Below are 92,142 nucleotides of genomic sequence, written 5' to 3'. Positions count from 1 at the left end.
CCAAATGGAGCAGCTTACCACTGGCAGGATTTCTCTCCGCCGCACCGGCACCTATGCCGGCGCTCCCGTGGCCGGGTTTGTCACCGCCCTACACACTCGACCAAGCGCTCCGACAACTAGGGTCAGTAACACTTGATGTGAATGCATCGACCTAGCTCAGCCGCAGAGAGAAAACGTGGATGAGCAGCCTGCTTGCGGTAGCGCTGAGAGCGAGGATGCTTCCTTTCATTGACGAGGCGGCGGGATGCGGGAGTCTCGGTCCTGCGACTGGTCATACGAGCGATTGTATGCCGCCGGCGCCCGCCGTCGCAGCTTCGCGGTGGCCACACGGCTCGGAAGCAGCGATCGCCCTACGTGCTGGTGGCAGCCGGCAGCGCGAAACACGGCGCTCCTGTTCCTGCGGGCATAATCCTAACGAGATGCTGAAAGGGTTACCTACCCTTAGCCAGCCCTTAACTTGCCGGCGCTACCTTCTCCCTCACCTAAGTAGAGGGAATGTCATGAGTTTCGCCAATCTCGCCATCCCCCGCAAGCTCGCGTTCGCGTTCGGCTCCCTGGTCGCGACCTTTACGATCGTTAGCGCGGTCGTGTTCGTGAACGTGATGCGCCTCCACGAAGTCGCCGCGCAGCGGGATCAGGCGAAGCAGGCATCTGATCATGCCGACGATATGCTCACCGGAGTCGTCGAGGGTCAAAGCGCGGTGCGCGGGTATGTGCTGCTCGGTAAGAAGGCGTTCCTTGAAACGCACGAGGAAAACCGACAGGCGATCGCTACCGCCGCTGCAAAGCTCAAGCAGAGTGCACCGCGCGCGGACCAGAGCAAGCGGGTGGATGATTTTCTGGAGGCAGTAGCTGATTGGCAGGCGACGAAGGTCGCTCCGACGCTTGCCGCTTACGACGATCCCCAATCGCGTGAGCACGCCCGCGAATTGGCCGGCGCCAAGCAACTCGGTTCGATGCGGAAAATCCACAAGGAGATACAGACGGCGCAGGAAGCGTGGGTAGCGCACCAGAATGCCGAGCAGGAGCATGCCGAGTGGATGGTCAAGCTGGCGCTTGGCGCCGGGGGATTGTTCGCGATCGCGCTTGCAGGCGGTCTTGGCTGGCTTCTGTCGCGATCCATGGCGCAGCCGGTCGTGAAGATGGCTCAGGTCATGGCCGACATGGCTGCGGGCTCTATCGACGTCGAGGTGCCGAGTACCGACCGCCGTGACGAGATCGGCAACATCGCAAAGGCGGTGCTCGTTTTTCGCGACGCCGCCGTGGAAAAGCAGCGCGATGACCAGGAGCGTCAAGCCGTCATGGAGGAGCTCGGCATCGGCTTCAGCGTCTTGCGAACGCCGACCTGAGCACGCGCTTCTCGGGCTTCCCGGCCGCCTTCTCGCAACTCGAAGCAAACTTCAATCGCGCGATCGAGTCCGTGGCTCAGGTCATGTCCGCAGTGATGCGCGCGTCCAAAGACATAAACAGCGGTGCTTCCGACATCCGATCGGCGTCCGACGACCTGTCGCAGCGTACCGAGCAGCAGGCCGCGAGCCTCGAGGAAACTGCCGCGGCGATGGAGGAGATCACCAGCACGGTGCGTCGAACGGCAACCGATGCTGCCGAGGCAGACAAGATTGTGTCTACCGCCCGTCGCGAGGCCGCAGCGTCCGGCGAGGTGGTTCGCCGCGCGGTCGAGGCGATGAGCGGCATCGAACGCTCGTCTAGCGAGATCAGCGAGATCATCAGCGTCATCGACGCGATCGCGTTCCAAACCAACCTTCTGGCGCTCAACGCCGGCGTCGAGGCAGCCCGAGCCGGGGACGCGGGTAAGGGCTTCGCCGTTGTCGCCTCCGAGGTGCGCGCGTTGGCGCAGCGCTCGGCGGATGCGGCAAAGGACGTGAAGGTCAAGATCAACGCGTCGACCGAGCAGGTGGATCTCGGAGTGGGATTGGTCGACGAAGCCGGCAAAGCCTTGCAGACGATCAACTTGCGCATCGGCGAGATCAGCTCGCTCATGGCTGGCATCAGCGCCGCCGCCGAGCAGCAAGCGATCGGACTTCAGCAGGTCAACACGGCCGTTGGTGAAATGGATAACGTGACCCAGCAAAACGCCGCGATGGTGGAAGAGGCGACGGCCGCCGCGCGCAGCCTGGCGAGCGAGGCCGATGCGCTCTCCCGTCAGGTGTCCCGTTTCACTGTCGATGCTGCGACCACGTCGCTTCGGGAGCCCGCCAGCCCTACGCGTCTGGCCGCGTGATGAGTCGCGCACCGCTCCTCTGCGCCAGGTAGGTTCCGCTCGAACTCGTCGCTTCGCCTGACCGAGACGCGAAAGGGGCCAGCCACGCGGCGCCCCTCTCGCCCGCACCGGGCTTGCGAGCAGCCCGATCCGCTCGCAGCGGCTTAAATGCCGTTTTTCAGGTTGGTGTCGGCGTCATGGGTGCGCATGTCGTCGGCCTTGTCTTCACCAAGCTCACGCACTGCGTCGGCCTTGTTCTCCAGCCGATCCTCGGCGGCTTCGTTGTCGACGTTGTCCGCCGCGTCTTCGAGGTTGTCCGCGACCGCGTCGGCGTTCGCCTCGATGTTGTCGGCCGCCTGCTCGCGCGGGCTCGAATTGCAAGCGCTGAGTGATGCTACGCCGGCCAGCAGCGCGATCGCGAGAACATTCTTCATGAAATCCCCTTCGTTGGAGGTGACACCTCAGGGCACTACAAGTGCGATCACCTGCGGATTGTTCCAATCGTGGCGGCCGTGCATCTCCGGGATCATCGCCGCATGTCAGGCGCCGATGCCTGCCCATTCCGGTACCGTGACGAGGCCGCGGCGGCATCGTCCACGCCTGTCGACCCTACCCCGACGATCCGGACGCTGACAGATACAGCATCAGCGCATGCAAAAGGCCGGGCGATCAATCCCGCCGCCTTCCTCGCCGCACTGGAGCTTGTCAGACGAGGCGCAAAGCCGCCCGGCGCCGCAGCGCGAACCCTACTTTGCCGGACCCCGAGATCATCATGGCGCCGGCGGCAGGCTCTGGCACGCTGCCGATCGGCGTGAGCGCGACCCGCGACCCCCTGCTCGGCATGCTGAACGGCGGCCAGGGACGGTTCGCGGCTCCGCGGGTCCCCCGGTTCGCCCCATCGCCCCGTCGCCCCAGCGCGAAGGAGTTGAGCACGCCGGCCCGATCCGCGCTCGACCAGATCGGGAAACCGCATCGACGGTCCGCTCGTTCGTGCGGCGCCAAGGAGAAGACCGATCGCCCACGCCAGCAACGTCGTCCACTGCGAAGGCCCGAACAGCCCTCATTCGTTCGACATCATCCCGCTCCAGCCGCGGAACGGCACCCTCGAGACCAAGTGCCCGATCTGCAAGGGCCACGGGCAGTGGAACACCGAGATCGATCTGGTGAGCTTCCGATGCAAGCGCACCACCTGCGACTATTGCCATGGGGTGGGCTGGATTGAGACTGGTGCGGATCCGGTGGGACATGCCGACACGTCATGTCGCCGAACGGCTATCCGCAATGGGTGGTCGCCTACGAACCGCGCCAGGATCCAGAGAATGCCGTCGCCGACCCGACCGCGCCGTTATCGCCGGAGCAGTTCGATCGGTAGGCAAGACCCCAGTCGCGCATCGGACCGTGGCAGCGCGCGTGACGGGATCGCAGCCTGGTGGCTATCGAATAGAATCGACCGGAGCGCTTGATCGCCCGCTCTTTGGGGAAGACTGCGGAAAGGAACGCACCGCATGTAAACCCGAGGTTTTCGCGGCCTTGTGGCGGAGCGGGAGGGATTCGAACCCTCGATACGCTTTTGACGTATACTCACTTTCCAGGCGAGCGCCTTCGACCACTCGGCCACCGCTCCGCATAGCTTGGAAGCGCTTGCCCTAGTGGGTGTGCTCGCGGGACGCAAGCGGGTCGATTGCGTCGGGCGCGGCGATCGGTCACGCTGCGCGGCATGACGCCGCTTGCCCCCTTGTTCCTGCTGCTGCAGGCCCCCGCTGCCCCAACCACCGCACCGCCTCCCGCGCACGAACCGGCATCGCAGGACTGGCGCGACATTCCCGCGAATGAGTTGCTGGTCATGCGGCTCGCGGGCGACCGCACCGTCGTCATCCGCCTCGCCGCTGCGCTCGCGCCCGCGCATGTCGCCAACATCCGCCGGCTCGCCGCCGCTGGCTGGTGGAATGGTGAGAGCGTGTACCGCGTGCAGGAGAATTGGGTCGCCCAATGGGGCGATGCGACCGAGAAGAAGCCGCTGCCCCGCGGCGTCGCCGCCAGCGTCACGCCCGAGTTCGAGATCGCCGCCTTCGCCCCGGCGCAGCGGATGACGCGCGCCGACACGCATTCCGCCACCGCCGGGATCACCGCCGACGGCTGGCCGGTGGCGAGCGACGGGCAGGGTCATGCGTGGCTGACGCATTGCTACAGCATGGTCGGGGTCGCCCGCGACGAAGCGCCGACCTCCGGCTCGGGCGCGGAGCTGTTCACGCCGATCGGGCAATCGGCGCGCCGGCTCGACCGCAATTATGCGGTGGTCGGGCGCGTCATCTCGGGCATGGAACATCTCTCGGCGCTACCGCGCGGGCCGGCGCCGATGGGTGTGCTTCCCGAGGCCGCGACACGGATGCGCATCGTCTCGGTGACGCTCGGCAGCGCAATGTCACCCGCCGAGCGCCCGCGCTTCCAGTACCGCGCCGCCGACAACCCGCGCTTCGCGGCGCTGATCCGTCGCCGCGAAAACCCGCCGGCACCGACGATCGGCTCGGGCGGCGCGGACGTCTGCGAAGTGCCGCTGGAGGTTCGCCGCGCGCCCTGAAGCCGGTCAGCGCTGCGCGCCGACCCAGTCCGAGACCTGTTGCGCGACCTGGTTGGCGGCCTGGCTCAACCCCGCTCCCGCCTGCGCGGCGTCGATCGCCGATACCGGCACGCGCGCCTCGAAGCGCTGCTTCTCGACGTTGGCGCGCCCGGCCGGCGTGAACGACGCGTCGTAGATCACCACCGCCTGCCGCTGCGTCGCATCGACACCGAACGCGCGCAGCTCGCCGCCCAGCATCGCGCTCGGCGCGTCGAACGACTGCGCGGGCGACAGCACCACCATCCGCGCGCGCGCGGTCAGCGTGTCGGACAGCAGCCGCGCGAACAGCCGCGCCGGCGCTTCGGCCCATTGCGCGTCCTTGACGTACGCGATCGAGGTGTCGGTCGCCTGCACCGGCACCCGCGTCCCCGCGATCGACTGCGGCACGGCGGACACCTCGACCACGATCGCGCGGCCGGTCGCCGAATTCTGCGCGGTTCCCACCGCCGGCTGCGACTGCGGCGCGATCGTCAGCAGCGATGGCGGCGGCGACGCACCGAAGCGGATGCACCCGGCCAGCGGCACCAACGCGGCGACGATCAGCAGCTTGTTCGCGAAAGCACGCACGATCATTTCCCCTTATAGTCCGGCAGCGCGGGCTGCCCCACCAGCGAGCTGGCGCCGCCCTGCTCCACCCGCTCCGAAATCGACTTCAGCGACGCGGCGGTCACGCGCAGGTCGCGCACCAGCTGGTTGACCTGCGGGATCGTCTGCTTGCTGAACGTGGTCAGCCCCGGGCGCGCGTCGCCGATCGCGGCGTTCAGCGTGTCCGCGCTCGCTTGCGCCGAGGTGATCGCCTTGTTCAGGTTCGCCATCGCCGGCTGGACGTCGTTGGCGAGCACGCCGTTGGTCGTCTGCGCCAGCGTGCCGATCTGCTCGGCGGCATTGCCCGCCTGCTGGATCGCGATCCGCGTCTGGGCCAGCGTCGCCGCGATCTCCGGTCCGCGATCGGCCAGCGCATCGGTCAGGCGGTTGGTGTTGTCCAGAATGCCCGCGATCGACGCCTGGTTGCGGTCGCTCAGCATCCCCGTCAGCCGCTCGGTCAGCGTCGACAGCCGCTCCAGCAGCTGCGGCGCGGAGTTCAGGATCGCGCCGATCCCGCCGGTCTTGGTCGGGATCACCGGCACCCCCAGCGGACAGACGCTCTTGCCGGCGTCGCCTTCGGGGCAGGTGATCGGCTGCGCACCCTTGATCGCGCCGTCCAGGCTGACGGTGCTCGTGCCGGTGAAGCTGCCCTGGATCGTGGCGGTGGTGCCGCGCAGGATCGGCGTCTCGTCGTTCACGCTGATCCGCACGCGCACATATTGCGGGTCGGGCTTCCACAGCGAGATGCTCTTCACCTGCCCGGACGGCACGCCCGAGAAGGTCACCGACGATCCCTTGGCCAGGCCGTCGACCGCCTGGCGGAAGAAGATGTCGTAGTCGCGCTCCTCCGCGCCGCCGATCCGGGCGATCCACACCGTGAAGATCGCGACCAGGGCGAGCAGGATCAGCACCACGGCGCCGACGAGGACATGGTTCGAACGCGTTTCCATCTCTCAGCCCCTCTCGCCGGCGGCGGGCGCCGGCTTGTTCAGGTCCACCGCCGGCGCGCCGCGGGCATAATCGTCGGCCAGTCCGCCTTGCGAGCGCTGCCCGCTCTGCTCCAGCGCCACCTCGGTCGGGTGGGCGGCGGCATCGCGCGCGGCGCTGGTCTGGTGCCCCGCTTTCGAGGCGACCGCGGCACGCCCGCGCGGGCCGTTGAAATATTCCTGGATCCACGGGTGATCCAGCGCCAGCAGCTCGTCGATCGTCCCCACGGCGATCACGCGCTTGTCGGCGAGCACCGCCACCCGGTCGCAGATCGCATACAGCGTATCGAGATCGTGCGTGATCAGGAACACCGTCAGCCCCAGCGTCTTCTGGAGCGCCTTGGTCAGCTCGTCGAACGCCGCCGCGCCGATCGGATCGAGCCCGGCGGTCGGCTCGTCGAGGAACAGCAGTTCGGGATCCAGCGCCAGCGCGCGCGCCAGCCCCGCGCGCTTCTTCATGCCGCCCGACAGCTCGGCCGGAAACTTCGGCCCGGCGTCGGCCGGCAGCCCGGTCATCACCACCTTGTACGACGCGATCTCGTCGAGCAGCGTCAGGTCGAGGTCGGGGTAGAATTCGCGCAGCGGCACCTGCACGTTCTCGGCCACCGTCAGCGTCGAGAACAGCGCACCGCCCTGGAACAGCACGCCCCAGCGCTTCCGGATCTCGACCGTGTCCAGCTCGCTGCGGTTCAGCGTCGGTTCGCCGAACACCTCGACCTCGCCCGCGCTCGGCGATTGCAGCCCGATGATCGATCGCATCAGCACCGACTTGCCGGTGCCCGACCCGCCGACCACGCCCAGGATCTCGCCGCGGCGCACCTCGAGGTCGAGGTTGTCGTGGATCACCTGGTCACCGAACTCGTTGCGCAGGCCGCGCACCTTGATGATCGGCGCATCGTCGGGGCGGGAGCGATTGTGCTGCGGCATCAGATCCAGCCGATCTGTTCGAAGAACACCGCGAAGAATGCGTCGACCACGATCACCATGAAGATCGCCTGCACCACCGCCGAGGTCGTCTTCAACCCGACCTGCTCGGCATCGCCCTTCACCTGCATGCCCTGGAAGCAGCCCGCGACCGCGATGATCGCGCCGAACACCGGCGCCTTGATGAGGCCGACGAACACGTCGGTGATCGGCACGACCTCGCGGATGCGCGCCACAAAGGCGATCGGCGGGATGTCCAGCGCGAACCAGCACAGCAGGCACCCGCCGAATACCGCCAGGATCGAGGCGTAGAAGCCCAGCAGCGGCATCAGGACGATCGCCGCGATCGTCCGCGGCAGCACCAGCGCCTCCATCGGCGACACGCCGATCGTGCGCATTGCGTCGATCTCCTCGGTCAGCTTCATCGTGCCGAGCTGGGCCGCGAACGCCGACCCCGATCGCCCCGCGACCATGATCGCGGTCATCAGCACGCCCAGCTCGCGCATCGAAATGCGGCCGACCAGGTTGATCGTGAACGCCTCCGCGCCGAACTGCCGCAGCTGCACCGCGCCCTGCTGCGCGATGACCACGCCGATCAGGAAGCTCATCAGCCCGACGATGCCCAATGCCGAGACGCCGACCACCTCGAAGCGCTGCACCGTGGCTTTGAAGCGGAAGCGGCTGGGATGGCGCAGCACGTTGCCGAACGCGATCACCGTCTCGCCCATGAACGCCAGCAGCCCCAGCGCGGTGCGCGCCGAATGCGCGGTCGACTCCCCGATCTCCGCCAGCACGCGGCGGAACGGAGAGCGCGATTGCGACCGCATCTGCACCGGCTGATCGGCGGCCTGCACCTGCTCCAGCAGGTTCTGCCCGTCGCCGCTCAGCCCCTCGATCCGCGCCTTGTGCTCGCGCGCGAAGCGGTGGATCACCCATGCGCCGATCGTGTCGATCCGCTCGATTCCGGACAGGTCGATCAGCGCCACGTTGCCGCCTTGCCGATCCAGGCGCGCGGGGAGGTCGCCCAGCCGCGACAGCGACAGGTCGCCGGTGAAGCGGAGAACCTCTCCGTTCCCGTCCTGATCCACATTGAAGTCGGCTGCCGCAGTCATCGGTCGATCCATGCGGCAAAGGTCATCACGCCACAAGCGTTCAGCGCGGCAATCGTTCCGCGCGCGTACCACTTTTGTGATCGACCGCTCACAACAGCACGTCGATGGCGTGGATGACCACCCCGACCATTCCGCCCACCAGGGTTCCGTTGATGCGGATGAACTGCAGGTCCTTGCCGACGGCATTTTCGAGCCGTGCAGTCACCGTGTGCGTGTCCCACCCGCGCACCGTCTCCGACACCAGCCGCACGATCGCGTCGCCGTAATCCGCCGCCGCCCCCACCGCCGCACGACGCACGAAGCGGTTGATGATCCGCCCCAGCCGCGGATCGTCCTGCAACGTCGCGCCCAGCTGCTGCAACGCCTCGCCCAGCTTGCCCGCCATCAGCGCATCCGGATCGCGGGCGGCGCGCAGCATCGCGGCGCGCGCCTGTTCCCACAGCCCGTTGATCCAGTCCTGCATCGCCGGGTTTTCGAGCAGCTCGATCTTCACGCTTTCCACCCGCGCGCGCAGCTCGGGGTCGTGCTGCAACCGCCCGGCGATGCTTTCCATCGCCTCCTCCACCTTCAGGCGCAGCGGATGCTCGCGGTTCTCCGCCATCTCCGCGACCAGCTTGTCGAGCCCGTCGATGATCTTGTTGGCCAGCGTCTCGTCCAGCCCGGTCCAGCGCAGCACCGCCCCCGCGCGGTCGTGGACCATCGCGCGGATCAGATGCTCGTTCGCCGCCAGTGCAGCCCGCATCCACCGCACCAGCGCGTCGATCACCGGGCGATGCCGCTCCTCGGCCATGGCGGCGGCCAGTGCGCGGCCCAGCATCGGCGACAGCTCCGTTTCGCGCACGCGCGTCACCATCATCGCGCGCACCATGCCGCCCAGCCGCTCCTGATCCAGCGCCTGCAACACCTCGGTCGCCAGCCGCGAGATGCCGCGCGTGATCCGCCCGCTCCCCCCCGCTCCGGCCCTGCCGCCGCGCGGATCGGCGAGCCAGCGCCCGGCGGCCGCGGCGACATCGATCCGCTGCATCCGCCGCGCGACCACCGCGGGGATCAGGAAATATTCGCGCAGGAATTGCGCCAGCTGGTCGCCGATCCGGTCCTTGTTGCGCGGAATGATCGCGGTATGCGGGATCGGCAGCCCCAGCGGATGGCGGAACAGCGCGGTCACCGCGAACCAGTCTGCCAGCCCGCCGACCATCGCCGCCTCGGCGAAGGCGCGCACGAACCCCCATGCGGCATGCCGCGGCTCCAGCGCGCGCGAGGCGAAGAACGCCGCCGCCATCGCCACCAGCAACAGCCCCGCGACCCGCCGCATCCGGATCAGGGCGGCAGGCGGGGGAGCGGCGCGAACCTTCATTCCCGTAACAATCCTCCACCGCCCGCGAAGTTCAAGACCTCCGTTACAGAGCTTGTGCGCGTGCAAGGCGGCGGAGGGTCAATTCGTACGCACGCTGGTTCAACAATTTCCGTTCGTGCTGAGCCTGTCGAAGCACGTGCCCGGGGCGCGCGCGCTCCGATGCTCGCCACCGTTGTCGCCCGCGACACGTGCTTCGACAAGCTCAGCACGAACGGTTCGGATAGTACGAGAATAACTTGAACGTCCAAACACCGTCGCGTCTGCGCAGGCAAGGGCCTATGTCGGGCCAATCCACCCGCAACCGGCCGACGACGACCGACACCGCCGCGTCAGCTGCTGCCAATCCCCTATTCCGCCGGATGCGATCCCTCGCCCCGGAACGGGATCCGCCCATGCGGCGCGCCGATCGCGTCCTGCGGCGCATGCTCGATCACCGGGCCCTCGTCGCCGGGACGATAGGTCAGCAACCGCCGCCCCAGCCACGGCCCGACCCGCCGCTCGACCCCGATCGCCAGCGAGAACGCCGCGGGCACGATCAGCAGCGTCAGCAGCGTGGAGACCATCAGCCCGCCGATCACGACGATCCCCATCGGCGCGCGCGACGCCCCGTCGCCCGACAGCGACAGCGCGGTCGGCACCATGCCCGCGACCATCGCCACCGTCGTCATCACGATCGGCTGCGCGCGCTTGTGCCCGGCATCGACGATCGCATCGTAGGACGGCACGCCCGCCTGCATCTCCTCCAGCGCGAAGTCGATCAGCAGGATCGAGTTCTTGGCGACGATGCCCAGCAGCATCAGCAGCCCGATGAACACCGGCATCGACAGCGGATTGCCGGTCAGGCGGAGCGCGATCAACCCGCCCAGCGGCGCCAGCGTCAGCGACGCCATGTTGACCAGCGGCGGCAGCAAGCGGCGATACAGCAGCACCAGTACCGAGAAGACCACGAACACCCCCGCGGTCACCGCGATGATGAAGTTCTGCAGCATCTCCATCTGCCATTTCGCCTGCCCGACGCTCAGTTCGCCGACCCCGACCGGCAGCTCCTTCATCGCCGGCAGCTGCTTGACCTTGGGCAGCATCGTGCTGATCGTCTGCCCGGGGCTCAGGTCGGCGCCGATCGTCAGCTGCCGCTGCTGGTTGATGCGCTGGATGCGCGTCGGGCCGGAGCCGAAGCCGATCTCGGCCACCAGGTTCAGCGGCACCGATCCGCCGGTCAGCGTCGGCACCGGCAGGTTCTGGATCGTCGCCAGCCGCGACCGCGAACTCTGCTCCAGCGCGACGCGGATCGGGATCTGCCGGTCGTTCAGCGAGAAGCGCGCGCTGTTCTGGTCGATGTCGCCGATCGTCGCGATGCGGATCGCGTTCGACAAGGCGGCCGTCGTCACCCCCAGGCTGGCGGCCAGGTCGAGCCGCGGCTTGATGATGATCTCCGGCCGGTTCAGGTCGCCCGCGATGCGCGGCGCGAGCAGCCCGGGCACCGTCCCCATCTCCTTGACCAGCCGGTCGGCCGCCTGGCGCAGCACCACCGGATCGTCGCCGCCCAGCGTGATCGACACGTCGCGGTTGTTGTCGCCCCAGCCGAACTGCGACTGGAAGTTGACGCGCGCGTCGGCGATCTTGGCGAGGTCGGGCGACACGCGGCGCTCGAACTCGGTCGAGGTCACGTCGCGCTTCTCGCGCAATTGCGCGGTCACGCGCCCCGAGCCCACCAGCGTGCGGGTGTAGATGCTCTCCACCTCGGGCTGCTTGAGCAGCACGGCATAGACCTGGTCGACGACGCCCTGCGTCGTGTTCAGCGTGCTGCCCGGCGGCATGGTGATCGTCACGGTCGAGGTCGGCATGTCGCGCGCCGGCTGGAACGTCATGGGCGAGGTCGCGAACATCGCGATCGTCGCCACGAACGCCAGCACGCCCGCGCCGATCATCCACACGCGGTGGTCGCGCCAGTAACCGAGCACGCGGTGGATGCCGCCCTTGGCGCGCGCGCGCGCCGCCCTGGTGCCGTCGAGCGTCCATATGAGCAGCCGCTGGTATCCGTTGAGCAGCGGCCCGCCGCCGTGCTCGACATGCCCGCCCGCCTTCAGGAAATAGGCCGCGACCATCGGCGTGATCAGCCGCGCGACCGCAAGGCTCATCAGCACCGCCGCGACGACGGTCAGCCCGAAGTTCTTGAAGAACTGCCCCGCGATACCGGGCATCAAACCGACCGGCAGGAACACCGCGACGATCGCCATCGTCGTCGCCAGCACCGCCAGCCCGATCTCGTCGGCGGCGTCGATCGACGCCTGGTACGCGGTCTTGCCCATCCGCATGTGGCGGACGATGTTCTCGATCTCGACGATCGCGTCGTCGACCAGCACGCCCGCGACCAGGCTGAGCGCCAGCATCGTCATGTTGTTGAGCGTGAAGCCCATCAGGTCCATGAACCAGAACGCCGGGATCGCCGACAGCGGGATCGCGAGCGCCGAGATGATCGTCGCGCGCCAGTCGCGCAGGAACAGGAACACGACGATCACCGCCAGGATCGCGCCCTCGATCATCGCGTGGATCGCGGTCTTGAATTGCTCCAGCGGGTATTTGGACCCGTCGTAGCGCAGCTTGAAGCGGACCTGCGGGTTGCGCTTCTCCAGCGCCTCCAGCTTGGCCTTGGCGTCGCGGAACACCGTCACGTCCGACGCGCCCTTGGCGCGCGTGAAGTCGAAGGACAGCGCCTGCCGCCCGTCGACCGACGCGGCGGAGCGCTGCTCGGCATACAGGTCGCGCACCGTCGCCACGTCCGACAGCCGGATCGTGCGCCCGCCGCCGACGCTGATCTGATATTGCCCCAGCTCATAGGCGGTGCGGGCGTTGCCCAGCACGCGCACCGACTGCTCGGCGCCGGCGATCTCGGCACGCCCGCCCGGCGCGTTGAGGTTCACCTGCCGCAGCTGCGCGTTGATCTGGCTGGCGGTCAGCCCCTGCGCGGCGAGCTTGGCGGGGTCCAGGATCACGCGGATCTCGCGGCTGACCCCGCCGTTGCGCGTCACGCCGCCGATGCCGGGCACCGACATCAGCTCCTTGGTCACCGTATTGTCGATGTACCAGCTCAGCTGTTCCAGCGTCATGTCGGTGCCGACCGCGGTATAGCTGCCCAGGTCGTTGTCGTTCACCTTCACGCGCGCGACCTGCGGCTCCAGGATGCCCTCGGGCAGGTTCCCGCGGATCTGCGTGATCGCGTCGCGCGCCTCGTTCACCGCACGGTCGATCGGGGTGCCGATGTCGAGCTGGACGATCGTCGTCGACGTGCCTTCCGACACGTACGACTGGATCATGTCGATCCCCTCCAGCGATCGGACCGCCGCCTCCACGCGCTGGGTGACCTGCGTCTCCAGCTCGCTCGGCGCAGCGCCCGGCTGGGTGATGTCGATCGAGACGATCGGGAAGTCGATGTCGGGCTGTTCGTTGATGTCCATCCGCGCGAAGCTGACGATCCCCGCGACCGTCAGCATCAGGAAGAGGACGATCAACGGCACCGGGTTGCGGATCGACCAGGCGGAGATGTTGCGAAAGCCCATCGGGATGCGTCCTTCTTACCGCGCGGCGGCCGGCTTGGCGCGTTGCGGGCGCACCGTCTGCCCGGGGTTCAGGAACGCGCCCGCCGACTGCACGACGCGTTCGTCGCCGTTCAGCCCGCTGGCGATCGCCACCCGGTCGTCGGCGACCGTGCCCAGCGTCACCGCGCGGCGCTGCGCCTTGTTCTGCTCGTCGACGATATAGACGTAATTGCCGCGCTCGTCGCTCAGCAGCGCCGACTGCGGCAGCTCCGGCTGGCGCGCGTCGCCGGCGGTGATCGTCGCGGTCGCGAAGCCGCCGGGGCGCAGCGCCGGATCATAGGCGAGCCGGACGCGTGCGATGCCCTGGCGCGTTTGCGGGTCGATCACCGGCGCGATCTGCCACACGGCGCCCGAAAACGCGCGCGTGTCGCCGACCGGCACGACCTTGGCGGGCGAGCCGACGCGCACCGCCTGCAGGTCGCCCTCCGACAGTTGCGCGCGCATCTCCATCTCGCCGCCCTTGGCCATGCGGAACAGCATGCCGCTCCCGGAGCTGACGATCTGCCCCGGCTCGACCCCGCGCGTCAGGATCAACCCGGCAGCCGGCGCGCGGATGTCGAGCCGTGCGTTGCGCGCGCGCTGCTCGGACAAGGTCGCCTGCGCCACCTGCAAGCGCGCACGCGCCGCGTCGCGGGTCGCGATCCGGCGCTGCACGTCGGCCTTGGAGATGAAGCCGCGATCGACCAGGCTCTGCGCGCGCTCCAGCTCCGACTGCGCCAGCGTCAGGTCGGATTTCGCGACGTTGATCTGCGCCGCCAGCGACTGCGCGGTCTGCGCCTGCACCGAGCGGTCGATCGTGGCCAGCACCTGGCCCTCGCGCACCCATTGGCCGGGTTCGACCAGCACACGGGAAACCATCCCCCCCTCGCCGGCGACGCCGACCGGCATCTCGCGCGTCGCGGCCAGCGTGCCGGTCGCGCTGATCGTGCGCGCCACCGCCTGTGCGCCGGGCACGATCACCGTGACGGCGGGCGCCTGGCTGGCGGCGGTGGCGGGGGGCGCATCGGCGGCCTTGGGGCGCAACGCGTACCAGGCGGCACCGGCGGCGAGCAGCAGCACGAGGCCACCGATCAGCAGCCAGCGGCGGCGACGGCGCGGCGTGCGATCCTCCAGCATCAGCGTCTCGCCCCCGATGCCGCTGGCCTCGATCCCGCTGCCGTGGAACTCGCCCGCCTGCATCTCGGCGCCCCGCATCTCCCCACCCTGGTACGTCATGATTCCCCTTTCGCGCCCCGGCGTGTATTACACGCGTACGTCACCAGTGCAAGCCGGGCGCGGCGCGGGGTTTCCTACAATGATTGCAACGCCCTGTCCCGTTCATCTTGCATTCCGCCGCGCGGCGGCAGAGGGGCGCGAACATGGATCAAGGGAGTTTTTCGCGCATGACCCGATTGTTGCCTGCACTGGCCCTGTCGCTGGCCGGGTCCCTGGCCGGCGTGGCCGCGCTGCCCGCCGCCGCGCAGGTCGCGCTGCCGATGGCGACCGTCGTGCCCGACGGCACGGTGCTGGACGTCGCCGCGACCGGCCGCGTCTCGCGCACCCCGGATCTGGCGACGATCACCGCCGGGGTCGTCACGCAGGCGCCGGTCGCCGCCGCCGCGCTGGCGGACAATGCGAAGGCGATGGATGCGGTGGTGAAGGCGCTCAAGGCCGCCGGCACCGCCGCGCGCGACCTGACGACCAGCAACGTGTCGCTCGCGCCGCAATATCGCTACCAGGACGGCAAGCCGCCGGTCGTCACCGGCTATCAGGCGACCAATTCGGTCGCGATCCGCTTCCGCGACATCGCCAGGTCGGGCGCGGTGCTCGACGCGCTGGTGCGCGCCGGCGCCAACCAGATCGACGGCCCCAACCTGTCGCTGTCCGATCCCGAGGCGGCGCTGGACGAGGCACGGACGCAGGCGATCGCGAAGGCGCGCGCCCGCGCCGAACTCTATGCAAAGGCCGCCGGGCTGTCGGTCGCGCGCATCGTCGCGATCGACGAGGCCGGCGACAGCGGCGGAGATCGGCCGCGCCCGATGCCGATGCTGGCACGCGCCGCGATGGCGCCACAGGCGGAGACGGTCGTGCTGCCCGGCGAGACCGACGTCACCGCCACCGTCAACGTCCGCTTCCTCCTGAAGTGACACGAAAACGGCCGCCCGGGTGCCCGGGCGGCCGTCTTGCCGTGTGACCTGATGGGTCGCGGGATTACCGCACGCGACCGCGACGGGCCAGGTTCACGATCGCCAGCAGGACCACGGCGCCCAGCAGCGAGACGAGGAACGAATAGATCGTCAGCGGCGCGTTGTTGATCGACCCGCCCGAGAAGATCAGGCCGCCGATGAAGGCGCCGACGACCCCGACCACGATGTTCAGGAAGATGCCCTGTTGCGCATCGGTGCGCATGATCATGCTGGCCAGCCAGCCGATGACACCGCCGATGATGAGCCAGAGAATGATACCCATGATGTAACTCCCCTCAGATGCGCCCGAAGTGGCTGCTCTGGCGGGAATTACTCACGAGGCCGGCACATTGTTCCGGCCCCGTAATTCGGATTTGTCAACCTGGGTCAACGCGCCTTTCCACATTGTGCCGGCGCGGGACGCCGGGGCCGCGGTCAGAACTTTTGCTGGCGTTCGTACAGCGACTTGTAGTGCTGGATCCGCGTCACGCGCAGCCCGGGCATACCCGACCGGTCGATCGCGCGCTGCCAGCCCGCGAATTCCTCGACGGTCAGGCCATAGCGCGTGCAGACGTCGTCGACGCTCAGCAGCCCGCCGCTCACCGCGGCGACCACCTCCGCCTTGCGCCGCACGACCCAGCGGGTCGTGGTGGGCGGCGGCAGCGTGTCGAGCGTCAACGGTTCCCCCAGTGGACCGATGACCTTGGCAGGGCGACTGTTGTTCTGTTGTTCGATCATTCCAAACCTCGGTTCGGGGCCGCGGGCCCCATCTCCATGTCGTGACTGCTGCGTAACGGCGATGGATTGAACGGCTCCTAAAGCGGCGCGGTAAACGAGCTCTTCACGGCTGCTTCCAATCGTTCAGCACGGCGGCGGCGTTCGCGTTGAACGCGCCGCCGGTCACGCGCGCCGGCGCGTCCAGCATGCGCGCCACCTGCGCGGTGCGCGAGGCGCGCTGGCGGGCGCGCAGGCTGTCGAGCAGCGGCGGCGGGGAGGTCGGGGGTTCGGGTGTCATGGCACGACCTTACACCCGCCGGTCTGAAGGCCCGGTAAAGTCGGGGGAAACGCTTCGTTCATTTCGGTTTACGCGCCGCCCGCGCGCACGGTATGATGCGCGCATCATGGACAGCGGTGAATTTCAGCTTGCGCCCGGTGCGCGGCGTATCGTCGTGGCGATGTCGGGCGGGGTCGACAGTTCGGTCGTCGCCGCGCTCGCCGCGCGCCAGCCCGGGGCCGAGGTGATCGGCGTCACGCTCCAGCTCTACGATCACGGCGAGGCGACGAAGCGCGCCGGCGCCTGCTGCGCGGGGCGCGACATCCGCGACGCGCGCGCGGTCTGCGACCGGCTCGGCATCGCGCATTACGTCTTTGATCACGAAAGCAGCTTCCGCACGACCGTCGTCGATCGCTTCGCCGACGAATATCTCGCCGGGCGCACCCCGATCCCGTGCGTCCAGTGCAACATGGGGCCGAAGTTCACCGACCTGCTCGCACTCGCCCGCGATCTCGGCGCCGATTGCCTCGCGACCGGCCATTACGTCCGCCGCGTGGAGGGGCCGGCCGGCGCCGAGTTGCACCGCGCCGCCGATCCGGCGCGCGACCAGAGCTATTTCCTCTTCGCCACCACGCAGGCTCAGCTCGACTTCCTGCGCTTTCCGCTCGGCGGACTGCCCAAGGCGCGCGTCCGCGAACTCGCCGCCGAACTGGCCTTGCTCGTCGCCGACAAGCCCGACAGCCAGGACATCTGCTTCGTTCCGGACGGTGACTATGCCGCGCTGGTCAGGAAATTGCGCCCGGAGGCGGCGACCGGCGGCGACATCGTCGATCTGGCCGGCCGCAAGCTTGGCGAGCATCGCGGACTCGTCCATTATACGGTCGGGCAGCGCCGCGGGCTGGAGATCGGCGGCAGCGCCGAGCCGCTCTACGTCGTGCGGCTGGAGCCCGACGCGCAGCGCGTCGTCGTCGGCCCGCGCGCCGCGCTGGCGGTCGCGGCGGCGCGGCTGGAGGCGATGAACGTGCTGGGTTCGCTCGACGGCCCGCTCACCGCCAAGGTCCGCTCGATGGCGAAGCCGGTGCCGGCGCACATCGTCGGCGATCGTCTGGTCTTCGACGCCCCCGAATATGGCGTCGCCCCCGGCCAGGCCGCGGTGCTCTACGCCGGCGACCGCGTCCTCGGCGGCGGCTGGATCGCGCAGACCGAGCCGGCAATGATCGCGGCGTGACGCCCTCCCCTCGCCCCTCGCAGAAGGGAGAGGGATGCGCAGACTTGGTCCTTGCGCAGCAAGGGCCTAGTCGAAGCTGGGTGAGGGGTGGCGCTCGCGCCAGCGAGCGCGCGAGCCGAAGGCTCGCCCGGCCCCGCACCCCCCAGACAAAAGGCCCCGCGCCGCTCGGGGCCGGGGCCAGTTTCGTCTAGGGAGCAACTCCAGACGGTTCGGGTGGCGGGCGACGCCGCTGCGGGGCGGGCCGCCCGCGATCTCGTCAGAGCGCGTTGGTGGTCGCGGCGTCGGTCGTGTTGGCGTCGACCGCGTTCAGCGGCAGCGCGCCCGCGTCGGTCGCATTCTCGTCGGCCGGCAGCGTGTCGTTCAGCGCGACGTCGTTGCCGAAATCGGCATTGAGCGCGGTCTCGTTCGCGGTCTCGGTCTTCGACCCGCATGCCGCCACCGACAGCGCCAGGGCCACCGCGGACACGCCTGCAACGATCTTCTTCATCAACGCACATCCCCTTCATGGTCGATGGCGATGCGCCATCGTCCACGCCAATCTATACCGATTTGATAGGAGATCAACCCCGTTCGATATCACCCCTGCCAGCCGGGGCGCAGCGCGATGCGCAGCACGCGATCGTTGTTGGTGACGTACAGCGCGCGGCCGCCTTCCCCGAACGCGGCATTGGCGGCGGGCGTCGGCGTCTCGATCAGCCCGATCGGCTCGCCCTCCGGGGTCAGGAACATGATCCCGCCCGGCATCGAACAGACCAGCGTGCCGTCGCGCGCCACCTTCATCCCGTCCGGCAGCCCCGGCTTGCCCTGCTCGTGCCACGCCTTCGCCGACACCAGCACCCGCGACGCACGCGGCGTCCCATCCGGTCCCAGGTCATAGGCCATCACGCGCGGGTCGGCGGCGTCGGAGACCGAGACGTACAGCCGCCGCTCGTCCGGCGACAGCGCGAGGCCGTTGGGCCGCGTCAGCGCGCCTTCGACCAGCACCGCCTCGCCGCCCCCGGCTCCGCTCTCCCGCCAGCGATAGACGCCGTTCATGCTGAGTTCCGCGGCCGGCGACGCATTCTCGCCTTTCAGGCCATAGGGCGGATCGGTGAACCAGATCGCCCCGTCGCGCGCGACCGCCATGTCGTTGGGGCTGTTGAAGCGCTTGCCCCGGTAGCGATCGACCAGCACCGTCCGCCGCTTCGTCTTCAGGTCCACCCGGTCGATCGACCGCCCGCCGCTGTTGGCGATCAGCAGCCGGCCCTGCGCGTCGAGCGTCAGCCCGTTCGCGCCCGGCTCGCTCAGGATCGTGCGATCCGGATCCGGCGCCCCCGACGGCGACAGGAATGTCGTCACCCCGTCCTTGCGCGACCAGCGCCGGACGATGTTGGCCGGCGGATCGGAGAACAGCAGGTAGCCGTCCCCCTGCGGTACCCACACCGGCCCTTCGGCCCACTGGATTCCGGTCACGATCGTCTCGATGGTGGTCCCCGGCGCAACGATGCGGTCGAAGTCGCGGGTCATTCGGGTGATCTTTGCGTCCCGAGGCTGGTATTTTGCCCCACACAGCGTCACCGCCGCCATACCGACCAGCACCGCCCGCCGTCCCGGCTGCTCCCCGATGTTCCGCATCGTCCTCTGTCCCTGCCATTTTCTGCTCCGCGCACGCTCGCACGGATCGCAGTTCGCGCCAAACCGCTTCACCGTCATGCACAAGAAACCGCGTTTGCCCGAGAAAATCTGCGCCAGCTGCCACCGCCCCTTCGCCTGGCGCAAGAAATGGGCGCGCGACTGGGACGCCGTCAAATATTGCTCGGACCGCTGCCGCGGCGTCGGCGAACGCCCGGCACCCTAGCGCGCGCCGCGCCGGTCGATCGTCGGCAGGGCGCGGAGAAAATTGGCGATTTCCGTCCGCCGCGCATCGGTGTCGGCCAGTTCGCCGTCCACCCCCAGCCGCCACCGCAGCGATCGCCGCGCCGGGTCGCCGTGCAGCGCTTCGATGACCCCTGCGCGCTCCTCGACCTCGCCCTCGTCCTCCGCCAATCCCGCCTCGACCAGCCGCGCCGCCTGCCGCCGCAGCGCGATCGCAATCTCCCCCAACGACAGTTCCGGGTGATATTGCACTCCCCAGAACACCCCCTTGTCGTGCCGGATTTCAACGGCTTGCACCCGCGTCACCGCATTGCCGGCCAGCAGCGTCGCTCCCTCGGGCAGTTCCTCGACCTCGTCGCCGTGGATCGCCGGCGCATCCCACGTCGCCGGGCGGCCGGCAAGCAGCGGATGCTCGCGTCCCGCCTCGGTCGCGACGATCCGGCGCGAGAAGCCCGCCTCCATCCGCTCGGGCATCGCGCGCACCCGCCCGCCTGCCGCCGCGACCGCCACCTGCAATCCCGCGCAGGACCCGAACGACGGCGTCCCGCTCGCGAACACCGCACGCATGAACGCCAGCTGCCGCCGGACTTCGGGCGTGTCGTCATACACATGCAGCGGCGATCCGGTCAGGAACACCGCGTCGAAGGCGCCAAGTTTCTCCGGGGAAAATCCCGGCTGCCCGGCGTCCGCCGGCTGGCACAATATGATCTCGGCTCCCGCCGCCATCTGCCGCAAGGTATCGGCATAGCTCTCGCCAGAACTCTGCCCGGTATGCGCACGCCGCGCCGCACGGTCGTCGGGACTCTCGCTCTCGGCGACCAGAAATCGTTGCACGCGCGCTGCCTTCCACCAAGTCCGCAAGATCGCCCCAACGCACGATCGCCGGCCCAAGCCCCTGCGCTGCCCTCACTTTTCGCCGTGTCATCAAGCCTCCACAAACCGAGGCCATCCGGTCGCGCTCACAGGAGGTTGCACCGATGCCCATTACCCGCCGCTCGCTCATCGTCGGTGCCGGTGCGTTCTCCGCCACCCCGCTGCTCGCCGCTGCGCAAGGTCCGGCACGCACCTTCACCCATTCGGTCGCCAGCGGCGAACCCGGCCCCGACTCGGTGCTGCTGTGGACACGTTGCGTGATCGACGGCGGCCGGCCCGGCGAGGTCACCGCCGAGATCGCGGAACAGCCCGACATGACCGGCGCACGCGTCGTCGGGGCGCAGATCACCGGTCCGTGGCGCGACTATACGGTGAAGCTGACCGCCGATGGCCTCCAGCCGGGGCGCTGGTACTGGTTCCGCTTCGTCGCGCCGGACGGCACGCGCTCGCCGGTCGGCCGGACCCGCACCTTGCCGGCGGACGGCGTAGAGCCCTGGCGTGCGGCGATCTTCTCCTGCTCGAACCTCGGCTTCGGCTTCTTCAACGCCTACGGCCATGCCGCGGCGCGCGCGGATCTCGACTGCGCCATCCACCTCGGCGACTATTTCTACGAATATGGCCCGGATCATTATCCAGAGCCCAACCAGCTCGTCCCCGGCCGCCTGCCGCAACCGCTCGCCGAGACGATCCACCTCGCCGACTATCGCCAGCGGTTCGCCAGCTACCGCGCCGATCCCGACCTCCAGGCGCTGCACGCGCGACTGCCGATGATCGCGCAATGGGACGATCACGAAAGCGCCAACGACAGCTGGGAGGGCGGCGCGCAGAACCACGACCCCGCGACCGAGGGCGACTGGAACCAGCGCCGTGCCGCCTCGATCCAGGCGTATCGCGAGTGGATGCCGGTGTCGGACGAGCCGTGGAAGAGCTACGACATCGGTGCGCTCGCCACGCTGATCCGTACCGAGACGCGGCTGCTCGGCCGCACGCAGCAGCCCGATCTCGACCCGCTGTTCAGGAACGCCGATCCGTCCGCGGCGCTGCGCGCGTTCCGTGACGGGGCCTGGCAGGACAAGGGCGCGACGATGATGGGATGGCAGCAGGAAAGCTGGCTCCACCATGCGCTCGCCGCCTCGGTGCGCAGCGGGCGGCGTTGGCAGGTGGTCGGCTTCGGCACGATCATGGGGCAGACGCTGATGCCCGCCGATGCGCAGACGTGGCTGAACGGCCGTACCAGCAGCTACGTGACCGAGGGGATCGCCGCCGCGAAGGTCGGGCTGCCGTTCAACTTCGACAATTGGGGCGGCTATCCCGCGGCCCGCGCGCGCTTCCTGCAACAGGTGCAGGCGCTCGGCGGCGACACCGTGCTGATCTCGGGCGACAGCCACAATGCCTGGGCCTATGACCTCGCGCACGACGGCCGCCCCGCCGCGGTCGAGTTCGCCGGGCACAGCGTCACCTCGCCGGGGTTCGAGAGCGGCACCGCCGCCGGTCCGGCAAGGATCGCGGCCGATCTGGTCCGCACCAACCCGGAGCTGAAATGGTGCGACACGTCGCGCCGCGGCTATATGGCGATGACGATCGCACCGGATGCGGTGCGCAACGACTGGATCATGGTCGACACGATCAAACGCCGCACCCCCGCCGCCACGATCGGCCACCGCGCGACGGTGGGGCGCGGGCGGAACCGGATGGCGTAAAGGCGGGGGCGCCGCATCGCCCTCCTCCCCGCGCGGGCGGGGATCGGGAACCCGGGCCGCGATTTCATCGACGAAGCGGCGCCCCTGGATGCTCGCCCTCGGGAGTGACGTATTTCGTCGCGGTCATCGACCACCACCGTCACGAACCTGACACCAATCGGTCACGCGCCCGCAAACAGTCGCGCGCAGGGGGCTGGTCAACGCCGGGCGACAGAAACCCGGTAATCAAAGGGAAAAGATCATGCTCCGTTCGATGCTGCTCACCGGCAGTGCGCTGCTCGCCATCGCCGCCACGCCCGTGCTGGCCGAGGATGTCCCCCCCGCCCCGGCCGCCGCTGCGGCGGCGGACACGCCTGCCGCGACGGAGGGCAACGAGGTCGTCGTGCTCGGCTTCGGCCAGGCGCGGCAGGTACAGACGATCACCGCTGCCGACATCGAGCGCCAGACCCCCGGCACCACCCCGCTGAAGGCGCTCGCCAAGCTGCCCGGCGTCAACTTCCAGTCCGCCGACGCGTTCGGCGCCTATGAATGGTCGAGCCGCATCTCGCTGCGCGGCTTCAACCAGAACCAGCTCGGCTTCACGCTCGACGGCATCCCGCTCGGCGACATGAGCTACGGCAACGCCAACGGCCTGCACATCAGCCGCGCGATCATCTCCGAAAATGTCGGTTCGACCACCGTGGCGCAGGGCGCCGGCGCGCTCGGCGAGGCATCGACCTCCAACCTCGGCGGTACGCTGCAGTTCTTCTCGCGCCGCCCGTCCGATTCGTTCGGCATCGCCGCGTCGGGCACCTACGGGTCGAACGACACGTACCGCGGCTTCGCGCGCGTCGACAGCGGCGACATCACCGGGGGCGGTCTGCGGGGCTACCTCAGCTACGGCTATCTCGAGGCCGGCAAGTGGAAGGGCGACGGCGTTCAGCGCCAGCATCAGGCGAACGCCAAGCTGGTGCAGGACATCGGCGAGCGCGGCTCGATCACCGCCTTCTTCAACTTCTCCGATCGGCGCGAGAACGACTACCAGGATCTCAGCCTCGATATGATCCGGCGGCTGGGGTACGATGCCGACAATCTCGCGCCCGATTACGCGCGCGCGCTGCAATTCGCGCAGATCTACAACAACCAAGTGACCCGCGCCGGCTCCGCGACCGCCACGTTGCCGTATCCGAACGCCGGGCTGACCTTCCCCTCGCCTTACACCTCGGTCGATGACGCCTATTTCGACGCCGCCGGGTTGCGACGCGACTATCTGACCGGGATCACGCTCGACGCGCCGCTGACCGAGGCGGTGACGCTGTCGGTGACCGGCTATTACCACGACAACCATGGCCAGGGCGTGTGGGTGACGCCGTACCTCGGCACGCCGGGCGGCGCGCCGCTGTCGATCCGCACCACCGAGTACGACATCAATCGCGGCGGCACGATCGCGCGGCTGAAGGTGGAGACCGGCGACAACATGCTGGAGGTCGGCGGCTGGTACGAATCGAACAGCTTTCGCAACGCCCGCCGCTTCTACGGGCTCGCCGATCAGGCGACCCCGTCGCGCAAGGTCCTGTCGTTCCAGAAGAACCCCTTCGCGACGCAGTTCGACGTCGATTTCCAGACCGACACCAAGCTCTACTACGTCAGCGATCGCCTGACGCTCGGCCAGCTGACGCTGACCGGCGGGTGGAAGGGATATGAGGTCACCAACAAGGCGACCCCGATCGTCGGCACGCTGGCCAGCGGCACGATCGACGCGCGCGACTGGTTCCTGCCGCAGGTCGGCGCAGTCTACGGCTTCGGCCCCGCCGAGGCGTTCGTGACCTATACAGAGAACATGCGCGCCTTTGTCTCGGCCGCGGTCGGCGCCTCGCCGTTCGCGACGACGCAAGAGGGCTTCGATTTGATTCGCGGCGGCCTGAAGCCCGAGAAGTCGAAGACCGCTGAGGCCGGCGTACGCTTCCGCTCCGGCGGCTTCCAGGGCTCGATCGCGGGCTATTACGTCGACTTCTCGAACCGGCTGCTCGCCTACACCGATGGGCCGGGCATCCTCGGCCGCCCCGTGCGGCTCCAGAACGTCGGCGGCGTCGAGAATTACGGTGCGGAGGCCACCGCGCTCTACAAGATCGCAGCCCCGTTCTCGATCTTCGCGTCCTATTCGTACAACCACTCCGAATATAAGGACGATGTCATCGGCGCGAACGGCGCGCTGATCACCGCGACGCGCGGAAAGACCGTGGTCGACAGCCCGCGCCACATGGCCAAGGGCGAAATCGTCTTTGACGACGGCCGATTCCTCGCGCGCGTCGGCGCCGATTACATGAGCCGCCGCTACTTCACCTACACCAACGACCAGTCGGTCGGCGACCGCGTGCTGGTCGATGCGACGATCGGCTATACGATCGGCGATCTCGGCAGCCTGCGCGGCGTCCGCATCGAAGGCAGCGCGACCAACCTGCTCGACAAGCGCTACGTCGCGACGATCGGCTCCAACGGCTACACCGCCAGCGGGGACAGTCAGACGCTGCTCGCCGGTGCGCCGCGGCAGTTCTTCGTGACGCTGCGCACCGGCCTGTAATCCTCTCAAGAAAGATCCAGAACATGCGTCGCATCCTGATCGCGGGCGTGGCTCCGCTCGCCCTCGTCACCGCGGTTCCCGCGCTCGCGCAGAGCGTCGTGACCGCCTCCGCCCCGTCCTCGACCGCGGACAATACGCCCGCACCCGACGCGCCGTCCGACGATATCGTCGTCACCGGCACCGCCACCCGCTCGGTCGCGCAGATCACCAACGCCGAGATCCAGAAGATCCTGCCCGGCATCAGCCCGCTCAAGGCGCTCCAGACGCTGCCCGGCGTCACCTATCTGACCGCCGATCCGTGGGGCAACAACGAGCAGAACATCTCGTTGTTCGTCCACGGCTTCAACGCGCAACAGCTCGGCTACACGCTCGACGGCGTGCCGCTCGGCGACCAGCAATACGGCAATTACAACGGCCTCAGCCCGCAACGCGCGGTCATTTCGGAGAACGTCGGGCGTGTCCTGCTCGCCTCGGGTGCGGGCGACCTCGGCACCGCCTCGACCAGCAATCTCGGCGGCACGATCGACACCTTCACCAGCGATCCGAATCCCGTCTTCGGCATCAGCGCGGCACAGACCGTCGGCAGCTACGAGGCGACGCGCAGCTACGTCCGCCTCGACAGCGGCGACATCGGGCAGAACACGCGCTTCTACGTCTCCGGCGTGCGCCAGCGCGCGCGGGCGTGGGACTTCGAGGGCTATCAGAAGGGCTGGCAGGCGAACGCCAAGCTGGTCCATGACGATGCGATCGGCAAGCTGACCGCGTATTTCGCCTTCTCCGACAAGCAGGAGCCGAACGAGGACGCCACCGTTGTCTCGGCGACGCAGACGTACCAGCCGTACATCCGCCCGTTCCTCTATCCGAACTTCGCGAACATGCGGGCGTACCTCGCCAATCAGCTGCCGTACAACGGCGCCGCCAGCTATGCGGCGTCGGGCGCGAACTACAGCAATTACTACAGCGCCGCCCTGCGAACCGATTATCTCGGCTATGTGAAGTACGACTGGAACGTCAGCGATCGGGTGACCTTCTCGAACCAGGCGTATTTCCACCACAATGACGGCGTGGGCATCGTCGCCGGCCCGATCACCGTCGCCGGACTGCCGCAGCTGTTCTCCTTCTACTATCCGGGCGTGCCGGGCAGCAGCTCGACCTCGGCGGCCAACCTGGCGCGGCTGTCGACGATCTTCGGCGGCTCGGGCCTCGCGACGCGCACCACCGAATATCGCATCGATCGCGTCGGCGGCATTTCCACGCTCCGCGCCGAGCTGGGCAATCACACCTTCGAGCTTGGCGGCTGGTACGAGCATCAGAGCTCGTCCGCCTACCGCCGCTGGTATGCGCTCGACGTCAACAACCCGTCGTCGCCCTATGATCGCCCGCTCGACCTCGCCGATCCGCTGATCACCCAATACGGCAGCGAGATCCGCGTGACCGAGATCCAGGCGCACATCCAGGACGCGTGGAAGATCATCCCCACGCTGACGCTCCAGGCCGGGTTCAAGAGCACCTTCCAGCGCGCGCGCCAGCGCGTGCCGGTGCAGCCCATTCCGGGCTCGTTCACCGGCTCGCGCGAGCTGCCGGTCGGGCGCATCAACACCGACGAATGGTTCCTGCCGCAGGCCGGCGTGCTGTGGGACGCCACCGATCACGAGCAGGTGTTCGTCAACGCGCAGAAGAATATCCGCCAGTTCCAGACCAGCGCCGCCGCCGGGCTGTCGCCGTTCGCACTCGGCAGCCAGACGCTGTTCGAGTTCTTCAAGGACAATACCAAGCCGGAGACGAGCTGGACCTACGAAGGCGGTATCCGCACCCGCCGCCCGCTCGACCTCGGTCCGCTGACCGGGTTCGAGGGGCAGATCAGCTATTATCACGTCGACTTCTCGAACCGCCTGCTCGCGATCAGCCCGACCACGACCATCACCGCGATCATCAGCGGCGCACCGATCATCGCCAACGTCGGCAGCGTGAAGACCGACGGCGTCGACGCGGCGGCGACGCTGCGCTTCGGCGACCGCTTCTCGCTGTACAACGCGCTGTCCTATAACAACTCGCGCTACGCCGATAACTACACCGTCGGTACGCCGCCGGTCGTCGTGCCGACCGCGGGCAAGAAGGTGCCGGGCTCGCCCGACTGGCTGAACAAAACCGTGGCGACGCTCAGCGGCGACGGGGTGGAGCTGCAGCTGATCGGCGACTATATCGGTCGCCGCTATGCCACGTTCACGAACGACCTGAGGGTGCCGGGCTATTTCACCCTGTCGGGCCGCGTCGGCTTCGACATGCCGCTGTCGGGCGAGGGCCTCGCGAAGAAACTGAACGTCAGCCTGAACGTGACCAACATCACCGACAAGAAGGCGTTCTCGACGATCAGCGTCGGGGCGGCGTCGGGAACGTACAACTTCTTCCCGCTCGCACCCCGCCAGGTGTTCGTCACGCTGGCCGCGGGGTTCTGAGCGTGATGACTCGCCGCGCCGCTCTCGGCTCCGCCCTCGCGCTGGGGGTCGCTTCCACCGCCGGCGCGGCACCGTCGTCCCGCCCGGCGCCGTTGGTGTTTGCGCACCGCGGCGCCTCGGCGCTGCGCCCCGAGCATACGCTGGCCGCCTATGCGAAGGCGATCCAGGACGGCGCGGACTTCATCGAGCCCGATCTGGTTCCGACCAGGGACGGCGTGCTGGTGGCGCGGCACGAGAACAACATCGCCGAGACCACCGACGTCGCCGATCGCCCAGAGTTCGCCCCGCGCCGCACCACGAAGACGATCGACGGCGAGGCGCAGACCGGCTGGTTCACCGAGGACTTCACGCTCGCCGAGTTGAAGACGTTGCGCGCCAGGGAACGGCTCGGCGCGATCCGCCCCGAGAGCCAGCGCTACGACGGACATTTCCAGATCGTGACGCTGGACGAGGTCATCGACTTCGCCGCCGCCGAGGCCGCCGCGCGCGGCCGCACGATCGGAATCGTGCCCGAACTCAAGCATTCCACCTATTTCGCAGGCGTCGGCTTGGCCGTCGAGGACCGTTTTCTCGCCGTTCTCGCCGCGCACGCCTACACCCGCGCCGCACCGGTGCAGGTGCAGTCGTTCGAGGTCGCGAACCTGCGTTATCTGCGTGGCAAGCTGCCGAAGGGCGGCAACGTCCGGCTGGTGCAGTTGATCGGCGATCCGGCGCAGCGCCCCGCCGACGTCGTGAAGGCCGGCAGCGGCCCCGATTATCGCGCGATGGTCTCGCCCGCCGGCCTGCGCGAGATGGCGCGCTATGCCGACATCGTGGCGCCCAACACGCGGATGCTGATCCCGCTCGGCGCCGATGGGCGGCTCGCCGCGCCGACGACGCTGGTCGCCGATGCGCATGCGGCGGGGCTCCAGGTCTGCCCTTGGACCTTCCGCCCCGAAAATCGCTTCCTCGCCGCCGACTTCCGCAGCGATGCGGGCGACGATGCGCGCAACCCGGCCGGGTCGGTGGCGGAGATGCGCCGCTACATCGCGCTCGGCATCGACGCTTTCTTCACCGACGATCCCGCGCTGGGCCGGCTGGCGGTCGACGGCGACCGATAGCGGTTGCGCCCAACCGCGCGCAGGCGTATACGCGCCGGTCAATGGTCCGGCCGCACGGCCGACACCGACCCGACGGCTCCGCAGCGATGCGGGGCCGTTGTGCTTTTCGCCACGACCGGCGTTATCGTAAGGTTCCCAAGGAGAATATCGCAGCATGGCAGGTTACAAGGCCCTTGACTTCAACCAACGCGCCGCCGCCGCCCGCGACGCGAAGGCGCGCGCGCTGGAGGCGTTGAAGAACAAGGCCGCCCCCGATCCTGCAGAGGTCGCCGCCCGCCTCGCCGCGCGCGAGGCCAAGGAAGCCGCCGAGGCCGAGAAGCGCGAGCAGCGCCGCGCCGCGATCGCCGCCGAAAAGGCCGCCAAGGAAGAGGCGCGCGCGCAGGCAGCAGCCGAGGCGGCCGCCGCCGCGGAGGCCGCCGCCGCCGCGAAGCGCCCGCCGGTCCTGCCGACCGCCGCCGAACTGAAGGCGGCGCGCGACGCCCGCTACGCCGCGCGCAAGGCCCGCCAGAAGAAGTGATTCGTCCCGAACTGGTCGGCGTGGCGGAGGTGCCGGACGGCCCGCCGCTTCGCCTGTTCCGGCGCGGGGCCGACTTCATGATCGTGCTTGAGCGCAACGAGCTGATGAGCACGCGGATGAGCGGCTCGGAAGTCGCGCTCGGCACGATGACCTGCGACCGCCTGGCGGGTCGCGCTGCTCCGCACCTGTTGATCGGCGGATATGGCATGGGCTTCACGCTTCGCGCCGTCCTCGCCCGCCGGGGCAGCGACGCGCGCGTGACGGTCGCCGAACTGGTCCCCGGCATCATCGAATGGGCACGCGGGCCGATGGCGGCGCTCGCCGCCGGATGCCTTGATGATCCGCGGGTGACGTTGGAAATCGGCGACGTCGGCGCGACGATCCGCGCCGGTGCAGGACGATACGACGCGATCCTGCTCGACGTCGACAACGGCCCCGACGGGCTCACCCGCCCCGCCAACGACGGCCTGTACGGCCCGCGCGGCCTCGCCGCCGCGCGTACCGCGCTGCGCGCCGGCGGCGTGCTCGCGATATGGTCCGCCGCCCCCGACGCACGCTTCGCCCGCCGCCTGGCCGACAGCGGCTTCGCGGTCGACGAAGCGAAGGTCCGCGCACGCGAGAACGGCAAGGGGGCGACGCACGTCATCTGGTTCGCCACCCGCCGGTAGCGGCGGCAACGCTGCCCCTTCGTGTCACCGCAGCGGAATAAATTACGGCTGAGTGCGGAACTGGCGCGGGCGTGCACCTCGGTGGTAGACGCCGCCTTATGGCTCACGCGCACCATCACCACGGCCACGACCACGGGCATGACCACGCCGGTCACGGCCATCATCACGCCGCTCCGCCCGAACGCTGGGACCGGGTGTTCGCGATCGGGATCGCGCTGAACCTCGCCTATGTCGTGGCCGAGGGCGCGGCGGGCTTCCTCTACGGCTCGGTCGCGCTGCTGGCGGACGCCGGGCACAATCTGTCCGACGTGCTCGGGCTTGCGGTCGCGTGGGGCGGTGCGGCACTGGCACGCGCGGCACCGTCGAAGCGCTTCACCTATGGGCTCAAGGGATCGACGATCCTCGCCGCGCTCGCCAACGCGCTGCTGCTGCTGGTGGCGATCGGTGCGATCGCGCTGGAGGCGGTGCAGCGCTTCGGCGACGCGCCGCGCGTCCCCGGGCTGACGGTGTCGGCCGTCGCCGCCGCGGGGATCGCGGTCAACGCTTTGACCGCATGGCTGTTCGCGCGCGGGCGTGAGGGCGACGTCAACGTGCGCGGTGCGTATCTCCACATGCTGTCCGACGCGATCGTCTCCGCCGGCGTGGTCATCGCCGGCGTCGCGATCTGGCTGACCGGCGCGGCGTGGATCGACCCGGTGGTAAGCCTCGTCATTGCGGTGGTGATCTTCTGGCAGACCTGGGGATTACTGCGCGAGACGGTGGAGATGGCGCTGGCGGCGGTGCCGCGCGGGATCGATTACGACCAGGTGCGCGACGCCCTGTCGGCCCTGCCCGGCGTCGCGACGATCCACGACCTGCACATCTGGCCGATGTCGACCACCGAGCCGGGGTTGACCGCGCATCTGGCGATGCCCGGCGGCCATCCCGGCGACGGCTTCCTTCACGAGGCGCAGGCGATGCTCCACGACCGGTTCGGCATCGGTCACGCCACCCTTCAGGTCGAGACCGGCGCCGCCTGCGCGCTCGCCGACGAGCGCCGGGTGTAGCGTTACTTCGCCATCAATTCGCGGCGCAGGAAGGCGTCGAGCAGGGCGGCACGGCGCGCATCCTCGGCATGATCGGCGCCGACCGAATGGCCGCCCTCCAGATATTCGTGGAAATACACGCGGTTGCCGTTCTGCTTGAGCAAAGCGGCCAGCTTGCGCGCGTGACCGGGATGGACGCGGTCGTCCTTGGTCGAAAGGTAGAAGAAGACCGGCGGGTAGCGGACGCCCGTCTTCACGTTCTGATAGGGTGACCAGCGCCGCATGAACGCCCAGTCGGCGGGCTTGTCCGGATCGCCATATTCGTCGATCCACGACGCGCCGGCGGACAGATGCGAATAGCGCTGCATATCCTCGAGCGGCGAGCCCGCGATGACCGCACCGTACAGATCGGGGCGCTGCTGCATCGCGACGCCGACCAGCAGGCCGCCGTTCGAGCGGCCCGAAATGCCGATCTTGCCCCGCGCCGACACGCCGGTGCGCACCAGATCGTCGCCGACCGCGTGAAGGTCGTCGAACACGTTCTGCCGCTTCTCGCGCAGCCCCGCCTGGTGCCAGCGCGGCCCGTACTCGCCGCCGCCGCGCAGGTTGGCGAGGACATAGGCGCCGCCCTGCTCGACCCAGAACAGCGCCAGCGGCCCGGCACGATAGGGCTGGCCGGTCAGATAGGTCGGGGTCTGCGCGGCGCGGAACCCGCCGTACGCGTGGATCAGCGTCGGGGCCGGCGCGGCCGCGCCCTTCTTCGTCACCAGGAAATAAGGCACCCGCGTGCCGTCGCGCGAGGTCGCGAAGCGCTGCACCACCTGATATCTCGAGGCATCGAAGCGCGCGGGCAGCGCCTGCACCGTATGCGGCACCGCGCCGGCCCGCACCGCATAGAGCGTCGGCGGCGTCAGCATGCCCTCGACGGTGACGAACGCCTCGTCGCGTTTGCCCGCGGTGGCGCCGAGATGCACGGTGCTGTTGCCGGGCAGCGCGATCGTGGTCGGCGACCAGCGGCCGTCCGGCTGCCGGCGCAGCGCCAGCAACCGTCCCGACACGTCGTCGAGCAGCTTGACCCACAGGACATGATCGCTGGCGGCGACCTCCTCGATCGCCTGGCGGTCGCCGGGGGCCAGCACCAGCTCGCCCCGAGGGCGTCGGCCGGCGACGATCTCGGGCAGTGACCACGCCACCAGCGCGCCGGCGGGAAAGCCGTCCGCGGCCTCGTTCAGCTTCGCCACCGCGCGCCCGTCGATCACGTCGAGCACGTCCGCGCCCCTGGGTAGACCGAGCGGCACGAAGCGGCCGTCGGCGGCCTGTACCAGCAGTTCGCGTTCGAAGAAGGTGTGCCCGACGCTGACCATCGGCCAGCGGCGCGTGGCATCGACGAACGAGGCCGCGCTGACCTGCACCGCGCCGACCGGCGACTCGTGGACGGTGACGGCGGCGGACAGCGGCGTGCCGCGCTTCCACAATTTGGCGATGCGCGGATAGCCCGACGTGGTGAGCGACCCCGCCCCCCAGTCGGTGGTGACCAGCAACGTGTCGCGGTCGACCCAGTCGACGTCGTTCTTCGCCTCGGGCAGGACGAAGCCGTCGTCGACGAAGCGCCCGGTGGTGAGATCGAATTCGCGGACCACCTGCGCGTCGGTGCCGCCGGGGCTCAACCGGACGAGGCAACGCGCATAATCGGGCTCCAGGCAGCTGGCGCCGTGCCAGACCCAGCTCTTGCCCTCGGCCCGCCCAAGCGCATCGACGTCGATCAGCGTCCGCCACCGCGGCTTACCCGCCTGGTAATCGGCCAGATCTGCGACGCGCCATAGCCCGCGCGGGTTCTTCGCATCGCGCCACAGATTGGTGACGCGGTCGCCGATTACCGCATCCACATCCGCGATCTGCGCCTCGTCGTCGAGGATCGCCTTGGCGCGGGCACGGTCCTGTTCGTAGCGCGGGTCCCGGGTCAGCTGCGCCTCGGTCTCGGCATTCCACGCCTTGACCTGTTCGAGGGCGCGCGGGCCTTCGATGTCTTCCAGCCAGAGGTACGGGTCGGCGGCCGGGGCGGCAGCGAGGACGACGGGAGCGAGGGCGAGCGGGATCAGGCGGTTCATCGGCTTCCTGCGTAGCGACGGCGGGTCGCGATAGGAAGCGGGTCGCGCAAGTTGGCGATCGTTGCGCCGCTAGGGGGCCTGCGCGGCAGAGTGCCGGTGCCGGGGCGGAGCAGCGCGGAGGGTAGCGAATGTTGGCGGATATGGGACAATGCTTCGTCATTCCCGCGCAGGCGGGAATCCAGACACGCAGGTTCCCGCAAGAGGCGCCACGCCGGAGGTTCTGCGGTCCCGCCTGCGCGGGAACGACGGTTTAGAGGTTGCGAACGGCCGACGGAAAGCCGCCGAATGTTGGCGGAGAGATGTGCATCGCTGCCGTGGCAGGCCGTCGATCCCTCGCCTACCTTCAGTCGCCGGTCACCTTCGCCGGACCCAGGTCGCCCTGCCCGACCGTGGTGCTCGCCATCTCCAGCATGGCGTCGAGGCTCTTCTTGGCCTGCACGCGCAGCCCCTCCTCCATCTCGATCCGCGGGCTGAGGTCGCGCAACGCCACGTAGAGCTTCTCCATCGTGTTCAGCGCCATGTACGGGCAGATGTTGCAGTTGCAGTTCCCGTCCGCGCCCGGCGCGCCGATGAAGGTCTTGCCCGGCAACGCCTTCTGCATCTGGTGGATGATGTGCGGCTCGGTCGCGACGATCAGCGTGTCGCCCGGCATCGCGATCGCATAGTCGAGGATGCCGCGCGTCGAGCCGACGTAATCGGCGTGGTCGAGGATCACCGCGGGGCACTCCGGGTGGGCGGCGATCGGCGCGGACGGGTATTGCGCGCGCAGCTTCAGCAGCTCGGTCTCGCTGAACGCCTCGTGGACGATGCACACGCCCGGCCACAGGATCAGGTCGCGCCCGGTCTTGCGCGCCAGATAGCCGCCGAGGTTGCGGTCCGGGCCGAAGATGATCTTCTGGTCGGCGGGGATCTTGGCCAGGATCGTCTCGGCCGAGGACGAGGTGACGATCACGTCGCTGAGCGCCTTCACCGCCGCCGAGCAGTTGATGTAGGTCAGCGCGATCGCGTCGGGATGCTGCGCGCGGAAGGCGGCGAACTGCTCGGGCGGGCAGCTGTCCTCCAGGCTGCACCCGGCGTCCATGTCGGGGAGGATGACGGTTTTCTGCGGCGACAGGATCTTGGCGGTCTCGGCCATGAAGCGCACGCCGCAGAACGCGATCACGTCCGCATCGGTCGCCTGCGCCTTGCGGCTGAGGTCGAGGCTGTCGCCGACGAAGTCCGCAAGGTCCTGGATCTCGGGCTTTTGATAATAATGCGCGAGGATGACGGCGTTGCGCTCACGGCGAAGGCGGTCGATCTCGGCGCGCAGGTCGAGACCCGTCAGGTTCGTCGGCTGTTCCATGCGCGCGCAGATGGCGCGTCACGGGGACGCAATCAAGCGAATCAATGTGAGGGGTGATCCTGGTCACCTCTCCCGGTCGTCATCCCCACGTAGGCGGGGATCCAGACGCGCAGGTCTTCGCAAGAGTCGCGGCGTCGCAGGTCCTGGATTCCCGCCTTCGCGGTGATGACGAAGATGGCGCCCTAGCGTGCGTTGCCGAGCACTTCCTCCAGCGAGCGCGTCAAATCCCATTGGTCGCGATTGTCGGGGCGCGGTTCGCCCGCGAAGCGCACCTCGACATCCACGGGCAGGTTCGCGGCCGCCAGCGTACCCTCGAACAGCCGCTCCAGCGCGGTGCGGGCGTTCTCGCGTGCCTTGGCGATGTTCCCGGGCTCGCGCGCCTTGGCGGCGACCACCTCGGTCGCCTTGCCGGACACCTTCTTCTGCAATTCCGCCATCGCGCCGCGCGGCGGGAGTACGCCGCTGGTGGTGTCGATCGTGACGCGGCTCTCGTCGATGTTGGGCGCGCCCACCGTCACGTCGGGCACCTCGACCAGCAGGCGGCGGCGTCGCTCGTCATAGCGGAAGTCGCGCGGGCGCAGGCTGCCGAGGGGCACGAAATAGTCGACATCGTACGGTGCCTTGATGACGCGGACGTATTTGAGCCAGCCGAACATCCGCGTCGCCGATGCGGTCGACTGGACGGTGCCCGACAGATGGCTGACGCGCAGTTCGTTGCTGCCGTACAATCGACCCGCGACGACGCGCGCCACCGCCACGCCGCTGGCGTCGCGCTCGACCGTGTACCGTTCGGTGACGTAGCGATAGCCGACCCAGGTCGCGACCAGGATCGCGACGGCGACCGCCAGCGAGACGAGCAGCCGCCCCAGCCCGGTCAGATGCTGTCCGGTCAGATGCCCCGCCATGCGTCCCCCTTCCGCGTCACCAGCCTGCGCCGTTCGAGGTCGAGCAGATGCGCCAGCACCGAGCGCCCCGCCGCCCCCGCCAGCCGCGGGTCGATCCCGACGTACATGCGCGCGACCATGTCCGCGATCGTATGCGGCGCGGTCGCCAGCAGGCGCAGGATCTGCCCCTCGCGCTGCTTGCGATGCCCCAGCATGCCGCGCACCAGCCGCTGCGGGCGCGCGACCGCCTCGCCGTGGCCGGGGTAATAGATGCGGTCGTCGCGCAGCAGCAGCTTCTCCAGACTGGCCATGTAATCGCCCATGTCGCCGTCGGGCGGCGAGACGACGCTGGTCGCCCAGCTCATGACGTGATCGCCGGAGAACAGCGCGTTCGCCTCGGGCAGTGCGAAGGCGAGGTGATTGGCGGTGTGGCCCGGCGTTGCGAGCGCGCGAAGCGTCCAGCCGATTCCCGACACCGCGTCGCCGTCCGCCAGCACGCGATCGGGGGCGTAATCGACGTCGAAGGCCGCATCGGCGGGCTCGCCCTCCACCTGGACGACGATCGGCGCGCAGCCGACGATCGGCGCGGCGGTGTCCTGCGCCAGCCGGATCGCGCCGGGCGAATGGTCGCGGTGGTGATGGGTGACGAGGATCGCGCGCACCGGACGGCCCGCGATGGCGGCGAGCACCGCAGCATGATGCGCCGGATCGGCCGGGCCGGGGTCGATCACGGCAAGATCGGTGCGGCCGACGATGTGCGTCTGCGTGCCGGTGTGGGTGTAGGCCGAGGCGTTGGGCGCGAGGACGCGCGTGACGAGCGGTTCCAGCGTCATCGCCACGCCGGTGGGGAGGTCGTCTGCCATCGATGCTGCACATGGCGGTGTCGGCGGATGGGCGCAAGGGTGGCGGGGGGTGCCCTCCACCAGCGTCGCCCCAGCGGAAGCTGGAACTCCCTGTGGCGAGCGCTGCGACCGGTCGCGGAAGAGCCCGGCATTTGCCGGATAAAATTTGCCGCGAAGCGCCGCCGCCCCTGCGTAGGCAGAACCTATCGCCGTGTCGTGCGGACGAAAGGTTCGAACCATACGCGTCGAGCGCGTGTCGAACCTTTCCAGAATACGGGACGGGCATGCGCCCGTGCCTGCGCAGGGGCGGTACGTCTTCGGGATTACTCCTGCGCCGCCAGTTGTGCCCGCATCCGCGCCATTTGCCTGTCGACCCCGGCCAGCGCATGGTCGCGCTGCGCGTCGCTCAGGTTGCGCTCGGCGGCGAGCGCGACGCGCGCGCGCTCCAGTCCGGTCAGCGCGGCCTGAAGCGACTGGCGCCGGATCGCCCCCGACTGACGCTGGAGCGCCGTGGCCTGCTGCCGAATGCGCGCGGTGTCGACCATCGCGAGGCGCTGCGCGTTGCGCGCCAGCGCAGCCGCCTCGCGTTGCAGCCGCGCGGCGTCGATCGCGGACAGCCGTGCGGCCTGGCGGTCGAGCGCGGCAGCGTGTGCGTCGAGCGCGGCGACCTCCGCGTCGCCGGGAACCGGCGGCATCGGGGGAACGGGTGGGACCGGCGGCAGCGGCGCGACAGCGGGGGTAGGCGGCGCCGGCGGAACCGGGGGCACCGGCGCGGGATGTGTGGCGAGATATCGTTCGGCCGCGGCGCCGGTGTAGGTGGTGGTGCGGCCGTCGGTCTTCACGATCACCGTGGTGCGACCGAACTTCTGCGGCGTCACGACAATGTGGCGCGTCGCCGGGGCGGCGGGCACGTCGGGGACGTCCGGCATGTCAGGCATCTCGGGCATATCGGGCATCTCGGGCATGGTCATCTCCAGCCCCGTCGCATCCTCGACCCCGGCGCGCACGCGCTCGGCGGCCTGCGTGCCCGAGGCGGTGAACGCCAGCCCGCCGGCCGCGAGCATCGCGATCGCCGCGCCGCCCATCGTCATCTCCGTGCGCGACGCCTTCTTCCTGCCCAGCATCTTCAGTCTCCCCTTCAGATCCTTCACGGTGTTGAGGTGGCACGCCGGCGACACGGCACGGCCGTGCGCGGCCTTGACGATCGCGCACCCATAGGCGTGGCGCGCCGCGCCGCCGGTGCGCGCCAGCACCCGCGCGTCGTTGGCCATTTCCTGATCGGCCCGGAAAGCACGGAAGGCGATCCACGCCAGCGGGTTGAACCAGTGGAGCGCCAGCACCGCCAGCGCGATCCAATTGGCGATCAGGTCGCCGCGCGCATGGTGGCCGAGCTCATGCTCCAGCGCCAGCGCGCGCTCCTCGGCATCGAAGCGCGCCGCGAAGTCGCGCGGAAAGGCGACGACGCGGTCGAACACACCGAAGGCCAGCGGGCCGTCGGTCGCCGCGCTCTGCACCACCGTCACCGATCCGACGCGGTCGACCGCGATGCCGTGCCGCAGCACGTCGTAACGGAAGCGGAGGTAGCCGAACGCCTGCCACGCCAGCAGCGCCGCCGCGCCGCCCAGCCAGAGTGCGAGCGCGATCGACGGCCAGCCGATCGCATGCGCGTTGCTTGTCACCGGCAAGGTCGCGACCGGATGGCCGAGCGAGATGGTCATCGGCTCCAGCGCGGGCAGCACCGGCAGCGCCTCGCCGCGCCACCCCTCGGGCAAGGGCGGCAGCACCAGCCGCAGCACGGGCATCGCCCACAGCGCATAGGCGACGCGCGCGCCGAACGCCTGCCGCACCGGCCCGCGCAGGATGATGACGGCCAGCATCAGCAGCGCCGATGCCAGCATTGCCTCGACAGCCCAGCCTGTCAGTGCCGAGGCGATCATTGCTTGAGCGCCTTGAGCAGCGCCTCGATCTCGCTGATGTCCTGATCGCTGAGCGCGTCGCGCTCGGCCAGGTGCGCCACCAGCGGGGTCAGCCGGCCCCCGAACAGCCGGTCGATCAGTCGCGTCGATTCGCGCGCGACATAATCCTCGCGCCGCACCGCCGGGCTATAAAGATAGCGCCGCCCATCGACCTCGTGCCGGACGGCTTCCTTGCCGAGCAGCCGGCCGAGCAATGTCTTGACGGTCCCAGCGCTCCAGCCGCGTTCGGGGTCGACACGTTCGGCCACGTCCTGCGCGGTGAGCGGACTTTCGTCCCACAGCACCTCCATGACCGCATGTTCGGCATCGCTGATCCGCTCGACCACGACTCGCTCCCTCGCTCCACCCATCTGACTACGGATGTAATCGACACGATTACATCCGTAGTCAAGAGCGATCGGCGTAGGAAACGTTCCCCCGCTACTTCGCGGCGGCCGCCGCCATGCGCTTCTGCGTGTCGCCGCGCACCAGGTTCACGATTTCGGCAAACGCCTTGGCGAAGGAGTCCAGCGTGAAGGGACGCCCGGGGCTTGCCGCCACCGTCTGTAACTCGCGGAAGACCGCCGCGGGCAGGTTGACCTGCGTGGAGGAGGCCGGATCGATGAAGGTGTCGTAGACATAGGCCCCCATCGTGGCCTCGCTTCCGCGGTGCTGCGGCGGGATCCAGCCTCCGGCCGGGATCGCCTTTACCGGGATGTGGAAGCTCTTGTTGCCGAGCCGCAAGGCCCGGAAATGCCGCACCGCCATCAGGAAGGCCGGGTTTTCCGGCGAATATTCAGACTGGCAGAACACCATCAACTCATTGAAAAGTTGCGGCGATTCAAGGACCTCATCGATCGACTTGAGCGGCGTGGCCTCGCCCGTCGTGCCGCGACCGAACGTTTTCTGCAATTTGCTGAAAAAACCCATGCTTGCCCCCCAGAAGCGGTCGGACACATTCCGACCGGCTCGGCGGCTATGCGACAAACATGAATCAAGGGCCAGAGGCGTCGTGACCCAGCCGGACGGTCGGGCCCATGGGCTCCGCACGGCGTCCCACGCGGGACGCCGCGCCGTCATCATTGCGCCGCGCCGGCCTTCTGGAACAACTCGCCCAGTTCGCCGGCCTCGTACATCTCCATCATGATGTCCGATCCGCCGACGAACTCGCCGCCGACATACAGCTGCGGGATGGTCGGCCAGTCCGAATAGCCCTTGATCCCCTGGCGGATCGCCTGATCCTGCAACACGTCGACGCTTTCGAACTGCACGCCCAGCCGCTCGAGGATCGCGACCGCGCGGCTGGAGAAGCCGCACTGCGGGAACAGCGGCGAGCCCTTCATGAACAGCACCACCGGGTTGCTCTTCACCAGCGCGTCGATGCGGGCGTTCGTGTCGTCGGTCATCGTCATCTTCCTCGAAACTGTGTCGCCGGCCTACTTCGGAACGGCGGTGGTCAACTGCAAGGCGTGGAGCACGCCGCCCATCCGCCCGCCCAGCGCGGCATAGACCGCCTGATGCTGGCGCACGCGCGGCATCCCCACGAACGACGCCGATACGACGCGCGCCGACCAGTGATCGCCGTCGCCGGCCAGATCGGTCATCTCGACCTCGGCATCCGGGATGCCCGCCTTGATCAATGCGGCGATCTCCGCCCCTTCCATCGGCATCGCGCTTACTCCGGCTGCATCAGCTGACGGCGCGCCTCGACGGTCTGCTCGTCTAGCGCGCGGCGTACCGCCGCCTCGTCGATGTCGACGTTCGCCGCGGTCAGGTCGCCGAAGATCTTGCGAAGCACATCCTCGTCGCCGGCTTCCTCGAAATCGGCCTGCACCACCGCCTTGGCATAGGCATCCGTCTCGGCCGGGGTCAGTTGCATCAGCTGCGCGGCCCATTGCCCGACCAGCCGGTTGCGGCGGGCGATGATGCGGAACGCCACTTCCTCCTCGCGGGCGAACTTCGCCTCGAATCCGCGTTCACGATCGTCGAAAAGGGTCATGCTGGCTCCGTCGGTACGTCACCGATGGATAGTGCGCGCCCGTCCGCGGTGCAACGTCGCTCAACCCGCGACGCGCACCACCAGCTTGCCGATCGCGCTGCGCTGCCCGAGCCGTGCGATCGCCTCACCGCCGCGCTCGAGCGGAAACACCTCGTTCACGCGCGGCGTGATGCGCCCCTCACGCCACAGGTCGAGCAGCCGCTCGATATGCGCGCGGTTGGCGGCGGGGTCGCGCGCTGCGAACGCGCCCCAGAACACGCCGCACACGTCGCAGCTCTTGAGCAGCGTCAGGTTGAGCGGGAGTGCGGGGATACCGGCAGGGAAGCCGACCACAAGATAGCGCCCTTCCCAGCCGATCGCGCGGAGCGCCGGCTCGGCATAATCGCCGCCGACCGCGTCGTAGATCACCTGGAACCCGCCCGCGCCGCCCGCCGCCTTGAAGCGATCGGCGAGCGCCTTGGACGCCGGCTTGTCGAAGGGAGCGTGCGGATAGACGATCACCTCGTCGGCGCCCGCCGCGCGCACCGCTTCCGCCTTTTCCTCGCTCGACACCGCGCCGACCACGTGGGCGCCGAACGCCTTGCCGAGTTCGACCGCCGCCAGCCCGACCCCGCCCGACGCGCCGAGCACCAGCAGCCGGTCACCCTGCTTGATCCGCGCGCGGTCGACCAGGGCGTGGATGCTGGTGGCGTAGGTGAGCAGCAGCGCCGCGCCTTCCTCGAACCCGCGGTCGTCGGGGAGCGGATAGAGCGCGTCGGCGGCGACCGCGCGCTTCTCGGCCAGCCCGCCCATCAGCACGGTGCCGATCACCCGGTCGCCGGCCTGCCACTGCGTCACGCCCGCGCCGACGCTGTCGACGACCCCGGCGATGTCGCCGCCGGGCGCGAACGGACGCGGCGGGCGGACCTGATAACGGTCCTCGATGACCAGCACGTCGGGATAGTTGATCGAACACGCCCGGACCGCGACCACGACCTCGCCCGGCCCCGCGCCGGGGTCGGGCAGATCGCCGACCTCCAGAGTTTCAGGTCCGCCCGGCGTCCTCGACAGCAAAGCCCGCATGTGCCGCATCTCTCCTGATCCAGGGCCGCTCGTCGTCGAGCCGCTCCTCGAATTTCGAAATTGCGGTATCCTTTGCCAGCGTCAGGCCGACCTCGTCCAGCCCTTCCATCAGGCACCGGCGGCGAAAGGCATCCAGCTCGAAGGGAAAGCGGTCCTGAAACGGGGTGGTGACGGTCATCGTCTCCAGATCGACCGTAACCTCGCTGGTCTTCGCAACCTCGACCAGCCGATCGACGGCCTCCTGCGGCAGCACGACCGGGACGATGCCGTTCTTGAACGCGTTACCCGAGAAGATGTCGGAAAAGCTCGGCGCGATCACCGCCTTGATCCCCATGTCGCCGAGCGCCCAGGCAGCGTGTTCGCGGCTTGACCCGCAGCCGAAATTGTCGCCCGCGATCAGGATCGGCGCGCCGGCGTAAGCGGGGTCGTCGAAGATATTGCCCGGCTGCGCGCGCACGGTCTCGAACGCGCCCTTGCCCAGCCCGGAGCGCTTGATCGTCTTGAGCCAATGCGCCGGGATGATGACGTCGGTGTCGATGTTCTTGGCACCCCAGGGATAGGCGGTGCCCGAAACGCGCGTGACCGGCTCCATCAGCGCGCCGGGCGGCTCGCGGGGATCGCGGGACGCGCGATCGCGGCATAGGCGGCGACCCCGCTCAGCACCGAACCGGCGATCAGGAACATCAATACCTTCTTCATCTCACGCCCTTTTCCTCAACCCATCAGTTCGCGCACGTCGGCGAGACGGCCGGTGACCGCCGCCGCCGCCGCCATTGCCGGCGACAACAAATGGGTACGCGCGCCAGGTCCCTGACGTCCCACGAAATTCCGGTTGCTGGTCGAGGCGCAGCGCTCGCCCGGCGGCACCTTGTCGGGGTTCATCGCCAGGCACATCGAACAGCCGGGCTCGCGCCATTCGAACCCCGCCTCGGTGAACACGCGGTCCAGCCCCTCGGCCTCGGCCTGGCGCTTGACCAGCCCCGATCCGGGCACGACCATCGCGCGCACGCCGTCGGCGACATGCCGGCCGCCCGCCACCGCGGCGGCGGCGCGCAGGTCCTCGATGCGGCTGTTCGTGCAGCTGCCGATGAAGACGTGCTGGACCGGCACGTCCTGCATCCGCGTTCCGGGGGTCAGCCCCATGTAGTCGAGCGACTTGCGCGCCGCCTCCCGCTTCGACGCATCGGCGAAGCTGTCGGGCGCGGGCACCACGCCGGTGATCGGCACCACGTCCTCGGGGCTGGTGCCCCAGGTCAGCGACGGCGCGATATTGGCGGCGTCGAGCACGACGCTGCGGTCGTAACGCGCGCCCGCGTCGCTGGGCAGCGTCCGCCACCAGGCGACCGCCTTGTCCCAGTCCGCGCCCTTGGGCGCCAACGCCCGTCCCTTCAGATAGGCGAAGGTCGTCTCGTCGGGCGCGATCATCCCGGCGCGCGCACCGCCCTCGATCGACATGTTCGCGATCGTCAGCCGCCCCTCGACCGACAGGTTGCGGATCACCTCGCCGGTGAATTCGATGACATGGCCGGTGCCGCCCGCCGCGCCGATCCGCCCGATGATCGCCAGCACCACGTCCTTGGCGCTGACGCCGTAGCCGAGCGTGCCGTCGACGCGCACCTCCATCGTCTTCGACGGCGACAGGATCAGCGTCTGCGTGGCGAGCACATGCTCGACCTCGCTGGTGCCGATCCCGAACGCCAGCGCGCCCAGCGCGCCGTGAGCGGAGGTATGACTGTCGCCGCAGACCATCGTGGTGCCCGGCAGCGTGAAGCCCTGCTCCGGGCCTACGACATGCACGATCCCCTGCTTCGCCGACAGTGCGTCGATATAGGGCACGCCGAACTCGGCGACGTTCTGGCGCAGCGCACCGAGCTGTTCCGCACTCTCCCGGTCGGCGATCGGCAGTTCGTGGCCGTGCGCATCGACGCGCGCGGTGGTCGGCAGGTTGTGATCGGGCACCGCCAGCGTCAGGTCGGGACGCCGCACCCGCCGCCCGGCGCTGCGCAAGCCCTCGAACGCCTGCGGGCTGGTCACCTCATGGACGAGGTGGCGGTCGATATAGATCAGGCAGGAGCCATCGTCGCGACGCTCGACCACGTGAGCGTCCCAGACCTTCTCGTACAATGTGCGGGGAATGGAGGACATGATGCGCGGCTGTTAACCGAAAAGCATCGTCGCTCCAAGGGTCGACGCAATCTTGTTGCGGCGACGCACCGACCCGATCATCACGCCAGATCCTCGTGCGTGAACAGGGTCTTGGCATAACGGTCGATATGCCGGCGCAGCGGCACATCGCCCAGCGCCTCATAATGGACGAGGTCGGTCGTCACCGCGAGACCGCTGCGGTCGAACAACGACCAGAGCCGCGCCAGTGCCGCCGCGTCCAGCGACCCGTAAAGCGCCAGGTCGATGTCGGACGCCGGCCGTGCCCGCCCCAGCGCGCGCGATCCGAAGACGGCGACACGGTCGATCCGGTCCGCAAACGCCCGAAGGACCGATCCGACGATCGCCCGTTCGCGATCGGTGATGGTGATCGCATCGTCGGTCACAGTCGCGAACGCTCGACCAGCAACATTTCATGCAGGTCTTCGAACCGGTCCATGAAGCGGTCGCGCAACGCGTCGATCACGCGATCGAAGGCCTGCTGACGATAGACGTGCGACACCTCGTTGCGTGCATCGAGCGCCTCCATCCAGATTTCGCCATCCGTGATATAGCCTGCTGCGAACGCTGCCCGGATCACGTCGGCCGGGCCGGTCCGTGGCATCGTCACCTTTCGGGCGACGAGATAATCCTTCAGCGTCTTCCACGCGAGTTCGAAGGTATATTCGAACCGTTGAATGACCCCTTCCCGGATGATGGCCGGCATGTCGGGCCGATCGAGCAGGTCCACGCCCCCGCGCAGCCGCACCATCGCCGCGTCGAAGTTCTGGAAACGCTGTACCCAGGGGGGCGTGTCGGCAGCTGCGATGTCCATCGCGGCGGATATATCCGCGCCGGCCGGTGATCGCCACCGTTCAGACGGCGCGATGGTCCTCGATCACCGTACCCGTCGCGGTCACCTCCGCCTCGTGCGATGTCTCGCGGAACGTCTCGGCCAGCGCCGCCGCTTCCCACGCCCGCATCGCGGGTTGCTCCAGCATCCATGCCACCCAGCGTGCACCGGCCTCGCCCACGTCGATGCCATAGGTGCGCACGCGGAACGCGACCGGCGCAAAGAACGCATCGACCGCGCCGAACGACGCGCCGGCCAGGAAAGGGCCGCCGAAGCGGGTCAGCCCCTCGCCCCACAATTCCGCCAGCCGCGCGACGTCGCGCGCGACTCGCGGCGAGGTGTCGTGCGGCGTCACGCGCTGGCCGACCGTCATCGTCCGCTCGCCCCGCAGCGCGCCGAATCCGCCGTGCATTTCCGTCGCCGCGCACATCGCCCACGCCCGTGCGTCCGGATCGGCCGGCCACACGCCATCGTGCCGCTCGCCCAGATACAAGGCGATGCCGAGCGAGTCCCACACGGTACGGTCGCCGTCGAGCAGCACCGGGACCTGGCCGGTCGGGGAAAAGGCGCGGAACGCCGCATGATTGTCCATCGACGCGAACGGTTCGACGCGATCCTCGAAGGGGATGCCGAGCATCGTCATCAGCACCCACGGGCGCAGCGACCAGCTCGAATAGTTCCGGTTCGCGGTGATGAGCGTATAGGTCATCGGATCAGTCCACGTACCGGGCGGTCGTCTTCGCCTTCACCTCGTCCGCGGTTACGCCCGGCGCCAGCTCGATCAGCCGGAACGGCGAATCGTGATCGGGGCGCTGGAACACCGCCAGGTCGGTGACGATCATGTCGACGACATTCTTGCCCGTCAGCGGCAGGCTGCAATCGGGCAGGAACTTCGGGCTGCCGTCCTTCGACACATGCTCCATCACGACGATGATCTTCTTGACGCCGGCGACCAGGTCCATCGCGCCGCCCATGCCCTTGATCATCTTGCCCGGGATCATCCAGTTGGCGATGTCGCCGCGCTCCGACACCTCCATCGCGCCCAACACGGTGAGGTCGATATGCCCGCCGCGGATCATCGCGAAGCTCTGCTCGCTGCCGAAATAGGCCGAGGAGGGCAGTTCGCTGATCGTCTGCTTGCCGGCATTGATCAGGTCGGGGTCGACCTCGTCGTCGTACGGGAACGGCCCGATGCCGAGCATGCCGTTCTCGGATTGCAGCGTCACCGTCATGCCGTCGGGGATGTTGTTGGCGACCAGCGTCGGGATGCCGATGCCGAGGTTGACGTAATAGCCGTCCTTCAGCTCGCGCGCGGCGCGCGCCGCCATGCCGTTGCGGTCCCAGCCCTTGCTGTCCTGCGCCATGGTGTTCAGGCTCCCGTTCGGAAAAAAGAGAAGGTGCTCACGGCGCGTCCTTCCAGCGCTTGTCGGCCGGGAACGTCTCGTCCCAGCCGGCGCCCAGGCCGGTGCCGTAGACCGGGTTGGGCAGCACGAACCAGCCGTTGCCCCAGCGCGCCTCGATCGGCCCGACCGCGGTCAACATCCGCCGCCCGACCGCCGGGGCCGGGCCGGGCGGGTTGAACAGATCGGCGAAGTCGCCCAGCTGGTCGCCCGCGAGCGCGAGCACGCAATATCTCGCGGCGATCGCAGCGCGGCGGCCGTCCTTGCCCGACTTGCCGTCGACGTCGCCCTTCAGGAACAGCGTCTCGCCATGGCGGAAGTCGCCGAGCCCGGCATTGGCCAGCGCCTGCGCGGTCTGGTCGGCGTTGGCGGCGGAGCGGTTGGTGTTGACGATCATCGTCACCCCCATCGCCCGCAGCGCACGGAACGCCGCCACCGCACCCGGCACCGCGCCGACCTTGGTCGCGCCAGCCCTTTCCCAGCGTTCCCAGCGCTGCTGGTCCCAGGCGTGCGGCGCTTGCGCGTCGTCATATTCGTAGCCGAGGTTCAGCACCGCGGTCTCGTCCATGTCGAGCACCACGGCCGGGGGCAAGGTGCCGCACGGTACCGTCTCCGCGCTGGCCGCGGTCGCGCCGGGCATCAGCACCGCCGACGCAGGCCAGCGCGGCAGCGTGCCGGCCCTGCGCTGCGACGGCAGCCGCCCGCGCCGGTCGCGCGCCCGGTCCAGCACGTCGCGGACATAACGGACCATGCCGTTGTACGCCTGTTCCGACAGTGCCGCCGCCTCGCCCGAGCCGTACAGCCACGCCATCGCCGGCGGCACGGCGGAGGGTGCGGGCGCATCGGCGGCGACCGGCGGCACGCTCGGCCGCCCGAGCAGCACCTGCCGCTGCGCCGCGCACCCGCCGAGCGCGAGCGGCAGCGTCGCAGCGAGCGCCGGCAGGACGCGTGCCCGCATCACGCGGCCGCGCGCGGACGAGTGGTGCGGAACTCGATCTTCTTGTCGTAGGGTGCGCCGACGATCATCCGCTTGACGTAGATCCCGGGCAGATGGATGTGATCGGGGTCGAGCGTGCCGACCGGCACCACCTCCTCGACCTCGGCGACACAGATCTTGCCCGCGGTCGCCATCGGCTGGTTGAAGTTGCGCGCAGTCTTGCGGAAGATGAGATTGCCGCTCTCGTCGGCCTTCCAGCCCTTGATGATGCTCAGATCGGCGCGGATGCCGCGTTCGAGGATATATTCCTCGGGTCCATTCGGGCCATCGAACACCTTCACTTCCTTGCCCTCGGCCACCTGCGTGCCGACGCCGGTCTTGGTATAGAAGCCGGGGATCCCCGCCCCACCCGCGCGACAACGTTCGGCGAGCGTCCCCTGCGGGCAGAACTCCACCTCCAGCTCGCCCGCCAGGAATTGCCGCTCGAACTCCTTGTTCTCGCCGACGTAGGACGAGATCATCTTCCTGACCTGACGCGTGCGCAGCAGCTTGCCGAGCCCTTCGCCGTCGACGCCGGCATTGTTGCTGGCGATCGTCAGGTCCTTCGTCCCCGCATCGCGGATCGCATCGATCAACCGCTCGGGGATGCCGCACAAGCCGAACCCGCCCGCGCAGATCGTCATGCCGTCGAACAGCAGCCCCTCCAGCACCGCGGCGGCATCGTCGTACACCTTGTTGACCACGGGCTTGCTCTCCGGTCCGGCTATGACATCGCGCGCACCCGGTGCCCCGACCCCGCGCACCCACGCTCCTTAGCGAGCGAGGCGATGAAGGCAACGGGGCAACCCGCATGACCACCAAACCCCTTGCGGCCCCCCGCCCACGCTCTAGGCTGCACGCCCATGACAAGCCTGAGAACCGGCGGCCGCATCCTGGTCGACCAGCTCGTCGCGCAAGGGTGCGACCGCGTCTTCACCGTGCCGGGGGAAAGCTTCCTGGCGGTGCTCGACGCGCTGCACGACACGCCCGCGATCGACGTGGTGACGTGCCGGCAGGAGGGCGGCGCGGCGTTCATGGCGTGCGCGGACGGGACGCTGACGCACCGCCCCGGCGTCGCCTTCGTCACTCGCGGACCCGGCGCGACGAACGCCGCGATCGGCGTCCATGTGGCTAGCCAGGATTCGCAACCGATGATCCTGTTCGTCGGGGACGTCGATCGCGGCACGCGCGACCGCGAGGCATTTCAGGAGATCGACTTTCAGGCGATGTTCGCGCCGCTGTGCAAATGGGTGGCGCGGATCGACGATGCGCGGCGCATTCCCGAATATGTCGCGCGTGCCTATGCCACCGCGATCGGCGGCCGCCCCGGCCCGGTCGTCCTGGCGCTGCCCGAGGACATGCTGCTCGACGAGGTCGAGGCGGTCGACCGCACGCGCATCGAACGCCCCGAGCAGGCGGTGGACGCCGACACGCTGGAGCGGCTGCGCGACCTGCTCGCCACCGCCGAGCGCCCGCTGGCGATCGTCGGCGGCGCCGGCTGGGACGTGACCGCCGCCACCGCCTTCGCCGATTGGGCGACGCGCGCCGGCGTGCCGATCGCCGCCGCGTTCCGCCGGCAGGATGCGATCGCCAACGACTGCCCGGCCTTTGCCGGCAACCTCGGCTACGGCCCCAACCCCAGGCTGGTCGCGCGGGTGCGCGACGCCGACCTGCTGCTGGTCGTCGGTGCGCGGCTGGGCGAGGCGACCACCGACGGCTATGCGCTGGTCACTCCCGATCATCCCGGACAGCGGCTCGTGCACGTCCATCCCGACGCGGCCGAGCTGCACCGCGTCTATGCCACCGATCTGGCGATCTGCGCCGGCATGGCCGCGTTCGCCGAGGCATTGGTCCCGCTCGACGGCGGCGCCCACCCGCATGCCGCCGAGGCGCGCGCCGATTATGAGGCGTGGCGCGAGCCCGCGCCACGCAACGGGGTCGCGCTTGATCTGGGGCCGTGCGTCGTGGCGATGCGCGCGGCGCTGCCGGCCGATACGATCATCTGCAACGGCGCGGGCAATTTCTCGGGCTGGTGGCATCGTTACTGGCAGTATGCCGGCCCGGGGACGCAGCTGGCGCCGACCGCGGGGGCGATGGGCTATGGCCTGCCCGCCGCGATCGCGGCGGCACTGCGGCGACCGGGGCGCAGCGTGGTGGCGGTGGCGGGCGACGGCGACTTCCTGATGAACGGGCAGGAACTGGCGACCGCGGTCCAGCACGGCACCGACCTGCTGGTCGTGGTGGTCGACAACGGCACCTACGGCACGATCCGCATGCACCAGGAGCGCGAATATCCCGGACGCCCCGCCGCCACCCGCCTCCACAACCCCGATTTCGCCGCCTTGGCGCGCGCCTATGGCGCAACCGCCGAGACGGTGTCGCGCACGGAGGACTTCGCGCCCGCGCTCGACCGCTTGCTTGGCGTGACGGGCGTTCGGTTGCTGCACTGCCTGACCGATATCGAGCAGATCACCCCCGCCACGACGCTGAGCGCGCTGGGGCAGCGATAGGGCGACGTCTCGTCATCGCGAGTGCAGCGGAGCAACCCGGCGCCGGACCACGACGCTCTGGATTGCTTCGCTGTGCTCGCAACGACGGATCGACCGGCAGCGGAAACCGGCACCCGATCGGTGGGTTAATCCATGATGGCAGACGAACCCCATAGTGTCGGCGACATCCTCGACGCGGTCGAGAAGCTGGCCGACGAGCGGGACCGGATCGCGGTCGGCGACGTCGTCGAGGCGCTGGGCAGCCGTGGGTTCGGGCCGTTCCTGGTGGTCATGCCGCTGATCGACATCTCGCCGGTAGGCAGCATCCCGGGACTGCCTACCGCGATGGCGGCGGTCATCATGCTGATCGCGGTACAGATGGCGTTCGGGCGCCGGCATCTATGGCTGCCAAGCTTCGTACGCCGCCGGGCGATCTCGGCGGAGAAGGCGAAGACGGCCGTCGACAAGACGCGCGGGGTGGCGCGGTTCATGGACCGCTGGTTCCACGGGCGGTTGCCCGCGCTGACCAAGGGGCCGTTCGTGCGCGCCGCCGCGGTGGGCGTGATCGTGCTGGCGTGCGCGGTGCCGCCGCTGGAGCTTCTCCCGCTCGCCACGACGATACCGATGCTGGCGATCGCGGCGTTCGGGCTGGCGATCACGGTGCGCGACGGCGCGCTGATGATCGCGGCGCTGGTGCTGGCGGTGGCGGCGCTCGGCGTGGGGGCGGGATTGCTGGGGAACAGGTAACCCTTGCGCCGCTCCTGTCCCATCCGGATCGCGTCGCACAACATCCATGACAATTCTGCCGCACCATCGCGCACCTTCCCGCCTGGGCCGAGTCTTTGCCGGGGCGTTGCCGATCGAGCAAATGTAACGACACAAGAAAAAAGGGTCGCTCCGGCATCCCGAAGCGACCCCTATCCTTCTGCGAACGTGGCGCGATCAGATATCGTCGCCCAGCGCGCCCTTCACCTTGCCCTTGAACTGCTCGCCCTTGCCTTCGGCCTGCTGCACCTTGCCCTCTGCGGCAAGATCGGCGTCGTTGTTGTGGTGGCCGACGGCCTCCTTCACCTTGCCGATCGCTTCGTTAACGTTGCCCTTGATCTTGTCGGTCAGTTCGCCCATCGTCGATCTCCTTGTCCGAAACCCTGTGACGACAGAACGGTACGGCCGCGGCACGGTTCCCCCGCCGCGGCATTATCCTTGCCTCAGATCAATCCCGACAGCGGGCTCGACGGATCGGCGTAGCGGCGCTTGCCCATGCGTCCGGCGCGATAGCTCATCCGCCCGCCCTCGACCGCGGCCTTCATCGCCGCCGCCATCAGCACCGGGTCCTTCGCCTCGGCGATCGCGGTGTTCATCAGCACCCCGTCGCAGCCCAGCTCCATCGCCACCGCCGCATCGCTCGCTTGCCCGACGCCGGCATCGACCAGCACCGGCACACTGGCGCCTTCGACGATCAGCCGGATCGTGACCTGATTCTGGATCCCCAGCCCCGAGCCGATCGGCGCGCCCAGCGGCATGATCGCGACCGCGCCGGCCTCCTCCAGCTGCTTGGCCGCGATCGGATCGTCGACGCAATAGACCATCGGCTTGAACCCCTCGCGCACCAGTACCTCGGTCGCCTTCAGCGTCTCGCGCATGTTGGGATAAAGCGTGCGCGCCTCGCCCAGCACCTCCAGCTTGACGAGGTCCCAGCCGCCCGCCTCGCGCGCCAGACGCAGCGTGCGGATCGCATCGTCGGCCGTGAAGCAGCCCGCGGTGTTGGGAAGGTAGGTCACCTTCTTGGGATCGATATAGTCGGTCAGCATCGGCGCGTTCGGATCGCTGACGTTGACCCGCCGCACCGCCACCGTGACGATCTCCGCTCCCGATGCGGCGACCGCGGCGGCATTCTGCGCGAAATCCTTGTACTTGCCGGTGCCGACGATCAAGCGTGACCGAAAGGTGCGCCCCGCGACCGTCCAGCTATCGTCCGCGATCGTCCCCGCGTGATCGCCGCCGCCGACGAAGTGCACGATCTCCAGCTCGTCGCCGTCCTCGACCGTCACCTGCGCCAGCGTCGAGCGCGGCACCACCTCCAGGTTGCGCTCGACCGCCACCTTCTCGGGCACCAGCCCCAGCGATTGCGCCAGCTCGGCGATGGAGATCCCGGCGGTCACGCGCTTGTGCTCGCCGTTAACGGAGATGGTGATGGTGCCGTCGGAATGTGCCATGCCCGCCATCTAGGGTGCGGCGACGGGCGGGGCAACGTTGCGCCGCGCGCGCCGCGATGCGATGAGACGCCGATGCCCGATACCGTCTATGTCCTCAACGGCCCGAACCTGAACCTGCTCGGCACGCGCGAGCCCGAGATCTACGGCCACGACACGCTCGACGACATTGCCGGCGCGCTAGAGGACCGTGCGCGGGAACTCGGCCTGGCGATCGACATGCGCCAGTCCAACCACGAGGGGCATCTGGTCGACTGGCTGCACGAGGCGCAGGCGCACGACGCGCGCGCGGTGATCCTCAACGCCGGCGCCTTCACCCACACCTCGGTCGCGGTCCACGACGCGATCAAGGCGATCCGCACGCCCGTTATCGAGGTTCATCTGTCGAACCCGCACACGCGCGAGGACTTTCGTCACACCTCGTTCGTCGGGCGCGCCGCGAAGGGCACCATTGCCGGATTCGGCGCGCTGTCGTACCAGCTCGCGCTTGAAGCCGCGGCCCGCTTCTGACAGGAGCCGCGACCAAACGTCAGGGAAAATCGGGGTTGCATGGCTGACATCTCTCACAATAGCGGCGCGATGCAGGTCGATGTCGATCTGGTGCGCCAGCTCGCCGAGCTGCTCGACACGACGCAGTTGACCGAAATTGAGGTCGAGGACGGCGATCGCAAGATCCGCGTCGCGCGCAAGGCGGCGGCGGTGAACGCCGCACCGGCGATGCACTACGCGCCGGCGCCGGCCGCCCCGGCACCCGCGGCCGCCACCCCGCCGCAGGTCGACACCGCGGGTCCGTCGGCGGCGTCGGACGCCAATGCGGTGCGCTCGCCGATGGTCGGCACCGCCTACCTTTCCGCGGAACCGGGCGCGAAGCCCTTCGCCAGCGTCGGACAGAGCGTGGCGACGGGCGACACGCTGCTGATCGTCGAGGCGATGAAGGTCATGAACCCGATCACCGCGCCGTCGGCGGGCGTCGTGAAGGCGGTGCTGGTCGACAACGGCCAGCCGGTCGAGTTCGACCAGCCGTTGGTGGTGGTGGAGTAGGCCACGCCGCTCCCGCGCGCCTTTCTCTTCCCCGTTCGTGCTGAACCTGTCGAAGCACGTGCCGCCAGCGCTGTGCGCGCGGCACGCCCTTCGACGGGCGCAGGGCGAGCGGACCTCTAGGTTTGTCTCCCATGCCCCAGATCAAGAAGCTCCTCATCGCCAACCGCGGCGAGATCGCGCTGCGCATCCACCGCGCCTGTCATGAGATGGGCATCAAGACGGTCGCGGTCCACTCGACCGCGGACGCCGACGCGATGCACGTGCGGCTCGCGGACGAGGCGATCTGCATCGGCCCGCCGGCCGCCGCCGACAGCTATCTCAACATCCCGAACATCATCTCGGCCGCCGAGATCAGCGGCGCGGACGCGATCCACCCCGGCTACGGCTTCCTCAGCGAGAATGCCAAGTTCGCCGAGATCGTCGAATTGCATAACCTGATCTTCGTCGGCCCGAAGCCCGAGCATATCCGGGTGATGGGCGACAAGGTGGAGGCCAAGCGTACCGCCGGCGCGCTCGGGCTGCCGCTCGTCCCCGGCTCGGACGGCGCGATCAGCGACGTAGCGGAGGCGCAGGCGCTCGCGGAACGGATCGGCTATCCGGTCATCATCAAGGCCGCTAGCGGCGGCGGCGGGCGCGGCATGAAGGTGTGCCAGTCCCCGGACCAGCTCGAAACGCTGATGCAGCAGGCGGGCACGGAAGCGAAGGCCGCGTTCGGCGACGCCACCGTCTACATGGAAAAGTACCTCGGCAATCCGCGGCACATCGAATTCCAGGTCTTCGGCGACGGCAACGGCAACGCCATCCACCTGGGCGAGCGCGACTGTTCGCTCCAGCGCCGCCACCAGAAGGTCGTCGAAGAAGCGCCCTCGCCCGTCATCACCCCCGAGGAGCGCGACCGCATGGGCGGGATCGTCGCGAAGGCGATGGCCGACATGGGCTATCGCGGCGCGGGGACGATCGAGTTCCTGTGGGAAGACGGCGCGTTCTACTTCATCGAGATGAACACCCGCCTGCAGGTCGAGCATCCGGTGACCGAGGCGATCACCGGCCTCGATCTCGTCCGCGAGCAGATCCGCGTCGCGGAGGGGCACCCGCTGACGCTCCGCCAGGAGGATGTGGAGTTCCGCGGCCATGCGATCGAATGCCGCATCAACGCCGAGGATCCGCGCACCTTCGCGCCGTCGCCGGGGCTGGTGAAGCAATATCACGCGCCGGGCGGCATGCACGTCCGCGTCGATTCCGGGCTGTACGCCGGCTACAAGGTGCCGCCCTATTACGACAGCATGATCGCCAAGCTGATCGTCTACGGCGCGACCCGCGAAGGCGCGCTGCGCCGCCTCCGCCGCGCGCTGGAGGAGTTCGTGATCGAGGGGATGAAGACCACCATCCCGCTCCACCAGGCGCTGCTCGACGATCCCGAGTTCCGCGCCGGCGACTATACGATCAAGTGGCTGGAGGAGTGGTTGGCGAAGCAGGGATAGAAGAGCATGTCCGGGGGACATGCGCACCCTGCGTCGCCAGCCACTCTGGCGAAGGAGCCATGAGTCCTCCGCGGCCAGTCGCTTCGGGTTTCATATACGACCGTTCGCCCTGAGCCTGTCGAAGGGCGTGCCGCGAAAGATCGCCCCTGGCTCGCAGTGGAGGCGCCCCGGACACGTGCTTCGACAAGCTCAGCACGAACGGTGGAGAGGTACGATCCGCGTGTGCGCGGCACCATATCCTCTCCGCCGTCGTTGCAAGCGCAGCGACGCAATCCAGGGCGTCCTGATCCGGCCCCGGGGTTGCTTCGCTACGCTCGCAATGACGGAAGAAAGCTCGCCCACTCGCCCCCGAACCAACGAAAAGGGCGATCCCGTCGGCCCATGCCGACGCGGATCGCCCCTTCCGTTTCCGGTCGGGACGACGCGACCGCCGCCCCGCCGCGATCAGTTCGCGGCGACCGCTACCGGCGCCAGCGGCTGGGGGGTGCGGAACGACACGTCGCGACCGTTGGCCTGGCCCGACACGCGCGTACCGTTCACGGTCAGCCGGAAGCGGCTCGCCGCGCCACCGACCTCATGCCCCTGGATCAGCGTCGTGCCGTCCTCGTTCGCCGTCATCGAATAGACGTAGGTGTGGCCGTCGCGCGTGAAGCTGCGCTCCGCCGGGGCGGCAGCGGCGACCGCCGGCAGCAGCGCGGCGGCGGTCAGGACGAAAGCGATCGAGGAGCGCATGTGACATTTCCCTGCAAACCGATGATGCAGCGCAGCATCGATGTTGCGCCGCACAACCGCAATTGCCGGTGTCACATTCGTGGTTGCAGCTGCTGCAATCACCCGCCGCATTACGGTTTTTGCGTCGCCGCCGCCCTTGGGCTAAGCGGCGCGGCATGACGCTTTTCACCCGTTTCACCGCTCATGTGGATGCCGCGCTCGACGCGCTGACCGCCGCGGGCACGCTGCCCGCCGATCTCGACCGCCGCAACGTGACGGTCGAGCCGCCGCGCGACCCGTCGCATGGCGATCTCGCCACCAACGCCGCGATGGTGCTCGCCAAGCCCGCCGGCACCAATCCGCGCGCGCTGGCCGAGGCGCTGGCGGGCGAGCTGCGCGCGCTGCCCGAGGTCGCCGACGTGTCGGTCGCCGGGCCGGGCTTCATCAACCTGAAGCTGCACGACGACGTCTGGCGGCAGGAGATCGCGACGATCGCCGGCGAGGGCGCCGACTATGGCCGCTCGACGCGCGGGAACGGCGTCACGGTCAATATCGAATATGTCTCCGCCAACCCTACCGGTCCGATGCACATGGGGCATTGCCGCGGCGCGGTGGTGGGCGACGCGCTCGCCAGCCTGCTTGAGTTCGGCGGGCACAAGGTGATCCGCGAATATTACGTCAACGACGCGGGCGGGCAGGTCGACGTGCTCGCGCGCTCGGCGCACTTGCGTTACCGGGAGGCCCTCGGCGAGGATGTCGGCGCCATCCCCGAGGGGCTGTATCCCGGCGATTACCTGGTACCCGTGGGACAGGCGCTGGCACAGGAGTTCGGCGACCGTTACGCCGCCGCGCCCGAATCCGAGTGGCTGGCGCTGTTCCGCACTCGCGCGGTCGCGGCGATGCTGGCGCTCATCAAGGACGACCTCGCGCTGCTCGGCATCCACCACGACGTCTTCTCGTCGGAGGCGCAGTTGCAGGCAGCGGGCAAGCCCGAGGCGGCCGAGGCGGTGCTGCGCGCGCGCGACCTGATCTACGACGGCGTGCTCGAGGCGCCGAAGGGGGAGACCCCGGACGACTGGGAACCGGTCGAGTTGCCGCTGTTCCGCTCGACCCGGTTCGGCGACGATCAGGACCGCCCGATCCGCAAGTCGAACGGCAGCTGGACCTATTTCGGCGCCGACATGGCCTATCACTTCCAGAAGGCGGAGAGCGCCGACCAGCTGATCGACATCTGGGGCGCGGATCATGCCGGCACCGTCAAGCGCATCCAGGCGGCGGTCGCGGCGCTGACCGAGGGCAAGACGCGCTTCGACGTGAAGCTGGTGCAGATGGTGCGGCTACTGCGCGGCGGCGAGCCGGTGAAGATGTCGAAGCGCGCGGGCAATTTCGTGACGCTGGCCGATGTCGTGCGCGAGGTCGGCAAGGACGTGGTGCGCTTCACGATGCTGACGCGGCGGTCGGACGCGCAGATGGACTTCGACTTCGCCAAGGTGGTCGAGGCGTCGAAGGAAAACCCGGTTTTCTACGTCCAGTATGCGCACGCCCGCGTCCATTCGCTACATCGTCGCGCGGCGAAGGCGGGGATTGCGGCAACCGACGCCGATCTGTCCCGTCTCGATACGGAAGAGCTGGCCTTGGTGCGCCTGGCGAGCCAGTTCCCGCGCATCGTCGAGACGGCGGCAGCAGCGCGTGAGCCCCACCGGATCGCCTTCTACCTTTATGATCTGGCGGCAGAATTCCACTCCCTGTGGAACGCCGGAAACGACCGCCCCGACCGCCGCTTCCTCGTCCCCGACGACCACGCCGTCACCGCTGCGCGACTCGCCTTGGCGTCGGCGATCGGCCAGATTATCCGCAACGGTCTCGCCATCATGGGGGTGGAGGCGGTTGCGGAGATGCATTGATGCGTGAGGGGGAGCCGATCGGGCGGATGAGCGACGCGGATCGTCTGCCGTGGCTCGACACCGTCGAGGCCGACGATCCCTATGCGGTGCCGGTCGGGCGGATCGTGGCGCTGGTCACGGTCGGGCTGCTGGTGCTCGCCGCCATCCTGTTCGGGCTGTACAAATGGCAGTTCGGCGGCAGCGGCGGTGACGGGCGGCTGATCGCTGCCCCCGCGGGCGACTACAAGGTCCGCCCCGAGGAGCCGGGCGGCATGAAGGTCATCGGCGAAGGCGATTCGGCGATCGCCGCCAGCGCCGGCAGCCGCACCGATGCCGCGATCGATCTGGCGCAGGTGCCCGAGGCGCCGGTCGCGCGCGCCACCGCTCCCGCCCCGTCGCCCACCGCCGCTGCGGGCGGCGCGCCGACCGCCAGCGTCGCAGTGCCGCAGGCCAGCGCCCCGCTCCGCGCGCAACGCCCGGTCAGCGCGCCCGCGGCGCGGGTGCCCGGCGCCGCGTCGGGGGGCGCGATGGTGCAGCTGGGCGCCTTCCCGAGCGAGTCGGTCGCCAACGCCGCCTGGAGCCAGATTGCGCGCCGGTTCGGCTATGTGGCGACGCTCAACAAGGTCGTTCAGCCGGCGGTGGTGAAGGGCCGGACCGTCTACCGCCTGCGCGTCGACGCCGGCGGTGCGGCGGCGGCGAGCGACCTGTGCGCGCGGCTGAAGCTGGCGGGCGAGGGCTGCTTCGTCACCGGATGATCCGCCAGATTCCGCGATCGGGCACCCTGACCGAAAAGGTGTAATGCAGCCCGATCGCGACCTGGATCTGGTTGCGTGAGTTCCAGTCCTGCATGATCGGCGAGCGATAGGCGTCGCCGACCAGCCGCTCATAGGTCAGCTGGCCCTCGACGCCCCAGTGCCGCGACACCTCCATCGACCAGCTGCCGGTCGCCGCGACCGAGCGCACCCCCGCGCCGGGGCGATAGACGCCCAGCCCGGTGGCGGCCGCCGCGCGATCGTCGACCCCGAACCACGCCCGCTGGTAACGCGCATCGCCCAGCAGCACGCGCGGGCCCAGCGACACGATCCACTGGTCGCCGTCACGCCGGACGTAATCGGCGCCCAGCTGGCTGATCCAGCCCTTGTGCCCGTTGATCCCCTTGCGCACGTCGCCGCGGAAGCGCAGCGAATCGCCCGCCCACGTCTCCAGCGATCCGCCCAGTTCGAAGGTCCGCCCGACGCCGGGCAGGTTCGGATAAAGGTCGCCGCCGCGCCGTCGCCCCTCGCGCCGGATCGCGACCGCCAGTTCGGTCGTGCCGCGCCGCAGGAACGTCAGGTTGGTGCCGTCGTCGGGCGCGCCGAACGCAAACGGCGTCGCGCCGCGCGTCCGCGACACGCTGACCCACGGGCTCAGCCGCCGCTGGTCATCGCCGGGGAAGGACGGCTGCCACTGTGGCCCCAGCGTGACCTGCACCCGCATCGTCACCGGCGGCGGGGTGACGCCGGCCGGCACCGCTTCTTCTAGCGGCGGCGGCTCGACCGGCGGCGGGGTCGTCTGCGCCGCGGCGGTCAGGGGCAGCGCGCCCGCGCCCAGGCACACCAGCAATCCCGCAGCACGCATCGTCGTCTCCCCGTGTCGGAGGATCGTTGCTAGACCGATCCGGGCCGAAGCCAAAGCCATTTCCCGATCACGCCGTTCCGCCGTACAGACGGCTCATGAAGCCCGTGATCTTCGGCCTGTCCGGCCCCGTCCTCACCCCCGCCGAGCGCGCCTTCTTCGCGCGCGTGCGCCCGGCCGGCTACATCCTGTTCCGCCGCAACGTCGAGACGCGCGCCCAGCTGCGCGCGCTGACCGACTCGCTGCGCACGCTGGAGGGACGCGAGGATGTCGCGATCCTGGTCGATCAGGAGGGCGGACGCGTCGCGCGGCTCGGCCCGCCGGAATGGCCCGCCTTCCCCGCCGGCCCCGACTTCGACCGGCTGTACGAACGGGCGCCGATCTCGGGGATCGAGGCGGCGCGAGCCAACGGGCATGCACTGGGGCTGATGCTGTCCGAAGTGGGCATCACCGTCGACTGCCACCCGATCCTCGACGTGGCGCGGCCGGATACGACCGAGGCGATCACCTGCCGCGCCTTCGGGCACGAGCCGATGCGGGTGGCCGCGATGGGCCGCGCGACGCTGGAGGGGCTGGCCGCGGGCGGCGTCGTCGGGGTCGTCAAGCACATGCCCGGCCACGGCCGCGCGCTGCTCGACACGCACTATCATCTGCCGACCGTCACCGCGCCGGCGGCGGAGCTGGAGGACGACCTTGCCCCGTTCCGCGCGCTGGCGCACGCCCCGATGGGGATGACCAGCCATATCGTCTACCAGGCGTGGGACCCGGATCGGCCCGCGACGCTGTCGCCGGTGGTGATCGAGGAGGTGATCCGCGGTCGGATCGGCTTCGACGGGCTCTTGATGACCGACGACATCGACATGAAGGCGCTGTCGGGATCGGCGGGCGACAAGGCCGCGGGCGCGATCGCGGCGGGATGCGACGTCGTGCTCGATTGCTGGGCGCGAATGGCCGAAATGGAGGAGATCGCGGCCCGGCTGGGCGAGATCGCGCCGGCGGCGCGCGAGCGGCTGGATCGCGCGATGGCCGCGCGCACCGCACCGGCGGGCGACATGGCGGCGCTGATCGACAAGCGCGACCGGTTGCTGGCGCTGGTCTGATCGGGGGAGCGCCGGTGCCTGAAACACGTCCTTCGACAAGCCGAGGGCGAACGGTGTGGAAGTCGCGCGATCCCGACGCCGTTCGTGCTGAGCCTGTCGAAGCACGTGCCCCACGCGCCGCGCCGGCGCCTCAGAATCCCTCGGGCAGATCGATCGGCCCGACCGTCTCGCGATAGCGCGACACCGCATAGCGGTCGGTCATCCCCGCGATGAAGTCGGCGATGTGGCGGCTGACACCCGGCTCGGCGTCCGGCAACCGCGCACGCCATTCCTCGGGCAGCAGCCGGGGATCGTCGCGATAGGCCGCGAACAGCCCGGCGACGACCTGTTGCGCCGCCGACGCCGCCGCCAATTGCCGCGGATGATGGTACAGATTGGCATACATGAAGCGCTTCAACGCGCGCTCGCCCGCCGCCATCGCGGGTGAAAAGCCGATCAGCGCGCGCCCCGCCGCGCGCACATCCTCGACGCCGGCGACGCCCGCCGCCGCGATCCGCGCGCGCGATTCGGCGATCAGGTCGTTGACCATCGCGCCGATCTGGCTGCGGATCAGCTCGCCCGCCAGCCGTCCGCGCGGCACATCCGGGAAGCGCGCCGCGACCCGCCGCCACCCGTCCGCCACCAGCGGCACCGCCTCGATCTGCTCCAGCGTCAGCAACCCGGCGCGCAAGCCGTCGTCGATGTCGTGATTGTCATAGGCGATGTCGTCCGCCAGCGCCGCGACCTGCGCCTCCAGCGAGGCATGACTGGTCAGCTCCAGCCCCGCCTCGGCATCCGCCGCCGCCAGCGCCCATGCCGGCACCGCGACGGGTCCGTTGTGCTTGGCCAGCCCCTCCAGCGTCTCCCACGTCAGGTTCAGCCCCGGCCAGCGTGGATACGGCCGCTCGATGCGCATCAGCGTGCGTAGCGTATGGCCGTTGTGGTCGAACCCGCCCGCGTCGCGCATCGCCTGGCGCAGCGCATCCTCGCCGGCGTGCCCGAACGGCGGGTGGCCGATATCGTGCGCCAGACACAGCGCTTCGGTCAGGTCTTCGTTCAGCCCCAGGACGCGCGCGATCGTCCGCCCGATTTGCGCCACCTCCAGGCTGTGGGTCAGCCGGACGCGGAAATGGTCGCCGTCGGGCGCCATGAACACCTGCGTCTTGTGGCGCAGGCGGCGGAAGCTGATCGAGTGGATGATCCGGTCGCGATCGCGCTGGAACGCGTCGCGCGGGCCGCGGTCGGCGCTCTCCTCGGGGTGGAGCCGCCCGCGGCTGCGCGCCGGATCGGACGCCCACGGCGCCAGCGCGGCCATGTTACTTGCCGTCCAGCCGCGTCATCTTCTGCCCGGCCTCGCTGGTGAAGGTGAAGGCGGACAATCCTTGCTTGTTCAGCTTGTTGACCATCGCGCGTGCCTCGGCCTCGGTCTTGAAGGGGCCGGTCACCACGCGATTGGTGGCACGGTTCGGGACGGTATAGGCACGCTTGCCGGCCAGCGCATCGGCCTTGCCCTGCGCGCCCTTCCACGCCTTGGGTAGGTCGCCCTCGTTTGCACCGCTGGCGACCTGCACCCAGATCCGCGCCGGTTCGGCGCGCGCCGCCTTCTTCTCGGCCGCCTGCCGGTCGGCGGCCTCCTTCTTCGCCTTCTCGGCGGCGAGTTCCTTGGCGCGCGCCTTGCGGTCGAGTGGCCTGGAGGCGAGCGACTTGGCGGCCGGCTTCTCCTCGGGCTCGACCGCCACGACCGGCGCTTTCTGCGCGACGCGCTTGGCGGCGGCGAGCTTCGGGCGCTTCTGCTCGTCGGCGGCGGCGTTGCGCTCGGCGGTGCGCGCGGCGTCCTCCAACGTCTGCGCGGCGGGCGCGGGCGGCGCGGCGACGACGGCCACGCGCTGCGCTCCCGGCATCGGCGCGACCCCCAGTTCGGACGCGGGCACCGAAATGCCCGCAACGATCCGCGCCAGGATCGAATCTTCGCTGATCCGCGGCGGCGACACGCGCAGCGGCGGCGCGCGCCGTGTCGCAGGCACCACCGGCGGGGTGGTGACGGCAGCGGCCACCTGCGTGGCGGGGGCGACCGGCTGTCGCGCGGCCGGGGCCGGCGCGCTCGCCCGCGCCACCTGCGTCGGGGAGACCGGCTGTGGTGCAGGTGCGGCGCTCACTGGCGCGGTCGCGCGCTGCTCGACCGGGGTCGGCAGCGGCTGGACCGTGGCGCGCGTCGGCGCGGTGGCGGTTTGCGTCGGCAACGGCTGCACCACCGGGCGCGGCGCGGCGGAGGCGACCTGCGTTGGAAGCGGCGGCACGGCATCGCTCGAACGGACCGGCGCGGCGGCAGTCTGCGTCACCGGCGCCGGAGCGGGCTGGACGGCGGCGGGCGCGGTCGCGGTCGGGGCCGGCGTGCTCGCCCGAGCACGCGTGGTCGCGGAGGCGAGTTGCGTCGCGCGGTCACGGCGGCGCTGCTCGCTGCGCGACAGGCGCTGCGGCGTCGGCACCGGCTGCACCGTGGCGGCGGCGACCTGCGTCGGGGCCGGAGCCGCCGCGCCCGGCAGCGGCGCGAGCGTCGGCGCCATCCGCGCGTCCGCCAGTCGCGCAGCGGTCGGAGTCACCTCCCCGAAATGCACCGCAAAGGCGCGATCGACCGGCGACAGCGTCGGCAACCGCTGGAAGAACGCGGCCAGCCCGCTCGCCATGCCGCGCGGCATCATGCCGGTCGCGATCTTGTTCGCGCCGCTCACGTCGCCGTTCATCGCCAGGATGAAGGCACGCGCCCGCCACGCCCCGCGATCCGACTTGCGCAGAAGCGGGTCGATCTGCGCCAGCGCTTCCTCCTGCCGCCCCGAAATGCCGAGCGACAGCGCATAGCGGCGGCGGATCTCGTCCAGTTCGGCCGCATCGCGCCCGCCCTGCGCCAGCGCAAGGCGATAGTCCTGCTGCGCGCGCGCCTGCTCCCCGATCAGGTCGTAGGCCAGCCCGCGATCGTCGGCATAGGCCGCCATCGGCGCGCCGTGGCGCTGCGCCTGCTCGAAATAGCGGAGCGCCTCGCCCGGCCGCTCGCCGTTCACCAGGATGCGCGCGATCCCCGCCTTTACGCGACCGTTGTTGGGGTCGATCGCCTCCGCACGCGTAAAGAACGCCGCCGCCGCGGTCGCATCGCCCAGCGCGAACGACAGCTCGCCCGCCTCGATCAGCGCCGACAGGTCACGCGGCGCGCTGCCCAGCCGCCGCACCACGTCGGCAAGCCGGTCGGCATCGGGATTGGGGGCAGCCACCACTTCCTGCGCCGCGGCGAGGGTACCGGAGGACAGCGCCGCCGCGGCGAGCGCCAGCGCGAGGCACCGGGCGACCGCATGGCGCCCCGGTCGCGACCGGGCGAGGTCGATCATGCAACATGCTCCCCGCGCAGGACCCGCGACGCGGTCTGGCGGTTCGAGGAAATGGGTGGTCGGCGCCGGGTGGCTCCGCACCGCCCGTCGCGCATCGCGATCCCCGCGGGGGCCATGGCGGACGAGCGGTTGGTCATCGTGCCATAGAGCCGTTCACCGCCGGCCCGGCAATGTCGCCGCCGGCCCGCCTGCGACGAAGCGAGCCGCAGCGGCGGTGCACGGCACCCGCCGGCACCACCGCTGCGAAGGGCGGATTACTGGTTGTTCTGGCGGTGCAGGAAGCGCGGCAGGTCGCCCGGCTCGCGCCCCTCGTCGTCGGCGGCGCGGCCACCGGCGTTGCGGGTCGCGTTCTGCATGCGTTCGAACAGCGTCCCGCCCAGCTTCACGCGCGGTGCGGCCGGCGCGGGTGCCTCGTCCTCGCCGCCCGGCGACAGGAAGCGGCGGCGCTGCGCATCACCGGCCGGCGGCGCGGCCGGCGGCGGGGTCGGCACCAGCGAGTCCGCGCCGAGCACCAGCTCGTCCTCGTTCGGGCGCGCGGGCGACGGGTCGATCCCGGCGCCGGCGTTGGCGGGGGGCACGCCCTCGGCCATCGCTGCGGCGGCGGCACCGCTCGGCTGCTGCGGCGGCACCTGCGGGGTCGGCTCGTAGGCGACCGGCTGCGGCGCGGGGGCCGGAGCCGGGGCGGCGGCGGCCGGAGCAGCCGGGGCCGGCTCGGCGCGGCGCGGCGCAGAGAAGCTGAACGTGCGCGGCGGCTCGGACGGCGCGCTGGCCGCGGCCGGCGCCGCGACCTGCCCGCTGCTCTCGATCCCGGTGGCGACCACCGAGACGCGGATCTTGCCTTCCAGCTCGGGGTTGAACGCCGAACCCCAGATGATGTTGGCGTCGGGATCGACCAGCTCGCGGATGTGGTTCGCGGCCTCGTCGACCTCCAGCAGGCGCATGTCGTCGCCGCCGGTGATCGACACGATCACGCCCTTGGCGCCCTGCATCGACACGCCGTCGAGCAGCGGGTTGGCGATCGCCTTTTGCGCGGCGATCAGCGCGCGGTCGTCGCCTTCCGCCTCGCCGGTGCCCATCATCGCCTTGCCCATCTCCTGCATCACCGACCGGACGTCGGCGAAGTCGAGGTTGATCAGGCCGGGCATGACCATCAGGTCGGTGATGCCGCGCACGCCCTGCTGCAGCACCTCGTCCGCCATCTCGAACGCCTGCTTGAACGTGGTGTTCGCGTTGGCGACCAGGAACAGGTTCTGGTTGGGGATCACGATCAGCGTGTCGACGAACTTCTGCAGCTCCTCGATGCCCGCATCCGCCGACTTGGAGCGGCGATTGCCCTCGAAGCTGAACGGCTTGGTCACGACGCCGACCGTCAGGATGCCCATGTCGCGCGCCGCCTTGGCGATGACCGGGGCCGCGCCGGTGCCGGTGCCGCCGCCCATGCCGGCAGCGATGAAGCACATGTGGCTGCCCTCGAGCAGGCGCGACAGCTCGTCGATCGTCTCTTCGGCGGCGGCGCGGCCGATCTCCGGCCGGCTGCCGGCGCCCAGCCCCTGCGTGATCTTGGCGCCCAGCTGGATCTTCTGCTCGGCCTCCGACTGCTTCAGCGCCTGCGCGTCGGTGTTCGCGACCAGGAAGTTCACGCCCTGCACGTCGGCGCGCATCATGTTGGCGATGGCGTTGCCGCCCGCACCGCCGACCCCGATCACGGTGATCCGCGGGGTCAGATCGTCGAGGTCGGGCGTGATGAATTCGATGCTCATCGCAAACTTACTCCGTCCGCCCGCGTGGCATGGTTCATAACGGGCCGTTTACACCGATGTGCAACATGCGGGCGCGCGGCGAAAGAGGAAACACCGCCAAGCGCCCTGTTGCTGCGTCAATAATTCGCCTTCGCCGCCTGCACGAGCTTCCAGAAGCCGCGCAAGCCCCGCTGGCGGTGCACCATCTGCGGCGTCGGCGCGAGGCCGCGCAGGTCGATCGGGTCGCTGGCCGCGAAGAACGCGAGCCCCGCCAGCGTCGCGAACCCCGGCCCGGCATGCGCCTCGGGCAGCCCGGTCAGCCCGCGCGGCCGCCCGATCCGCACCGAGCGGCCCAGCGCCTGCTGCGCATAGTCGGCAATGCCCTTCAGCTCGGCGCCGCCGCCGGTCAGCACCACCTGCCGCCCGACCGGCCCCTCGAACTTCAGTTCCTTCAGCGCCGCCTGGATCTCGCCGACCAGATGCTCCAGCCGCTGGCGGATCACCGCGATCAACGCCGCCTTGGTGATCTGCAACGCCTCCGAATCCTCCTCCTGCGTGCGCTCGCGGATCGTCACCATCTCGTGATTGTCGCGCGGGGAAGCGTTGGCGGAACCGTGAAAGCATTTGATCCGCTCGGCCTGCAACCGCGTCGTGCCGAACGCGCTGGCGATGTCGTCGGTGATGTCCGCCGCGCCGAACGGGATCGACTTGAGGCCCACCAGCATCGACCCCGCGAACAGCGACACGTTGGTGATCCCCGCCCCGATCTCGACCAGCGCCACGCCCAGGTCGCGCTCCTCGCTGGTCAGGCAGGCGAGGCCCGTCGCCACCGGCGCGGCGATGATCGACTTCACCTCCAGATGCGCCGAGCGGACGCACAGGTCGAGGTTGCGGACCGGCGATCCGTCGGCGGCGATGACGTGGATGTGGACGCCCAGCCGGTCGGCATGGAGCCCCAGCGGCTTCTTCACGCCCGTCAGCCCGTCGAGCGTGTAGAGCGCGGGCTGCGCGTGAAGCACCATGCGCCCCTGCGGATCGATCGACTGCCGCCCTTCGTGCAGCAACGCGTCGATATCGGCCTGCTCGATCCGCATGCCCCCCAGCTCGGCCTCGATGAACGCCTCGTCGCTCACCAGCCCGCCGGCCGAGAAGCCGGCCCAGACGTTCTCGATGTTGAAGCCCGCGATCCGCTCCGCCTGCTCCACCGCCTCGCGCACCGCGACCTCGGTGGCGTCCATGTCGGCGATATAGCCGCGCTTCACCCCGCGGCTCTCGCGCTGCCCGGTGCCCAGCACGTTCAGCTCGCCGCCGTCGCCCTTCTGCGCGATCATCGCCGATACCTTCGACGACCCGATATCGAGTGCCGTGATCAGGCCGTCCGGTGCTACCTTCGCCATTGCCCTACCCCCTCATGCCTCGCCCGAGCGCAACGCTTCCCCGGCGCGCGCCTCGATCGTCCGGTCGTTGTCGCCGATCACGTTGTTCGTGGCCGCCGCGGCGTCGGCGGGCGGATCGTTGCGGCCGTCGTCGGCGACCTGCTGCTTGTCCTGCCCGGCGCGGCGCGCGTACATCCGCGCCGGATCGCGCAGGTCGAAGCGCAGCCAGCCCTTGCCGAGCAGCGGATCCGCGCCGTCCATTTGCGCGAACTTGATCAGCGCCTGCGGTGCGCCGTCCTGCGGCAGCGCCAGCGTCTCGCCGGTGGTGAAGGTCAGGTCCCAGCGCCGGTTGCCGACCCAGGTCGCGGCGCGGATCCGCGGGCGCAGCGCCGGCGCGGCGGCGAGCAGCGCCTGATAGCCCGGCTCCTGCTGGTTCGCGCCCGGGCCGATCACCAGCGGCAGGTCCGGCATCCGCGACGCCGCGACCGGCGCCAGCAACCGCCCCTCGGCATCGATCAGCGTCAGCTGGCCCTTGTCCTGCCAGATCGCGGCGGGCTCGCGCTCGGTGATATGGATCACCAGCCGGTCGGGCAGCCGCCGCGCGACATAGGCGTCGGCGATCCAGCCGTAATCGAGCAGGCGGTTACGCACCCGCTCCAGATCGACGCGCAGCATCGCGCGGCTCGACTGGTCCTCCAGCGCGATCGCATAGACCGTTTCGCGGTCCATCCGCTTCAGCCCGGTGATGTCGACCTGCTCGACGCGCAGACCGGCGCGCCCCGCCGCCTCGGCGATCCCCGCGCCGATCGCCTGCGGCACGCCCAGCAGATTGGCGACGAACACCGTCGCGATACCGACCCCGCCCAGTACGGTCCACGTCACCGCCTTGCGCAACGTCTCCTCGCCGATCGGCATCCGCGCGAGCAACCGGTCGCCCAGCGACGCCTTCTGCACGCGGCGGCGGTTTGGCGCGGGGCGGCGCGCCGGAGGGCTCGACCCGCGCTTGATCGTCCGGCTCACGGCTGCATCGCCCCCGACCTCACGTCGGTCCCGGCCCCGGCCCCGACTCCCGCCATCGCTTCGTCGACGATCGCCTGCACCAGCTCCGGATAGCTCATCCCGGTGTGCCGCGCCTGTTCGGGGACGAGGCTCAGCGGCGTCATGCCCGGCTGGGTATTGACCTCGAGCAGGAACAGCCCGTCGACCCCGCGCTCGTCGTCCCAGCGGAAGTCCGACCGGCTGGTGCCGCGGCACCCCAGCACGCGATGCGCCTTGAGCGCCAGCGCCATGCAGGCCTGCGTGACCTCGTCGGGGATCTCCGCCGGAAAGATATGGTCGGTCATCCCGTCGGTATATTTGGCGTCGTAATCGTACCAGCCCGACTTGGGCCGCAACTCGGTGACGCCCAGGGGGCGGTCGCCGAGCACCGCGGTCGTCAGCTCGCGCCCGCGCACATAGGGCTCGGCGAGCAGCTCGTCGAACTCCTGCCACGGCCCGCGCGCGTCGCGCGCGATCGGGTTGCCGTAATTGCCCTCCGCGGTGACGATCGCGACCCCCACCGACGACCCCTCGTTCACCGGCTTCAGCACATAGGGCCTCGGCAGCGGATCGGCGTCGTGGATGTCGGCGCTCTTCACGATCCGCCCGCCCGGCATCGGCACGCCCGCCGGCACCAACACCTGCTTGGTCAGCACCTTGTCGATCGCGATCACCGACGTGGCGAGCCCCGAATGGGTGTAGCGCACGCCCATCAGGTCCATCAGCCCCTGCACGCTGCCGTCCTCGCCCGGCGTACCATGCAGCGCGTTGAAGACGAGGTCGGGCGCCGCTTCGGTCAGCCGGGCGGCGACGTCACGTCCCATGTCGATCCGCGTGACTCGGTGACCCAGCGATTCGAGCGCCTCCGCGACGCCGTTGCCGGACGACAGCGACACCTCGCGCTCGGCCGACCAGCCACCCATCAGGACGGCGATGTGAAGCGCCGTCATGCTCCCTCTTCCCTGCGGGGAGAGGGTTGGGGTGAGGGGTCGGTGCCTCGCAGAGAGGCCGCTCTCGGTGAGACCTCGGCCCCTCCCCCAACCCCCTCCCCGAGGGGGCGAGGGCTATCCGTGAAATTACCCACGCGCTGGATTTCCCATTCTAGCTCTATTCCGCTCGCCGCTTTCACGCGGTCGCGCACATCTTCGCCAAGAGCCTCAATGTCGCCACTGCTCGCAGTTCCAAGGTTGAGCAGAAAATTCGTATGCTTCTCGCTCACCTGCGCATCGCCGCGCCGCAACCCCCGGCACCCCGCCGCATCGACCAGCGCCCACGCCTTGTGCCCGTCCGGGTTCTTGAACGTCGACCCGCCGGTCTTCGACCGCAGCGGCTGCGACGCCTCGCGCGCCGCCGCGATCCGGTCCATCTCCGCCTGGATGTCCGCCGACACGCCCGGCATGCCCCGAAAGGTCGCGGCGATTACCACCGCCCCCTCGGGCAACGCCGAATGACGATAGGTATAGCCCAATTCACCGGTCGCCAGCGTCCGCCGCTCGCCCGAGCGCAGCACCACTTCCGCCTCGACCAGCACGTCGGCGGTTTCGCGGCCATAGGCGCCGCCGTTCATCCGCACGAACCCGCCGACCGTGCCGGGGATCGAGCGCAGGAACTCCAGCCCCGCGACGCCCGCATCGCGGGCGGTCGAGGACACGAGGATGCCGCTCGCCCCGCCGCCGCAGCGCAGCGTCACCGTGTCCAGCGCCGCGACGGTCGCGAACGGCTTGCCCAGCCGGATTGTCACGCCGGGCACGCCGCCGTCGCGCACGATCAGGTTCGACCCCAGCCCCAGCGCCATCACCGGCACCGCCGGGTCGAGCGCGCGCAGGAAGTCGCTCAGATCGTCGGCATCCGCCGGCTCGAACAGCCATTCCGCCGCCCCACCCGCCTTGAACCAGACGAGCGGCGCCAGCGGCGCGTGCGGCGTCAGGCGGCCACGGACCGGGGGCATCGCGCTCACCGCGCGGGTCGCCACAATTGCAGCCACGCGTTCCACGCCTGCCAGTTCGCCTCGACCGCGCGCCGCGACGCTTCCTGCGCCGCGACCAGCGCTGCGCCCGCGTCATACGCGTGCCGCCCGGCGTCCAGCGCGGTGCGCTGGGTTTCGAGCAACTGCTTCTGCCAGCCGATCGCGGCGTCGAACCAGTTGGTCATGCGCGTTCTCCGATCGCGGCGGCCAGTCCGGCGGCCCATTTGGTGATATCGCCCGCGCCCAGGCAGATCACCTGATCGCCGCTGCGCAGCTCGCCCGCCAGCGCGTCGGCCAGCGCCGGCGCATCGGCGATCACGCTCGCCTGCCGGTGTCCGCGATCCTGCAACCCCGCGACCAGCGCCTCCGCATCGACGCCCGGCACCGGCGCCTCGCCCGCGGCATAGACGGGCGTGACATAGACGAGGTCGGCGTCGTTGAACGCGCCGCGGAACTCCTCCATCAGATTGCCGAGCCGTGAGTAACGATGCGGCTGCACCACCGCGATGACGCGGCCCTGCGCACTCTCGCGCGCCGCCGCCAGCACCGCGCGGATCTCGACCGGATGGTGGCCGTAATCGTCGATGATCGTGGCGACGCCATTGCCCGTCGCCACCTCGCCGACCTTGGTGAAGCGCCGCTTGACCCCACTGAACCGCTCGAACCCGCGTGCGATCGTCGCATCGTCGATGCCCAGTTCCAGCGCGACGCCGATCGCGGCCAGCGCGTTCTGGACATTGTGCCGCCCCGGCATCGGCAGGTCGATTCCCTCGATCGACCGCACCGCGCCGTCGCGCGACCGGATCAGCGCCTCGAACCGGTTGCCGCCCGGATAGGGGGCGACGTTCACCCCGCGCACGTCCGCGGAGGCTGCGAAGCCATAGGTCACGATCCGCCGGTCGCGGACGCGCGGGATCAGCGCCTGCACCTCCGGATGATCGAGGCACAACAGCGCCGCGCCATAGAACGGCACGTTTTCGACGAACTCGACGTACGCGTCCTTGGCGCGCTCGAAGCTGCCGTAGTGATCCAGATGCTCGGGATCGATGTTGGTGACGACCGCGATCGTGCCGTCCAGCCGCAGGAAGCTGCCGTCGCTCTCGTCGGCCTCCACCACCATCCAGTCGCTCGCGCCCAGCCGCGCGTTCGAGCCGTAGCTGTTGATGATCCCGCCGTTGATGACGGTCGGATCGACCCCGCCCGCGTCCAGCAGCGCGGCGACCATCGAGGTCGTCGTCGTCTTGCCGTGCGTCCCCGCGACCGCGACCGTCGATTTCAGCCGCATCAGCTCGGCCAGCATCTCCGCCCGGCGGACGACCGGAATACGGTTGCGCAGCGCCGCCTCGACCTCCGGGTTGCCGCGCTTCACCGCGGTGGAGGTGACGACCACCGCCACGCCGTCGACGTTGGCGGCGTCATGCCCGATCGTCACCGCGATGCCGCGCGCGCGCAGCCCCTCGATCACATAGCCCTCGGCCACGTCGGAGCCCTGCACCCTGTAGCCCAGGTTGTGCATCACCTCGGCAATGCCCGACATGCCGATCCCGCCGATCCCGACGAAATGGATCGTCCCGATGTCGGTCGCGACGCCTTTCATGCGCCATACTCCATCATGCGAAGGCCTGCCTGGTCTGCGCCTTGCCGACCATTACCCGCGCCCGGGGGGCATCGAGGCTCTCGACCAGATCGGCCAGGTCGGTAACGGCGTGCGGCGCCCCGCACGACCGTGCGCGGGTGGCGGCATTGCCGAGGGCTTCGGGATCGAGTCCGAGTTTCTGCATCTGCTTGGCGAGTTCCGGCGGCGTGAAGGCCGATTGCGGGATGGTGCGCGCGCCGCCCGCGGCGGTGATCGCGCGCGCATTGGCGGTCTGGTGGTCGTCGGTCGCCGACGGCAGCGGCACCAGGATCGCGGGGCGCCCGGCGGCGGTCAGCTCGGCGATCGTCGAGGCGCCCGCGCGCGCGATCACGATATGCGACCAGCCGAGCTGCTCGGGCAGGTCGGGCAGGTACGTGGCGAGATCGGCGGCGATGTCGAGCTGCGCATATTTCTCGCGCACCGCGTCGATGTCCTCGATCCGCGCCTGATGCGTCACCTGCAGGCGGCGGCGGAACGCGACGGGCAACAAGGCGAGACCATCCGGCACCACCTGGCTCAGGATCGACGCGCCCTGGCTACCGCCGGTCACAAGTACGCGGAATATTCCGTCCTCTTCCGGCACCGGGAACGGTTTGGCGCGCAATGCCAGCACGCTTTCGCGCACCGGGTTGCCGACCAGATGCGCCTTGGCGCGGTGGCGCGGCTTCAGCCGCTCGGTCTCGGCATAGCTGGTCGCGATCGCATCCACCCGCCCCGCCACCAACCGGTTGACCCGCCCCAGCACCGCGTTCTGCTCGTGCACCGCGGTCGGGATGCCCGCCGCGAAGGCCGCGGAAAGTGCGGGAAACGCCGGATAACCGCCGAAACCGATCACCGCGGACGGCCGGAAGCTGCGATACAGTTCGCGCGCCATGCTGCGCCCCTGCACCATCAACCGCGCCGCCTTGGCCCAGCCGAGCGGCCCGCCCGCGAAGCGCCCGGCGGGAATGACATGCGTCTGGACGCCCTCGAACAGTCCCGGAAACCGCACGCCCCGCGCGTCGCTGACCAGCGCAACCCTGTGACCGCGCTTCATTAATTCGGCGGCGAGCGCCGCGGCCGGCACCATGTGCCCGCCCGTGCCGCCTGCGGCCAGCACATAATGGCGGGGGCGGAAATCGCGGACCTGCGTCATTCGGCGCTCCAGCGTTGCTGCGCGATATAGGGGCTGCGCAGCAGGAACGGATTGCGGCGCGTGAACGCCAGTAGCAACCCCATCCCCATCGACAGCGCGATCATCGACGATCCGCCATAGCTGATGAACGGCAGCGTCATGCCCTTCGACGGCGCCAGCCCGGTGTTCACCGCCATCGAGATCAGCGCCTGCGCACCGAACTGCACCGCCAACCCGGCGGCGGCGAGCAGCCGGAACGGGTCCTGTTCGTCCAGCAACTTCACGAACACCCGCACCACGATCGCCAGGAACGTCAGCGCGACGATCATGCACGCCAGCAACCCGAACTCCTCGCCGATCACCGAAAAGATATAGTCGGTATGCGCCTCGGGCAGCCCGAACTTGACCGTCCCAGCCCCCGGCCCGGTGCCGAACCAGCCGCCCGAGGTCAGCGTGTTGTGCGCGGCGTTGGTCTGGAAATGGTCGGCCGCACCCTCCCCCTCGACACCCGGAAACAGGAACGCGTCGATCCGCTTGCGCGCGGTGCTGTAGAAAAGGTACGCCGCCACCAGCGCGACCGGGATCATCGACAGGAAACCCAGGATCACGCGCGTCGGCGTGCCCGCGATGATGACCAGCGCCAGCCAGATCGTGCAAAAGATCACCGTCTGCCCGAAGTCGGGCTGCAGCATCAGCAGCACTGCGATCAACCCGGTCAGCGCGGCGGTGATCGCGGTCACCGGCAACTCCGCGTCGCGCGACTTGAACGACAGCAGCCATGCCACGGTCACGACGAAGAACGGCTTGAGGAACTCGGACGGCTGGAATTGCGCGAAGCCGAACCCGACCCAGCGCCGCGCGCCGTTCACGCTGACCCCGACGAACGGCACGAATACCATCAAGGCGACGCATACCGCCGCCCCGATCAGCGACATGCGCCGCGCCATCGTGAGCGGCAGCATCGACACGCCGAACAGCACCGGCAGCGACACCGCCACCCACATCGTCTGCCGCCAGAAATAATGCAGCGGCGCGAGATGCAGGTGCTCGCCCGAATAGCGCATCGCGCTGGCCGGCGACCCGGCCGCGACCGCGATCAGCCCGATCGCGATCAGGAACAGGGCGAGCAGCAGCAGCACGCGGTCGATGTCCCAGAACCAGGTGCCGAGCGGCGACGGATCGCCGCGACCGCCGCGGTTGCGCAGGCTGGTCGCGGCGCGCGCGCGCTCGTTCTTGGTCACGCTCATGCCAGGGCCTCCACCGCCGCGCGGAACGCCGCGCCGCGCGCCTCGAAGTCGCGGAACTGGTCGAACGAGGCCGCGGCGGGCGACAGCAGCACCACCTCGCCCCGCACCGCCTCCTGCGCGGCGAGCTTCACCGCGCGCTCCAGCGTCTCGACCTCGGCGACCGGCACCTGCCCGCGCAATACCTCGGCAAAGCGGGGCCCGCCCTCCCCGATCGTATAGGCGCGCACGACGTGGTCGAGATGCGCCACGCACGCGTTGAGATCGTCGCCCTTGACCTTCCCGCCCAGGATCCAGTGGATCCGCGGAAAGGCAGCGAGCGCCGGCGCGGCGCTTTCGGGATTGGTCGCCTTGCTGTCGTTGATCCATGCCACGCCGTTCAGCGTCGCGATGCGCTCCATGCGATGCGGCAGTCCGACGAACGTCTCCAGCGCGCGCTCGATAGTGGCGGCGTCGATGCCCAGCGCCTCGCAGACCGCGACCGCGGCCTTGGCGTTCTGTTCGTTGTGCGGCCCTTGCAGCGACGGCCAGCGCGCCGGGTCGCCGGGCAACGGCACGCCGTCGATGAAGCGGATGTTCAGGCCCTCCGGCGCGTCGTCCAGCACGCCATGCTCCGCCTCGGCCTCGTAATCGACGACCGCGAGATGCGCGCGCGACTGCATCGCGAACAACCGCGCCTTGCTGGCAGCGTACGCCCCGAACCCGTCGTAGCGGTCGAGATGGTCGGGCGTCACGTTCAGCAGCACCGCGACGTCGCAGTCGAGAGTCCGCGTCAGGTCGATCTGGTAGCTCGACAGTTCGAGCACATAGACCCCGCCCGCCGGCAACGGCTCCTGCGCGAGGATCGGCAGCCCGATGTTGCCGCCCATCTGCGCGGGCACGCCGGCGGTATCGAGGATGTGGTGGACCAGCGCGGTGGTCGTCGACTTGCCGTTGGTGCCGGTGATCCCGACGACCTTGTGCGCGGGCAGGTCGGCACGGGCCTGCGCGAACAGCTCGATGTCGCCGACGATGGGCACGTCCGCTGCGCGCGCTTTGGCGGCGAGCGGGTGCGTGTTGAGCGGAACACCGGGGGAAACGACGAGCGCGTCGACGGTGGCGAGGTCGAGCCCATCAAGGTCGGCAACCGTCAGGAGCCCTCTCCCCTCCGGGGATAGGGTCGGGTGAGGGGCAGGTGTCTCACCGAGATGGGTCTCTCCCGGGAGGGGAGAGGGAGTAATAAGCGCGTCGCGCTTCTCCGCGTCGCTGTCCCACGCCGTGACCCGCGCCCTGCCCGCGACAAGCGCACGCACCGTCGCGGCGCCCGAGCGTGCCAGCCCGAGCACCGCGAAATGCTTCCCCGCCCAGGCGCGCAGGGCGATCATCGCAGCTTCAACGTCGACAGTCCGGCCAACGCCAGCACCAGGCTGATGATCCAGAACCGGATCACCACCGTCGGCTCGCTCCAACCCAATTGCTCGAAATGATGGTGGATCGGCGCCATGCGGAAGATGCGCTTGCCGGTCCGCTTGTACCAGAACACCTGGATGATGACGGAGAGCGCCTCGACCACGAACAGCCCGCCGATGATTCCCAGCACGATCTCGTGATGCGCGACCACCGCGATCGTGCCCAGTGCGCCGCCCAGCGCCAGGCTGCCGGTATCGCCCATGAACACCGCCGCGGGCGGCGCATTATACCACAGGAACGCCAGCCCCCCGCCGATCACCGCACCGCAGAAGATCGCCAGCTCGCCCGCGCGCGGCACGTGCGGGATGCCGAGATAGTCGGCGAACTTCACGTTGCCCGCCAGATAGACGATCAGCATGAACGCGACGCTGGCGATGATGACCGGCATCGTCGCCAGCCCGTCCAGTCCGTCCGTCAGGTTCACCGCATTGCCGAACGCCACGATCGTGAACGCGGCGAAGACCGGATAGAAATAGCCGAGGTCGACGAAATAGCGGCTGGTGAACGGAAAATAGAGCCCGGAGCCGTTCTCCTGCATGACGATCCACGCCGCGACGCCCGCAATGCCGAACTCCAGCAGCAGACGGACGCGGCCCGACACCCCGGCGGTGCTCGCCTTGCGCACCTTGTCGTAGTCGTCGAGAAACCCGATCGCGCCGAACCCTAAAGTGACGAACAGGCACGCCCAGACGAACGGGTTGCTCAGGTCCATCCAGATCAGCACCGCCAGCACCAGGCTGGTGAGGATCATCAGCCCGCCCATCGTCGGGGTGCCGCGCTTGGCCAGGTGGGTCTGCGGCCCGTCGGCGCGGATCGGTTGCCCCTTGCCCTGTCGCACGCGCAGCCAGCCGATGAAGCGCGGTCCGATGATCAGGCCGATGAACAGCGCGGTCGCGACCGCCGCGCCCGCCCGAAACGTCTGATAGCGGATCAGGTTGAACCCGCCCGCGAAACCGAGTTGTTCGGCGATCCAGTACAGCAACTCAACTCATCCCGTTCGCAAGGCCGCTCACCAGCCGCGACAGGCCGACGCCGTTCGAACCCTTCACCAGCACCGCATCGCCGGGGCGGATCAGCGCACGCACGCGATCCAGCGCCTGGGCGGCAGCCGGCACATGGACGAAATCGACCCGCCCCTCAAGCGCCTCGGCCAGCGGCCGCATCGCCTCGCCGACCAGCACGGCCGTTTCGACGCGCGCCGCGATCACCGCATCGGCCAGACCGGCGTGGTATTCCGCCGATTGCTCGCCCAGCTCGCGCATTTCGCCCAGCACCGCCACGCGTCGCCCGGTCTCCTGGGCAAGCACCGCCAGCGTCGCGCGCATCGACGCGGGATTGGCGTTGTAGCTTTCGTCGATGACGATCGCCTTGCCGCCGCTGTCGCGGTCGCCCACGCCGACCTCGATCCGCGCCCCGCGTCCGGGCAGGCCGCCCATCTCGGCCAGCGCGAGGCCGGCGAGCGCCAGATCGGCGCCCACCGCATCCGCCACCGCCAGCACCGCCAGTGCGTTCGATACCCAGTGCCGTCCCGGCTGCGCGATCGTGAAGCTCAACGCCCGCCCGCCGACCTGCGCGTTGACGAAGCTGCCGCCGCCGCGCACCGTCATCGCGTCCGCGGCATTGACATCGGCCTCGCGGTTCAGTCCGAAAGTGACGATCCGCCCCGCATACGGCTTGGCCGCCGCGATCAACCGCTCGCGATGCGGGCTGTCATAGGGGACGATCGCGGTCCCGCCGTGCTCCAGCCCGCGAAAGATCTCGCCCTTGGCATCGGCGATCGCGCTTTCGTCGGGGAAGAATTCGGTATGGGCCGGCGCGATCGCGGTGATCAGCGCGACGTGCGGACGGACCAGCGTGGTCAGGTGCGCCAGTTCGCCGGGATGGTTCATGCCCATCTCCAGCACCGCGAAGTCGGTGTCGGCGGGCATCCGCGCGAGGCTGAGCGGCACGCCGGTGTGGTTGTTGTAGCTCTTGACCGAACGGTGCGCCTTGACGCCCGGCGCACGGTCGAGCGCGGCGAACAGCGCTTCCTTGGTCGAGGTCTTGCCGACCGAACCGGTCACCCCGATCACCTTGCCCGACACACGCGCGCGCGCCGCCCGCGCCAGATCCTCCAGCGCCGCGAACGTATCGCCGACCTGCACCGACGGACGCGGCGTCGCCTGGGACACGATCGCGCCGCTGCCGCCTTGCGCGAATGCCTGGTCGAGGAAGCGATGGCCGTCGGTATGCTCGCCGGTCAGCGCGACGAACAGGTCGCGCTCGCCGACCTCGCGCGAATCGAACGCGACGCCATCGACCGAAAAGTCGGCGGTGGCGGTGCCTCCCGTGGCGGCGGCGATCTCGGCGGCGGTCCAGAGCGTCATGTGCGCTCCATAGCAAAACCGTCATTCCCGCGAAGGCGCGAATTCAAAACCTTGGACGCTCGTGATTCTACCGGCGCGACCGACGCCAGGGGCAGCGCCATCACGCCGCCGCCTCGCGCGCCACCGCCACGTCGTCGAACGGCAGCACCAGCTCCCCGACGATCTGTCCCTGCTCGTGCCCCTTGCCCGCGATCAGCACGATGTCGCCGCGCCCCGCCTCGGCGACGGCGGCGCCGATCGCGGCGCGGCGGTCGCCGATCTCGCGCGCCCCCGGCGCCCCTTCGAGCAGCGCATGGCGGATCGTCGCCGGATCCTCGCCGCGCGGATTGTCGTCGGTGACGATCACGACGTCGGCGCTTGCCGCCGCGACCTGCCCCATCGGCACGCGCTTGCCCGCGTCGCGGTCGCCGCCCGCGCCCAGCACCAGGATCAACCGGCCCCCGCCCTCGCTACCCCCGTTCCCACTGCCCCCGGTTCCACTGCTCACGTGCGGGCGCAGCGCTGCGCAGGCGGCCTCGATCGCATCGGGGGTGTGCGCGTAATCGACATAGACGGGGGCGCCGCTCGCCGTGATCGCGGCGCGCTCCAGGCGTCCGCGCACCGGCTGCAACCGCGCGAGCCCCGCGATCGTCTGCGCGACGTCGCCGCCGGTCACGATCACCAGCCCGGCCGCGACCAACGCGTTCGCCGCCTGGTATCCGCCGATCAGCGGCAGGGTCACGCGGTGGTCGGCGCCCGCGGCGCGGATCGTCAGCCCCTGCCCCAGCAAGGTCGGCTCGCGCGCGACCAGCCGCAGGTCGTCGCCATGCTCGCCGACCGTGAACACGCGGTTGCCGCGCTCGCGCGCCAGATCGATCACGCGCTCCGAATTGGGATCGTCGACCCACACCACCGCGGTGCCGCTGTCGGCCAGCACCTGCGCGAACAGCCGCAGCTTGGCGGTGAAATACGCCGCCATGTCGCCGTGATAGTCGAGGTGATCGCGGCTGAGGTTGGTGAACGCCGCCGCGGCCACCGGCAATCCCTCGGTGCGGTACTGGCTCAGCCCATGGCTCGACGCCTCGAAGGCGACATGGGTGACCCCCTCGCGCGCCAGCCCCGCGACGTTCGACAGGAACGTCACCACGTCCGGCGTGGTCAACCCGGTCACGACCCGCTCGTCGGCGGTCGCGACGCCCAGCGTGCCGATCGACGCGGCGTGATGCCCCGCCATCCGCCACAGCTGCCGCGTCATTTCGACCGTGGAGGTCTTGCCGTTGGTGCCCGTCACCGCGACCGATGTCGCCGGGAACGGCGCGAAGAACCGCGCCGCCAGCCGCGCGAACGCCTCGCGCGGGTTGTGGTCGCGGATGTGCAGCGCGCCCGCGACCCGCGCCTCCGGCCGCGCGACGACCGCCACCGCGCCCGCCTCGATCGCGGCGGGGATGAAGTCCTCGCCGTTGACCCGCGCGCCCTCGAACGCGCCGAAGATCGTTCCGGGCGCCACCTTGCGGTGGTCGATCGCGAAGCCGGTGACCGGCTGATCGCCGCCTCCCTCCACCAGTTGCGACAGTTTCATGCCGCCATCCTCGATGCCGCCGGGATCATTGGCCGCCGCTCTTGGTCGCGCGGTCGGGATCCTCCCACAGGGTCGGCACGATATCCGACACGTCGATATCGCGATGGTCGTCGGGCACCACGCCCAGGATCGCCCCGACGCGCGAGATCGTGCGGCCCACCACCGGCGCGGCGTTCCAGGCGGCGGTCTTCCAGCCGAAGGTCTCCTTCGTCCCCAGCGGCGAGTCGAGCATCGCGACCACGACATAGCGCGGCGCGTCCATCGGGAACGCCGCGGCGAACGTCGCGACGTTGCGCGACCGGTCGTAGCCGCCTGCGACCGCCGCCTCGGCGGTGCCGGTCTTGCCGCCGACGCGGTATCCCGGCGCATCGCCCTTGCGACCGGTCCCGCGCAGCACGATCAGCCGCAGCATCTGCCGCATCCGCGCGCTCGTCGCCTCGCTGATCACGCGCCGTCCCGCGACCGCATGGCCCGGCTGCACCTTCATCAGGGTCGCCGGCCGCCACGTGCCGCCGTTGACCAGCGCGGCATAGGCGTTGGCGAGGTGCAGCGGCGTCACCGCGATGCCGTGGCCGTAGGCGGTGGTCATCGTCGTGGTCCGCGCCCAGAAGGTCGGCCACAGCGGCCGCCCCTTCTCGCGCACCTCGATGTCGGGACGGGTGTCGAAGCCGAGCTTGCGGAACATCGCCTGCATCCGCTGCGGCCCGACCTCGTCGGCGACGCGTGCAGTGGCGACGTTCGAGGAATAGATCAGCGTCTCGGCCATGTTGAGCCAGCGCTTCGGATCGCCGCGCTCGTCGTGGATCGTGAAGCGCCCGACCTGCAACGGATGCGTCGCGTCAAAGCGCCGCTCCATCGACGTCACGACGCCGTTGTCGATCGCTGCCGCCATCGTGATCGGCTTGAAGGTCGATCCCAGCTCGAACACGCTCTGCGTGGTGATGTTGCGCAGCTGCTCGCTGCCCGACATGCCGACGCGATTGGGGTTGAAGGTCGGCAGCGACACCATCGCGACCACTTCGCCGGTATGGACGTCCAGCACGATTCCGCCGCCGCCGCGCGCCGAGAAGGTCGTCATGGCGCGGCCCAGTTCGCTCTCCATCGCCGCCTGCACGCGCGTGTCGATCGACAGCTGCACTGGCTGCCCGATCGTAGCCGGATTGGTCAGCCGGTCGTCGAGCGCGCGCTCCATCCCGCTCATGCCGTGCCCGCCGCTGATGAAGCCCAGCACGTGCGACGCCATCGTCGATTGCGGATACAGCCGCTGCGTCTCGCGCTCGAACACGATGCCGGGCTCGCCGATCGCGTTCACCGCCTCGACCAGCGCGGGGCTCGCACGCCGGTTGAGATAGGTGAAGCTCACCGGCTTGGTGATCTGCGCATAGAACCACGCCTGGTCGCCGCGGTCGGGCATCAGGTCGGCCAGCTTCTGCGCGATCTGCGACGGATCGCCGAGCAGCTTCTTCGGATGGACGCCGATCGTCCAGGCGTCGATCGTCCGCGCCAGGGGCGCGCCGTTGCGGTCGACGATGTCGCCGCGCGGCACCGCCAGCGCCGTGGCCGGTCCGCGGTCGCCGCCTTCCAGGACGCCCAGCATCGCCAGCCGCCCGATCACGATCACCACACCCGCCGCGAAGAACAGCAGCAGGATCATCAGGCGCAGGTGTTGCGTCGCCAGCAATTGCTGGCGCTGGTCGCCCGAGCGGCCGGCGCGGAGCGGACGGGCGACCAAGGTCGTCACCGCAGGCGACTCCGCTCGGCGCGCGCACCGCTCAGCAGGTCGCCGAGCGTGTTCTCGCTCAGCAGCCCGCGGTCGAGCATCGCGACCTTGGCGGCCTTCACGGGCGCAGCGACCGCGCGCGCCGCGACCTTGGTGACGGTCACCGGCGCCGCGGCGGCGACCTGCACCGCGGCGACCTTCACGACCGTGGCGGGGGCGGCGGCGGGCGTGGCGGCGGCGGTCTGGACGGCGGGCGTGGCGACGACGGGCGCCGCGGGGACGATCAGCTGCGCGGTCTGCACCGCCACGTCGCGGCCCGGCACCGGCGCACCCGGCACCGGCGACAGCGCCGCCAGCGCGCGCTCGTCACGGACGAACTGCTGCGCGGTCGGCACGGTCAGCGCCAGCGTGCTGCCGTTCCATTGCTCCAGCTGCGCCAGGTTCGCGCGCACGTCGAATTCGGTCTCCAGCGCGCGGATGTCGCGCTCGGCGGCGACGATGCGGCGGTCGACCTGCTCCAGCTGCTTGCGCTCGGCCGCCACCTGCGAGGACACCAGATAGAAGCCGATCGCCACGACGGCGCAGCCGGTCAGCCACCCCAGCCCCTTCAACCTATATATCGCCGCCATCGTTACGCCTCCAAACGCCAAGGGGCCGCCCCGGTACGCCGGGCGGTACGAAGTGTGGCGGAGCGGGCGCGGGGGTTCGCGGCCAGCTCCGTGTCGCTCGCGCGGATCGCGCGGGCGGTGATCTCGAAGGTCGGGGCGCGCGTCGGCGCGCTGACCGGCATGTGGCGCGATCCGCCGGGCGCCGCGCCCGAGCGGTCGCGCAGGAAGCGCTTCACGATGCGATCCTCCAGCGAGTGAAAGGTCACGATCGCCAACCGCCCGCCCGGCTTCAGCACGCGCTCGGCCGCTTCCAGCCCACGCTCCAGCTCGTCCAGCTCGCCGTTGACGTGGATGCGCACCGCCTGGAACGCGCGGGTCGCCGGGTCCTTCTTGTCGTGGGGCCGGTGCCCCAACGCCTTGCGCACGACGGTTGCGAACTGCGCGGTCGTGGTCAGCGGGCGCGCCGCGACCACCGCGCGCGCGATCCGCCGCGACTTCGGCTCCTCGCCGTACTGGTAGAGGACGTCTGCGATCGCTTCCTCATCGGCTTCGTTCAGGAAGTCCGCCGCCGACATGCCGTCCTGGCTCATCCGCATGTCGAGCGGCCCGTCCGCCTGGAACGAAAAGCCGCGTGCCGCCTGGTCGAGCTGCATCGACGACACGCCGATGTCCATCGTCACCCCGTCGACCGGCACCGCGTCCAGCGCCTGCAACTCGACCGCCATCGTCGAGAAGGTGGCGGGGACGAGCGTCAGCGCCGCCTCTCCTTCCAGCGCGCGTCCGTTCGCGATCGCATCCGGATCGCGGTCGAACGCGATCACCGTCGCGCCGGTCGCCAGAATCGCGCGAGTATAGCCGCCCGCACCGAAGGTCGCATCGACATGGCGCTCGCCGGGGGCGGGGGCGAGCGCGTCGATGACCTCGGTCAGCAGGACCGGAATGTGCGGGGCGTCGAGGCTGCTCATGACAGGGCGATCCCCTTGTCCTCGCAGGTGAACTCCACATACTCCTTCAGGAACGGATCGATGCCCGGCGTCTCGACCAGGACGTGCGGCGCCCAGATCGTGATCCAGTTGAACGCCCCCAGGAACACCGCCGCGCCCTGGATCCGGGCATAGCGGCGCTCGAAGGTGGGCATGATAAAGCGGCCCGACCCGTCGAACGGCAGCGGCTCGGCGCCGCCGGCACGGTCGAGGATGTTGTAGTCGGTGCGCCCGCTGGTCGCGAACTGCGCGGCGTCCAGCGCCTCCAGCTTCGCCTTCCAGAACGGCACGAAGCCGGGATCGTAGGCGATCAGGCAGCGATGCTCGGGATGCGGCGCGATGATGACGGTGCCGCCGTCCTTGCCGTCCTCGCGCGGGGCGTTCTTCGCCAGCGTGGCGCGCAGGGTGTTCGGAATCGCGACGCGGCCCTTGTCGTCGACAAGACCAAGCCCCTTTCCCTGATAATCCACCCTGTCGACCACGCCCACCTCGCACCCGGAGCGCACGACCACCCTGTCCGACGCGCGGGCATCCCCGCACGCCGGCGTTGCTGCCAGCAAACAACAGTGGTCCTGCCCCCAATGTCGTTGAGCTTACGTATCAGGGTTAAACAGGGATGAGAAGGGATTTTCGGGGAAATCCGGGGATCAGCCCGGCGCATCCCTGAAAATGGCGGAAATGCGCGGCGGCGCGTGCGGTCGAGCGCCACGACCCACGCCCATGGCGGGTGGAATCACGTGCCCGCACCCCGGAATTTCCACGATCGGGCGCCGCTTCCCCGATTCTCCCCGATCGAAGCGGAGGCGCCGCAGGTGACCGCCATCGCTTTCGGGCTCCGGCCTCAACCATTCCGCAGAAGCGGCAATCCAGAGGTTATAGCGAGAAACCCAGCTACCCCGTTCGTGCTGAGCCTGTCGAAGCACGTGCCCCAAGCGGATCGTCTGGTACGCACACTTCGGCAAGCTCAGTGCGAACGGTTGAGGAATCACACTAAAAGCCTTGGCATTTCAGTGATTGCGCGAACCGGCGCGGCATGCGGTCTCGGGTGACCGGTCGCGACAGACCGGCCGTTATCTCCAGCCAAAGCACCTACAGCGCACCGCCGCTCGCGGCGGGATCGGGGGCCGGCTGTTGCTGCGCCGGCGGCGAAGGCGCGGCCTGCGGCGTCGGGGCAGCGCCCGGCGTCACGCCCATTTCGGCCAGCGGCTCGTTGGTCGGCGCCGCGCCGGGGGCGGAGGCGGGCGCGCTCATGTTGGCGACCAGTTCGGGTTGCGCCGCACCGGCGACGTTCACCGCCTGCTGCTTGTTGACCGACGAGAAGATCGCGCTCGCCAGCCCGATCAGCAGCACGACCGCCGCCAGCCCGATCATGCCGACGCGCACGCGCTGCCGCATCTGTTCCGCCTGCTGCCGTGCGACAGCGGCCTTGTCTTGGGGAGGCGCCTTCATCGGTCGCGCATTTCTAACCGATGGTCGCGCTGCTGTCGATCAATTCGTTAACGCGGCCCCGCGCACCAGCCCCTTCGCCGCCAGCCACGCGGGATCGTAGAGGGTGGAGAGATAGCGGAAACCGGTGTCGCACAGGATGGTCGCGATCCGCTTGCCCGGTCCCAGATGCCGCGCCAGCCGCACCGCGCCCGCGACGTTGATCCCCGACGACAGCCCCAGGCACAGCCCTTCCTCGCGCAGCAGCCGGTCGGTCCAGTCGAGTCCTTCCTGGTCGGCGATGCGGAACTGCGTGTCGACCGGCGCGCCCTCCAGGTTGGCGGTGATCCGCCCCTGCCCGATCCCCTCGGCGACCGACGAACCCTCCGCGCGCAACTCGCCGCACGCATAATATTCGTACAGCGCGGCGCCATGCGGGTCGCTCAGCGCGATGCACACATCCGGATCGTGCGCCTTCAGCCCCAGCCCGACGCCCGCGAACGTGCCGCCGGTGCCGACCGCGCAGGTGAAGCCGTCGATCCGCCCGTCCATCTGCGACCAGATCTCCTCGGCGGTGCCGGCGATGTGCGCGCGGCGATTGGCGATATTGTCGAACTGGTTGGCCCAGATCGCGCCCGGCGTCTCCTCGGCGATCCGCCGCGACGTGTGCACGAAATGGCACGGCGACGAATAGGGTGCGGCCGGCACCGTCACCAGTTCGGCGCCCAGCGCGCGCAGCGTGTCCATCTTCTCCTTGGACTGGGTATCGGGCATCACGATGATCGTGCGATAGCCCTTGGCGTTGGCGACCAGCGCCAGCCCGATACCGGTATTACCCGCCGTCCCTTCGACGATCGTGCCGCCGGGTTGCAGCACTCCGCGCTCCTCGGCGTCGTTGACGATATACAGCGCGGCGCGATCCTTCACGCTCGCCCCCGGATTGGCGAACTCGCACTTGCCGAAGATGTCGCACCCGGTCGCCTCGCTCGGCCCCTTGAGCCGGACGAGCGGGGTGTTGCCGATCAGGGACAGCGTGTCGGTGGTGGTAAGCATGGCGCGTAGATGCGGGCGGCGGCTGCGAACCGCAAGCGAATGAAACTTGTCCGCGCCCTCGCCCCCCTTGCCCGACTCGCCAACGCGCTGCACTTCTGCCATGTTCCTGAATTGTTCGCCGCCATCCGAGTCGCCGATGCACGACCTGCCGCCCCGTCCGCTGCGCTGGCTGTTCCTCGACCTGAACAGCTATTTCGCCAGCGTCGAGCAACAGGTGCAGCCCGCCTTGCGCGGTCGCCCGGTCATCGTCGCACCGGTCGGCTCCGACACCACCGTGGCGATCGCCGCCTCGGTCGAGGCGAAGCGCTTCGGCATCTCGACCGGCACGCCGGTGTGGGAAGCGAAGCAGCGCTGCCGCGAACTGATCGTCACGCCGGCGCGCCACGAACGCTATGTCGAGTTCCACCACGCGATCGTCGCCGAGATCGAGCGACATATTCCGGTCACCAAGGTGTGCTCGATCGACGAGGTCGCCTGTCGCCTGCTCGACAACGAGAACCGCCGCGACCAGGCCGAGGCGCTGGCGCGGCGGATCAAGGCCGGGATCCGCGAGCGGGTCGGCGCCTGCCTCACCTCCTCGGTCGGCATCGCCCCCAACCGCCTGCTTGCCAAGCTCGCCTCCGACCTGCGCAAGCCCGACGGGCTGGTGGTGTTCGAGGCCGCCGACCTGCCGCACGCGCTCTACGACCTTTCGCTGCGCGACATCAGCGGCATCGGCGCGAAGATGGCCGGGCGGCTGGCGCGGGATGGCATCAACGACATCGCGCAACTGCTGGAACGCCGCCCGCGCGACGCCGGCCATGCCTGGGGCGGGACGAACGGCGACCGGCTCTGGTACCTGCTGCACGGCGTCGATCTCGCCGACAAGCCGACGCAGAGCCGCACGATCGGGCACAGCCACGTCCTGTCGCCGGGCAAGCGCGGCTATGCCGCGGCACGGCTCACCGCCCGGCGCCTGGCGCTCAAGGCCGCCAGCCGCCTGCGCCGAAAGGACTATCGCGCGCGGCTGCTGGTGCTCCATGCGCGGTTCGAGGACGACAAGAGCGTCTGGCGCACCTCCGCCAGGCTTCCAGCGACGCAGGACAGTTTCGCGATGCTGTCGATCCTCGACACGTTGCTGCCCCGGCTGCGTGCGCAGGAAAGCGTGCATCGCAGCGGATGCCGGATGATCGGGGTCACCCTCGCCGAGATCGAGCCGGTCACCGCAGAGCAACATTCCCTGTTCGCGCATCTGCCCGCCGACGACCCGCTGGCGCGCGAGACGCGGGGGCTGGCGCTCAGCCGCGCGATGGACCGGATCAACGAACGATTCGGGCGACATGCCGTGTCGGTCGGCGCGATGCACGGCGGCCGGCTCGACCGTGTGGGTACGAAGATTGCGTTCGGCCGCATCCCGGACCTGCACGAATTTCACGAGTGATCCTGTTTTTGACGCAGCGCAACAATGCATCCCTTGACGGAGTAAAGCGCATCGGCGAAGCCGCGTGCACTATGCAGAAGCTCCTCCCCCTCTCGGTGGCCGCCGCCCTGCTGGCGCTGTCGGCCTGCAACTCCGAACCGTCCTCGCCGCAGGTGCTGGACAGCAACCCCGATCCGATGGCCTCGACGCTCGCCAACGCCGCGCCCGTCGAGCTGCCGCCGGCGATCAAGGCCGACAAGACCATGCGCTGCAAGGATCAGAGCCTGGCCTATGTCACCTTCTTCGACGGCGACAAGCAGGCGGTCGTCCGCACCGAAAAGGGCGGCACTCCCACCACGTTGAAGGCCGAAAAGGCGGGCGACCCGCTGGTGGCCGAGGGTGGCTGGAAGATGACCGGCACCACCAGCGAGATCAAGCTGACCCGTCCGGGCAAGCCGGAACTGGTCTGCCACTCCTGATCCGTACACGGGCGGCGTGCGACCACGCCGCCCGCCCTGGTTCAATCCCGCCCCGGCCTTTTCCGCGTCGCGATCCGCCGCTCGCAACCTACATCATCTTCCTTGCCCCGTCCCTTCCCGCAGCCTAGCCTTGCGCGCATGACCACGGTGGCGATCTACAGCGTGAAGGGGGGCGTCGGGAAGACGACGCTGGCGGTCAACCTCGCCTGGTGCGCCGCCACGCTCTGCGCCCGCCGCACGCTGCTGTGGGACCTCGATCCGCAAGGCTCCGCCACCTGGCTGCTCGGCGACGGGCGCGCACACGATCGTGCCGGCGCCTTGTTCGCGCGCGACGTGAACGCCGCCAAGCTGATCGCGCCGACCGCCTTCGACCGGCTCGACCTGCTTCCCGCCGACGCGTCGCTGCGCGACCTCAACCACCAGCTGCGCGCGCTCGACAAGAAGCGTCGGCTGCGCAAGCTGGTCGCCGGTCTCGGCGACTATGACAATGTCGTGCTCGATTGCCCGCCCGGGCTGACGGAGACCGCCGATCAGGTGATCCGCGCCGCCGATCTCCTGGTCGTGCCCGTGATCCCCTCCGCCTTCGCGCAACAGGCGTTCGCGACGCTCGATCGCGAGTTCGGCGGGCAGGTGCCGATGCTGCCCGTCCACATGATGGTCGACCGGCGCCGTGCGCTTCATGCCGAGGCGATCGCGCGCGATCCCGACTGGCCGGTGATCCCGATGGCCAGCGCGGTCGAAAATGCCACCGCGCAGCGCGTGCCGGTCGGCGTCGCCGCGCCGCGCAGCCCCGCCGCCACCGCCTTTGCGCAGCTGTGGCGCACGATCGAGCAGCGCCGCGGTTGACGCAAGTGGGTACGCTGGACCCCGGGCTCCTGCTGGGCGCCTATTCGGTCGGCGTCTTCCCGATGGCCGACAGCCGCGACGCGGGCAGCATCTATTGGGTCGAGCCGCGCCGTCGCGCGATCCTGCCGCTGGACGGCTTCCATCTGTCGCGCTCGCTGCGCCGCGTCATCGCCGCCGATCGCTTCCGCGTCACCGTCGACCAGGCGTTCGCACGCATCATCGCGCTCTGCGCCGAAGCGGCCGACGACCGCCCCGATACCTGGATCAACGCCGCCATCGAGGAGGCGTTCGTCCGGCTCCATGCGCTCGGCCACGCGCATTCGGTCGAATGCTGGGACGGCGACCGGCTGGTCGGCGGGCTCTACGGCCTGGCGCTCGGCCGCGCCTTCTTCGGCGAAAGCATGGTCAGCCGCGCGCCCAATGCTTCGAAGGTGGCGATCGCCTCGCTGGTCGCACGGCTGGCAGCCGGCGGCTTCTCGTTGCTCGATTGCCAGTTCATGACCACCCACCTCGCCTCGCTCGGCGCGCAGGAAATCGATCGCGCCGACTATATGGCGTTGCTGGGCGCCGCGCTTTCCTCGACCGGCTCGTCGGCGGCGGGTTCGTCGGGCGCGGCGGTCGGGCGCGGCGTCGGGGCGGGCGACTTCTTCGCGCTCGACGCCGCGGCGGGCGCGGACGGCGCCGTACCGGGGAAGGTCGTCGTGCAGCTCTTGGGCCATACGTCGTAAACCGGGTGGAGCACGACGTTGAGTGCCGGGCGCTCCTTGTAGAGCCAGCCCGAAAACGCGCGCCGCCAATGTCCGTCCGCGCCGCGCACGTCCATCTGCACGAACGCGCCGGTCAGTTGCTCGGGCTCCCAGGGCGCGGTCTTCTCGCAGGCACGCAGCCGCACGATCACGTCGCCGATCCGCCCCGCCTGTCCGGGCTTCAGCGCCAGGTCGCGGCTGACGCCGTTGCGCTTGTTGAGCAATCCCAGCACCGCGACGCGCTGCGCCATCGGGGTGGTACCGGCGTCGACCGGGGCGTCCTGCGCATCGGCCTGGACCTCGTCGGCGGCCGGGGTGGACGGGCCTGCGGGCAGGCTGTCCGGGACCGGCGCGCTCACCACCGGCGCGTCGGCGGCGGGCGCGCGGTCGCCCGAGCGCAGGCCCAGCCCCGCCCAGGTCACTCCCGCCACCACTATCGCCGCCAGCCCGCCGATCGCGAGCGGTCGCTTCACGCGTCGGGGCTCCACGCCTCGTAATCGCCGGTCGCGGCGGCGCGGTGGCCGCCCTTCTCCAGCGCGCCTTGCGGGCGATAGGCGTATGCCGTGCCGGTCATGTTCGGCACGGCGGGCTTTTCCCACTGGCGCGGCGGCGGCAGCACCTCGGTCGGCACGCCGTCCACCTGCCGGTGCAGCCAGCTGAACCACTCCGGCGGGACGCGGCTGACATCGTTGGCGCCGGCGAAGATCACCCAGCGGCGCGGTTCGCCCGCGGTGTCGCGGCCACCCTCCCAATAGGTGTTGCCGAGCGAATCCTCGCCCACCTGGCGCTTGCCGCGCAGGCCGTAAAGGACGGTGCCCCAGCTTGCGCCGTTCCACCAGGTGAAGGGGTTGAGATTGATGCCCATCGTGGCGCCTCGCTTACCCGCGTGCGCCCGCGCGTTCAACACCCCGTTGCACCGCGGCGCGCCGGCCGGGTCACTCGGGCGCGGCGACCCCCACCGCCAGCGGGCCCTTGCGCCCCTGCACCACGCGCGCGCGCAGCCGCTGGTCGGGCTCGACATCGGCGATCCCGGCCCGGCGCAGCGTCTCCATATGCACGAAGATGTCGCCGGGCCGCGCCAGCGCCACCAGGAAGCCGTAACCCTTGACGCGGTTGAACCATTTGACGCTGACGTCCTCCCACGCCACCTGCGCCGCACCGTCGTCGGGCACCGCATCGGGCGACAGCCGCTCGCGGTCGCGGTCGCGCACGACGTCGGTCGCCGCGGTCAGGTCCAGATTCGCGATCTCCACGGTCTGCCACCCGCGCGCGCCGTGCACCGCGCGCCCCTCCACCCGCGTCCCTTCTGGCAGGGTGCGGCGTCCGAACGCCTGCAGGACGCTGAAATGCAGCAGCACGTCGCCCATGTCCGGGTCGTCGGACACGACGAAGCCGAACCCGCGCGTCGCGTCGAACCACTTCAGGACGCCGGTCAGCGCCACCGTCGGCGCGTCGCCGTCGATCGCGCCTTCGCGGGTGGTCCCGCCATCGGTCGGTGCGGCCGCAGCGTCGTGCACGTCGCTTCCTGTCCCCTGCCCTTCAGCTTCGGTTAACATGGGTGCACTGCACCATGTCCGAAAGCAACCCCGCGATCGCGCGATGGGTCGATCAGTCGGGCGCCGGCACCTCGCCCGGCGCGCTGTTCACCACCCGTCGCGCGGTCGCCATGTCGTGCCCGGCGCGCAGCAACGCCGCCAGGTGCCGCTCGCGCTCCTTCGGATCGGGGCGCGCGACGGCGAACGGCCCGATCCGCTTGCGCCGCGCCAGCCGCAGCGCGCTGTCCAGCGCCGCCGCCCGCGCTTCGTCGACCACCGGCGCGCGATCGTCCTCGTCCAGCCCGGCGGCGCGCAGCGTCTCGGCCACCCGCCGCGCGCCATAGCCGCGCCTGGCCAGCGCCGCGCCCTTCTGCTCGGCGAAGCTGCGGTCGTCGACATAGCCGGCCTCCGCCATCCGCTGCGCCACGGCATGCGGATCGGCGGGCGCGCCGTCCCATCCGCGCTCGCGGATCTTGCGCGCGAGATACTGCGCCAGCTTGCCGCGCGAGGTCGCGAACCGCTCGACATAGCGCAGCGCCAGCCGCTCCAGCGCGGCGGCGTCGAGCGGGGGCGGCGGTCGGCGCGCCGATCGAGGTTGGGATGGTGGTCCGGGCACGCCTTGATTGTGCCACACTGACCGTGGATTCTGCGCACCAAAATTTAACACATGCCGGCAAACCGCCATTTTTGCCGATCAACCATTGCGCCCGCGTTACAGGTGCGACAGGAACACAAAATGACGACCGACCTCGCCCCGATGACCGCCCCAGTGCCGGCTGCGCCGCCGGTTGCGCCGACGGCCACCCCGACGGACGACCGGCTGCCGCGCCGCTTCTCCGACTTTCAGACGCTGGGCGAGGCACTCGACTATGCCGCGCAGGGGCAGCGCGGACTGAACTTCCACGACGCGCGCGGCACGCTGGTGCGCGGCTATCGGTTCGCGCAGATGCGCGCCGACGCGCACGCCGCCGCGCTGCGGCTGATCGACGCCGGGATCGTGCCGGGTGACCGCGTCGCGCTGGTGGCGGAGACGAGCGCCGAATTCGGTGCGCTGTTCTTCGGCGCGGTGCTCGCCGGCGCGTGGCCGGTGCCGCTGCCGCTGCCGACCTCGTTCGGCGGGCGCGAATCGTATATCGACCAGCTGCGCGTCCAGCTGGCGAGCTGCGATCCCAAGCTGTTGATCTACCCGGCGGAGCTGGCGCAGATGGCCGGCGCCGCGGCGGAGGCGGCGGGCGTCGTCGGGATCGACTGGGCCGAGTTCGCGACACGCCCCGCACCCGAGGCGGTCCTGCCGTCGGCCACCGCCGACGACATCTGCTACCTGCAATATTCCAGCGGTTCGACGCGCTTTCCGCACGGCGTCGCGATCACGCACCGCGCGCTGCTCAGCAATCTGGCCGCGCACGCGCACGGCGTGCAGATCGTGGAGACCGATCGCTGCGTCTCGTGGCTGCCGTGGTACCACGACATGGGGCTGGTCGGCTGCTTCCTGTCGCCGGTCGCCAACCAGGTGTCGACCGATTACCTGAAGACCGAGGATTTCGCACGCCGCCCGCTGTCCTGGCTCGACCTCATCAGCCGCAACGCCGGCACCTCGCTCAGCTATTCGCCGACCTTCGGCTACGACATCTGCGCGCGCCGCATCTCGTCGCAGACCAAGGCGTCGGACCGCTTCGACCTGTCGCGCTGGCGCGTGGCGGGCAACGGCGCCGACATGATCCGCCCCGACGTCATGCAGGCGTTCGTCGACGCCTTCGCCGACGCCGGCTTCCAGGCGACCGCCTTTCTCCCCTCCTACGGCCTCGCCGAGGCGACGCTCGCCGTCTCGCTGATGCCCCCGGGCGAGGGCATCCGCGTCGAACTGGTCGAGGAGACCGAATTGTCGGGCGCGCAGCACGGCGAGGACCGGCCGCAGCGCTACCGCGCGATCGTGAACTGCGGCAAGGCGGTGCGCGACATGGAGATCCAGGTTCGCGAGGAGGACGGCACCCCGCTGCCCGACGGCGCCATCGGCAAGGTGTGGTGCCGCGGCCCCAGCGTCATGGTCGGCTATTTCCGCGACCAGGCCTCGACCGAGGCGTGCCTGGTGGACGGCTGGCTCGACACCGGCGACATGGGATATATGTCGGACGGCTACATCTTCATCGTCGGCCGCGCCAAGGACATGATCATCATCAACGGCCGCAATCACTGGCCGCAGGATATCGAATGGGCGGTCGAGCAGCTGCCCGGGTTCAAGGCCGGCGACATCGCCGCCTTCGCGATCACCACGCCCGGCGGCGAGGAAACGCCCGCGGTGCTGGTGCAATGCCGCAGCTCCGACGAGGACGAGCGCGTCCGCCTGCGCGACGAGATCCGCGACCGGGTCCGCTCGGTCACCGGCATGAACTGCGTCGTCGAACTGATCCCGCCGCGCACGCTGCCGCGCACCAGCTCGGGCAAGCTCAGCCGCGCCAAGGCGCGCAACCTGTATTTGGCCGGCGAGATCAAGCCCTACGATCTCGCCGCCTGACCGGCGCGCGCGGCGGCATCGTCCGCGACATTCCTGCCTGCCCCCGACTGCCCCTTCCCCGCCGAGGCAAGCGCACGGGTTGATGTAACGACGGCGACGCACCGTGGACGGCAAACCCTTGCCGTCCACGCGGCGAACGCTTGCCGCGAAACGCTTCGTCAACCAGCGTGCGGTATGTCCGGGGGGTGACCGCCCCGCTCCCCTCGCCGCCGTACCGCCCGCCGTTCCGCGCCCTGCTGGGCCTGCGCGACGGCGACGACCCCGAATTGTGGAGCCGCATCCGCGCCGCACAGCTGCGCGCGGGGCAGGAACGCGCTTTGCTGCTGCTGGCCGCACATCTCACCGGGGTGGCGCTGGTCGTCATGATGCTCGATCCGCTCGTGCCGGTGGCCTGGCTGGTGCCCTGGACCGTCGCGACCACGCTGGCGGCGATCGTCACGACGGTGCGGCGGCAGCGCGCCCCGCGTCAGAACCGCAGCTATGCCGATCTGCCGGCGATGCGCGCGCCGCTGGTCGAGGGGCTGGTGCTGGGGCTGCTGTGGGGGGCGGTGCCGCTGATGTTCGGGCCGTTCGTCAACGTCGCGACCGCGCTGGCGCTGCATATCGTCATCGCGGTGCTCGTCGCCGCCGCCGCGCTGGCGATGGTGTCGCTGCTCGCCGGCGCGCTCGCCTTCGTCGCGCTCACCGCGCTGTCCGCCGCGATCGCGCTGCTGCTCGCCGACAGCCCGGTTGCCGCCGCGGCCGACCTCCTCTTCGCCACCCTGCTCGGCATCGCCACCTTCGACCGTGCGCGCGCGCTGGCGCTGCTCCACGCCGCACGCGTGGCGCTGACCGAGCGTGACGGGACGATCGGGCTGCTCTTGCGCGACTTCGACGAATCCGCCGCCGACTGGCTGTGGCAGACCGATGCCGCACGCCGCATCGTCGAGCCCAGCGCGCGCTTCGCCGCGGCATGCGGTCGTGACGCGGCGCAGATCGCCGGTCGTCCGCTGCTCGAGGTGCTGGCCGGCCCCGGCTGGGATACCGGCCGGGTCGCGCCGGTGCTGCGCGAGCTGGCCACCCGGCTCCAGAATCGCGAAAGCATCCGCGACCTCGATCTGCCGATCGTCGTCGACGGGCAGCAGCGCTGGTGGCGGATCGCCGCCTCGCCGCGCCGCGACGCCGACGGACATTTCGGCGGGTTCCGCGGAGTCGCGTCCGACATTACCGAGCAGCGCGCCTCCGCCGACAAGATCGCGCGCATGGCCCGCTTCGACATGCTCACCGACCTGCCGAACCGCCTGTACGTCAACGAGGCGTTGACCGCTGCGCTGGCGCGCGCGGAGCAGCAACGCTCGCGCTGCGCCTTCATGATGATCGACCTC

The 92,142-nt window shown here is 69.8% G+C and carries 89 protein-coding genes, 1 tRNA gene and 1 pseudogene (1 of these 91 only partly in view); 27 read left to right on the top strand and 64 right to left on the bottom strand.

All coding sequences use genetic code 11. The features are described from left to right. The first annotated feature begins 500 nt into the window (after window positions 1-500). Entirely contained in the window at window positions 501-1,349 is an 849-nt protein-coding gene (locus J2Y58_RS10355) for a CHASE3 domain-containing protein (protein WP_310102489.1), read from the top strand. Window positions 1,350-1,432: 83 nt separating this feature from the next. Continuing rightward, window positions 1,433-2,242: a methyl-accepting chemotaxis protein gene (locus J2Y58_RS10350; RefSeq protein WP_310102486.1), complete on the top strand. Its 810-nt coding sequence runs from the start codon at window positions 1,433-1,435 to the stop codon at window positions 2,240-2,242. Between the two features lie 143 nt (window positions 2,243-2,385). Here J2Y58_RS10350 and J2Y58_RS10345 read toward each other — a convergent pair whose 3' ends face one another. From J2Y58_RS10345 to J2Y58_RS10335, 3 genes are all read right to left on the bottom strand, one after another. Continuing rightward, on the bottom strand, window positions 2,386-2,655 hold the full coding sequence (locus J2Y58_RS10345) for a hypothetical protein (protein WP_310102483.1): 270 nt from the start codon (window positions 2,653-2,655) through the stop codon (window positions 2,386-2,388). 271 nt (window positions 2,656-2,926) lie between these two features. Then, complete coding sequence (locus J2Y58_RS10340; RefSeq protein ID WP_310102524.1) at window positions 2,927-3,064, bottom strand: PEPxxWA-CTERM sorting domain-containing protein; 138 nt, start codon at window positions 3,062-3,064, stop codon at window positions 2,927-2,929. Window positions 3,065-3,754: 690 nt separating this feature from the next. Next, window positions 3,755-3,845 (bottom strand) — tRNA-Ser (locus tag J2Y58_RS10335). 93 nt (window positions 3,846-3,938) lie between these two features. Here J2Y58_RS10335 and J2Y58_RS10330 point away from each other — a divergent pair. Continuing rightward, entirely contained in the window at window positions 3,939-4,799 is an 861-nt protein-coding gene (locus tag J2Y58_RS10330; protein WP_310102481.1) for a peptidylprolyl isomerase, read from the top strand. 6 nt (window positions 4,800-4,805) lie between these two features. Here J2Y58_RS10330 and J2Y58_RS10325 read toward each other — a convergent pair whose 3' ends face one another. From J2Y58_RS10325 to J2Y58_RS10295, 7 genes are all read right to left on the bottom strand, one after another. Next, a complete protein-coding gene (locus J2Y58_RS10325) occupies window positions 4,806-5,411 on the bottom strand; it encodes an ABC-type transport auxiliary lipoprotein family protein (RefSeq protein ID WP_310102479.1) in 606 nt (201 codons plus the stop codon). Further along, the gene (locus J2Y58_RS10320) at window positions 5,408-6,373 is read right to left on the bottom strand and encodes an MlaD family protein (RefSeq protein ID WP_310102477.1); all 966 of its coding nucleotides are present in this window, start codon (window positions 6,371-6,373) and stop codon (window positions 5,408-5,410) included. Before J2Y58_RS10320 ends, J2Y58_RS10325 begins: the two co-directional genes overlap by 4 nt. Window positions 6,374-6,376: 3 nt before the next feature. Then, window positions 6,377-7,336 (bottom strand): ABC transporter ATP-binding protein, encoded by a 960-nt coding sequence (locus J2Y58_RS10315; protein ID WP_310102475.1) that lies wholly within the window; start codon window positions 7,334-7,336, stop codon window positions 6,377-6,379. Continuing rightward, entirely contained in the window at window positions 7,336-8,445 is a 1,110-nt protein-coding gene (locus J2Y58_RS10310) for an ABC transporter permease (RefSeq protein WP_310102473.1), read from the bottom strand. Before J2Y58_RS10310 ends, J2Y58_RS10315 begins: the two co-directional genes overlap by 1 nt. 88 nt (window positions 8,446-8,533) lie before the next feature. Beyond that, window positions 8,534-9,757 (bottom strand): DUF445 domain-containing protein, encoded by a 1,224-nt coding sequence (locus J2Y58_RS10305; protein WP_405053090.1) that lies wholly within the window; start codon window positions 9,755-9,757, stop codon window positions 8,534-8,536. Window positions 9,758-10,146: 389 nt separating this feature from the next. Then, on the bottom strand, window positions 10,147-13,356 hold the full coding sequence (locus J2Y58_RS10300; RefSeq protein ID WP_310102467.1) for an efflux RND transporter permease subunit: 3,210 nt from the start codon (window positions 13,354-13,356) through the stop codon (window positions 10,147-10,149). A 15-nt stretch (window positions 13,357-13,371) separates the two neighbouring features. Then, the gene (locus J2Y58_RS10295; protein ID WP_310102521.1) at window positions 13,372-14,511 is read right to left on the bottom strand and encodes an efflux RND transporter periplasmic adaptor subunit; all 1,140 of its coding nucleotides are present in this window, start codon (window positions 14,509-14,511) and stop codon (window positions 13,372-13,374) included. A gap of 266 nt (window positions 14,512-14,777) precedes the next feature. Between J2Y58_RS10295 and J2Y58_RS10290 the strand changes: the two genes are divergently transcribed. Further along, window positions 14,778-15,521, top strand: a complete 744-nt coding sequence (locus J2Y58_RS10290; protein WP_310102465.1) for an SIMPL domain-containing protein — start codon at window positions 14,778-14,780, stop codon at window positions 15,519-15,521. 64 nt (window positions 15,522-15,585) lie between these two features. Here J2Y58_RS10290 and J2Y58_RS10285 read toward each other — a convergent pair whose 3' ends face one another. The 3 genes from J2Y58_RS10285 to J2Y58_RS10275 all read right to left on the bottom strand — a co-directional run bounded on the left by J2Y58_RS10285 (window position 15,586) and on the right by J2Y58_RS10275 (window position 16,575). Next, window positions 15,586-15,843, bottom strand: a complete 258-nt coding sequence (locus J2Y58_RS10285; protein WP_310102462.1) for a GlsB/YeaQ/YmgE family stress response membrane protein — start codon at window positions 15,841-15,843, stop codon at window positions 15,586-15,588. A 152-nt stretch (window positions 15,844-15,995) separates the two neighbouring features. Beyond that, window positions 15,996-16,298, bottom strand: a complete 303-nt coding sequence (locus J2Y58_RS10280; RefSeq protein ID WP_310102460.1) for a DUF1153 domain-containing protein — start codon at window positions 16,296-16,298, stop codon at window positions 15,996-15,998. A 103-nt stretch (window positions 16,299-16,401) separates the two neighbouring features. Beyond that, on the bottom strand, window positions 16,402-16,575 hold the full coding sequence (locus J2Y58_RS10275; RefSeq protein ID WP_310102458.1) for a hypothetical protein: 174 nt from the start codon (window positions 16,573-16,575) through the stop codon (window positions 16,402-16,404). Window positions 16,576-16,681: 106 nt separating this feature from the next. Here J2Y58_RS10275 and mnmA point away from each other — a divergent pair, with 106 nt between their 5' ends. Continuing rightward, on the top strand, window positions 16,682-17,782 hold the full coding sequence (gene mnmA / locus J2Y58_RS10270; RefSeq protein WP_310102456.1) for a tRNA 2-thiouridine(34) synthase MnmA: 1,101 nt from the start codon (window positions 16,682-16,684) through the stop codon (window positions 17,780-17,782). Window positions 17,783-18,038: 256 nt separating this feature from the next. Here the strand turns inward: mnmA and J2Y58_RS10265 are convergent, their stop codons facing one another. Both J2Y58_RS10265 and J2Y58_RS10260 read right to left on the bottom strand, forming a co-directional pair. After that, window positions 18,039-18,269: a hypothetical protein gene (locus J2Y58_RS10265; RefSeq protein ID WP_310102454.1), complete on the bottom strand. Its 231-nt coding sequence runs from the start codon at window positions 18,267-18,269 to the stop codon at window positions 18,039-18,041. Window positions 18,270-18,358: 89 nt separating this feature from the next. Then, a complete protein-coding gene (locus J2Y58_RS10260; RefSeq protein WP_310102450.1) occupies window positions 18,359-19,288 on the bottom strand; it encodes an SMP-30/gluconolactonase/LRE family protein in 930 nt (309 codons plus the stop codon). Between the two features lie 97 nt (window positions 19,289-19,385). Between J2Y58_RS10260 and J2Y58_RS20985 the strand changes: the two genes are divergently transcribed. After that, window positions 19,386-19,619, top strand: a complete 234-nt coding sequence (locus J2Y58_RS20985) for a DUF2256 domain-containing protein (protein ID WP_405053089.1) — start codon at window positions 19,386-19,388, stop codon at window positions 19,617-19,619. Here J2Y58_RS20985 and J2Y58_RS10250 read toward each other — a convergent pair. Further along, complete coding sequence (locus J2Y58_RS10250) at window positions 19,616-20,470, bottom strand: type 1 glutamine amidotransferase (protein WP_310102447.1); 855 nt, start codon at window positions 20,468-20,470, stop codon at window positions 19,616-19,618. The genes J2Y58_RS20985 and J2Y58_RS10250 overlap by 4 nt on opposite strands. A gap of 143 nt (window positions 20,471-20,613) precedes the next feature. Between J2Y58_RS10250 and J2Y58_RS10245 the strand changes: the two genes are divergently transcribed. The 7 genes from J2Y58_RS10245 (at window position 20,614) to J2Y58_RS10215 (ending at window position 30,556) form a co-directional block, all read left to right on the top strand. Further along, window positions 20,614-22,209: an alkaline phosphatase D family protein gene (locus J2Y58_RS10245; protein ID WP_310102444.1), complete on the top strand. Its 1,596-nt coding sequence runs from the start codon at window positions 20,614-20,616 to the stop codon at window positions 22,207-22,209. Window positions 22,210-22,450: 241 nt separating this feature from the next. Next, window positions 22,451-24,769, top strand: a complete 2,319-nt coding sequence (locus J2Y58_RS10240; RefSeq protein WP_310102441.1) for a TonB-dependent receptor domain-containing protein — start codon at window positions 22,451-22,453, stop codon at window positions 24,767-24,769. Window positions 24,770-24,792: 23 nt separating this feature from the next. After that, a complete protein-coding gene (locus J2Y58_RS10235; RefSeq protein ID WP_310102438.1) occupies window positions 24,793-27,225 on the top strand; it encodes a TonB-dependent receptor domain-containing protein in 2,433 nt (810 codons plus the stop codon). A 5-nt stretch (window positions 27,226-27,230) separates the two neighbouring features. Then, window positions 27,231-28,325 (top strand): glycerophosphodiester phosphodiesterase, encoded by a 1,095-nt coding sequence (locus J2Y58_RS10230; RefSeq protein WP_310102515.1) that lies wholly within the window; start codon window positions 27,231-27,233, stop codon window positions 28,323-28,325. A gap of 154 nt (window positions 28,326-28,479) precedes the next feature. Further along, complete coding sequence (locus J2Y58_RS10225) at window positions 28,480-28,842, top strand: DUF6481 family protein (protein ID WP_310102436.1); 363 nt, start codon at window positions 28,480-28,482, stop codon at window positions 28,840-28,842. Beyond that, the gene (locus J2Y58_RS10220) at window positions 28,839-29,510 is read left to right on the top strand and encodes a spermidine synthase (RefSeq protein ID WP_310102433.1); all 672 of its coding nucleotides are present in this window, start codon (window positions 28,839-28,841) and stop codon (window positions 29,508-29,510) included. The genes J2Y58_RS10225 and J2Y58_RS10220 overlap by 4 nt, the downstream gene beginning before the upstream one ends. 98 nt (window positions 29,511-29,608) lie before the next feature. Beyond that, window positions 29,609-30,556, top strand: coding sequence for a cation diffusion facilitator family transporter (locus J2Y58_RS10215; protein WP_310102430.1), 948 nt, complete (start codon window positions 29,609-29,611; stop codon window positions 30,554-30,556). 2 nt (window positions 30,557-30,558) lie between these two features. On the opposite strand, the gene J2Y58_RS10210 is transcribed toward J2Y58_RS10215, so the two are convergent. The 19 genes from J2Y58_RS10210 to J2Y58_RS10120 all read right to left on the bottom strand — a co-directional run bounded on the left by J2Y58_RS10210 (window position 30,559) and on the right by J2Y58_RS10120 (window position 46,802). Further along, window positions 30,559-32,643, bottom strand: coding sequence for a prolyl oligopeptidase family serine peptidase (locus J2Y58_RS10210; protein ID WP_310102427.1), 2,085 nt, complete (start codon window positions 32,641-32,643; stop codon window positions 30,559-30,561). Window positions 32,644-32,986: 343 nt separating this feature from the next. Continuing rightward, window positions 32,987-33,985 carry a quinolinate synthase NadA gene (nadA, locus tag J2Y58_RS10205; RefSeq protein ID WP_310102424.1) on the bottom strand — a complete coding sequence of 333 codons (999 nt, stop codon included), beginning with the start codon at window positions 33,983-33,985 and terminating at the stop codon, window positions 32,987-32,989. A 182-nt stretch (window positions 33,986-34,167) separates the two neighbouring features. Next, window positions 34,168-34,890: a DUF4230 domain-containing protein gene (locus tag J2Y58_RS10200; protein WP_310102421.1), complete on the bottom strand. Its 723-nt coding sequence runs from the start codon at window positions 34,888-34,890 to the stop codon at window positions 34,168-34,170. Further along, on the bottom strand, window positions 34,875-35,732 hold the full coding sequence (locus J2Y58_RS10195) for an MBL fold metallo-hydrolase (protein WP_310102418.1): 858 nt from the start codon (window positions 35,730-35,732) through the stop codon (window positions 34,875-34,877). The genes J2Y58_RS10200 and J2Y58_RS10195 overlap by 16 nt, the downstream gene beginning before the upstream one ends. 302 nt (window positions 35,733-36,034) lie before the next feature. Continuing rightward, window positions 36,035-37,648, bottom strand: coding sequence for a M56 family metallopeptidase (locus tag J2Y58_RS10190; protein WP_310102414.1), 1,614 nt, complete (start codon window positions 37,646-37,648; stop codon window positions 36,035-36,037). Continuing rightward, the gene (locus tag J2Y58_RS10185; RefSeq protein WP_310102410.1) at window positions 37,645-38,013 is read right to left on the bottom strand and encodes a BlaI/MecI/CopY family transcriptional regulator; all 369 of its coding nucleotides are present in this window, start codon (window positions 38,011-38,013) and stop codon (window positions 37,645-37,647) included. The genes J2Y58_RS10190 and J2Y58_RS10185 overlap by 4 nt, the downstream gene beginning before the upstream one ends. Window positions 38,014-38,107: 94 nt before the next feature. Further along, window positions 38,108-38,596: a hypothetical protein gene (locus tag J2Y58_RS10180; protein WP_310102407.1), complete on the bottom strand. Its 489-nt coding sequence runs from the start codon at window positions 38,594-38,596 to the stop codon at window positions 38,108-38,110. A gap of 149 nt (window positions 38,597-38,745) precedes the next feature. Continuing rightward, window positions 38,746-39,072: a Grx4 family monothiol glutaredoxin gene (gene grxD, locus J2Y58_RS10175; RefSeq protein WP_310102405.1), complete on the bottom strand. Its 327-nt coding sequence runs from the start codon at window positions 39,070-39,072 to the stop codon at window positions 38,746-38,748. 30 nt (window positions 39,073-39,102) lie between these two features. Beyond that, the gene (locus tag J2Y58_RS10170; RefSeq protein WP_310102402.1) at window positions 39,103-39,336 is read right to left on the bottom strand and encodes a BolA/IbaG family iron-sulfur metabolism protein; all 234 of its coding nucleotides are present in this window, start codon (window positions 39,334-39,336) and stop codon (window positions 39,103-39,105) included. Window positions 39,337-39,341: 5 nt separating this feature from the next. Then, window positions 39,342-39,665, bottom strand: coding sequence for a DUF1476 domain-containing protein (locus tag J2Y58_RS10165; protein WP_310102399.1), 324 nt, complete (start codon window positions 39,663-39,665; stop codon window positions 39,342-39,344). A 60-nt stretch (window positions 39,666-39,725) separates the two neighbouring features. Beyond that, a complete protein-coding gene (locus J2Y58_RS10160) occupies window positions 39,726-40,727 on the bottom strand; it encodes an NADPH:quinone oxidoreductase family protein (protein ID WP_310102396.1) in 1,002 nt (333 codons plus the stop codon). Continuing rightward, a complete protein-coding gene (gene leuD / locus J2Y58_RS10155) occupies window positions 40,690-41,319 on the bottom strand; it encodes a 3-isopropylmalate dehydratase small subunit (RefSeq protein ID WP_310102393.1) in 630 nt (209 codons plus the stop codon). Before leuD ends, J2Y58_RS10160 begins: the two co-directional genes overlap by 38 nt. A gap of 122 nt (window positions 41,320-41,441) precedes the next feature. Further along, the gene (leuC, locus tag J2Y58_RS10150) at window positions 41,442-42,872 is read right to left on the bottom strand and encodes a 3-isopropylmalate dehydratase large subunit (RefSeq protein ID WP_310102391.1); all 1,431 of its coding nucleotides are present in this window, start codon (window positions 42,870-42,872) and stop codon (window positions 41,442-41,444) included. An 80-nt stretch (window positions 42,873-42,952) separates the two neighbouring features. Then, window positions 42,953-43,276, bottom strand: a complete 324-nt coding sequence (locus tag J2Y58_RS10145; RefSeq protein WP_310102387.1) for a nucleotidyltransferase domain-containing protein — start codon at window positions 43,274-43,276, stop codon at window positions 42,953-42,955. After that, window positions 43,273-43,704 carry a nucleotidyltransferase substrate binding protein gene (locus J2Y58_RS10140; protein WP_310102382.1) on the bottom strand — a complete coding sequence of 144 codons (432 nt, stop codon included), beginning with the start codon at window positions 43,702-43,704 and terminating at the stop codon, window positions 43,273-43,275. The genes J2Y58_RS10145 and J2Y58_RS10140 overlap by 4 nt, the downstream gene beginning before the upstream one ends. A 40-nt stretch (window positions 43,705-43,744) precedes the next feature. Beyond that, window positions 43,745-44,431, bottom strand: a complete 687-nt coding sequence (locus J2Y58_RS10135; RefSeq protein WP_310102379.1) for a glutathione S-transferase family protein — start codon at window positions 44,429-44,431, stop codon at window positions 43,745-43,747. A 4-nt stretch (window positions 44,432-44,435) separates the two neighbouring features. Beyond that, entirely contained in the window at window positions 44,436-45,086 is a 651-nt protein-coding gene (locus J2Y58_RS10130) for a CoA transferase subunit B (protein WP_310102376.1), read from the bottom strand. A gap of 37 nt (window positions 45,087-45,123) precedes the next feature. Further along, window positions 45,124-46,080 carry an HAD family acid phosphatase gene (locus J2Y58_RS10125; protein ID WP_310102373.1) on the bottom strand — a complete coding sequence of 319 codons (957 nt, stop codon included), beginning with the start codon at window positions 46,078-46,080 and terminating at the stop codon, window positions 45,124-45,126. After that, a complete protein-coding gene (locus tag J2Y58_RS10120) occupies window positions 46,080-46,802 on the bottom strand; it encodes a CoA transferase subunit A (RefSeq protein ID WP_310102512.1) in 723 nt (240 codons plus the stop codon). The genes J2Y58_RS10125 and J2Y58_RS10120 overlap by 1 nt, the downstream gene beginning before the upstream one ends. Window positions 46,803-46,961: 159 nt before the next feature. Here J2Y58_RS10120 and J2Y58_RS10115 point away from each other — a divergent pair, with 159 nt between their 5' ends. Further along, window positions 46,962-48,608, top strand: coding sequence for a thiamine pyrophosphate-binding protein (locus tag J2Y58_RS10115; protein ID WP_310102370.1), 1,647 nt, complete (start codon window positions 46,962-46,964; stop codon window positions 48,606-48,608). A 135-nt stretch (window positions 48,609-48,743) separates the two neighbouring features. Further along, window positions 48,744-49,334 carry an exopolysaccharide biosynthesis protein gene (locus tag J2Y58_RS10110; RefSeq protein ID WP_310102368.1) on the top strand — a complete coding sequence of 197 codons (591 nt, stop codon included), beginning with the start codon at window positions 48,744-48,746 and terminating at the stop codon, window positions 49,332-49,334. 195 nt (window positions 49,335-49,529) lie between these two features. Here the strand turns inward: J2Y58_RS10110 and J2Y58_RS10105 are convergent, their stop codons facing one another. Together J2Y58_RS10105 and thiS are read right to left on the bottom strand one after the other, a co-directional pair. Then, window positions 49,530-49,712 carry a CsbD family protein gene (locus J2Y58_RS10105; protein ID WP_310102366.1) on the bottom strand — a complete coding sequence of 61 codons (183 nt, stop codon included), beginning with the start codon at window positions 49,710-49,712 and terminating at the stop codon, window positions 49,530-49,532. 83 nt (window positions 49,713-49,795) lie between these two features. Then, on the bottom strand, window positions 49,796-50,803 hold the full coding sequence (thiS, locus tag J2Y58_RS10100; protein WP_310102364.1) for a sulfur carrier protein ThiS: 1,008 nt from the start codon (window positions 50,801-50,803) through the stop codon (window positions 49,796-49,798). A gap of 72 nt (window positions 50,804-50,875) precedes the next feature. Here thiS and aroQ point away from each other — a divergent pair, with 72 nt between their 5' ends. The 3 genes from aroQ to accC all read left to right on the top strand — a co-directional run bounded on the left by aroQ (window position 50,876) and on the right by accC (window position 53,322). Beyond that, entirely contained in the window at window positions 50,876-51,310 is a 435-nt protein-coding gene (gene aroQ / locus J2Y58_RS10095; RefSeq protein WP_310102361.1) for a type II 3-dehydroquinate dehydratase, read from the top strand. Between the two features lie 39 nt (window positions 51,311-51,349). Then, window positions 51,350-51,841: an acetyl-CoA carboxylase biotin carboxyl carrier protein gene (accB, locus tag J2Y58_RS10090; protein WP_310102360.1), complete on the top strand. Its 492-nt coding sequence runs from the start codon at window positions 51,350-51,352 to the stop codon at window positions 51,839-51,841. 131 nt (window positions 51,842-51,972) lie between these two features. Then, complete coding sequence (accC, locus tag J2Y58_RS10085; RefSeq protein WP_310102357.1) at window positions 51,973-53,322, top strand: acetyl-CoA carboxylase biotin carboxylase subunit; 1,350 nt, start codon at window positions 51,973-51,975, stop codon at window positions 53,320-53,322. Between the two features lie 444 nt (window positions 53,323-53,766). Here accC and J2Y58_RS10080 read toward each other — a convergent pair whose 3' ends face one another. After that, window positions 53,767-54,054 (bottom strand): hypothetical protein, encoded by a 288-nt coding sequence (locus tag J2Y58_RS10080; protein WP_310102355.1) that lies wholly within the window; start codon window positions 54,052-54,054, stop codon window positions 53,767-53,769. A gap of 155 nt (window positions 54,055-54,209) precedes the next feature. On the opposite strand from J2Y58_RS10080, the gene argS reads away from it, so the two are divergent. Continuing rightward, window positions 54,210-55,937 (top strand): arginine--tRNA ligase, encoded by a 1,728-nt coding sequence (argS, locus tag J2Y58_RS10075; protein ID WP_310102353.1) that lies wholly within the window; start codon window positions 54,210-54,212, stop codon window positions 55,935-55,937. Continuing rightward, window positions 55,937-56,671: an SPOR domain-containing protein gene (locus J2Y58_RS10070; protein WP_310102352.1), complete on the top strand. Its 735-nt coding sequence runs from the start codon at window positions 55,937-55,939 to the stop codon at window positions 56,669-56,671. The genes argS and J2Y58_RS10070 overlap by 1 nt, the downstream gene beginning before the upstream one ends. Here J2Y58_RS10070 and J2Y58_RS10065 read toward each other — a convergent pair. After that, the gene (locus J2Y58_RS10065; RefSeq protein ID WP_310102350.1) at window positions 56,661-57,533 is read right to left on the bottom strand and encodes a MipA/OmpV family protein; all 873 of its coding nucleotides are present in this window, start codon (window positions 57,531-57,533) and stop codon (window positions 56,661-56,663) included. The two genes, J2Y58_RS10070 and J2Y58_RS10065, sit on opposite strands and share 11 nt — an antisense overlap. Window positions 57,534-57,628: 95 nt before the next feature. Here J2Y58_RS10065 and J2Y58_RS10060 point away from each other — a divergent pair, with 95 nt between their 5' ends. Further along, complete coding sequence (locus J2Y58_RS10060) at window positions 57,629-58,630, top strand: glycoside hydrolase family 3 N-terminal domain-containing protein (RefSeq protein WP_310102348.1); 1,002 nt, start codon at window positions 57,629-57,631, stop codon at window positions 58,628-58,630. Window positions 58,631-58,760: 130 nt separating this feature from the next. Here J2Y58_RS10060 and J2Y58_RS10055 read toward each other — a convergent pair whose 3' ends face one another. From J2Y58_RS10055 to J2Y58_RS09955, 21 genes are all read right to left on the bottom strand, one after another. Further along, a complete protein-coding gene (locus J2Y58_RS10055; RefSeq protein ID WP_310102347.1) occupies window positions 58,761-59,924 on the bottom strand; it encodes a deoxyguanosinetriphosphate triphosphohydrolase in 1,164 nt (387 codons plus the stop codon). Between the two features lies 1 nt (window position 59,925). Then, window positions 59,926-61,986, bottom strand: a complete 2,061-nt coding sequence (locus J2Y58_RS10050; protein ID WP_310102346.1) for an SPOR domain-containing protein — start codon at window positions 61,984-61,986, stop codon at window positions 59,926-59,928. Between the two features lie 254 nt (window positions 61,987-62,240). Continuing rightward, window positions 62,241-63,746 carry a cell division protein FtsZ gene (ftsZ, locus tag J2Y58_RS10045; protein WP_310102344.1) on the bottom strand — a complete coding sequence of 502 codons (1,506 nt, stop codon included), beginning with the start codon at window positions 63,744-63,746 and terminating at the stop codon, window positions 62,241-62,243. Between the two features lie 116 nt (window positions 63,747-63,862). Then, window positions 63,863-65,122: a cell division protein FtsA gene (ftsA, locus tag J2Y58_RS10040; protein WP_310102342.1), complete on the bottom strand. Its 1,260-nt coding sequence runs from the start codon at window positions 65,120-65,122 to the stop codon at window positions 63,863-63,865. A 12-nt stretch (window positions 65,123-65,134) separates the two neighbouring features. Next, the gene (locus tag J2Y58_RS10035) at window positions 65,135-66,121 is read right to left on the bottom strand and encodes a cell division protein FtsQ/DivIB (RefSeq protein WP_310102340.1); all 987 of its coding nucleotides are present in this window, start codon (window positions 66,119-66,121) and stop codon (window positions 65,135-65,137) included. Beyond that, window positions 66,118-67,089 (bottom strand): D-alanine--D-alanine ligase, encoded by a 972-nt coding sequence (locus tag J2Y58_RS10030; RefSeq protein WP_310102338.1) that lies wholly within the window; start codon window positions 67,087-67,089, stop codon window positions 66,118-66,120. Before J2Y58_RS10030 ends, J2Y58_RS10035 begins: the two co-directional genes overlap by 4 nt. Then, window positions 67,086-68,087, bottom strand: a complete 1,002-nt coding sequence (murB, locus tag J2Y58_RS10025; RefSeq protein WP_310102509.1) for a UDP-N-acetylmuramate dehydrogenase — start codon at window positions 68,085-68,087, stop codon at window positions 67,086-67,088. Before murB ends, J2Y58_RS10030 begins: the two co-directional genes overlap by 4 nt. Window positions 68,088-68,092: 5 nt before the next feature. Then, the gene (locus J2Y58_RS10020) at window positions 68,093-68,290 is read right to left on the bottom strand and encodes a hypothetical protein (RefSeq protein ID WP_310102336.1); all 198 of its coding nucleotides are present in this window, start codon (window positions 68,288-68,290) and stop codon (window positions 68,093-68,095) included. Beyond that, entirely contained in the window at window positions 68,287-69,702 is a 1,416-nt protein-coding gene (murC, locus tag J2Y58_RS10015; RefSeq protein WP_310102334.1) for a UDP-N-acetylmuramate--L-alanine ligase, read from the bottom strand. Before murC ends, J2Y58_RS10020 begins: the two co-directional genes overlap by 4 nt. Window positions 69,703-69,715: 13 nt before the next feature. Further along, entirely contained in the window at window positions 69,716-70,876 is a 1,161-nt protein-coding gene (murG, locus tag J2Y58_RS10010; RefSeq protein WP_310102332.1) for an undecaprenyldiphospho-muramoylpentapeptide beta-N-acetylglucosaminyltransferase, read from the bottom strand. Beyond that, window positions 70,873-72,102, bottom strand: coding sequence for a putative peptidoglycan glycosyltransferase FtsW (locus J2Y58_RS10005; RefSeq protein WP_310102330.1), 1,230 nt, complete (start codon window positions 72,100-72,102; stop codon window positions 70,873-70,875). Before J2Y58_RS10005 ends, murG begins: the two co-directional genes overlap by 4 nt. Then, a complete protein-coding gene (gene murD / locus J2Y58_RS10000; RefSeq protein ID WP_310102328.1) occupies window positions 72,099-73,463 on the bottom strand; it encodes a UDP-N-acetylmuramoyl-L-alanine--D-glutamate ligase in 1,365 nt (454 codons plus the stop codon). The genes J2Y58_RS10005 and murD overlap by 4 nt, the downstream gene beginning before the upstream one ends. Continuing rightward, entirely contained in the window at window positions 73,460-74,530 is a 1,071-nt protein-coding gene (gene mraY / locus J2Y58_RS09995; RefSeq protein ID WP_310102326.1) for a phospho-N-acetylmuramoyl-pentapeptide-transferase, read from the bottom strand. The genes murD and mraY overlap by 4 nt, the downstream gene beginning before the upstream one ends. Before the next feature lies 1 nt (window position 74,531). Further along, window positions 74,532-75,914 carry a UDP-N-acetylmuramoyl-tripeptide--D-alanyl-D-alanine ligase gene (gene murF, locus J2Y58_RS09990; RefSeq protein WP_310102324.1) on the bottom strand — a complete coding sequence of 461 codons (1,383 nt, stop codon included), beginning with the start codon at window positions 75,912-75,914 and terminating at the stop codon, window positions 74,532-74,534. A 100-nt stretch (window positions 75,915-76,014) separates the two neighbouring features. Further along, on the bottom strand, window positions 76,015-77,472 hold the full coding sequence (locus tag J2Y58_RS09985) for a UDP-N-acetylmuramoyl-L-alanyl-D-glutamate--2,6-diaminopimelate ligase (RefSeq protein WP_310102322.1): 1,458 nt from the start codon (window positions 77,470-77,472) through the stop codon (window positions 76,015-76,017). 25 nt (window positions 77,473-77,497) lie between these two features. Next, window positions 77,498-79,213 carry a penicillin-binding protein 2 gene (locus tag J2Y58_RS09980; RefSeq protein WP_310102321.1) on the bottom strand — a complete coding sequence of 572 codons (1,716 nt, stop codon included), beginning with the start codon at window positions 79,211-79,213 and terminating at the stop codon, window positions 77,498-77,500. Then, window positions 79,210-79,821 carry a hypothetical protein gene (locus tag J2Y58_RS09975; RefSeq protein WP_310102319.1) on the bottom strand — a complete coding sequence of 204 codons (612 nt, stop codon included), beginning with the start codon at window positions 79,819-79,821 and terminating at the stop codon, window positions 79,210-79,212. Before J2Y58_RS09975 ends, J2Y58_RS09980 begins: the two co-directional genes overlap by 4 nt. Window positions 79,822-79,823: 2 nt before the next feature. Continuing rightward, window positions 79,824-80,765, bottom strand: coding sequence for a 16S rRNA (cytosine(1402)-N(4))-methyltransferase RsmH (gene rsmH, locus J2Y58_RS09970; protein ID WP_310102317.1), 942 nt, complete (start codon window positions 80,763-80,765; stop codon window positions 79,824-79,826). Next, the gene (locus J2Y58_RS09965) at window positions 80,762-81,265 is read right to left on the bottom strand and encodes a division/cell wall cluster transcriptional repressor MraZ (protein WP_310102314.1); all 504 of its coding nucleotides are present in this window, start codon (window positions 81,263-81,265) and stop codon (window positions 80,762-80,764) included. Before J2Y58_RS09965 ends, rsmH begins: the two co-directional genes overlap by 4 nt. Window positions 81,266-81,872: 607 nt before the next feature. Beyond that, complete coding sequence (locus tag J2Y58_RS09960) at window positions 81,873-82,232, bottom strand: hypothetical protein (RefSeq protein WP_310102312.1); 360 nt, start codon at window positions 82,230-82,232, stop codon at window positions 81,873-81,875. Window positions 82,233-82,271: 39 nt separating this feature from the next. Further along, complete coding sequence (locus J2Y58_RS09955) at window positions 82,272-83,261, bottom strand: cysteine synthase A (protein WP_310102506.1); 990 nt, start codon at window positions 83,259-83,261, stop codon at window positions 82,272-82,274. A gap of 136 nt (window positions 83,262-83,397) precedes the next feature. On the opposite strand from J2Y58_RS09955, the gene J2Y58_RS09950 reads away from it, so the two are divergent. From J2Y58_RS09950 to aat, 4 genes are all read left to right on the top strand, one after another. Then, entirely contained in the window at window positions 83,398-84,681 is a 1,284-nt protein-coding gene (locus J2Y58_RS09950; RefSeq protein ID WP_310102309.1) for a type VI secretion protein ImpB, read from the top strand. Between the two features lie 71 nt (window positions 84,682-84,752). Next, entirely contained in the window at window positions 84,753-85,139 is a 387-nt protein-coding gene (locus J2Y58_RS09945) for a hypothetical protein (protein ID WP_310102503.1), read from the top strand. A gap of 138 nt (window positions 85,140-85,277) precedes the next feature. Then, on the top strand, window positions 85,278-85,985 hold the full coding sequence (locus J2Y58_RS09940) for a ParA family protein (protein ID WP_310102306.1): 708 nt from the start codon (window positions 85,278-85,280) through the stop codon (window positions 85,983-85,985). Between the two features lie 5 nt (window positions 85,986-85,990). Further along, window positions 85,991-86,713, top strand: coding sequence for a leucyl/phenylalanyl-tRNA--protein transferase (aat, locus tag J2Y58_RS09935; protein WP_310102500.1), 723 nt, complete (start codon window positions 85,991-85,993; stop codon window positions 86,711-86,713). A 35-nt stretch (window positions 86,714-86,748) separates the two neighbouring features. Here aat and J2Y58_RS09930 read toward each other — a convergent pair. The 4 genes and pseudogenes from J2Y58_RS09930 to J2Y58_RS09915 all read right to left on the bottom strand — a co-directional run. Further along, a pseudogene (locus J2Y58_RS09930) lies at window positions 86,749-86,982 on the bottom strand (DUF2155 domain-containing protein); the annotation flags it as partial. A gap of 218 nt (window positions 86,983-87,200) precedes the next feature. Further along, on the bottom strand, window positions 87,201-87,596 hold the full coding sequence (locus J2Y58_RS09925; RefSeq protein ID WP_310102303.1) for an NADH:ubiquinone oxidoreductase subunit NDUFA12: 396 nt from the start codon (window positions 87,594-87,596) through the stop codon (window positions 87,201-87,203). A gap of 70 nt (window positions 87,597-87,666) precedes the next feature. Beyond that, window positions 87,667-88,248, bottom strand: a complete 582-nt coding sequence (locus J2Y58_RS09920) for a cold shock domain-containing protein (protein ID WP_310102301.1) — start codon at window positions 88,246-88,248, stop codon at window positions 87,667-87,669. A 91-nt stretch (window positions 88,249-88,339) separates the two neighbouring features. Continuing rightward, on the bottom strand, window positions 88,340-88,900 hold the full coding sequence (locus J2Y58_RS09915) for a regulatory protein RecX (protein ID WP_310102298.1): 561 nt from the start codon (window positions 88,898-88,900) through the stop codon (window positions 88,340-88,342). Window positions 88,901-89,023: 123 nt separating this feature from the next. Between J2Y58_RS09915 and J2Y58_RS09910 the strand changes: the two genes are divergently transcribed. Next, on the top strand, window positions 89,024-90,778 hold the full coding sequence (locus tag J2Y58_RS09910) for a fatty acyl-AMP ligase (RefSeq protein ID WP_310102497.1): 1,755 nt from the start codon (window positions 89,024-89,026) through the stop codon (window positions 90,776-90,778). Window positions 90,779-90,963: 185 nt separating this feature from the next. Next, window positions 90,964-92,142: the 5' portion of an EAL domain-containing protein gene (locus tag J2Y58_RS09905; protein WP_310102295.1), read on the top strand. It continues 1,170 nt past the right edge of the window; 1,179 of the gene's 2,349 nt are visible here — the first part of the coding sequence; the start codon lies at window positions 90,964-90,966; the stop codon falls past the right edge of the window.

The organism is Sphingomonas sp. BE138 (assembly GCF_031456125.1).
GTDB lineage: Bacteria > Pseudomonadota > Alphaproteobacteria > Sphingomonadales > Sphingomonadaceae > Sphingomonas.
Note: the sequence above shows the minus strand (reverse complement) of the source record. Positions and strands in the feature narration are given on the sequence as shown.

Coding starts and splice junctions, on each gene's coding strand:
- J2Y58_RS10210 (WP_310102427.1), bottom strand. CDS start 32,643: ATGAACCGCCTGATCCCGCTCGCCCTCGCTCCCGTCGTCCTCGCTGCC.
- leuD (WP_310102393.1), bottom strand. CDS start 41,319: ATGGAGCCGGTCACGCGCGTTTCGGGCACCGCCTATCCCTGGGGTGCC.
- J2Y58_RS10105 (WP_310102366.1), bottom strand. CDS start 49,712: ATGGGCGAACTGACCGACAAGATCAAGGGCAACGTTAACGAAGCGATC.
- murB (WP_310102509.1), bottom strand. CDS start 68,087: ATGCCCCCGGTCCGTGGCCGCCTGACGCCGCACGCGCCGCTGGCGCCG.
- accC (WP_310102357.1), top strand. CDS start 51,973: ATGCCCCAGATCAAGAAGCTCCTCATCGCCAACCGCGGCGAGATCGCG.
- argS (WP_310102353.1), top strand. CDS start 54,210: ATGACGCTTTTCACCCGTTTCACCGCTCATGTGGATGCCGCGCTCGAC.
- J2Y58_RS10160 (WP_310102396.1), bottom strand. CDS start 40,727: ATGCGGGCTTTGCTGTCGAGGACGCCGGGCGGACCTGAAACTCTGGAG.
- ftsA (WP_310102342.1), bottom strand. CDS start 65,122: ATGGCGAAGGTAGCACCGGACGGCCTGATCACGGCACTCGATATCGGG.
- J2Y58_RS09975 (WP_310102319.1), bottom strand. CDS start 79,821: ATGGCGGCGATATATAGGTTGAAGGGGCTGGGGTGGCTGACCGGCTGC.
- J2Y58_RS10290 (WP_310102465.1), top strand. CDS start 14,778: ATGACCCGATTGTTGCCTGCACTGGCCCTGTCGCTGGCCGGGTCCCTG.
- J2Y58_RS20985 (WP_405053089.1), top strand. CDS start 19,386: ATGTTCCGCATCGTCCTCTGTCCCTGCCATTTTCTGCTCCGCGCACGC.
- thiS (WP_310102364.1), bottom strand. CDS start 50,803: ATGGCACATTCCGACGGCACCATCACCATCTCCGTTAACGGCGAGCAC.
- J2Y58_RS10260 (WP_310102450.1), bottom strand. CDS start 19,288: ATGACCCGCGACTTCGACCGCATCGTTGCGCCGGGGACCACCATCGAG.
- nadA (WP_310102424.1), bottom strand. CDS start 33,985: ATGGAACAGCCGACGAACCTGACGGGTCTCGACCTGCGCGCCGAGATC.
- J2Y58_RS10110 (WP_310102368.1), top strand. CDS start 48,744: ATGGCAGACGAACCCCATAGTGTCGGCGACATCCTCGACGCGGTCGAG.
- J2Y58_RS10350 (WP_310102486.1), top strand. CDS start 1,433: ATGTCCGCAGTGATGCGCGCGTCCAAAGACATAAACAGCGGTGCTTCC.
- J2Y58_RS10315 (WP_310102475.1), bottom strand. CDS start 7,336: ATGCCGCAGCACAATCGCTCCCGCCCCGACGATGCGCCGATCATCAAG.
- J2Y58_RS10125 (WP_310102373.1), bottom strand. CDS start 46,080: ATGCGGGCACGCGTCCTGCCGGCGCTCGCTGCGACGCTGCCGCTCGCG.
- J2Y58_RS10275 (WP_310102458.1), bottom strand. CDS start 16,575: ATGACACCCGAACCCCCGACCTCCCCGCCGCCGCTGCTCGACAGCCTG.
- J2Y58_RS10355 (WP_310102489.1), top strand. CDS start 501: ATGAGTTTCGCCAATCTCGCCATCCCCCGCAAGCTCGCGTTCGCGTTC.
- J2Y58_RS10265 (WP_310102454.1), bottom strand. CDS start 18,269: ATGAAGAAGATCGTTGCAGGCGTGTCCGCGGTGGCCCTGGCGCTGTCG.
- J2Y58_RS10060 (WP_310102348.1), top strand. CDS start 57,629: ATGAAGCCCGTGATCTTCGGCCTGTCCGGCCCCGTCCTCACCCCCGCC.
- J2Y58_RS10020 (WP_310102336.1), bottom strand. CDS start 68,290: ATGACCAACTGGTTCGACGCCGCGATCGGCTGGCAGAAGCAGTTGCTC.
- J2Y58_RS09940 (WP_310102306.1), top strand. CDS start 85,278: ATGACCACGGTGGCGATCTACAGCGTGAAGGGGGGCGTCGGGAAGACG.
- J2Y58_RS10225 (WP_310102436.1), top strand. CDS start 28,480: ATGGCAGGTTACAAGGCCCTTGACTTCAACCAACGCGCCGCCGCCGCC.
- J2Y58_RS10080 (WP_310102355.1), bottom strand. CDS start 54,054: ATGCGCTCCTCGATCGCTTTCGTCCTGACCGCCGCCGCGCTGCTGCCG.
- J2Y58_RS10280 (WP_310102460.1), bottom strand. CDS start 16,298: ATGATCGAACAACAGAACAACAGTCGCCCTGCCAAGGTCATCGGTCCA.
- J2Y58_RS10070 (WP_310102352.1), top strand. CDS start 55,937: ATGCGTGAGGGGGAGCCGATCGGGCGGATGAGCGACGCGGATCGTCTG.
- J2Y58_RS09910 (WP_310102497.1), top strand. CDS start 89,024: ATGACCGCCCCAGTGCCGGCTGCGCCGCCGGTTGCGCCGACGGCCACC.
- J2Y58_RS10170 (WP_310102402.1), bottom strand. CDS start 39,336: ATGCCGATGGAAGGGGCGGAGATCGCCGCATTGATCAAGGCGGGCATC.
- J2Y58_RS10140 (WP_310102382.1), bottom strand. CDS start 43,704: ATGGACATCGCAGCTGCCGACACGCCCCCCTGGGTACAGCGTTTCCAG.
- J2Y58_RS09925 (WP_310102303.1), bottom strand. CDS start 87,596: ATGGGCATCAATCTCAACCCCTTCACCTGGTGGAACGGCGCAAGCTGG.
- J2Y58_RS10005 (WP_310102330.1), bottom strand. CDS start 72,102: ATGAGCGTGACCAAGAACGAGCGCGCGCGCGCCGCGACCAGCCTGCGC.
- J2Y58_RS10345 (WP_310102483.1), bottom strand. CDS start 2,655: ATGAAGAATGTTCTCGCGATCGCGCTGCTGGCCGGCGTAGCATCACTC.
- J2Y58_RS10305 (WP_405053090.1), bottom strand. CDS start 9,757: ATGCGGCGGGTCGCGGGGCTGTTGCTGGTGGCGATGGCGGCGGCGTTC.
- J2Y58_RS10115 (WP_310102370.1), top strand. CDS start 46,962: ATGACAAGCCTGAGAACCGGCGGCCGCATCCTGGTCGACCAGCTCGTC.
- J2Y58_RS10180 (WP_310102407.1), bottom strand. CDS start 38,596: ATGGGTTTTTTCAGCAAATTGCAGAAAACGTTCGGTCGCGGCACGACG.
- J2Y58_RS10235 (WP_310102438.1), top strand. CDS start 24,793: ATGCGTCGCATCCTGATCGCGGGCGTGGCTCCGCTCGCCCTCGTCACC.
- J2Y58_RS10165 (WP_310102399.1), bottom strand. CDS start 39,665: ATGACCCTTTTCGACGATCGTGAACGCGGATTCGAGGCGAAGTTCGCC.
- J2Y58_RS10310 (WP_310102473.1), bottom strand. CDS start 8,445: ATGACTGCGGCAGCCGACTTCAATGTGGATCAGGACGGGAACGGAGAG.
- ftsZ (WP_310102344.1), bottom strand. CDS start 63,746: ATGAGCATCGAATTCATCACGCCCGACCTCGACGATCTGACCCCGCGG.
- J2Y58_RS09955 (WP_310102506.1), bottom strand. CDS start 83,261: ATGCTTACCACCACCGACACGCTGTCCCTGATCGGCAACACCCCGCTC.
- aroQ (WP_310102361.1), top strand. CDS start 50,876: ATGCCCGATACCGTCTATGTCCTCAACGGCCCGAACCTGAACCTGCTC.
- J2Y58_RS10135 (WP_310102379.1), bottom strand. CDS start 44,431: ATGACCTATACGCTCATCACCGCGAACCGGAACTATTCGAGCTGGTCG.
- J2Y58_RS10215 (WP_310102430.1), top strand. CDS start 29,609: ATGGCTCACGCGCACCATCACCACGGCCACGACCACGGGCATGACCAC.
- J2Y58_RS10065 (WP_310102350.1), bottom strand. CDS start 57,533: ATGCGTGCTGCGGGATTGCTGGTGTGCCTGGGCGCGGGCGCGCTGCCC.
- J2Y58_RS10230 (WP_310102515.1), top strand. CDS start 27,231: ATGACTCGCCGCGCCGCTCTCGGCTCCGCCCTCGCGCTGGGGGTCGCT.
- accB (WP_310102360.1), top strand. CDS start 51,350: ATGGCTGACATCTCTCACAATAGCGGCGCGATGCAGGTCGATGTCGAT.
- J2Y58_RS09945 (WP_310102503.1), top strand. CDS start 84,753: ATGCAGAAGCTCCTCCCCCTCTCGGTGGCCGCCGCCCTGCTGGCGCTG.
- J2Y58_RS10285 (WP_310102462.1), bottom strand. CDS start 15,843: ATGGGTATCATTCTCTGGCTCATCATCGGCGGTGTCATCGGCTGGCTG.
- J2Y58_RS10055 (WP_310102347.1), bottom strand. CDS start 59,924: ATGGCCGCGCTGGCGCCGTGGGCGTCCGATCCGGCGCGCAGCCGCGGG.
- murC (WP_310102334.1), bottom strand. CDS start 69,702: ATGAAAGGCGTCGCGACCGACATCGGGACGATCCATTTCGTCGGGATC.
- J2Y58_RS10325 (WP_310102479.1), bottom strand. CDS start 5,411: ATGATCGTGCGTGCTTTCGCGAACAAGCTGCTGATCGTCGCCGCGTTG.
- murG (WP_310102332.1), bottom strand. CDS start 70,876: ATGACGCAGGTCCGCGATTTCCGCCCCCGCCATTATGTGCTGGCCGCA.
- J2Y58_RS10300 (WP_310102467.1), bottom strand. CDS start 13,356: ATGGGCTTTCGCAACATCTCCGCCTGGTCGATCCGCAACCCGGTGCCG.
- mnmA (WP_310102456.1), top strand. CDS start 16,682: ATGGACAGCGGTGAATTTCAGCTTGCGCCCGGTGCGCGGCGTATCGTC.
- J2Y58_RS10130 (WP_310102376.1), bottom strand. CDS start 45,086: ATGGCGCAGGACAGCAAGGGCTGGGACCGCAACGGCATGGCGGCGCGC.
- J2Y58_RS10245 (WP_310102444.1), top strand. CDS start 20,614: ATGCCCATTACCCGCCGCTCGCTCATCGTCGGTGCCGGTGCGTTCTCC.
- leuC (WP_310102391.1), bottom strand. CDS start 42,872: ATGTCCTCCATTCCCCGCACATTGTACGAGAAGGTCTGGGACGCTCAC.
- J2Y58_RS10320 (WP_310102477.1), bottom strand. CDS start 6,373: ATGGAAACGCGTTCGAACCATGTCCTCGTCGGCGCCGTGGTGCTGATC.
- J2Y58_RS10295 (WP_310102521.1), bottom strand. CDS start 14,511: ATGCTGGAGGATCGCACGCCGCGCCGTCGCCGCCGCTGGCTGCTGATC.
- J2Y58_RS10340 (WP_310102524.1), bottom strand. CDS start 3,064: ATGCCGAGCAGGGGGTCGCGGGTCGCGCTCACGCCGATCGGCAGCGTG.
- rsmH (WP_310102317.1), bottom strand. CDS start 80,765: ATGAGCAGCCTCGACGCCCCGCACATTCCGGTCCTGCTGACCGAGGTC.
- J2Y58_RS10240 (WP_310102441.1), top strand. CDS start 22,451: ATGCTCCGTTCGATGCTGCTCACCGGCAGTGCGCTGCTCGCCATCGCC.
- murF (WP_310102324.1), bottom strand. CDS start 75,914: ATGACGCTCTGGACCGCCGCCGAGATCGCCGCCGCCACGGGAGGCACC.
- J2Y58_RS09985 (WP_310102322.1), bottom strand. CDS start 77,472: ATGAAACTGTCGCAACTGGTGGAGGGAGGCGGCGATCAGCCGGTCACC.
- grxD (WP_310102405.1), bottom strand. CDS start 39,072: ATGACCGACGACACGAACGCCCGCATCGACGCGCTGGTGAAGAGCAAC.
- J2Y58_RS10030 (WP_310102338.1), bottom strand. CDS start 67,089: ATGACGGCGCTTCACATCGCCGTCCTGATGGGTGGCTGGTCGGCCGAG.
- J2Y58_RS10050 (WP_310102346.1), bottom strand. CDS start 61,986: ATGATCGACCTCGCCCGGTCGCGACCGGGGCGCCATGCGGTCGCCCGG.
- murD (WP_310102328.1), bottom strand. CDS start 73,463: ATGATCGCCCTGCGCGCCTGGGCGGGGAAGCATTTCGCGGTGCTCGGG.
- J2Y58_RS09950 (WP_310102309.1), top strand. CDS start 83,398: ATGCACGACCTGCCGCCCCGTCCGCTGCGCTGGCTGTTCCTCGACCTG.
- J2Y58_RS10200 (WP_310102421.1), bottom strand. CDS start 34,890: ATGGCGGGGCATCTGACCGGACAGCATCTGACCGGGCTGGGGCGGCTG.
- J2Y58_RS09960 (WP_310102312.1), bottom strand. CDS start 82,232: ATGAAGGCGCCTCCCCAAGACAAGGCCGCTGTCGCACGGCAGCAGGCG.
- J2Y58_RS10195 (WP_310102418.1), bottom strand. CDS start 35,732: ATGGCAGACGACCTCCCCACCGGCGTGGCGATGACGCTGGAACCGCTC.
- J2Y58_RS10330 (WP_310102481.1), top strand. CDS start 3,939: ATGACGCCGCTTGCCCCCTTGTTCCTGCTGCTGCAGGCCCCCGCTGCC.
- J2Y58_RS10190 (WP_310102414.1), bottom strand. CDS start 37,648: ATGATCGCCTCGGCACTGACAGGCTGGGCTGTCGAGGCAATGCTGGCA.